The organism is Enterobacter asburiae, assembly GCF_001521715.1.
Taxonomy (GTDB): domain Bacteria; phylum Pseudomonadota; class Gammaproteobacteria; order Enterobacterales; family Enterobacteriaceae; genus Enterobacter; species Enterobacter asburiae.
The window spans coordinates 4229992-4343548 of record NZ_CP011863.1; the positions used below are offsets into that span (position 1 = coordinate 4229992).

Annotated in this window: 106 protein-coding genes, 1 tRNA gene, 1 other RNA gene and 6 pseudogenes (2 of these 114 running past the window's edge); 63 read left to right on the plus strand and 51 right to left on the minus strand. The window is 56.8% G+C overall.

All coding sequences use genetic code 11. The features are described from left to right. The 5 genes and pseudogenes from ACJ69_RS20530 to ACJ69_RS20550 all read left to right on the plus strand — a co-directional run. On the plus strand, positions 1-293 hold the final stretch of the coding sequence (locus ACJ69_RS20530; RefSeq protein WP_059347859.1) for an ABC transporter ATP-binding protein. 520 nt of this gene lie to the left of the window's left edge; 293 of the gene's 813 nt are visible here — the last part of the coding sequence; the start codon falls outside the window, past its left edge; its stop codon occupies positions 291-293. Beyond that, complete coding sequence (locus tag ACJ69_RS20535) at positions 290-1273, plus strand: FecCD family ABC transporter permease (RefSeq protein ID WP_059347649.1); 984 nt, start codon at positions 290-292, stop codon at positions 1271-1273. The genes ACJ69_RS20530 and ACJ69_RS20535 overlap by 4 nt, the downstream gene beginning before the upstream one ends. Further along, a complete protein-coding gene (locus ACJ69_RS20540) occupies positions 1270-2310 on the plus strand; it encodes a FecCD family ABC transporter permease (RefSeq protein ID WP_059347652.1) in 1041 nt (346 codons plus the stop codon). Before ACJ69_RS20535 ends, ACJ69_RS20540 begins: the two co-directional genes overlap by 4 nt. A 9-nt stretch (positions 2311-2319) precedes the next feature. Then, a complete protein-coding gene (locus tag ACJ69_RS20545) occupies positions 2320-3270 on the plus strand; it encodes an iron-siderophore ABC transporter substrate-binding protein (protein WP_059347654.1) in 951 nt (316 codons plus the stop codon). Continuing rightward, a pseudogene (locus ACJ69_RS20550) lies at positions 3267-4099 on the plus strand (MurR/RpiR family transcriptional regulator). The gene ACJ69_RS20545 and the pseudogene ACJ69_RS20550 overlap by 4 nt, the downstream one beginning before the upstream one ends. A 17-nt stretch (positions 4100-4116) precedes the next feature. Here the strand turns inward: ACJ69_RS20550 and lysM are convergent. The 5 genes from lysM to qseB all read right to left on the minus strand — a co-directional run bounded on the left by lysM (position 4117) and on the right by qseB (position 7736). Continuing rightward, on the minus strand, positions 4117-4557 hold the full coding sequence (lysM, locus tag ACJ69_RS20555) for a peptidoglycan-binding protein LysM (RefSeq protein WP_023309194.1): 441 nt from the start codon (positions 4555-4557) through the stop codon (positions 4117-4119). Positions 4558-4698: 141 nt separating this feature from the next. After that, the gene (locus ACJ69_RS20560; protein ID WP_023309193.1) at positions 4699-5013 is read right to left on the minus strand and encodes a putative quinol monooxygenase; all 315 of its coding nucleotides are present in this window, start codon (positions 5011-5013) and stop codon (positions 4699-4701) included. Between the two features lie 31 nt (positions 5014-5044). Then, the gene (locus ACJ69_RS20565; protein WP_059347656.1) at positions 5045-5626 is read right to left on the minus strand and encodes an NAD(P)H-dependent oxidoreductase; all 582 of its coding nucleotides are present in this window, start codon (positions 5624-5626) and stop codon (positions 5045-5047) included. 104 nt (positions 5627-5730) lie between these two features. Then, complete coding sequence (qseC, locus tag ACJ69_RS20570) at positions 5731-7080, minus strand: quorum sensing histidine kinase QseC (RefSeq protein WP_059347658.1); 1350 nt, start codon at positions 7078-7080, stop codon at positions 5731-5733. Then, positions 7077-7736, minus strand: coding sequence for a quorum sensing response regulator transcription factor QseB (qseB, locus tag ACJ69_RS20575; protein WP_059347660.1), 660 nt, complete (start codon positions 7734-7736; stop codon positions 7077-7079). The genes qseC and qseB overlap by 4 nt, the downstream gene beginning before the upstream one ends. Positions 7737-7875: 139 nt before the next feature. Between qseB and ACJ69_RS20580 the strand changes: the two genes are divergently transcribed. The 4 genes from ACJ69_RS20580 to ftsP all read left to right on the plus strand — a co-directional run bounded on the left by ACJ69_RS20580 (position 7876) and on the right by ftsP (position 13032). Beyond that, positions 7876-8283: a YgiW/YdeI family stress tolerance OB fold protein gene (locus tag ACJ69_RS20580; protein ID WP_054829947.1), complete on the plus strand. Its 408-nt coding sequence runs from the start codon at positions 7876-7878 to the stop codon at positions 8281-8283. A gap of 118 nt (positions 8284-8401) precedes the next feature. Next, the gene (gene parC, locus ACJ69_RS20585) at positions 8402-10660 is read left to right on the plus strand and encodes a DNA topoisomerase IV subunit A (RefSeq protein WP_059347662.1); all 2259 of its coding nucleotides are present in this window, start codon (positions 8402-8404) and stop codon (positions 10658-10660) included. 163 nt (positions 10661-10823) lie between these two features. After that, positions 10824-11561 (plus strand): 1-acylglycerol-3-phosphate O-acyltransferase, encoded by a 738-nt coding sequence (gene plsC, locus ACJ69_RS20590; RefSeq protein ID WP_029740707.1) that lies wholly within the window; start codon positions 10824-10826, stop codon positions 11559-11561. 58 nt (positions 11562-11619) lie between these two features. Next, positions 11620-13032, plus strand: coding sequence for a cell division protein FtsP (gene ftsP / locus ACJ69_RS20595; protein WP_059347664.1), 1413 nt, complete (start codon positions 11620-11622; stop codon positions 13030-13032). A 30-nt stretch (positions 13033-13062) separates the two neighbouring features. Here ftsP and ACJ69_RS20600 read toward each other — a convergent pair whose 3' ends face one another. After that, entirely contained in the window at positions 13063-14538 is a 1476-nt protein-coding gene (locus ACJ69_RS20600) for a TrkH family potassium uptake protein (protein ID WP_029740709.1), read from the minus strand. A 199-nt stretch (positions 14539-14737) separates the two neighbouring features. On the opposite strand from ACJ69_RS20600, the gene ACJ69_RS20605 reads away from it, so the two are divergent. Continuing rightward, entirely contained in the window at positions 14738-16909 is a 2172-nt protein-coding gene (locus ACJ69_RS20605; protein WP_045356051.1) for a YgiQ family radical SAM protein, read from the plus strand. 84 nt (positions 16910-16993) lie between these two features. Here the strand turns inward: ACJ69_RS20605 and dkgA are convergent, their stop codons facing one another. Both dkgA and yqhD read right to left on the minus strand, forming a co-directional pair. Beyond that, positions 16994-17821 carry a 2,5-didehydrogluconate reductase DkgA gene (gene dkgA / locus ACJ69_RS20610; RefSeq protein ID WP_054829942.1) on the minus strand — a complete coding sequence of 276 codons (828 nt, stop codon included), beginning with the start codon at positions 17819-17821 and terminating at the stop codon, positions 16994-16996. 105 nt (positions 17822-17926) lie between these two features. Then, positions 17927-19090 carry an alcohol dehydrogenase gene (yqhD, locus tag ACJ69_RS20615; protein WP_059347666.1) on the minus strand — a complete coding sequence of 388 codons (1164 nt, stop codon included), beginning with the start codon at positions 19088-19090 and terminating at the stop codon, positions 17927-17929. A 195-nt stretch (positions 19091-19285) separates the two neighbouring features. On the opposite strand from yqhD, the gene ACJ69_RS20620 reads away from it, so the two are divergent. Beyond that, positions 19286-20185: an AraC family transcriptional regulator gene (locus tag ACJ69_RS20620; protein WP_054829943.1), complete on the plus strand. Its 900-nt coding sequence runs from the start codon at positions 19286-19288 to the stop codon at positions 20183-20185. A 39-nt stretch (positions 20186-20224) separates the two neighbouring features. Here the strand turns inward: ACJ69_RS20620 and yghB are convergent, their stop codons facing one another. Then, positions 20225-20884 carry a DedA family general envelope maintenance protein YghB gene (yghB, locus tag ACJ69_RS20625; protein ID WP_029740714.1) on the minus strand — a complete coding sequence of 220 codons (660 nt, stop codon included), beginning with the start codon at positions 20882-20884 and terminating at the stop codon, positions 20225-20227. A 143-nt stretch (positions 20885-21027) separates the two neighbouring features. Then, on the minus strand, positions 21028-22215 hold the full coding sequence (gene metC / locus ACJ69_RS20630; protein ID WP_059347668.1) for a cystathionine beta-lyase: 1188 nt from the start codon (positions 22213-22215) through the stop codon (positions 21028-21030). Positions 22216-22466: 251 nt separating this feature from the next. On the opposite strand from metC, the gene exbB reads away from it, so the two are divergent. After that, positions 22467-23198, plus strand: coding sequence for a tol-pal system-associated acyl-CoA thioesterase (gene exbB / locus ACJ69_RS20635; protein WP_023309174.1), 732 nt, complete (start codon positions 22467-22469; stop codon positions 23196-23198). Between the two features lie 4 nt (positions 23199-23202). Continuing rightward, the gene (gene exbD, locus ACJ69_RS20640) at positions 23203-23628 is read left to right on the plus strand and encodes a TonB system transport protein ExbD (protein ID WP_023309173.1); all 426 of its coding nucleotides are present in this window, start codon (positions 23203-23205) and stop codon (positions 23626-23628) included. Positions 23629-23670: 42 nt separating this feature from the next. Here the strand turns inward: exbD and ACJ69_RS20645 are convergent, their stop codons facing one another. Together ACJ69_RS20645 and ACJ69_RS20650 are read right to left on the minus strand one after the other, a co-directional pair. Further along, positions 23671-24120 (minus strand): hypothetical protein, encoded by a 450-nt coding sequence (locus ACJ69_RS20645; RefSeq protein WP_029740716.1) that lies wholly within the window; start codon positions 24118-24120, stop codon positions 23671-23673. Between the two features lies 1 nt (position 24121). Next, positions 24122-24526, minus strand: coding sequence for a hypothetical protein (locus ACJ69_RS20650; protein WP_059347669.1), 405 nt, complete (start codon positions 24524-24526; stop codon positions 24122-24124). A 103-nt stretch (positions 24527-24629) separates the two neighbouring features. On the opposite strand from ACJ69_RS20650, the gene ACJ69_RS20655 reads away from it, so the two are divergent. Beyond that, complete coding sequence (locus ACJ69_RS20655) at positions 24630-25133, plus strand: ESA_00282 family adhesion-associated protein (protein ID WP_047646351.1); 504 nt, start codon at positions 24630-24632, stop codon at positions 25131-25133. Positions 25134-25214: 81 nt separating this feature from the next. Next, a complete protein-coding gene (locus ACJ69_RS20660) occupies positions 25215-25703 on the plus strand; it encodes a TIGR00645 family protein (RefSeq protein ID WP_023309169.1) in 489 nt (162 codons plus the stop codon). A 93-nt stretch (positions 25704-25796) separates the two neighbouring features. Here the strand turns inward: ACJ69_RS20660 and ACJ69_RS20665 are convergent, their stop codons facing one another. After that, positions 25797-26837, minus strand: coding sequence for an aldo/keto reductase (locus ACJ69_RS20665; protein WP_059347671.1), 1041 nt, complete (start codon positions 26835-26837; stop codon positions 25797-25799). 231 nt (positions 26838-27068) lie between these two features. On the opposite strand from ACJ69_RS20665, the gene ACJ69_RS20670 reads away from it, so the two are divergent. Both ACJ69_RS20670 and ACJ69_RS20675 read left to right on the plus strand, forming a co-directional pair. Then, entirely contained in the window at positions 27069-28616 is a 1548-nt protein-coding gene (locus tag ACJ69_RS20670) for a methyl-accepting chemotaxis protein (RefSeq protein ID WP_059347672.1), read from the plus strand. A gap of 127 nt (positions 28617-28743) precedes the next feature. After that, positions 28744-28998 (plus strand): hypothetical protein, encoded by a 255-nt coding sequence (locus ACJ69_RS20675; RefSeq protein ID WP_029740719.1) that lies wholly within the window; start codon positions 28744-28746, stop codon positions 28996-28998. 107 nt (positions 28999-29105) lie between these two features. Here the strand turns inward: ACJ69_RS20675 and ACJ69_RS20680 are convergent, their stop codons facing one another. Together ACJ69_RS20680 and yghU are read right to left on the minus strand one after the other, a co-directional pair. Continuing rightward, positions 29106-29438 (minus strand): hypothetical protein, encoded by a 333-nt coding sequence (locus tag ACJ69_RS20680; protein ID WP_029740720.1) that lies wholly within the window; start codon positions 29436-29438, stop codon positions 29106-29108. Between the two features lie 160 nt (positions 29439-29598). Next, a complete protein-coding gene (yghU, locus tag ACJ69_RS20685; RefSeq protein WP_054829945.1) occupies positions 29599-30465 on the minus strand; it encodes a glutathione-dependent disulfide-bond oxidoreductase in 867 nt (288 codons plus the stop codon). A 245-nt stretch (positions 30466-30710) separates the two neighbouring features. Between yghU and ACJ69_RS20690 the strand changes: the two genes are divergently transcribed. The 6 genes from ACJ69_RS20690 to gss all read left to right on the plus strand — a co-directional run bounded on the left by ACJ69_RS20690 (position 30711) and on the right by gss (position 38068). Then, positions 30711-32300 carry an ABC transporter substrate-binding protein gene (locus ACJ69_RS20690; RefSeq protein WP_059347673.1) on the plus strand — a complete coding sequence of 530 codons (1590 nt, stop codon included), beginning with the start codon at positions 30711-30713 and terminating at the stop codon, positions 32298-32300. A 45-nt stretch (positions 32301-32345) separates the two neighbouring features. Continuing rightward, a complete protein-coding gene (locus tag ACJ69_RS20695) occupies positions 32346-33299 on the plus strand; it encodes an ABC transporter permease (protein WP_081051452.1) in 954 nt (317 codons plus the stop codon). Between the two features lie 5 nt (positions 33300-33304). Next, complete coding sequence (locus tag ACJ69_RS20700; protein WP_029740724.1) at positions 33305-34150, plus strand: ABC transporter permease; 846 nt, start codon at positions 33305-33307, stop codon at positions 34148-34150. After that, complete coding sequence (locus tag ACJ69_RS20705; RefSeq protein ID WP_059347675.1) at positions 34143-35120, plus strand: ABC transporter ATP-binding protein; 978 nt, start codon at positions 34143-34145, stop codon at positions 35118-35120. Before ACJ69_RS20700 ends, ACJ69_RS20705 begins: the two co-directional genes overlap by 8 nt. Then, positions 35117-36094 carry an ABC transporter ATP-binding protein gene (locus ACJ69_RS20710; RefSeq protein ID WP_059347677.1) on the plus strand — a complete coding sequence of 326 codons (978 nt, stop codon included), beginning with the start codon at positions 35117-35119 and terminating at the stop codon, positions 36092-36094. The genes ACJ69_RS20705 and ACJ69_RS20710 overlap by 4 nt, the downstream gene beginning before the upstream one ends. Positions 36095-36205: 111 nt before the next feature. Beyond that, on the plus strand, positions 36206-38068 hold the full coding sequence (gss, locus tag ACJ69_RS20715) for a bifunctional glutathionylspermidine amidase/synthase (RefSeq protein ID WP_059347678.1): 1863 nt from the start codon (positions 36206-36208) through the stop codon (positions 38066-38068). 49 nt (positions 38069-38117) lie between these two features. On the opposite strand, the pseudogene pgaD reads toward gss, so the two are convergent. The 4 genes and pseudogenes from pgaD to pgaA all read right to left on the minus strand — a co-directional run bounded on the left by pgaD (position 38118) and on the right by pgaA (position 44256). Further along, positions 38118-38551, minus strand: a pseudogene (gene pgaD, locus ACJ69_RS20720) (poly-beta-1,6-N-acetyl-D-glucosamine biosynthesis protein PgaD). Beyond that, complete coding sequence (gene pgaC / locus ACJ69_RS20725) at positions 38551-39879, minus strand: poly-beta-1,6-N-acetyl-D-glucosamine synthase (RefSeq protein ID WP_059347680.1); 1329 nt, start codon at positions 39877-39879, stop codon at positions 38551-38553. The pseudogene pgaD and the gene pgaC overlap by 1 nt, the downstream one beginning before the upstream one ends. Further along, a complete protein-coding gene (pgaB, locus tag ACJ69_RS20730) occupies positions 39872-41809 on the minus strand; it encodes a poly-beta-1,6-N-acetyl-D-glucosamine N-deacetylase PgaB (RefSeq protein ID WP_059347681.1) in 1938 nt (645 codons plus the stop codon). Before pgaB ends, pgaC begins: the two co-directional genes overlap by 8 nt. A gap of 8 nt (positions 41810-41817) precedes the next feature. Then, positions 41818-44256, minus strand: a complete 2439-nt coding sequence (gene pgaA, locus ACJ69_RS20735; RefSeq protein WP_059347682.1) for a poly-beta-1,6 N-acetyl-D-glucosamine export porin PgaA — start codon at positions 44254-44256, stop codon at positions 41818-41820. Between the two features lie 674 nt (positions 44257-44930). Between pgaA and ACJ69_RS20740 the strand changes: the two genes are divergently transcribed. The 4 genes from ACJ69_RS20740 (at position 44931) to ACJ69_RS20755 (ending at position 48178) form a co-directional block, all read left to right on the plus strand. After that, the gene (locus tag ACJ69_RS20740; RefSeq protein ID WP_045403948.1) at positions 44931-45458 is read left to right on the plus strand and encodes a helix-turn-helix domain-containing protein; all 528 of its coding nucleotides are present in this window, start codon (positions 44931-44933) and stop codon (positions 45456-45458) included. A 107-nt stretch (positions 45459-45565) separates the two neighbouring features. Next, positions 45566-46263, plus strand: a protein-coding gene (locus ACJ69_RS20745; protein ID WP_103215986.1) for an IS1-like element IS1A family transposase whose coding sequence is annotated in 2 segments (ribosomal slippage) — positions 45566-45815 and positions 45815-46263 — 699 coding nt in all. Because the reading frame shifts where the segments join, the coding sequence is not laid out codon by codon here. A gap of 127 nt (positions 46264-46390) precedes the next feature. After that, a complete protein-coding gene (locus ACJ69_RS20750) occupies positions 46391-46786 on the plus strand; it encodes a DUF1493 family protein (RefSeq protein ID WP_230478706.1) in 396 nt (131 codons plus the stop codon). A gap of 411 nt (positions 46787-47197) precedes the next feature. Beyond that, complete coding sequence (locus ACJ69_RS20755; RefSeq protein ID WP_000019402.1) at positions 47198-48178, plus strand: IS5-like element IS5 family transposase; 981 nt, start codon at positions 47198-47200, stop codon at positions 48176-48178. Positions 48179-48611: 433 nt separating this feature from the next. Here ACJ69_RS20755 and ACJ69_RS20760 read toward each other — a convergent pair. Both ACJ69_RS20760 and ACJ69_RS20765 read right to left on the minus strand, forming a co-directional pair. After that, a tRNA-Phe gene (locus tag ACJ69_RS20760) sits at positions 48612-48687 on the minus strand. 95 nt (positions 48688-48782) lie between these two features. Beyond that, entirely contained in the window at positions 48783-49499 is a 717-nt protein-coding gene (locus ACJ69_RS20765) for a DUF554 domain-containing protein (protein ID WP_029740735.1), read from the minus strand. A gap of 181 nt (positions 49500-49680) precedes the next feature. Between ACJ69_RS20765 and ACJ69_RS20770 the strand changes: the two are divergent. Further along, positions 49681-51815: pseudogene (locus ACJ69_RS20770) on the plus strand (ornithine decarboxylase). 54 nt (positions 51816-51869) lie between these two features. On the opposite strand, the gene ACJ69_RS20775 reads toward ACJ69_RS20770, so the two are convergent. From ACJ69_RS20775 to ACJ69_RS20790, 4 genes and pseudogenes are all read right to left on the minus strand, one after another. Then, positions 51870-52562, minus strand: coding sequence for a response regulator (locus tag ACJ69_RS20775; RefSeq protein ID WP_023309148.1), 693 nt, complete (start codon positions 52560-52562; stop codon positions 51870-51872). Beyond that, positions 52552-53922, minus strand: a pseudogene (locus tag ACJ69_RS20780) (ATP-binding protein); the annotation flags it as partial. The pseudogene ACJ69_RS20780 and the gene ACJ69_RS20775, both read right to left, overlap by 11 nt. Before the next feature lie 56 nt (positions 53923-53978). Next, positions 53979-54902, minus strand: coding sequence for an IS5-like element IS903B family transposase (locus tag ACJ69_RS20785; protein ID WP_001118619.1), 924 nt, complete (start codon positions 54900-54902; stop codon positions 53979-53981). Between the two features lie 77 nt (positions 54903-54979). Further along, a pseudogene (locus ACJ69_RS20790) lies at positions 54980-55243 on the minus strand (histidine kinase); the annotation flags it as partial. Between the two features lie 345 nt (positions 55244-55588). Here ACJ69_RS20790 and ACJ69_RS20795 point away from each other — a divergent pair. Genes ACJ69_RS20795 through citG form a run of 8 tightly spaced genes read left to right on the plus strand, consistent with a single transcriptional unit; the run spans position 55589 to position 62900 of the window. Next, a complete protein-coding gene (locus tag ACJ69_RS20795; protein ID WP_029740738.1) occupies positions 55589-56950 on the plus strand; it encodes a 2-hydroxycarboxylate transporter family protein in 1362 nt (453 codons plus the stop codon). 17 nt (positions 56951-56967) lie between these two features. Then, positions 56968-57831, plus strand: coding sequence for a fumarylacetoacetate hydrolase family protein (locus tag ACJ69_RS20800; protein ID WP_021242089.1), 864 nt, complete (start codon positions 56968-56970; stop codon positions 57829-57831). 13 nt (positions 57832-57844) lie between these two features. Next, positions 57845-58867 carry a [citrate (pro-3S)-lyase] ligase gene (gene citC / locus ACJ69_RS20805; RefSeq protein WP_059347684.1) on the plus strand — a complete coding sequence of 341 codons (1023 nt, stop codon included), beginning with the start codon at positions 57845-57847 and terminating at the stop codon, positions 58865-58867. A 16-nt stretch (positions 58868-58883) separates the two neighbouring features. Continuing rightward, positions 58884-59177 (plus strand): citrate lyase acyl carrier protein, encoded by a 294-nt coding sequence (citD, locus tag ACJ69_RS20810; protein WP_008499773.1) that lies wholly within the window; start codon positions 58884-58886, stop codon positions 59175-59177. Next, the gene (gene citE, locus ACJ69_RS20815) at positions 59174-60049 is read left to right on the plus strand and encodes a citrate (pro-3S)-lyase subunit beta (protein ID WP_054830375.1); all 876 of its coding nucleotides are present in this window, start codon (positions 59174-59176) and stop codon (positions 60047-60049) included. Before citD ends, citE begins: the two co-directional genes overlap by 4 nt. A gap of 10 nt (positions 60050-60059) precedes the next feature. Continuing rightward, the gene (gene citF, locus ACJ69_RS20820) at positions 60060-61583 is read left to right on the plus strand and encodes a citrate lyase subunit alpha (RefSeq protein WP_059347686.1); all 1524 of its coding nucleotides are present in this window, start codon (positions 60060-60062) and stop codon (positions 61581-61583) included. Continuing rightward, on the plus strand, positions 61580-62119 hold the full coding sequence (gene citX / locus ACJ69_RS20825; RefSeq protein ID WP_059347688.1) for a citrate lyase holo-[acyl-carrier protein] synthase: 540 nt from the start codon (positions 61580-61582) through the stop codon (positions 62117-62119). The genes citF and citX overlap by 4 nt, the downstream gene beginning before the upstream one ends. Beyond that, a complete protein-coding gene (gene citG / locus ACJ69_RS20830; RefSeq protein WP_059347689.1) occupies positions 62097-62900 on the plus strand; it encodes a triphosphoribosyl-dephospho-CoA synthase CitG in 804 nt (267 codons plus the stop codon). Before citX ends, citG begins: the two co-directional genes overlap by 23 nt. A 79-nt stretch (positions 62901-62979) precedes the next feature. Here citG and ACJ69_RS20835 read toward each other — a convergent pair whose 3' ends face one another. The 4 genes from ACJ69_RS20835 to mutY all read right to left on the minus strand — a co-directional run bounded on the left by ACJ69_RS20835 (position 62980) and on the right by mutY (position 66946). Then, positions 62980-64236, minus strand: coding sequence for a nucleoside permease (locus ACJ69_RS20835; protein WP_059347691.1), 1257 nt, complete (start codon positions 64234-64236; stop codon positions 62980-62982). Between the two features lie 225 nt (positions 64237-64461). Next, a complete protein-coding gene (mltC, locus tag ACJ69_RS20840) occupies positions 64462-65538 on the minus strand; it encodes a membrane-bound lytic murein transglycosylase MltC (protein WP_047646327.1) in 1077 nt (358 codons plus the stop codon). A 56-nt stretch (positions 65539-65594) separates the two neighbouring features. Next, entirely contained in the window at positions 65595-65867 is a 273-nt protein-coding gene (locus ACJ69_RS20845; RefSeq protein ID WP_023309138.1) for an oxidative damage protection protein, read from the minus strand. Between the two features lie 26 nt (positions 65868-65893). Continuing rightward, positions 65894-66946, minus strand: coding sequence for an A/G-specific adenine glycosylase (gene mutY / locus ACJ69_RS20850; RefSeq protein WP_181599860.1), 1053 nt, complete (start codon positions 66944-66946; stop codon positions 65894-65896). Positions 66947-67090: 144 nt separating this feature from the next. On the opposite strand from mutY, the gene trmB reads away from it, so the two are divergent. The 3 genes from trmB to ACJ69_RS20865 are packed head-to-tail and all read left to right on the plus strand — an operon-like array spanning position 67091 to position 68909. Beyond that, on the plus strand, positions 67091-67810 hold the full coding sequence (trmB, locus tag ACJ69_RS20855) for a tRNA (guanosine(46)-N7)-methyltransferase TrmB (RefSeq protein WP_047646325.1): 720 nt from the start codon (positions 67091-67093) through the stop codon (positions 67808-67810). After that, positions 67810-68136, plus strand: coding sequence for a YggL family protein (locus tag ACJ69_RS20860; protein ID WP_023333354.1), 327 nt, complete (start codon positions 67810-67812; stop codon positions 68134-68136). Before trmB ends, ACJ69_RS20860 begins: the two co-directional genes overlap by 1 nt. A 56-nt stretch (positions 68137-68192) precedes the next feature. Further along, positions 68193-68909: a YggN family protein gene (locus tag ACJ69_RS20865; protein ID WP_054830374.1), complete on the plus strand. Its 717-nt coding sequence runs from the start codon at positions 68193-68195 to the stop codon at positions 68907-68909. Between the two features lie 82 nt (positions 68910-68991). Here ACJ69_RS20865 and ACJ69_RS20870 read toward each other — a convergent pair whose 3' ends face one another. The 6 genes from ACJ69_RS20870 to ACJ69_RS20895 form a co-directional block, all read right to left on the minus strand. Next, positions 68992-69330: an endonuclease domain-containing protein gene (locus tag ACJ69_RS20870; protein ID WP_059347694.1), complete on the minus strand. Its 339-nt coding sequence runs from the start codon at positions 69328-69330 to the stop codon at positions 68992-68994. Positions 69331-69393: 63 nt separating this feature from the next. After that, the gene (gene hemW, locus ACJ69_RS20875; protein ID WP_059347696.1) at positions 69394-70536 is read right to left on the minus strand and encodes a radical SAM family heme chaperone HemW; all 1143 of its coding nucleotides are present in this window, start codon (positions 70534-70536) and stop codon (positions 69394-69396) included. Continuing rightward, on the minus strand, positions 70529-71122 hold the full coding sequence (locus ACJ69_RS20880) for an XTP/dITP diphosphatase (RefSeq protein ID WP_059347697.1): 594 nt from the start codon (positions 71120-71122) through the stop codon (positions 70529-70531). Before ACJ69_RS20880 ends, hemW begins: the two co-directional genes overlap by 8 nt. A gap of 3 nt (positions 71123-71125) precedes the next feature. After that, positions 71126-71422, minus strand: a complete 297-nt coding sequence (yggU, locus tag ACJ69_RS20885; RefSeq protein WP_023333349.1) for a DUF167 family protein YggU — start codon at positions 71420-71422, stop codon at positions 71126-71128. Beyond that, on the minus strand, positions 71419-71985 hold the full coding sequence (locus tag ACJ69_RS20890; RefSeq protein ID WP_010435467.1) for a YggT family protein: 567 nt from the start codon (positions 71983-71985) through the stop codon (positions 71419-71421). Before ACJ69_RS20890 ends, yggU begins: the two co-directional genes overlap by 4 nt. 21 nt (positions 71986-72006) lie before the next feature. Beyond that, the gene (locus ACJ69_RS20895) at positions 72007-72708 is read right to left on the minus strand and encodes a YggS family pyridoxal phosphate-dependent enzyme (RefSeq protein WP_059347699.1); all 702 of its coding nucleotides are present in this window, start codon (positions 72706-72708) and stop codon (positions 72007-72009) included. A 17-nt stretch (positions 72709-72725) separates the two neighbouring features. Between ACJ69_RS20895 and ACJ69_RS20900 the strand changes: the two genes are divergently transcribed. Further along, positions 72726-73706, plus strand: a complete 981-nt coding sequence (locus tag ACJ69_RS20900; RefSeq protein ID WP_059347700.1) for a type IV pilus twitching motility protein PilT — start codon at positions 72726-72728, stop codon at positions 73704-73706. 10 nt (positions 73707-73716) lie between these two features. Here ACJ69_RS20900 and ruvX read toward each other — a convergent pair whose 3' ends face one another. The 8 genes from ruvX to metK all read right to left on the minus strand — a co-directional run bounded on the left by ruvX (position 73717) and on the right by metK (position 80800). After that, a complete protein-coding gene (ruvX, locus tag ACJ69_RS20905; RefSeq protein ID WP_029739223.1) occupies positions 73717-74133 on the minus strand; it encodes a Holliday junction resolvase RuvX in 417 nt (138 codons plus the stop codon). After that, positions 74133-74693, minus strand: a complete 561-nt coding sequence (locus ACJ69_RS20910) for a YqgE/AlgH family protein (RefSeq protein WP_008499752.1) — start codon at positions 74691-74693, stop codon at positions 74133-74135. Before ACJ69_RS20910 ends, ruvX begins: the two co-directional genes overlap by 1 nt. A gap of 87 nt (positions 74694-74780) precedes the next feature. Continuing rightward, entirely contained in the window at positions 74781-75728 is a 948-nt protein-coding gene (gene gshB / locus ACJ69_RS20915) for a glutathione synthase (protein ID WP_029739222.1), read from the minus strand. Positions 75729-75747: 19 nt separating this feature from the next. Continuing rightward, a complete protein-coding gene (gene rsmE, locus ACJ69_RS20920; protein ID WP_023309126.1) occupies positions 75748-76479 on the minus strand; it encodes a 16S rRNA (uracil(1498)-N(3))-methyltransferase in 732 nt (243 codons plus the stop codon). 51 nt (positions 76480-76530) lie between these two features. Continuing rightward, entirely contained in the window at positions 76531-77238 is a 708-nt protein-coding gene (endA, locus tag ACJ69_RS20925; RefSeq protein ID WP_023333343.1) for a deoxyribonuclease I, read from the minus strand. Positions 77239-77332: 94 nt separating this feature from the next. After that, complete coding sequence (locus ACJ69_RS20930) at positions 77333-77830, minus strand: SprT family zinc-dependent metalloprotease (RefSeq protein ID WP_059347701.1); 498 nt, start codon at positions 77828-77830, stop codon at positions 77333-77335. Between the two features lie 58 nt (positions 77831-77888). Next, positions 77889-79286, minus strand: a complete 1398-nt coding sequence (galP, locus tag ACJ69_RS20935) for a galactose/proton symporter (protein WP_023309123.1) — start codon at positions 79284-79286, stop codon at positions 77889-77891. Between the two features lie 359 nt (positions 79287-79645). Further along, a complete protein-coding gene (gene metK, locus ACJ69_RS20940; RefSeq protein WP_010435443.1) occupies positions 79646-80800 on the minus strand; it encodes a methionine adenosyltransferase in 1155 nt (384 codons plus the stop codon). A gap of 425 nt (positions 80801-81225) precedes the next feature. On the opposite strand from metK, the gene ACJ69_RS26060 reads away from it, so the two are divergent. From ACJ69_RS26060 to speB, 4 genes are all read left to right on the plus strand, one after another. After that, positions 81226-81369 (plus strand): hypothetical protein, encoded by a 144-nt coding sequence (locus ACJ69_RS26060; protein WP_419095317.1) that lies wholly within the window; start codon positions 81226-81228, stop codon positions 81367-81369. A gap of 94 nt (positions 81370-81463) precedes the next feature. Continuing rightward, positions 81464-81595, plus strand: coding sequence for an acid stress response protein YqgB (gene yqgB / locus ACJ69_RS24630; RefSeq protein WP_127341063.1), 132 nt, complete (start codon positions 81464-81466; stop codon positions 81593-81595). Between the two features lie 8 nt (positions 81596-81603). After that, a complete protein-coding gene (gene speA, locus ACJ69_RS20945) occupies positions 81604-83580 on the plus strand; it encodes a biosynthetic arginine decarboxylase (protein WP_023309121.1) in 1977 nt (658 codons plus the stop codon). Between the two features lie 229 nt (positions 83581-83809). After that, positions 83810-84730, plus strand: a complete 921-nt coding sequence (gene speB, locus ACJ69_RS20950; RefSeq protein WP_014071686.1) for an agmatinase — start codon at positions 83810-83812, stop codon at positions 84728-84730. A gap of 52 nt (positions 84731-84782) precedes the next feature. Here the strand turns inward: speB and ACJ69_RS20955 are convergent, their stop codons facing one another. Together ACJ69_RS20955 and loiP are read right to left on the minus strand one after the other, a co-directional pair. Then, positions 84783-86051, minus strand: a complete 1269-nt coding sequence (locus tag ACJ69_RS20955) for an OprD family outer membrane porin (RefSeq protein ID WP_059347702.1) — start codon at positions 86049-86051, stop codon at positions 84783-84785. A gap of 209 nt (positions 86052-86260) precedes the next feature. Then, positions 86261-87019: a metalloprotease LoiP gene (loiP, locus tag ACJ69_RS20960; RefSeq protein WP_021242066.1), complete on the minus strand. Its 759-nt coding sequence runs from the start codon at positions 87017-87019 to the stop codon at positions 86261-86263. Positions 87020-87291: 272 nt separating this feature from the next. On the opposite strand from loiP, the gene tkt reads away from it, so the two are divergent. The 7 genes and pseudogenes from tkt to ACJ69_RS20995 all read left to right on the plus strand — a co-directional run bounded on the left by tkt (position 87292) and on the right by ACJ69_RS20995 (position 95682). Next, a complete protein-coding gene (tkt, locus tag ACJ69_RS20965; RefSeq protein ID WP_033146601.1) occupies positions 87292-89283 on the plus strand; it encodes a transketolase in 1992 nt (663 codons plus the stop codon). A gap of 341 nt (positions 89284-89624) precedes the next feature. Further along, a pseudogene (epd, locus tag ACJ69_RS20970) lies at positions 89625-90643 on the plus strand (erythrose-4-phosphate dehydrogenase). Positions 90644-90692: 49 nt separating this feature from the next. Further along, positions 90693-91856 (plus strand): phosphoglycerate kinase, encoded by a 1164-nt coding sequence (pgk, locus tag ACJ69_RS20975; protein ID WP_023333323.1) that lies wholly within the window; start codon positions 90693-90695, stop codon positions 91854-91856. 92 nt (positions 91857-91948) lie between these two features. Continuing rightward, positions 91949-93028: a class II fructose-bisphosphate aldolase gene (gene fbaA, locus ACJ69_RS20980; RefSeq protein WP_029739216.1), complete on the plus strand. Its 1080-nt coding sequence runs from the start codon at positions 91949-91951 to the stop codon at positions 93026-93028. 186 nt (positions 93029-93214) lie between these two features. Continuing rightward, positions 93215-94069, plus strand: a complete 855-nt coding sequence (mscS, locus tag ACJ69_RS20985; protein WP_059347703.1) for a small-conductance mechanosensitive channel MscS — start codon at positions 93215-93217, stop codon at positions 94067-94069. 145 nt (positions 94070-94214) lie between these two features. After that, a complete protein-coding gene (argO, locus tag ACJ69_RS20990) occupies positions 94215-94850 on the plus strand; it encodes an arginine exporter ArgO (protein ID WP_054830016.1) in 636 nt (211 codons plus the stop codon). Between the two features lie 91 nt (positions 94851-94941). Continuing rightward, positions 94942-95682 carry an oxidative stress defense protein gene (locus ACJ69_RS20995; protein ID WP_023309114.1) on the plus strand — a complete coding sequence of 247 codons (741 nt, stop codon included), beginning with the start codon at positions 94942-94944 and terminating at the stop codon, positions 95680-95682. Positions 95683-95730: 48 nt separating this feature from the next. Here ACJ69_RS20995 and argP read toward each other — a convergent pair whose 3' ends face one another. Then, positions 95731-96624, minus strand: coding sequence for a DNA-binding transcriptional regulator ArgP (gene argP / locus ACJ69_RS21000; protein ID WP_008499727.1), 894 nt, complete (start codon positions 96622-96624; stop codon positions 95731-95733). Positions 96625-96751: 127 nt separating this feature from the next. Between argP and rpiA the strand changes: the two genes are divergently transcribed. Both rpiA and serA read left to right on the plus strand, forming a co-directional pair. Then, positions 96752-97411 carry a ribose-5-phosphate isomerase RpiA gene (rpiA, locus tag ACJ69_RS21005; RefSeq protein WP_014885151.1) on the plus strand — a complete coding sequence of 220 codons (660 nt, stop codon included), beginning with the start codon at positions 96752-96754 and terminating at the stop codon, positions 97409-97411. A 266-nt stretch (positions 97412-97677) separates the two neighbouring features. Continuing rightward, complete coding sequence (gene serA, locus ACJ69_RS21010; protein ID WP_023309113.1) at positions 97678-98910, plus strand: phosphoglycerate dehydrogenase; 1233 nt, start codon at positions 97678-97680, stop codon at positions 98908-98910. 109 nt (positions 98911-99019) lie between these two features. Here serA and ACJ69_RS21015 read toward each other — a convergent pair whose 3' ends face one another. From ACJ69_RS21015 to zapA, 3 genes are all read right to left on the minus strand, one after another. Continuing rightward, positions 99020-99616, minus strand: coding sequence for a 5-formyltetrahydrofolate cyclo-ligase (locus ACJ69_RS21015; protein WP_029739213.1), 597 nt, complete (start codon positions 99614-99616; stop codon positions 99020-99022). Between the two features lie 24 nt (positions 99617-99640). Continuing rightward, positions 99641-99824, minus strand: a non-coding RNA gene (gene ssrS / locus ACJ69_RS21020) — 6S RNA. Positions 99825-99865: 41 nt separating this feature from the next. Beyond that, positions 99866-100195 (minus strand): cell division protein ZapA, encoded by a 330-nt coding sequence (gene zapA / locus ACJ69_RS21025; protein ID WP_006811891.1) that lies wholly within the window; start codon positions 100193-100195, stop codon positions 99866-99868. A gap of 168 nt (positions 100196-100363) precedes the next feature. Between zapA and ACJ69_RS21030 the strand changes: the two genes are divergently transcribed. The 8 genes from ACJ69_RS21030 (at position 100364) to ACJ69_RS21065 (ending at position 110394) form a co-directional block, all read left to right on the plus strand. Further along, on the plus strand, positions 100364-100942 hold the full coding sequence (locus tag ACJ69_RS21030) for a YecA/YgfB family protein (RefSeq protein ID WP_029739212.1): 579 nt from the start codon (positions 100364-100366) through the stop codon (positions 100940-100942). Positions 100943-100973: 31 nt separating this feature from the next. Beyond that, positions 100974-102287 (plus strand): Xaa-Pro aminopeptidase, encoded by a 1314-nt coding sequence (gene pepP / locus ACJ69_RS21035; RefSeq protein ID WP_155616790.1) that lies wholly within the window; start codon positions 100974-100976, stop codon positions 102285-102287. Next, on the plus strand, positions 102284-103462 hold the full coding sequence (gene ubiH, locus ACJ69_RS21040; RefSeq protein ID WP_059347705.1) for a 2-octaprenyl-6-methoxyphenyl hydroxylase: 1179 nt from the start codon (positions 102284-102286) through the stop codon (positions 103460-103462). The genes pepP and ubiH overlap by 4 nt, the downstream gene beginning before the upstream one ends. Positions 103463-103474: 12 nt before the next feature. Next, positions 103475-104677, plus strand: a complete 1203-nt coding sequence (gene ubiI / locus ACJ69_RS21045; protein ID WP_054830014.1) for an FAD-dependent 2-octaprenylphenol hydroxylase — start codon at positions 103475-103477, stop codon at positions 104675-104677. A gap of 397 nt (positions 104678-105074) precedes the next feature. After that, entirely contained in the window at positions 105075-106169 is a 1095-nt protein-coding gene (gene gcvT, locus ACJ69_RS21050; protein ID WP_029739208.1) for a glycine cleavage system aminomethyltransferase GcvT, read from the plus strand. Positions 106170-106192: 23 nt separating this feature from the next. Continuing rightward, positions 106193-106582, plus strand: a complete 390-nt coding sequence (gene gcvH, locus ACJ69_RS21055) for a glycine cleavage system protein GcvH (RefSeq protein WP_008499718.1) — start codon at positions 106193-106195, stop codon at positions 106580-106582. Positions 106583-106706: 124 nt separating this feature from the next. Then, complete coding sequence (gene gcvP, locus ACJ69_RS21060) at positions 106707-109580, plus strand: aminomethyl-transferring glycine dehydrogenase (RefSeq protein WP_059347706.1); 2874 nt, start codon at positions 106707-106709, stop codon at positions 109578-109580. Between the two features lie 70 nt (positions 109581-109650). Beyond that, positions 109651-110394: an SDR family oxidoreductase gene (locus ACJ69_RS21065; protein WP_059347707.1), complete on the plus strand. Its 744-nt coding sequence runs from the start codon at positions 109651-109653 to the stop codon at positions 110392-110394. A 75-nt stretch (positions 110395-110469) separates the two neighbouring features. On the opposite strand, the gene bglA is transcribed toward ACJ69_RS21065, so the two are convergent. Further along, positions 110470-111903, minus strand: coding sequence for a 6-phospho-beta-glucosidase BglA (bglA, locus tag ACJ69_RS21070; protein ID WP_059347708.1), 1434 nt, complete (start codon positions 111901-111903; stop codon positions 110470-110472). A gap of 116 nt (positions 111904-112019) precedes the next feature. Then, complete coding sequence (locus ACJ69_RS21075; protein ID WP_029739204.1) at positions 112020-112751, minus strand: MurR/RpiR family transcriptional regulator; 732 nt, start codon at positions 112749-112751, stop codon at positions 112020-112022. A gap of 51 nt (positions 112752-112802) precedes the next feature. Between ACJ69_RS21075 and yqfB the strand changes: the two genes are divergently transcribed. Together yqfB and trhA are read left to right on the plus strand one after the other, a co-directional pair. Beyond that, entirely contained in the window at positions 112803-113114 is a 312-nt protein-coding gene (gene yqfB / locus ACJ69_RS21080) for a N(4)-acetylcytidine aminohydrolase (protein ID WP_054830213.1), read from the plus strand. Between the two features lie 165 nt (positions 113115-113279). Continuing rightward, a protein-coding gene (gene trhA, locus ACJ69_RS21090) for a PAQR family membrane homeostasis protein TrhA (RefSeq protein WP_023309101.1) crosses the window boundary here: on the plus strand, positions 113280-113557 show its start. 382 nt of this gene lie beyond the right edge of the window; only the first 278 of its 660 coding nucleotides appear in the window; the start codon lies at positions 113280-113282; the stop codon falls past the right edge of the window.

Below are 113557 nucleotides of genomic sequence, written 5' to 3' on the forward strand. Positions count from 1 at the left end.
CGTTTCTCGATCTCCGCTATCAGGTGGAGATCCTGGAACTGCTGCACACCCTGACCCGCCAGCACGGACGTACCGTGGTGGTGGTGCTGCACGATCTCAACTTTGCCGTGAACTACGGCGATTCGCTGGTCTTTTTACGCCAGGGAAAAGTTGAAGGCGTATTGCATGAGGGCGATGCCTGCACGCCGGAGCTGATCAAAGCGGTGTTTGATGTCGACGTGCATATGTCCATAAACCCGTTGACCGGCAAGCCGTTCTTTATGCCGTTTCGCCAGAGCACCGTTCAGCCATGATGCGCTCCTCTCTGGCCTTCCCGATCTTCGCATTGCTGCTGGCGCTGGGCGCGATTATGCACCTGGGTATCGGCGCACGCTTCATCCCCCCGCAGACGGTGGTGGAGGCATTCTTCCATTTCGATCCGCGCAATTTCGACCATAACGTCATTATCAAATTAAGACTGCTGCGCCTCTGCGCCGCGATGGTGACGGGCGCCGCCCTCGGCGTGGCGGGCGTGCTGCTGCAGTCCGTGATCCGCAACCCGCTCGGCGAGCCGCATATTCTGGGGCTCAACGCCGGGGCCGCGCTGGCGGTAGTGATTACCAGCGCGCTTGGGCTGTCGCTGCCGTTTGGCCGCCCGCTCGTTGCCGCCGCCGGTGCCGCCGCGCTGTTTTTGCTGGTGCTGATGTTCTCCTCGTCCGGTCGCACCGGGCTTACGCCGATGAAGGTCACGCTGTGCGGCGTGGCGATGTCGGCGTTTGCCTCGTCGATTACCGCAGCGGTGTTAATTCTCGATGAACAGACGCTGCTCGCCATGCGCACATGGCTGGCAGGGGACCTGGCCGGGATCAACGTGCAGACGCTCCGGAGCGCCCTTTGGGCTGCAGCAGCCGGTTTTGTTCTCGCCATCGGGCTGTCGCCCTCGCTCAACATGCTGGCGCTGGGAGACCGAATGGCGCAGGGGCTTGGCGTGTCGCTGCTGAAAACACGACTGCTCACCCTGCTGGCCATCGCGCTGCTCTGCGGTGCGGCCGTCTCAATTGCCGGGCCGATTGGCTTTATCGGCCTGGTCGTGCCGCAGCTCATTCGTCGTCTGGTGTCGGTCGATTTACGCGTGATGGTGCCGCTGTCTGCCCTGTGTGGCGCGCTGGTTCTGCTGCTGGCGGATATCGCCGCCCGCACGCTTTTTACGCCCTGGGAGCTGGCAGCCGGCATTATGACGGCCCTGGTCGGCGCGCCCGTGTTCATCTTTATGGCATCGAGGATGTTCAAATGAACCGGGCCGGATTCTGCGCGATCCGTATTGGCCGTGTATCGACGCTGGTTCGCCCGCGGGCGCTGGCGTGCCTGACCCTTTTAGCGCTGGTGGCGCTAAGCCTGCTGGGCTTTGGCCTGACGCACGGTTCTCTGCCTGTTCCCACCTCCGCCATCGGGCGCGCGCTGTTTTCTCCTGAGAGTCTGACGGCGGAGACGCGCTACATTGTGATGGATATCCGCCTGCCGCGCCTGCTGATGGCGGTGCTGTGCGGCGCGATGCTCGGCATGGCGGGGGCGGCAATGCAGTCCATCACCCGCAATGGCCTGGCTGACCCCGGGCTTATCGGCGTGAAGGAGGGCTGTAGCGCGGCGGTACTGCTGCTGATTTTTCAGTTCCCGGCGCTGGGCCTGGCCTGGCGTCCGCTGGTCGGCATGGCCGGCGGGCTGCTTACCGCGCTGTTAGTTATCGGCCTGGCGCGCGATATCTCGCGCCCGCGATTCATCCTGATCGGCATCGGCGTTTCATGGGCCTTTGCCGCGGCAATGGGCGTCTTTATGACCACGGCGGACGTGCGCGACGTGCAGACGGCGATGCTGTGGCTGGCGGGAAGCCTGCATGCGGCCAACTGGATGCTGGTGGGGTTGGCCGCTCTCTGGGCGGCCCCCGCGTTTGCGCTGCTGCTGTTTACCGCGCGGGCCGCGGACGTGGCGTTGCTCGGCAATCAGGCCGCTACGGGCCTTGGCGTACGCACAACCCGGCTGGCGCTGCTGCGGGTTCTCGCCCCGGTGGTGCTGACGGCGGCCTGCGTTTCCTGCGTGGGCAGTATAGGTTTCGTGGGGTTGATTGCCCCGCATATGGCGCGCCTGCTGCTGCGCGGTGGGCAAACCGCGCTCCTGACGGGAAGCGCCGTGCTGGGCGCGCTGCTGGTGCTGCTGGCGGATAACGTCGGACGTCTGGCATTCCTCCCGCTGCAGCTGCCGGCGGGAATTGTGATTTCATTGATTGGCGGACCGTTTTTCCTGCTGCTGCTCTGGCAGCGTCGGGACAGATTTTAGGGGACTAGGATGCGCGTACTATTTTCGATGCTGTTGCTGGTGGGGTTCGCGGTGGGTGCGGCGGAGCCGACGCAGACGTTTACTGACGATCTGAACCGAAAAGTGGTGGTGCCGGTTCATCCGAAACGGATTGTCTCTTTACACGATCTGGATATCACCATTCCGCTGATTGAGCTTGGCGTACCGCCGGTGGCAAGCCATGGCCGCACGCGGCCGGACGGCAGCCACTTTCTGCGCTCCAGCGGCATGTTGACCGGCGTCGACTTCGATAATTCCGACATTAAATTTATCGGCACGGCCGATATCGACATTGAAGCCATCGCCGCCGCAAAGCCTGACCTCATTATTACCGAGCCGACCCGCAACACCCCGGTGGAACAGCTGGCGAAAATTGCCCCGACGGTGAGCATCGATCATCTCGACGGCGGCGCGCCGGAGATCTACCGCAAGCTGGCTCAGCTGACGGGAACGCAGGCGCGGCTTAAGGTTCTGGAGCGGCGCTATCAGGAGCAGATTAAGGCGCTGAAGGCGACTATTGATACCCGCAAGGTGACCGTGTCCGTGATTCAGGCGAATCAGGGAAAGATTAACGCCATGCACAGCTACCACTCGCTGGGCCGCGTGCTGCGCGACGCCGGGTTCACCTTCCCGCCGCTGATTGAGAGCATCCCGGAAGGAGGGCGCATCGACGTCAGCGCCGAGCGCCTGCCGGAGCTGGATGCCGATTTCGTCTTCGCCACCTGGCGCGGGGATACGGGCGGGAAACCGCAGGACGAGCTGGCGGCGATGGATGCGGTCATGCCGGGCTGGTGTCAGTTCATGAATGCCTGCCGAACCGGGCACTACGTGCTGATCTCGCGTGAAGAGGCCATCTCGAATTCGTACGCCTCGTTAGGGCTGATGGCCGCGCAGGTACAGTCGCAGATTGCCGGGCGTCCGCTGCCGGAGGCGTCACGGTGATCCGCAAAGAGAAAGGGCGCGTGGATGTCTATGGCGACCGCTTTCGCGCGCGTGCGCATCAGCTGACGCCGCGTCTGCTGCAGGTTGCACGCTATATTCATGACAACCGCGAAGCGGTGATGGAACAGACCGCAATGGAGATCGCGACGCTGTTGAAAACCTCAGATGCCACGGTGGTCCGCGCCATTCAGGCGCTGGGTTTCGCCGGGCTGCGCGATCTCAAGCAAACGCTGGAGCAGTGGTTTGGTCCGGTGGTCACCTCCAGCGAAAAGATGTCCACCACGGTGAATACGCTCGCCAGCGACGTCAACGCGAGCATTGATTTCGTGCTGGAGGGGCATCAACACACCTGCGAGGTGTTATCCGAGCCCCACAACCGCTACGCGATGGCGCCTCCGGCATTCTGGCCGAGTACACCGCCAGGCTTTTCAGTCGTATGGGGTTACCCGCCACGCCGCTTAACCGTACCGGGATAGGGCTTGCCGAGCAGCTGATTGCGCTTCAGCGCGGCGACGTGCTGGTGATGATGGCGCAGAAATCCGCGCACCGGGAGGGGCAAACCACGCTGCGTGAAGCAAAACGTCTGGGCATTCCCACCATCCTGCTGACCAACGCCCTAGACTCACGCTTCAGCAAGGAGGCCAGCGTGGTGATCCACGTTCCGCGCGGCGGCGAAAAAGGCAAAATCCCGCTCCACGGCACGGTGCTGCTGTGTCTGGAAATGATTATTTTATCCGTGGCCTCCACCGAGCCGCAGCGCACTATCAAGTCGATGAAGCGCATCAACGAGTTACATCGTGGGTTAAAACCGGGGAAGAAAAGCAGCTGATTTCCCCGGCTCGCGGATCACGCTTTAGGAATACGCAGCGTCTGGCCAGGATAGATTTTATCCGGGCTGGAGAGCATCGGGCGGTTAGCCTCAAAAATCTTATTGTACTTGTTGGCATCGCCGTACACGGTTTTGGAGATAGCGCTCAGGGTATCGCCGGATTTCACCGTGTAGTAGGTGGCTTCATCTTTGGCATCTGTCGCGGTGATGTTGTTCTCCACCTCGCTGACGCCCGCGATGTTCCCGACGGCGACCTGGATTTTTTCTTTCTGCTCCTGGGTCAGCCCGTCACCCGTCACGCTGGCTTTGCCGTCGGTAACGTTAACCTGAACCTTATCTGAACCGGGAATATTGAGTTTTTTGAGATGCTCGGTGATTTTGTCACTCTGGCCTTTATGATCGGTCAGGTTATCCCATAGCTTTTCGCCTGCTTCTTTCACGAAGTTAAAAAGACCCATTCCATCCTCCTGTTAATCATGAAGTCAGAATAAGCATAGCAGTTGAGTTTTAAGCTGATAAAAAACCCGGTAGCGCTGACGCTCACCGGGCCTGAGTCTGTTCTCCCTCTCCCTGTGGGAGAGGGCGGGATGAGGGGAAACTTAAACCCCTTGCTCCAGAATGCGGATGTGGGTTTCCAGCACGTCACCCTTCACCGCGTCGCTCCACGCTTTCATGTGCGGGGTCTGCAGGTGCGCTTCAAGGTGCGCGACGGTTTCCCACTGCTCAACCATGATGATTGAGTCTGGCGCGGTCGCCTGGAAGCTGGCGTCAGTGGCGGCATCCACCATCGGCGCGTAGCCGTGGCAGCCTTCTTCTTTCAGTACGGTCGGGATAATTTTCACGAACTGATCCAGCACCGCCTGACGGTGATGTTGACCTGGACGAGTACGGATTTCTGCGATTACGGTAAGCATGTTTACTACTCCTTTAATTCCAGGCTACCAGTTAAGCAAAAATTTCCGCGAGATGCTTGCGATATTCTGCGATATAGCTCGGGACGTCAGGCATTTTAATCACGTCGTTGACGATAAAGGTCGGCAGCGGATCCATGCCCAGGAACTGGTTAGCCTTGTGTAACGGCAGGTACGCGCCGTCGACGCCCACGCCTTCGAAGAACTGATCTTTATCGGTGAAGGCTTCCAGCGGGGCGTTCCAGGTCAGCGAGAGCATATATTTTTTGCCCTGAATCAGGCCGCCCGAGCCGTATTTTTTGGAGGCGTCAGAGCGGGTGCGGCCATCGCTGGCATACAGCGAACCGTGACCTTCGGTGAACACGTCGTCCATGTATTTTTTTACGGTCCACGGCGCGCCCATCCACCAGCCTGGCATCTGCCAGATCACTACGTCAGCCCACAGGAAGTTCTGCACTTCGGCCTTCACGTCATAATTGCTGTCTGCACGCACGACCTTAACATCATGCCCGGCGTCGCGCAGGAAACCGTCCGCGACCTCGGTCAGGGTGTCATTCAGCTGGCCTTTAGAGTGCGCAAATTCTTTTGCACCGTTGATAATCAGAATGTTGCTCATTATTTGTCCTCGATGATGAGAGTATGGCGAGTATTCTACGCGCGAGGACGGTGCGGTAAAATGAGCAAAATGTGCAAAGTCTTTTGCGTTAAACGCAATAATCCCTACCAGCTGACCTTCACTTCAAAACCGCCTTCAGGCGCATTGCTCAGCGAAACGCGCATCCCGTGCAGAGCGGCGATGCGTTTTACAATGGATAACCCCAGCCCGCTGCCCGTCGCATCCTGACCCGGCGGACGATAAAAGCGCTCGCCGATGCGCGCCAGCGCGTCCGGTGAAATGCCGGGGCCGTTGTCGCGCACGGTAAAGCCACGCGCGTCCAGCGTCACGTCCACCGTACTGCCGCGCGGGCTGTAGCGAATCGCGTTATCCAGCAGGTTGCGCACCAGCAGGCTCAGGAGCAGCTGCTGGCCCGTGCGTGTAACCTCTGGTGCATGGATGTTCAGGCGAATATCAATGCCCGCCTGCTGCGCCGGATGCCAGATATCCAGCACGGCCGACTGCAGTAAGTCGGCCAGGATAATCGGTTCGACATCGTCAAGGTTATCCAGTGAATCCAGGCGCGACAGCGTGAGGAGTTGATCCACCAGCCGGGAGGCGCGGTCGATACCCGCATGTAGCTGCGAAAGGGCTTTGGACTGCGCCTCGGGATCGTCCTGATACAGCTGCGCCACGTCAGTTTGCACCTTCAGTGCCGCCAGCGGGCTGCGCAGCTCGTGGGCGGCATCGGACGTAAAGCGGCGCTCGCGGGTCATCATCTCCTGGGTGCGCGCGAAGAGATGATTCAGCGCGTCGAGCAGGGGACGCACCTCTGTGGGTACCCCTTCCGTCGGCAGTTTATCGGTAGCATCCGGCGAGCGGGAGCGCAGGGTCTGCGCCAGCTTTTTCAGCGGCTTCAGTTCACGGCTCAACAGCAGGATCAGCAACAGCAGCATTACAGGTAGCGCCACCAGCCAGGGGGTCAGCTGCGAGCTGACCACGTCCAGCGCCATCTCCTGGCGGTACTCCCACTCCTGGCCGACCACCACGCGGTACTTCCCGTCGGGTGAGGTCAGCCATAAAAAACGCCACTCGTCGTTGTCGCCCTGCAGCTGCCCGTTATCGAACCCGTCGCGGCGATAGTGGTACGGAATATCGCGTCCGTTTTCACCGTCGTTGAGGAGCATTTTGCCGTCGACGGCGTAAATGGCGAAAGCCAGCGCGTCGTCGTCCAGACGACCGTGCTTCACTTTTTTAGGGATGTCACGCATGCGTTCGGGAGCGCGGATCTCGTCCAGATCCATCGTCAGCAGCCGTTTAGCAAACAGCATCTGCTGGGTATCGAACAGCTTGTCGAGCTTGTGGGTCGTCTGCTGCCAGGCGACCACGCTGGCGGCAAACCAGGCCGTCAGAGAGAGCAGCAGGAAGAGAAGCGTCAGGCGCAGCTTCAGGCTAAGGCGTTGCGTCAGCTTCATGCGTCACCCAGGGTGTAGCCGATGCCGTGCACGGTGCGGATAAACTCGCTCCCAAGCTTGCGGCGCAGATGATGGACGTGAACCTCGATGGCATTGCTGGAGACGTCGTCGTCCCAGGTATAGAGTTTTTCCTCGATCATCTTTCGCGGCAGCACCCGACCGGCGTTACGCATTAACAGCTCCAGCAGCGCGAACTCTTTCGGCTTGAGCGTCAGCGGCTCACCGTTCAGCGTGGCGACGAGACGGGTCGGATCGAGCGTGACCTTCCCGTGACGCAGTTCGCTACGCGCCTGGCCGTGGCTGCGGCGGACCAGCGCCTCGAGGCGGGCACCCACTTCTATGAGCGCGAACGGCTTACAGAGATAATCATCCGCGCCCAGACGCAGCCCCTCGACGCGCTGGTTCAGCGCATCCCGCGCCGTCAGAATTAATACCGGCTCGCTGCGCCCGCTTTCGCGCCACGCGCGCAGGATCTCCAGACCGTCAATTTCCGGCAGCGTCAGATCCAGCACCACGGCATCATAGGGAGCAGAAGAAAGCGCGGCCTGACCGGTTTTTCCGTCGGTAAACCAGTCCACGCTAAAGCCCATTTTGCTTAACCCCGCCTTGATACCGTCGCCGATTAACCTGTCGTCTTCTACCAGTAAAATGCGCATGTTCCCCCCTTGATGCCGTCAGTAAACCCTCTGTAAGCGCCTGCTGTACAGCAATAATAATTAAATTTTTCCCTTAAGAAGTTGTTAAGGATTATCCTGTTAAATGGATTGCGAAACGACATTAAAGGGAGAGATGAAGATGAAAAAATTCGCTGCAATTGCTGCCATCATGATGATGACCACCGCGCCGGTCTTTGCTGCTCAGGGCGGTTTTACTGGCCCATCGGCCACACAGACACAGACCCAGACGCAAACTCAGCAGGGCGGTTTTGTCGATAACAACGCTAACCTCACCACCGCGGCAAAAGTGAAAGACCTGAAGGACGATGCCTGGGTGAAGCTGCGCGGGAACATCACCGAGCGCCTGTCCGATGACCGCTACACCTTCCGCGATGAGTCCGGCACGGTCGTAGTTGAGATTGACCACAAGCGCTGGAACGGCGTGACCGTCACTCCGCAGGATAAAGTTGAACTGCAGGGTAAAGTCGATAAAGACTGGAACGGGTTTGAAATCGACGTGAAGCAGGTTATTAAGCTGAACAAATAACCCGAAAAGGGCCGCCTGTGCGGCCCTTTTTCTTTGTGACTCAATTCATCAGATGAGGTAGTATCTGCGGCAATATTGCCTGAAACCCTTCGGTTTCTGAGTTGAGGAATCACACGTAATGAGCGATATGGCAGAGCGCCTCGCGCTACATGAATTCACGGAAAACGCCTACCTGAACTACTCCATGTACGTCATCATGGACAGGGCGTTGCCGTTTATCGGGGATGGCCTGAAGCCCGTTCAGCGCCGCATCGTCTATGCGATGTCCGAACTGGGGCTGAACGCCACCGCCAAGTTTAAGAAATCCGCCCGTACCGTCGGTGACGTACTGGGTAAATACCATCCGCACGGCGACAGCGCCTGTTATGAAGCGATGGTGCTGATGGCGCAGCCGTTCTCTTACCGCTACCCGCTGGTGGACGGGCAGGGGAACTGGGGTGCGCCGGACGATCCGAAATCCTTCGCGGCGATGCGTTATACCGAATCCCGTCTCTCTAAATATGCCGAAGTGCTGCTGGGCGAGCTGGGTCAGGGAACCGTTGACTGGGTGCCAAACTTCGACGGTACGATGCAGGAGCCGAAGATGCTGCCTGCGCGTCTGCCGAACATCCTGCTGAACGGTACCACCGGTATCGCGGTCGGTATGGCGACGGACATTCCGCCGCACAACCTGCGTGAAGTGGCGAAAGCCGCCATTACCCTCATCGAGCAGCCGAAAGCGACGCTCGACGAGCTGCTGGATATCGTGCAGGGGCCAGATTTCCCGACCGAAGCCGAGATCATCACCTCGCGCGCGGAAATCCGCAAAATCTACCAGAACGGTCGCGGCTCCGTGCGCATGCGCGCGGTGTGGAATAAAGAGGACGGCGCCGTGGTGATCACCGCGCTGCCGCATCAGGTTTCCGGTGCCAAAGTGCTGGAGCAGATCGCCTCCCAGATGCGCAATAAAAAGCTGCCGATGGTGGACGACCTGCGCGACGAATCGGATCACGAGAACCCGACCCGCCTGGTGATCGTGCCACGTTCCAACCGCGTGGACATGGAGCAGGTGATGAACCACCTGTTCGCCACCACCGATCTGGAAAAAAGCTACCGCGTCAACCTGAACATGATTGGCCTCGACGGACGCCCGGCGGTGAAAAACCTGCTGGAGATCCTCACCGAATGGCTGACCTTCCGCCGCGATACTGTCCGTCGTCGTCTGAACCATCGTCTGGAGAAAGTGCTTAAGCGCCTTCATATCCTTGAAGGTTTGCTGGTGGCGTTCCTCAATATCGATGAAGTGATTGAGATCATCCGTACCGAGGACGAGCCGAAGCCGGCGCTGATGTCGCGCTTTGGCATCAGCGAAACCCAGGCCGAAGCGATCCTCGAACTGAAGCTGCGCCATCTCGCCAAACTGGAAGAGATGAAGATCCGCGGCGAGCAGAACGAGCTGGAAAAAGAGCGCGATCAGCTGCAGGCGATCCTCGCGTCCGAGCGCAAGATGAACACCCTGCTGAAGAAAGAGCTGCAGGCCGATGCCGACGCCTTCGGCGACGACCGTCGTTCTCCGCTGCACGAGCGCGAAGAAGCGAAGGCGATGAACGAGCACGACATGCAGCCGTCCGAGCCGGTCACCATTGTTCTGTCGCAGAGCGGCTGGGTGCGCAGCGCCAAAGGCCACGATATCGACGCGCCGGGCCTGAGCTACAAAGCGGGCGACAGCTTCAAAGCGGCGGTGAAAGGCAAGAGCAACCAGCCGGTGGCGTTTATCGACTCCACCGGCCGCAGCTACGCCATCGACCCGATCACGCTGCCTTCCGCGCGCGGGCAGGGCGAGCCGCTCACCGGCAAGCTGACGCTGCCGCCGGGGGCGACGGTTGACCATATGCTGATGGAAGCCGATGACCAGAAGCTGCTGCTGGCGTCCGATGCGGGCTACGGCTTTATCTGTACCTTTAACGACCTGGTCTCCCGTAACCGTGCCGGTAAGGCGCTGATAAGCCTGCCGGACAACGCCCACGTGATGGCGCCGCTGGTGATTGAGAACGAAAGCGACATGCTGCTGGCGATCACTACCGCCGGACGTATGCTGATGTTCCCGGTCAGCGATCTGCCGGAGCTGTCTAAAGGCAAGGGCAACAAGATCATCAACATCCCGTCGGCGGAAGCCGCGAAAGGCGAAGATGGCCTGGCGCACCTCTTCCTCCTGCCGCCGCAGAGCACGCTGACCATTCACGTCGGCAAGCGTAAGATCAAGCTTCGTCCGGAAGAGCTGCAGAAAGTGGTGGGTGAGCGCGGTCGCCGCGGCTCGCTGATGCGCGGCCTGCAGCGCATCGACCGCGTGGAGATTGACTCTCCTGCACGCAGCACCGCGGGTGACAGCGAAGAGTAATGTCGTGATATCCCCCTCTGCCCGGAGGGGGAGTTTCAATAAAATTTCCCGTAAAATCGTTGTTAATTCGTGCGTTGCGATTAACAATACGCGCTCGTAATAAAGTCCTTACCTGGCCACAGGTGAAGTATAATTGTCAGCTGTTGGGGCTTCAGAGGTCGCTATGCTATATATTGTTCGTCTTATTCTTACCGTTATCTACTGCATTCTGGTCTGTATTTTCGGCTGCATCTATTGCCTGTTCAGTCCGCGTAATCCTAAGCATGTTGCCACCTTCGGCCATATGTTCGGGCGTCTTGCGCCGCTGTTTGGCCTGAAGGTTGAGAAACGTCTGCCTGAAGGGGCGGAGAATTTCGGTAACGCCATCTATATCGCTAACCATCAGAACAATTACGATATGGTGACCGCCGCAAATATCGTTTTACCGCCGACCGTGACGGTAGGGAAAAAAAGCCTGCTGTGGATCCCGTTTTTTGGCCAGCTGTACTGGCTGACCGGTAACCTGCTGATTGACCGTAACAACCGGGCGAAAGCGCACAGCACCATTGCGGAAGTGGTGAATCATTTTAAAAAGCGCAAAATCTCAATCTGGATGTTCCCGGAAGGAACGCGCAGCCGCGGCCGCGGCCTGCTGCCGTTTAAAACCGGGGCGTTTCATGCCGCAATTGCGGCAGGTGTTCCAATTATTCCTGTGTGCGTTTCCAATACTTCGAATAAGATTAATCTTAACCGCCTGAATAACGGGCTGGTGATTGTTGAAATGCTGCCACCCGTCGATACCAGCAAATACGGTAAAGACCAGGTGCGCGAGCTGGCAGCGCACTGCCGTGAGCTGATGGCTCAGCATATTGCGCAGCTCGACAAAGAAGTCGCAGAGAGAGAAGCCGCCGGTAAGATTTAATCCGGCGTTGAAGGGAAAACGAATTCCCGCGTTGTTAGTCGTTTCAGATGGAGCTTATATGTCACTCAGTCGGCGTCAGTTTATTCAGGCTTCCGGGATCGCCCTTTGTGCGGGTGCGATGCCGCTGACAGCCAGCGCCGCCGGGCAGCAACAGCCGCTGCCTATTCCGCCATTAATTGAATCCCGTCGCGGTCAGCCGCTTTTCCTGACGCTGCAGCGCAGCCACTGGTCCTTCACCCAGGGGACGCGCGCGCCTGTCTGGGGCATTAACGGACGTTATCTTGGGCCGACCATACGCGTGTGGAATGGCGATGACGTTAAGCTCATCTACAGTAACCGTACCCCTGAAAATGTCGCCATGACCATCAGCGGCCTACAGGTGCCTGGCCCGTTGATTGGCGGCGCGGCGCGAATGATGTCACCCAGCGCCGACTGGGCGCCGGTTCTGCCGATTCGCCAGAGCGCAGCAACCCTGTGGTATCACGCCAACACGCCTAACCGCATGGCGCAGCAGGTCTATAACGGCCTGGCCGGAATGTGGCTGGTGGAAGATGAGGTCAGCAAATCCCTGCCGATCCCGAACCACTACGGTGTGGATGATTTCCCGATTATCATCCAGGACAAACGTCTGGATAATTTCGGTACGCCGGAATACAGCGAGCCGGGCAGCGGTGGCTTCGTCGGCGATACGCTGCTGGTCAACGGCGCGCAAAGCCCGTACGTCGAGGTCTCGCGCGGCTGGGTGCGCCTTCGCCTGCTCAACGCCTCTAACTCGCGCCGCTATCAGCTGCAAATAAGCGATGGCCGTCCGCTGCACGTGATTTCCGGCGACCAGGGCTTTTTGCCGGCGCCGGTTTCCGTCAAACAGCTGGCGCTCTCGCCGGGTGAACGTCGCGAAATTCTCGTGGACATGACCAACGGGGATGAAGTGTCGCTAACCTGCGGTGAAGCGGCGAGCATTGTTGACCGTATTCGCGGGTTCTTTGAACCGTCAAGCATACTTGTCTCGACCCTGGTGCTGACCCTGCGTCCAACCGGTCTGCTGCCGCTGGTGACCGATAGCCTGCCAATGCGCCTGCTGCCGCAGGAGATCATGAGCGGCTCGCCGGTGCGCAGCCGTGATATCAGCCTGGGCGACGATCCGGGGATCAACGGCGCGCTGTGGGACGTCAACCGCATCGACATTACCGCGCAGCAGGGCACCTGGGAGCGCTGGACGGTCCGTTCAGATATGCCGCAGTCGTTCCATATTGAAGGGGTGGCATTCCTGATCCGCAACGTCAACGGCGCGATGCCGTTCCCGGAAGACCGCGGCTGGAAAGATACCGTCTGGGTGGACGGTCAGGTTGAACTGCTTGTCTATTACGGTCAGCCTTCGTGGCCGCACTTCCCGTTCCTGTTCCACAGCCAGACGCTGGAGATGATGGACAGGGGCTCCGTGGGGCAGATGCTGATCAACCCCGCACCTTAACCCCAACATTCCCGGTTCGCCGGGAATGGTTTATGCCCGCCAGAAAAAGCGCGAGAACAGAATCAGCACCGGGTAAATTTCCAGACGCCCTAAGATCATCGCCGCGCACATCAGCAGTTTTGCCCCCTCTGTTAACGTGCCAAACGTCGACGCCGTCTCCCCAAACCCCAGCCCCATGTTGTTGATGCAGGCGGCAACCGTTGCGAATGAGGTAAACAGGTCGTAGCCCATCAGATTGAGCGACCAGACAAAAAAGCCCGTGATCATGACGTAGAGAAAAAAGAAGCTCCATACCGAGCGCAGGACGCGTTCATTCACCACGCTTTTGCCCACCTTAATGCTCAGCAGCGCTCTCGGATGCGCCAGCTGGTTCATCTCCTGAATACTCTGCTTGAACATAATGAGAAAACGCAGGGCTTTGATCCCGCCGCAGGTCGAGCCTACGCAGCCGCCAAAAAAGCTGGCGCTCAACAGCAGGAAAATGGTGTGTGCGGGCCATTGGGCATAGTCGGCGGTCGAAAGGCCGTTATCGGTCATCATCGAACTGGCAAGGAAGAAGGCGTGCACCAGGCTATCCGTGGCGTTGTACATCCCTGCATGCCAGACCTGCCAGGCGGTGATGACAATAATCACCGCGGCGGCGCTCAGAAAGAATTTAACCTCCGGGCTGCGGCGAATCGGTTTCAGGGTGCGTCTGACAATGGCGACGTACCAGAGGGTGAAGTTGAACGCGGAGAGCAGTGAAAACGCCCCGGCGACCAGCTCAATCGCGTGGCTGTCATAAAACCCAATGCTCTCGCTGCGGGTGGAGAACCCGCCCAACGACACGGTCGACAGCCCGTGACAGAGGGCGTCAAAAAATGACATTCCCGCCAGCCAGTAGGCCAGGGTGCAGGCCACGCCCAGCGCGAAGTAGGTCACCCACAGCGTGCGCGCGGTATCGGCAAGGCGGGGAGTCAGACGTTCCTCCTTGAACGGCCCCGGCATCTCTGACTGATAGAGCTTCATGCCGCCGATGCCCAGCAGCGGCAGGACCGCGACGGCCAGCACGATGACGCCTAACCCGCCAATGAAATTCAGCTGTGCGCGGTAATAAAGGTACGACTTAGGCAGGGCGCTGACGTCCCCGATTACCGTTGCCCCGGTGGTGGTGATCCCGGAAACCCCTTCAAAGAGCGCGTCGGCAAAGGAGAGCTGTAGCCCGTCATCCATCCAGAGCGGCATGGCGCTAATGAATGAAAACAGCAGCCAGAACAGCACGATAATCACAAACCCGTCGCGGGTGCGAAGCTGTATGCCGGCGTGACGGGTTGCCCGCCAGGTTAACCCTCCGAGAGTAAAAAAGGTTAAAAAGGTGGTCAGAAAGGCAAAGTAGGTTCGCTCTTTATTCAGCAGGGCGATAACCATCGGCGGCAGCATGGAAAGGCTGTACAGCAGAACCAGAAAACCGCAGAGGTGAAGGACAACCCGCAGCTGGGATACATGTAACGAATCGTTGGGCTTCACGACAGAGCTCCGCGCAATAACACGTTCCGGGGCAAATCACCGGAAAATATAGTGAATATTATGATTCAAAATTATCAGGGCGCCGTATTTTAACGACTTCCACGAATATCTGCCTGCTTCATGCATCCTTTTCTTCAAATCTGGCGGATGAACAGCGTATAATCCCGCTCCTTTTGTCTATTTTTTCTTCGGAAGCATTATGAGCGCAATTTCCCTGATCCAGCCGGATCGTGACCTCTTCTCCTGGCCCCAGTACTGGGCGGCCTGCTTTGGACCGGCACCGTTCCTGCCGATGTCCCGGGAAGAGATGGACCAACTGGGCTGGGACAGCTGCGACATCATTCTGGTCACGGGCGATGCCTACGTTGACCATCCGAGCTTCGGTATGGCCATCTGTGGCCGTATGCTTGAGGCGCAGGGCTTCCGCGTGGGGATCATCTCCCAGCCTGACTGGAACAGCAAAGACGACTTTATGCGTCTGGGTAAACCGAACCTGTTCTTCGGCGTCACCGCAGGCAACATGGACTCGATGATCAACCGCTATACCGCCGACCGCAAGCTGCGTCATGACGACGCCTACACGCCGGATAACGTGGCGGGTAAACGCCCCGACCGCGCAACCCTGGTCTATACCCAGCGCTGTAAAGAAGCCTGGAAAGACGTGCCGGTGATCCTGGGCGGCATCGAGGCAAGCCTGCGCCGCACCGCCCACTACGACTACTGGTCAGATACCGTTCGCCGCTCGGTGCTGGTGGATTCCAAAGCCGACATGCTGATTTACGGTAACGGCGAGCGTCCGCTGGTGGAAGTGGCGCACCGTCTGTCGCAGGGTGAACCGGTGAGCAGCATCCGCGACGTGCGCAATACCGCCATTATGGTGAAAGAGGCGCTGCCGGGCTGGAGCGGGGTGGATTCCCGCATCATTGATATGCCGGGCAAAATCGACCCGATCCCGCACCCGTACGGCGAAGATCTGCCGTGTGCCGATAACAAGCCGGTTGAGCCGAAAAAAGCGGAAGCGAAGGCTATCGTTGTGCAGCCGCCGCGCCCGAAACCGTGGGAAAAGACCTACGTGCTGCTGCCGTCCTACGAGAAGGTGAAAGCCGACAAGGTGCTCTACGCGCACGCGTCCCGTATTCTGCACCATGAAACCAACCCGGGCTGCGCCCGCGCGCTGATGCAGAAGCACGGCGAGCGCTTTATCTGGATTAACCCGCCGGCGATCCCGCTCTCCACCGAAGAGATGGACAGCGTCTTTGCGCTGCCGTACAAGCGCGTTCCGCACCCGGCGTACGGCAACGCCCGTATCCCGGCGTATGAGATGATCCGCTTCTCGATCAACATCATGCGCGGCTGCTTCGGCGGCTGTTCCTTCTGCTCCATTACCGAGCACGAAGGGCGTATTATCCAGAGCCGCTCTGAAGATTCGATCATCAATGAGATCGAAGCGATTCGCGACTCGGTTCCGGGCTTTACCGGCGTGATTTCCGACCTTGGCGGCCCAACCGCGAACATGTACATGCTGCGCTGCAAATCGCCGCGCGCGGAGCAAACCTGCCGTCGCCTCTCCTGCGTCTATCCGAGCATTTGCGAGCATATGGACACTAACCACGAGCCGACGATCAATCTCTACCGCCGCGCGCGCGACCTGAAGGGCATCAAAAAGATCCTGATCGCGTCCGGGGTACGTTACGACATCGCCGTGGAAGATCCGCGCTACATCAAAGAGCTGGCGACGCACCACGTCGGCGGCTATCTGAAGATTGCGCCGGAGCACACCGAGGAAGGCCCGCTGTCGAAAATGATGAAGCCGGGCATGGGCAGCTACGATCGCTTTAAAGAGCTGTTCGATACCTATTCGAAGCAGGCGGGTAAAGAGCAGTATCTTATCCCATACTTCATCTCCGCCCACCCGGGCACGCGCGATGAGGACATGGTGAACCTGGCGCTGTGGCTGAAGCAGCGTCGCTTCCGCCTGGATCAGGTGCAGAACTTCTATCCGTCACCGCTCGCCAACTCGACGACCATGTATTACACCGGCAAGAACCCGCTGAGTAAGATTGGTTATAAGAGTGAAGAGGTGGTGGTGCCGAAAGGGGATAAACAGCGTCGTCTGCATAAAGCGCTGCTGCGTTACCACGATCCGAAAAACTGGCCGCTGATCCGTCAGGCGCTGGAAGAGATGGGTAAAAAACACCTGATCGGCTCGCGTCGCGACTGCCTGGTACCGGCCCCGACGCTGGATGAGATGCGCGAAGCGCGTCGCCAGAACCGCAATACGCGCCCGGCGCTCACCAAGCACACGCCGATTGTGCATCAGCGTTCAAACGGTAATTCGAGTGTGAAGAAGCCCGTGAAGCGCAAAGCGTAAATAAAAAACCCCGGCAAGCCGGGGTTTTTTATGTAGACACGTAGACCGGGTATGGCGAAGCCGCCACCCGGCTTTTTTACGCACTTAACCGCCAAACTGGTCCGGGTCCGGCCCAAGCCGCTTGCCCTTATCCAGCTTCGCAATCTCACCCAGCTCGTCTTTGTCCAGACGGAAATCCCAGACGTCGAAGTTCTCGGCGATGCGCGACGGCGTGACCGATTTCGGGATCACCACCAGGCCGTTGTCCAGATGCCAGCGAATGACGATTTGCGCCGGGGTTTTACCGTATTTATCCGCCAGCTCACGGATAATCTTTTGATCGAATACCCCTTCGCCGCCCTGCGCCAGCGGGCTCCAGGACTCGGTCTGGATCTTATGCGTGGCGTTCCAGGCATGAAGCTGGCGCTGCTGCATTAGCGGGTGCAGCTCAATCTGGTTAATCACTGGCGCAACGCCAGTCTCGTCAATCAGCCGCTGCAGGTGATGAACCTGGAAGTTACAGACGCCGATGCTTTTCACCAGCCCCTCTTTCTGCAGGTCAATCATCCCTTTCCAGGCGTCAACGTAATGGTCGATAGCCGGAACCGGCCAGTGCATCAGCCAGAGATCGACGAAATCGAGCTGGAGTTTCTCCAGGCTCTCCTCCAGCGCTTCGCGGGGGCGTTTTTGATCGTCGTTCCACAGTTTTGTGGTGATGAATAACTCATCGCGGGGGACGCCGGCGCTGGCCAGTGCGGTCCCCACGCCGTCCTCGTTTTTGTACGCGGCGGCGGTATCAATGGACCGATAGCCGACTTCCAGGGCTTTATGAATGGCGGAGACGACCTCGTCGTTACCGGCTTTCCATACACCTAGCCCCAGCTGGGGCATCACGTTGCCGTCCTGCAGCTTGATTACGGTTTGGTTTGCCATTTTTCCTCCTTCAGGTGCGCATCGCCGGAGGGTTCCTCCGGCGATGGGGTGTGCATTAAGTCTGGACGAAATGTCAAAAAACGAAAGTCGGGAGGGCAAAAACGCTTAGCGTGCCGCTTCGTAGATGCGACGGCTGACGTCCAGCGTAATGTCGCCGTGCTCGCCCAGGTGGGTCATGCCGTGTTCTTCGAGTTTCGCCAGCAGAGCAGGGATGGAGCTGCCGTCCAGACCGTAGCCAGAGAGACGCGTTGGCACGCCCAGACCTTCAAAGAAGCTCCGGGTCGCTTCGATCGCGGCATCAATACGCGCATCGTCAGAACCCTCGGTGATGTTCCACACGCGCTCGGCGTACTGCAGCAGCTTGGCGCGCTTGGTGTCCCGCTTTTCGTTCCACAGGGCAGGCAGCACAACGGCCAGCGTTTGCGCGTGGTCCAGACCGTGCATCGCCGTCAGCTCGTGGCCCAGCATGTGGGTTGCCCAGTCCTGCGGTACTCCAGCGCCGATCAGGCCGTTCAGCGCCTGCGTTGCCGCCCACATGACGTTGGCACGCACGTCGTAGTTTTCCGGCTCTTGCAGCGCTTTCGGACCTTCTTCTACGAGCGTCAGCAGAATGCCTTCCGCGAAACGATCCTGAATTTTGGCATTCACCGGATACGTGACGTACTGCTCAACGGTATGAACAAAGGCATCGACCACGCCGTTTGCCACCTGACGCGCAGGCAGGGTGTAGGTGTAAACCGGATCCAGGATCGCGAACACAGGCTGAACGTGTTCGTTCATAAAGGCCTGCTTGTCGCCGGTCGTTTTACGGGAGATCACCGCGCCCTTGTTGGATTCAGAGCCCGTCGCTGGCAGGGTCAGCACGGAGCCCATCGGGATGGCGCTTTTAATGTCGCTGCCGCGGGTTTCCAGGATGTGCCACGGATCGATGCCGTCAGCGTAGTGCGCTGCCGCCGCGATGAATTTGGTGCCGTCAAGCACGGAGCCGCCGCCGACGGCCAGCAGGAAGGTGATGTTCTCTTCGCGGGCGATTTTCACCGCGTTCATCAGCGTTTCGTAAGACGGGTTTGGCTCGATGCCGCCGAACTCACGCACGTCCAGACCGTCCAGGGCGCTGTAAACCTGATCCAGCACGCCGGTTTTTTTCACGCTGCCGCCACCGTAGGTGATCAGTACGCGGGCGTCAGCAGGGATCTGCGCGCGCAGATCGGCGATAGCGTCTTTACCAAACAGAATGCGGGTTGGGGTGTGAAGATTAAAGTTGTTCATTGCTCGTTCCCTTTAGTGGGTGAAAAACCGTGGTGGCGCAGAGGGCGACCTGATGCTGCACATTGTGGCCGTCCGGGGCTATCCTCTCAATGCACATTCCTGCCGATGTCTTGCCCATTTCTACAGAGCGCTGGAGAAAGCGCGGAAAAGCACGCACACTGTCAACGTCGGAAACCGTACCCGGAGTAACGTAATATGAACCGTGAAGCGATCTGCCATCAGCTCACTGCGCAGATTAAAAAACTGATAGATAAAGAAAATGGCGTCAGCGATCTGCTTCCTGACATTCGCCTGCTTTATGGAACGCAGCCCGGGACGCGCACGCCGGTCATGTACCAGCCGGGCATCGTTTTTCTCTTCTCGGGCCATAAAATTGGCTATATCAACGAGCGCGTGTTCCGCTACGACACCAATGAATATCTGCTTCTGACGGTACCTTTACCCTTCGAATGTGAAACCTTCGCGACAGAGGCCGTTCCGCTGGCCGGTATTCGCGTCAACGTCGATATTCTTCAGCTGCAGGAGCTGCTGATGGAGATTGGAGAAGATGAGTTCTTCCAGCCGTCTATGGCATCGAGCGGGATTAACTCGGCGACGCTGTCGGAAGAGATCCTCTGCGCCATTGAGCGTCTGCTGGACGTGATGGAAAGACCGCTGGACGCGCGTATTCTGGGCAAGCAGATCGTCCGCGAAATTCTCTACCATGTGCTGCTGGGCCCGGGCGGCGGGGCGTTACTGGCTCTTGTGAGCCGACAGACCCACTTCAGCCTGATAAGCCGCGTGCTCAAGCGCATTGAAAGCCAGTACACGGAAAACCTCAGCGTCGACCAGCTGGCGGCGGAAGCGAACATGAGCGTCTCGGCGTTTCATCATAACTTCAAGTCGGTGACCAGCACCTCGCCGCTGCAGTACCTTAAAACCTACCGGCTGCATAAGGCGCGGATGCTGATGATCCACGACGGCATGAAGGCCAGCGCGGCGGCGATGCGGGTGGGTTACGAAAGTGCGTCGCAGTTCAGTCGTGAGTTTAAGCGCTATTTCGGCGTCACGCCGGGAGAGGATGCATCACGCATCCGAACCATGCAGGGAGCTTAAGCTTTTTCCCCACTCCCCTATGGGGATAGGGTGAGGGGATCAGGCGCTGCAGTACTTCTTCTTAATTACCACCGCGATGGTTCCCACCAGTCCTGCCACCAGCAGGAACATCGGCAGCACCATCAGGAAGGTCATCACCTGATCTTCATGGTGTTTCACAAAGGGGATCATATTCAGCGCATAGCCGAGCGTGGTGACCACACCCACCCACAGCAGAGCGCTCAGCCAGTTGAAGAACTGGAAGCGGCGGTTTGACAGACCGGAAATGCCCGCCATCGTAGGCAGAAGCGTGCGAACAAACGCGAGGAAACGCCCCGCCAGCAGGGCCAGCAGGCCATGCCTGTCGAACATGCAGGTCGCACGCTGATGATATTTATGCGGTAACTGCGCCAGCCAGCCTTTTACGACGCGGGTATTCCCAAGCCAGCGGCCCTGCAGATAGCTCAGCCAGCAGCCCAGGCTGGCTGCGGAGGTGAGAATAACCATCGTTGGCGTGAAGTCCATGACGCCTTTCCCGATTAATGCCCCGGCAAGTAAAAGCAGGCTGTCACCGGGTAAAAACGAGGCTGGCAGTAATCCATTTTCCAGAAACAGAGTTGCGAACATCACGAGGTAAACGATACCAACGATGTGAGGATCCGCCAGCGCGGCAAAGTCGTGATGCCAGAGCGCCGCGATAATATCTTGAATAACAGCCATGGACTTTCCTGTGGAACAGCAGATATAGAGCTATTGTACTCCCTTATTCGCCCGTCGGGTTTGATCCCGGGCGCAACTCATGCAGACTTTTCTCATTGCCGTGTCCACAAAAGCGTCCAGAGAGTACATTTTCAGCCAGCACTCTACACGATACGCTCGAACCCTGCTGCTAAATCGGCAATCAGATCGTCAACATTTTCTAAACCGATATGCAGTCGAATCAGGGTGCCGCTGAAGTCCACTTCTCCGCCGGGGCGCAGAGCCGCAACCTGTTCCGGCTGGTTAGGCAGGATCAGGGATTCAAAACCGCCCCAGGAGTAGGCCATGCTGAAGAGGGTAAAATTATCCAGATAGCTCGCCAGCTCGTCGTTATTTAGCCGCTTTTTCAGTACGAACGAGAACAAACCGCTGCTGCCCGTAAAGTCACGCTGCCAGAATTCGTGGCCTTTACTGCCCGGTAACGCAGGATGATTCACGCGCTCAACCTGCGGATGCTGCGCCAGCCATTCGGCCACCTTCAGGCTGCTTTCATGGTGCTGACGCAGGCGAACGCCCAGCGTGCGGATACCGCGGCTGGTCATGTAGGCCGTGTCTGCATCCACCATCTGGCCCATCAGGTAGGCATTTTCACGCAGCTGATCCCAGCAGCGCGCGTTGGAGACCGCAGTGCCAATCATGCCGTCAGAGTGGCCTATCAGGTATTTCGTCGCCGCCTGAATCGAGATATCAATGTCGAACCTCAGGGCTTTAAACAGCACGCCCGCCGCCCAGGTGTTGTCGATCATCACGATCGCCTCTGGGGCTTTGCTGCGCACGGCCTTCACGATAGCCGGCACGTCGTGAACTTCCATGGTGAGCGAGCCCGGAGATTCCAGGAACACAATGCGCGTGTTTGGCTGAATAAGTTCGGCAATGCCTTCACCAATCAGCGGGTCGAACCAGCCGGTCGTTACGCCGAGCTTGCTGAGGATTTTGGTGCAGAAGTCCTGGCTGGGCTCGTAGGCGGTGTTGGTCATCAGGATATGGTCGCCCTGTTCCACAAAAGCCAGAATGGTGTTGGCCACCGCAGCCGCCCCGCAGGGGAACAGCGCGCAGCCCGCGCCGCCTTCCAGCTCGCACATCGCCTCCTGCAGCGAAAAATGGGTTAGCGTGCCGCGACGGCCATAAAACAGCCCGCCTTTCGCGCGGTTGCGCGTGGCAATTTTTTTCTCCTCAACGGTATCAAACACCAGCGAGGAGGCTCGTTGAATCACGCTGTTGACCGATCCCTGCGTATATTTTTTGCTGCGTCCTGCCTGTACCAGCGTGGTATCAAGATGCTTCTTTGTCATGTTCGCTAACCCTGTTTTTATACGTCTGGACGTCCAGACTACCACGATTGGAAAAAACTGCACCCCGCGGCTTATCGAATAAACAGAAAATATTAGCAAAAATTCGCATAAGAAATTTTTACTGCGTAAGCGCAAGGAAAGTGAGCGAAAATTACGGCACCATGCAAATACTAATGAGAACTACTATCAATTCGACGACGTTTTGATATTATTACGCTCAGATTTTGTGATTTGCGTCCTGGAGATACAGAGTGGGTAATAATTTGATGCAGACGGATCTCTCCGTTTGGGGCATGTATCAGCATGCTGACATCGTGGTTAAGATTGTGATGATCGGCCTGATTCTGGCGTCCGTTGTCACCTGGGCTATCTTCTTCAGCAAGAGCGCCGAGCTGCTTTCGCAGAAGCGCCGCCTTAAGCGGGAACAGCAGCAGCTGGCAGAAGCCCGCTCTCTGGATCAGGCTGCAGACATGACCTCATCCTTCCACGCGAAAAGCCTGACCACCCTGTTAGTGAATGAAGCACAGAACGAGCTGGAACTCTCCGCTGGCAGTGAAGATAACGAAGGTATCAAAGAGCGTACCGGTTTCCGCCTGGAGCGTCGCGTTGCGGCCGTTGGCCGACACATGGGACGCGGCAATGGTTATCTGGCAACCATCGGCGCGATCTCACCGTTCATCGGTCTTTTCGGTACGGTCTGGGGCATCATGAACAGCTTTATCGGTATCGCGCAGACCCAAACCACCAACCTGGCGGTCGTGGCGCCGGGTATCGCAGAAGCGCTGCTGGCGACGGCAATCGGTCTGGTTGCCGCTATCCCGGCGGTGGTTATCTACAACATCTTCGCGCGTATGATTGGCAGCTACAAAGCCACGCTGGGTGACGTTGCCGCGCAGGTTCTGCTGCTGCAAAGCCGCGATCTCGACCTGAACGCCAGCTCGGTTAAGCCGGTGCACGCGGCGTCTAAACTGCGCGCAGGTTAAGAGTATGGCGATGCGTCTAAACGAAAATCTGGACGATAACGGCGAAATGCATGAAATCAACGTGACGCCGTTTATCGACGTTATGCTGGTTCTGTTGATTATCTTCATGGTAGCCGCGCCGCTGGCGACGGTTGATGTGAAGGTCAATCTGCCTGCCTCTTCCAGCCAGCCCCAGCCGCGCCCGGAGAAGCCTATCTACCTGTCGGTGAAGGCGGATAAATCCATGTTCCTCGGGAACGACCCGGTGACGGCCGACTCGGTCATCCCGGCGCTGGAGCAGCTTACGGGCGGTAAGAAAGACACAACGGTCTTCTTCCGTGCGGATAAAACCGTTGATTATGAAACCATGATGAAGGTAATGGACACGCTGCATCAGGCGGGTTACCTGAAGATTGGACTGGTCGGCGAAGAGAAAGCGGCCTCGAAGTGATAAAGAAGCTGGCGAAAGCCGGCTTTTTTTATGCCTGTCGGTTTATGCGTTTTTGCTATCCGTCGGTGCGGTAGAGGGGGTTGCCAGCGCGTCCTCATCCAGCGCCACGCAGGTGACGTTTGAGGTACGATACTCACCGTCGGACAGCTTGCGCGTCAGACGCAGGGTGGCGATTTCTCTGGCAAGCAGATACTGATAATTGGCCTCAAGACGTCCGAGAAGCTTCTCTTTCAGCTCGGGACGCTGTTCTATGATGGCGTTCATCACGGCACCGTAAATCTCTTCTTTGACCTGTAGCGGATAAATTTCACGGCGATTCTGCCATTTCAGACGAACCAGCGTCGCCGGGATCGATACCAGGTCTTGTGTAATACGCGTCATCTCGTCATTTTTTGTGTTTCTCAGCGCGTCGAGATTTTGCTTTAAGATAAATTCATCACTTTTTTTATCATCTAAAGTCAAATAAACGTCGTTGTTTTTAACTTCTTTCACGTTAATCTTCCCCCAGGCTATAAAAAATTGGGTTGTTTTTTTCGCGCGTAATTAAATTAAGCCAAATTTCATTGCCCGCTTCATTAATTTCTTCGGTTTTCTCGGCCATTATTTGACTTAGTTTCTGGGCATCTATTTCACCCTCGGCCTGGAGGTCATTCAGCAGGTGGACAAAGGCTTCAATTTTTATGGCGCGAAATAAGCGGTCTTTTATATGGCGATCGTGCTCTTCCAGCAACATATTTCGGGATTTGCCAGTTCGGGAAACACCAATTAATATATCGGGCTCGAAATCAGAGAGCTTTCTTTTCCCCTGAGTGAAACTGGCCTCTTTTACTGCTTCCGTCGGTTGCTGTTCCACAGGCGTAATGTGGTACTTAGCCGGGACGAGATAGTCGGGCAGCATTTTTAATTTCCTTTATTTTCAACAGGGTGGGGTTGGTAAAGGCGTGAGATTCGTTGACAATATCATGAGGCAAATTTAAAATCAAAAAAAATGGAGCCTACCCATGAACAGCATCTTTTTTACGGTCATCACATTACTATTACTGACCGCTGGTGTGCTTTTATTGATGCAGGAATTCAATAAAACAAAAGTGTCGAAAGACACCAGTGAACCCCCGCAACCTGAACTGATGACAAAAGAGGAAGGGGAAGACCATTTCTCTGTATTGATGAACTCCGTTACGCCTGTCTGGTACTGGCGGGTGAACCACGAATATATCGACTTTTTACACGCGACAATTAAGCGCATGAAAATGTCGGAAATTAATGACACGCCCGGACTGTTTGAGGCGCAGCGTCGCTGTAGCGATCTGAATTCAGCAGTCTATAAATATTATGACAATATTAAAAAGCGCTGCCTTAACGGCGAGAAGGTCTCTTATTCCGATCTGGACGTATTAAATTTGCGTCAGTGTTTTCGTGAGTTCAGTCTGGAAGCCTATCCTGAACTGGTGGGGCTTGTCTGGCCGGAGTATGCACGTCCCGAGGTTAACCCAGACAACGTCTGAATGACGTACCGTTGAGTTATTGCAAACAGCCAGCGCCGTTGAGATATACTGGGCGCTGGTTTCTTTTGCAAACAGGACTTTATGGAACGCTTTTTTGAAAATGCCATGTACGCCTCTCGCTGGATACTGGCCCCCGTCTATTTTGGCCTCTCGCTGGCACTTATCGCGCTGACGATTAAGTTCTTTCAGGAAATCTGGCATGTTCTGCCGAACATTTTTTCTATTGCCGAAGCGGATCTGATTCTGGTTCTGCTGTCGCTGGTGGATATGACCCTGGTGGGCGGGCTGCTGGTGATGGTGATGTTCTCCGGCTACGAGAATTTTGTCTCCCAGCTCGATATCGACGAGCGTAAAGAGAAGCTCAGCTGGCTGGGCAAAATGGATGCTTCGTCGCTGAAGAATAAAGTGGCCGCGTCGATTGTGGCGATCTCCTCTATCCACCTGCTTCGCGTGTTTATGGACGCGAAGAACGTGCCGGATAACAAACTGATGTGGTACGTCATCATCCACCTGACGTTTGTGCTGTCTGCGTTTGTGATGGGGTATCTGGATAAGATCAGTAAGAAGTAATTTCCCCTCACCCTAGCCCTCTCCCACAGGGAGAGGGAATAGTTAGCTCCCTCTCCCTGTGGGAGAGGGCCGGGGTGAGGGCATCAGACCGCACTATTTATCCGACGACGCCTGCCACAGATTCAACTCCCCATCCGCAACATGCTGGTCAATCCGCTTGAGTTCGTCCTCCGTAAAGCGCAGGTTTTCCAGCGCCTGAACATTCTCTTCCAGCTGTTCCGGGCGGCTTGCGCCAATCAGCACGGACGTCACGCGCGCATCCTTCAGTAGCCAGCTTAGCGCCATCTGCGCCATGGTTTGACCACGCGCCTGCGCCATCTCATTCAGCAGGCGAAGGCTGCTCAGGTTGGCGTCGGTCAGCATCTTCTGCGTCAGGCCGCGCGCTTTATTCCCTTCGCGCTGCATGCGTGAACCTTCAGGAATACCGTTCAGGTATTTTCCGGTCAGCAGCCCCTGCGCCAGCGGGGTGAAGGCGATACACCCCGTACCGTTTGCTTCCAGCGCATCCAGCAAACCGGTCTTATCGACCCAGCGGTTAAGCAGGTTATAGGACGGCTGGTGGATCAGCAGCGGGATCTTCCACTCGCGCAGCAGCTCGGCCATTTTCTGCGTGCGATCGGTCGAGTAGGAGGAAATGCCGACATACAGCGCTTTGCCGCTCTGCACGGCGTGGGCCAGCGCAGAGGCCGTCTCTTCCATCGGCGTGTTTTCATCCACGCGGTGGGAGTAGAAAATATCCACGTAGTCGACGCCCAGACGCTTCAGGCTCTGGTCGAGGCTGGCGAGCAGATACTTACGCGAACCGCCTGAACCGTAGGGCCCTGGCCACATGTCGTAACCCGCCTTGGTGGAGATAATCAGCTCGTCGCGGTACGCGGCAAAGTCCTCACGCAGCAGGCGGCCGAAATTCTCTTCCGCGCTGCCCGCCGGCGGGCCGTAGTTATTGGCGAGATCGAAATGGGTGATGCCGAGGTCGAAGGCTTTTCGCAGCAGCGCGCGCTGGGCGTCAAGAGGCTGGACGTGGCCGAAGCTATGCCACAGTCCCAGCGACAGCGCGGGCAGGCGCAGGCCACTTTTACCGCAATAACGATATTGCATACTCTCATAGCGGCCGTGGTAAGGGTGCCAGGACATGATGTCTCCTTTCTTATTGATGAATTTTTCGAAACAACGTTTTCATTCTGAACTTACCACATCACAAATTACATCACTAAGCGCGGGCTTAATGGTTAACGACAGCTGTGCGACCAGTGAAGCCACGCTAATTAAAAATGATCACAAAACGTTATAATTTCCCTCTTTCCTGCCGATAACGAGAGTAGTACTCGCCTCTGGGCGAACTCACCCTCACGGCAAGGAAGACTTATGAATATGCTCCGTAATTTCACGATCCGTTTCGTCATGCTGACGATTCTCGGGATCTTTTGTTTAATGTGGGCGGGCGTTGGGTTGTACAGCACCTGGTCCCTTTCTCGCGTTTCAGATGGCAATGAAGTCGACCGCCAGCTGGTTAAACAGATGACGGTACTCAGCCAGGGAAACGATCAATATTTCCGCTTTGTGACCCGTCTGAGCCGCGCAATGGAAGTCAAAGCCGCAGGCGGCACGCCGGATTTGGCCTCCGCCCAACAGGCGCTGGATAACATGGGCAAGAAACTGGCCGAGATGAAAGCGATCTCCCCAGGCCCGATGGATGAGCAGATCTCTTCCCGGGTGATCGGCTCCTGGCAGGCGCTGCTCGAACAGGGCGTAACGCCGCAAATGCAGCAGGCGAAGCAGGGGGCTCTGGAGGGGTATCGCCAGCAGGCCAACAACGTCACGCCGCCGCTGAGCCGTGCGTTCGGCGCGGCCGCCGAGGAGTTCAACAATGCCGCCGCGAAGTCGCTCGACAGCACCCGCGTGGTGGTGGACGGCCTGACAAGCATGACCCGCACGGTGATTATCGTCGCCACGATTATCGGCCTGCTGATCCTGCTCTTCACCGACCGTTACCTGGTGGCGATGCTGGTCAAACCGCTGGCTCGCATTCGCCAGCAGTTCCGCCAGATTGCCCAGGGCGATCTCAGCCAGCCCATTGAGCCGTTCGGTCGTAACTGCGTGGGACAGCTGGTGCCGCTGCTGAGCGCTATGCAGGACAGCCTGCGCGAAGCGGTCAGCACGATTCGCTCCGGCAGTGAAAACATCTGGCGCGGCGCGACGGAAATCTCCAGCGGTAACAACGACCTCTCTTCCCGTACCGAAGAGCAGGCGGCTGCGCTGGAAGAGACGGCAGCCAGCATGGAACAGCTGACCGCCACGGTGAAACTGAACGCGGAAAGCGCGCGTCAGGCCAGCCAGCTGGCCGATGTGGCCTCAACTACCGCCAGCCGCGGCGGCTCGCTGGTGGAAGAGGTGGTGACCACCATGAGCGGAATTTCGGAAAGCTCGAAGAAAATTGCTGAAATCACCAACGTGATCAACAGCATTGCCTTCCAGACCAATATCCTGGCACTCAATGCGGCGGTTGAAGCGGCGCGCGCGGGTGAGCAGGGGCGTGGTTTCGCGGTGGTGGCAGGCGAAGTTCGCAACCTGGCAAGCCGCAGCGCCAACGCGGCCAAAGAGATTGAGGGGCTGATTACCGACTCCGTTTCCCGCGTAGAGCAGGGGGCGCAGCTGGTGAGCGACACCGGCACCACCATGGATGCGATTTTGCGCGACGTGACGGAAGTGACGACCATCATGAAGCAAATCGCTTCCGCCTCTGAGGAGCAAAGCAAGGGCATTTCGCAGGTCGGGATTGCCATTACCCAGATGGACGGCGTTACCCAGCAAAACGCCTCGCTGGTTGAAGAGGTTTCTGCCGCGGCGGCCGCGCTGGAGCGCCAGACCGAAGATCTTCAGCGCTCGGTGCAGAAGTTCCGCCTGACGGCATAACGCAACGTATAAGGCCGCTTTGTGCGGCCTTATATTATTAACGCCTTCCCCATTCAGCCCCTTCTGAAACTGCTATTCTTTTGCTAACCCCCCTGACGTTCTGGGCTCTCTTCTTCGAGGTGTTGCTATGAACAGATCGTTATCTGTCATTCCTGTCCTTTCTTTCATTCTTCTGATGCTGTTCTCGGTTTCTGCCAGTGCGACCCAGCAGGCGCAGGAGCGGCGCGTGGCGCGTGATGTCAGGCAGGAAACCCGCGACGCGTCGCGGCAGGTGAAGCAGACCTGCGTGGCGAACAATAACCAGAGTAATCACGACTGTCGTCAGGACAAGCGTCAGATGAAACAGTCTGGAAGACAAAAAGCGCGGGACATTAAGTATTAATGCGGTTAACGGAAACTATCCAGGGATGAGACACGAACAATACGCGGAGGGCGTCATCGGGAGTGTGATTCATGCCGGGCAAACGCAGCGCTGCCCGGCTGTATTTATCAGTGCGTCGCTTCACCAATCAGCGCGCCCGTGCCCGCACCAACGGCTGCACCTTTCAGCACGCTCTTGCCGGTAACCGCTGCGGCACCTGCGCCCACGGCAGCCCCTACCGCGCCGCCCTTACGCGCGGCTTTACCTTTGCCGCCATTTTTGAACATGGCACCGGTGCCTGCGCCCACGACGGCGCCGCCAACGGTCGATTTCAGATCTTTGCCCGTGGCCGCACCAATGGCCGCGCCTGCTACGGCGCCAGCGGCAGTTTTGTCGATGGCCATTCCCGAGGTGGAAAAAATGAGGGCGCTGATAACCAGCGTTGTTTTAATAAGTTTCATAACAGATCCTTTGTGACTGCTGTCGGTTGAGACGTCATTTCTCACTCTCAGACGCGAGAAAAACGTCCAGATAGTGCCAGCAATAGGGGCTCAACCTTTAAGCTAATCATGCCCTGGGCAGGGATCTCAGTTGCCGGGCGGGGATCCGCCCGGCGGAACATTACGCCTGACGCTTATCTTCCGTATTGATATCGAAGTCGCTCGCCGCGTGGCGCTCGTGGAGCTGCTCGTTCAGCTCGCCGCTGGTGCGGTTAACGATGCGGCCGCGCTTAACGGCATGGCGATTCGCCACGTCTTTCGCCCAGCGCTGGACGTTGGTGTACTTCCCGGCGTCGAGGAACTCGGCGGCGTTATAGACGCTGCCCAACGCCACGCAGCCGAACCACGGCCAGATGGCGATATCCGCGATGGTGTACTCCTCACCCGCTACGTAGCGACCGCGCGCCAGCTGTTTATCCAGCACGTCGAACAGGCGTTTGGCTTCCATGGTGAAGCGGTCAATCGCGTACTCAATTTTTACCGGGGCATAGTTGTAGAAGTGGCCAAAACCGCCGCCGAGGAACGGCGCCGCGCCCTGCAGCCAGAACAGCCAGTTCAGGGTCTCGGTGCGTCCCGCCGGATCTTTTGGCAGGAAGTGACCGAATTTCTCTGCCAGATAGAGCAGGATATTGCCGGATTCAAAGACGCGCGTTGGCGGGGTCGTGGAGTGGTCACGCAGCGCCGGTATTTTCGAGTTCGGGTTCACGTCTACAAACCCGCTGGAGAACTGATCGCCCTCGCCGATGCGGATCAACCATGCGTCGTATTCCGCGCCCGTCACGCCCAGCGCCAGCAGCTCTTCGAGCATGATCGTTACTTTCTGGCCGTTCGGTGTCCCGAGAGAGTAAAGCTGCAGCGGGTGGGAGCCTACGGGCAGATCTTTCTCATGGGTCGCGCCGGAAATAGGGCGGTTAATATTGGCGAACGCGCCGCCGCCGTTCTTTTTCCATTCCCACACTTTTGGTGGCTGATACGTGTTGTCTGACATGTTGGCCTGCCTTTTGAGTGATGTGTTGAGGCAGTGTAGCAGGAGATTTGTGAAGCGTTTAACGTTGCGAGCGCAATCAATTAACCGCTATTCCTTCCGGCGCTTATATATAACAAATCTGGCATAAGCTTAATCGAAAATCGCATTTTCATAATTAATGCGTAAACCGATAAAGCTGAATATGATGCTTCAACATAAATAAAAGATGCAGTAATAAAAACTTTATAAGGCAAGGAGTTAGTGAGATGCGCAAGCTTCTGTTATCGGCAGTGGTGGTTTCGCTCGCGTTAGGCCTGGCTGGCTGTGATGATGCGAAAAATAAAGAGACAAACAGTGCGGCTGCGGCAAAAAACGATGCGCCAAAAGAGGGCGGTTCGCTAATTATTGGAATTACCTCCGGCGACCCGTTAGCCGTTAATCCGCTCTATGCCAGTGACCGCACAACCTTAACGATCATGCAGGCGCTCTATGCCCCGCTGTACAGCTTTAATAACGGCAACATTGAGTGGGGCCTGGCGGAAAGCCTGACGCCTTCCGCCGACAACCTGAGCTATACCCTGACGTTAAAACCCAACCTGAAATGGCAGGATGGCCAGCCGCTGACGGCGGACGACGTGGTCTTCACCTTCAACAAGCTGCTGGATGCCAAACAGCACAGCTTCTTCCGCAGCATGTTCACCTACGGCGACAAGCCGGTACAGGTGAGCAAGGTGGATGAGCGCACCGTTAAGTTCACATTGCCGCAGGTCAGCGCGGCCTTTACCGGCACCCTGGTACAGATCTACCCGATCCCGCAGCACGTGTTCGCCGGTGAAGGCGACCTGGAAAAGAGCAGCAAAAACGATGCGCCGGTCGGCTCCGGGCCGTTCAAATTTAAGGAGTACCGCGCCGGGCAGTATTACGCCCTGACCCGTTTTGACGATTACTGGAACGGCAAAGCGAAGCTTGATTCGGTCACCTACCGTTTCGCTAAAGACAGCAACGCCGCTAACCTTGCGCTGCAAAACGGTGAAATCAACCTTAAAATGGTTGACCCGCAGGATGTGAACCGCCTGAAAAATACCGGTAAGTTTGACTTCGTGGTCTATCCGGAAGGCCGTCTGGCCTATATGACGTTCAACCAAAACGTGCCGGTGATGAAGAGCAAAGCGCTGCGCCAGGCCATCGCGTATGCCATCAACAAAGACGAGCTCACCCAGACCGCGTTTACCTCGCTGGACTACGCTAAACCGGCAACGTCGTTCCTGACGCCAGATACGCTTTACAAGACGGATGACGTTGAACAGTACAAATTCGATCTGCAAAAAGCCAAAGACCTGCTGAAGACGTCCGGCGCGCCGGACAACCTCAAGCTGCGCCTGGCGTATGTGAACACCAACAAAACCCAGGAGAGCATGGCGCTCTACATTCAGCAGGCGCTGAAGGGCATTGGGGTGAACGTGGAACTGATGCCGCTGGACTCCAACGCGATGTCTCAGCGCAGCCTCGATATGAACAATACCGCGTGGGAGCTGAACCTGGGCGGCTACATCATGGGCTCCGAGCCGGACGGTTACAAATCGCTGTTCATGAGCAACGAAGCCTATAACTACGCGCACTACAAAAATCCGCAGTTTGATGCCCTGTGGGATAAAGGCGCAGTGGAAACCGACGCCGCGAAACGTGCCGATATCTACAAGCAAATTCAGCAGACCGTGGCGAACGATATGACCTACTACCCGATCGCCTACACCAATGCGACCGTCGCGGTGGACAAGCGCTTCGGCGGCACCCAGGAAGCGGAGCCGAAACCGGTCTATCTGTTCCAGGATCTGTCAAAAATCTATCAGAAATAAGTAATTGCCCCGGCCGTCAGGTCGGGGCCTTGGTAAGGGCATGTCGTGAACACACTCCTCACGCGTCGGCTGCTGCAGCTGCTGCCGATGCTGTTTTTTATTTCACTGGTGGCGTTTCTGCTGGTCAAACTCGCGCCCGGCGATCCGGTGGCGGCGTACATTACGCCGCGCATGGATCCGGAAGATATCGAGCGTATTCGCCAGAGCCTGGGGCTGGATAAGCCGCTGGTCACACAGTACGTCCTGTGGCTGAAAAACGTCCTGCGGGGCGATCTCGGCTATTCGCTGATCTACCACCGTCCGGTGCTGGAGATGATCGGCGAACGCATTCCGGCCACGCTTGGGCTGATGGGGGCGTCGCTGCTGATGGCGATCGTGCTGGCGATCCCGCTGGGGCTGCTGGCGGGCGCATTTAAGCACCGCTGGCTGGATCATCTCCTCAATTTATTCGCCTATATCGGCATTTCTGTTCCGATTTTCTGGTTCGGCATCCTGCTCATCACCGTTTTTGCCGTGCAGCTTAACTGGTTCCCCAGCATGGGAATGCGCACCATCGGCATGGAGGACAACGGGCTGGATCTGCTGCGTCACGGCGTGCTGCCGTGTATTGCCCTCACGTTCTACAACCTCTCCAGCTACGTGCGCTATATCCGCTCCAACACCATCTCGCAGCTCTCGGCCGACTACGTGCAGACCCAGCTTGCCTACGGCGCCACGCGTTCCAGTATTCTGTTCCACCACGTGCTGAAAAACGTGCTGCTGCCGGTGATTACCCTGTTCGGCCTGTCGTTCGGAGAGCTGATTGTGGGGGCCTATGTGACGGAAAGCGTCTTCTCCTGGCCGGGGATGGGGCTGCTCGGGATCCAGTCGATCGCCTCGCTGGACTACCCGCTAATTATGGCGATCATCATGCTCTCGTCGATTATGCTGATCGTCGGTAACCTGATCGCCGACGTGCTTTATCGCTTCGCCGATCCCCGCATTCGTACGCTGAGGTAGCCCGGATGAGCAGACGCTGGCAGCAGGTTCGTCACCAGCTGCGCCGCAACCGTCCGGCGCAGTTCTCTCTGTTTGTGCTTTTTATTTTCGTTGTCGCCGCGCTCTGTGCGGGCTTAAGCCCGTACGATCCGGATCGGATGGCGCTCGGCGCGCGCACGTTGCCGCCGGATGCCGCGCACTGGTTCGGCACCGACGAATACGGCCGCGACTACTTCACCCGCGCGCTGTATGGCGGCCAGATCTCCCTGATGGTCGGTTTTCTGGCGATGCTCTTTTCCACGCTGATCGGCACGGTAGTGGGAACGGTGAGCGGCTATTTTGGCGGCTGGCTGGATAACCTGATGATGCGCGCCGTGGATATCCTGATGGCCATTCCGGCCTTCTTCCTGCTGCTGGTAGTGAATGCTTACCTCAAGCCGGGCGTGGATAACATCATTCTGATTATCAGCCTTCTGACGTGGATGAACATGTCGCGTCTGGTGCGTGCTGAAACCCTGTCGGTGAAAGAGCGCGAGTACGTGCTTTATGCCCGCGCGTCGGGAGAGCATCCGCTGCGCATTATCGCGCGCCACATCATTCCCGGCGTGCTGCCGACCATTATCGTGGCGGCCACGCTCAATATCGCCTCGGCCATTCTGATGGAGTCAACCCTGAGCTTTTTAGGGCTGGGCGTGCAGGCGCCCGCGGCGTCGTGGGGAAGCATGCTTAACAACGCCCAGTCTTATATTGGCGAAGCGTCGTGGCTGGCGATGTTCCCCGGCATTCTGATCCTGCTGACGGTGTTCAGCTTTAACGTGCTGGGCGATGTGTTCCGTACCGCCTTTGAGCCGGGAGCGAATCGCGATGAATAACCTATTAGCGCTTGAGAACCTGCAAACCACGTTCCGCACCCGCGAGGGCGAGGTTCACGCGGTGCGCGGCGTGAGCTTTCAGGTTCAGCCGGGGGAACTTGTCGGCATCGTCGGCGAGTCGGGCTGCGGGAAAAGCGTCACCTGCAAGTCGATTATCCAGCTTCTGGGGAGCAACGGACGGATAACCGGCGGCAGCATCCGCTTCCAGAATGAGGACCTGGCGCAGAAAACGCCCGCGCAGATGCGCGCCATTCGCGGCAACGAGATCGCGATGATTTTTCAGGATCCGATGACCGCCCTGAACCCGGTGTTGACCATCGGCAAGCAGATGGCTGAGATCCTGATGCGCAACAAAGGACTCAGCAAAAAAGCGGCCAAAGCGGCGGCCATCGTCATGCTGGAACAGGTGGGCATTGCCGAGGCGGAACGGCGATACGACCAGTATCCCCACGAGTTCAGCGGCGGGATGCGCCAGAGGGTGATGATCGCGATTGCGCTCTCCTGCAATCCGAAGCTTCTTATTGCCGATGAGCCGACCACCGCGCTGGACGTGACCATTCAGGCGCAGATCCTGCGCCTGCTAAAAAGTCTGCAGCAGCAGACCCGGACCGCGATTCTGCTGATCACCCACGATCTCGGCGTGGTGGCGCAGGTCTGCAGCCGCGTGGTGGTGATGTACGGCGGGCTGGTGATGGAAGAGGGGAGCGTGGAGGACATTTTTTATCGCCCTGCGCATCCTTACACCCAGGGGCTGCTGGCCTCGCTGCCGCGTCCGGATGAGGTGAATCAGCGTTTATCGCCCATTGAAGGTTCGCCGCCCGGCCTGCTTAACCCGCCGCCGGGCTGTCCGTTCGCGGAACGCTGCCCGAAGCGCATGCCCCAGTGTGAACGCCAGCCCGCATTTTACGCTGCAGGAGAGGGCCATCGCGCCGCCTGCTGGCTATGGGCCGATAAGGAGATTCAGGTATGAGTGAACAACAGGCGCCATTAGTGAGCGTTCGCGATCTGCGCAAGCACTATCCGCTCAACGGCGGTTTGCTGCGTAAAGGCGTGGCCGTGAAGGCGGTTGACGGCGTGAGCTTTGATATCCAGCCCGGCGAAACGTTTGGCCTGGTGGGGGAGTCCGGCTGCGGAAAATCCACCCTTGGGCGCGCCATCCTGCGCCTTTTCGATATTACCTCTGGCGAGATCCACTTTGCCGGGCAGGCGATTGCCCACGCCCGTGAAAAAGAGCTCAAGCCGCTGCGTAAGCGGATGCAGGCGATTTTTCAGGATCCTTACTCCTCGCTCAACCCCGGAATGACGGTGCGACAGCTGGTGGCCGAACCGATGCAGATCCACGGCTACAGCCGCGAAGAACAGCGGGAACGTACGGAAACGCTGCTCTACAAAGTGGGGCTCAAGCACGAACACCTTGAACGGTTCCCGCATGAGTTCAGCGGCGGCCAGCGTCAGCGCATCAGTATTGCCCGCGCGTTGTCCGTGCATCCTGAATTTGTGCTGTGCGATGAGCCGCTCTCGGCGCTGGACGTCTCGGTGCAGGCGCAGGTGGTGAATATTCTGCAGGATCTGCAGCAGGAGCTGGGGCTAACCTATCTGTTCATCGCCCACGATCTCTCCATGGTGCGGCATATCTCCAGCCGCATTGGGGTGATGTATCTCGGTAAACTGGTGGAGGTAGCCCCGGCGAATGAACTGTATCAGCGTCCGGCGCATCCTTACACCCGCGCGCTGCTGGCGGCGGTTCCCCAGCCCGATCCGCGCATCCGCAATCTCGAAGACGCCACCCTGCGCGGCGACATTCCTGGCCCCACGTCCGCGCTGCCGGGCTGTAAGTTCTGCAGCCGCTGCCCGCACGCGATGCCGGTTTGCCAGACTCAGGAGCCAGCCATGCAGGAGATTGCGCCAGGGCATTTCGCGGCGTGCTGGTTGTTTAACATGTAGTTAATGCGCTGCGCAGGTGTATGATAAATGTCCCTCTGTCAGGTTAATTACAACGTGCAGACGACGACAACCTTTAAAAAAATTGCCGCCTGCCTGTTTTAGGTTGGATACATGCGTAAAGGAAAGTTAAGCAGTGATGCGCCATTCGGGACATTGTTAGGCTATGCGCCCGGTGGCGTGGCGATTTACTCTTCAAATTACGGCAGTCTGGACCCGCGCAGCTACCCGGAAGACGCGGATTTCCGCAGCTATATCGGCAACGAATACATGGGCCACAAGTGGCAGTGCGTTGAGTTTGCCCGCCGTTTCCTGTTTCTCAACTATGGCTTTGTGTTTACCGACGTCGGCATGGCGTGGGAAATCTTCTCCCTGCGCTTTTTGCGTCAGGTGGTGAACGATAACATTCTGCCCCTTCAGGCCTTTGCCAACGGTTCAAAACGCGCGCCGCGCGCCGGAGCGCTGCTGATCTGGCAAAAGGGCGGCGAGTTTCACGAGACCGGCCACGTGGCGGTGATCACCCAGCTTCTGGACGATAAGGTGCGTATTGCGGAGCAGAACGTGATTCACTCCCCGCTGCCGCTCGGGCAGCAGTGGACGCGCGAGCTGCGTCTGAGCGTGGAGAACGGGTGTTACACGATCCATGACACCTTCAACGACACGGAGATCCTCGGCTGGATGATCCAGACCGACGACGCGGAACACAGCATTCCCCAGCCGGAAATCGACGGCGAACTGCTGAAAATCAGCGGCGCGCGGCTGAAAAACAAGCGTCAGTTCGACGGAAAATGGCTTAACGAAAATGACGCGCTGCAGCAGGCGTATATCCGCGCCAACGGCCATGTGATCAACAAAGATCCCTGCCAGTACTTCACCATTACCGAAAGCGCCGAGCAGGAGCTGATCAAGGCCACCAACGAACTGCACCTGATGTACCTGCACGCGACGGACAAGGTGCTGAAAGACGACAGCCTGCTGGCGCTTTTCGACATCCCGAAAATCCTCTGGCCGCGCCTGCGCCTCTCCTGGCAGTGGCGTCGCCACCATATGATCACCGGTCGTATGGATTTCTGCATGGATGAGCGCGGCATTAAGGTCTACGAGTACAACGCCGACTCCGCGTCCTGCCATACCGAGGGCGGGCTGATTCTCGAAGAGTGGGTGAAAAACGGCTATCGCGGCAACGGGCATAACCCGGCGGAAGGGCTGCTGGAAGAGCTGACCGGCGCCTGGAAGCACAGCCACGCGCGGCCGTTTGTGCACATCATGCAGGACAACGATGTCGAAGAGGACTATCACGCGCTCTTTATTCAGCGTTCGCTGATGCAGGCCGGGTTCGAGACCAAAATCCTGCACGGGCTGGAGGCGCTCAGCTGGGATGCCGCCGGGCAGCTGATTGACGACGAAGGTCGCCACGTCAACTGCGTGTGGAAAACCTGGGCGTGGGAAACGGCGATAGAGCAGATCCGCGAGGTCAGCGAAACCGAATACGCCGCCGTGCCGATCCGCACCGGACATCCCGAGGGCGAGGTGCGACTGATTGACGTCCTGCTGCGCCCGGAGGTGCTGGTCTTCGAACCGCTGTGGACCGTGATTCCCGGCAACAAGGCGATTCTTCCGGTCCTGTGGCAGCTGTTCCCGAACCACCGCTACCTGCTCGACACCGATTTTGAGGTTAACGAACTGCTGAAGCAGACCGGCTATGCCGTCAAGCCGATTGCCGGACGCTGCGGCAGCAATATCGATCTCATCAGCGCCCAGGACGAACTGCTGGATAAATCCAGCGGCAAGTTTGTCGACCGTAAGAATATCTACCAGCAGCTGTGGTGCCTGCCGAAGGTTGACGGCAAGTACATACAGGTCTGCACCTTCACCGTGGGCGGAAACTACGGCGGAACCTGTCTGCGCGGCGATGACTCGCTGGTGGTGAAAAAAGAGAGCGATATCGAGCCGCTGATTGTGGTTAAAGATAAGTAGTTCACACCCGCCATAAAAGCCCCCGCAGGGTATTCTGCGGGGCTTTTCGTTACTGTTCTTCCTCTTCCTGCTGCTCGTTGATCTTCAGATCGATGATGCGGCCAATCTGATCGTGGTACACCGTCAGCAGGTTGTACTGGCTCATCTCGGAGATGATCTGCGGTGAAACATTAAAGCTGCGGGCCAGCTCCTCCTGGTGAAAATAGCCCGGCTGGCGCCGCATCACGTGGGCGCCAGCCGGTTGTACTGGTACCATAAAATCAGCAGCCAGCCGTTGAGCGCGGCAAACAGCAAGTAGATCAACACCGTATTAAAGGACGCGATAATCACGCTCCAGCGGTGGTCGCTCTCATCGGTTAGCTGCATCCACAGCCGGGCGTACAGGAAAAACAGAAATCCTCCCCACGCCGCCAGCGTTAACGCGGCATCGAAAAGACGCGGCAAGAGCCGATGCTCGGTCAAAATTAAGGTATTTTCGTTCATTAAATGCTCCCTTTTCCCCGATCCGGACTGATCCAGCGCGCGCGGGCGCGCTGACGTTTAAGCATGACTTTTGGAAATGCGACGAGGGTGGTGAACAGGCCAATCATCCAGTACACCATCGGGAACCAGATCACCCAGAAAAGCGAGCTGGCCACTTTTCGTTCATAGCGCCGCTCGATGTACAAGCTGACCAGGAACTGCAGCAGGCACATCACGCCCAGCAGCAGCCCGGTAAACTCCGGTGGAAAAAGGCTCTCCACGGTCAGCCTGGCGGGAACAGGCGCAACCTGACTGAGGAGGAACAGCAGCACCGTCATCGCGTACGCGAAGGCCCACAGCGTTGACAGCGCGTACTCCAGAAACAGCGGCCACATGCGGTGATGCTCCCAGCGCACAATCCTGCGGAGGTTGACCAGAAACACCTCCGCGCCCCCCTGGGCCCAGCGCAGACGCTGTTTCCACAGGCCTCTCAGCGTCTCTGGCATCAGGATCCAGCACAGCGCCCGCGGCTCAAAAAAGATATCCCAGTGGCGCAGCTGAAGCTTCCAGCTGATGTCGATGTCTTCGGTGATCATGTCCGGGCTCCAGTACCCGACGTCCGCCAGCGCCTGTCGGCGAAACGCGGCGATGACGCCGGAGACGGTAAAGACCCGGCCATAGATCCGCTGCGTCCGCTTGATGAGCCCAATAATGGAAGAGAACTCGCCCACCTGAATGCGGCCAATCAGCGTGGAGCGCGTGCGAATGCGCGGGTTCCCGGTAACCGCCCCGACGTGGGGGTACTGAATCAGCGGGGCCACCAGATAAGCGGCGGTATCGCGATCGAGCAGGGCGTCGCCGTCAATGCAGACCAGCAGATCGCCCCGCGCCGCCGCGGCTCCGGCTTTGAGCGCCAGCGCTTTCCCCTGGTTTTCCGCGAGGTTAATCACCCGCAGGCGCGGCTGTTCCTGCGCCAGCTCCTGCAGCACCTGCGCGGTGTTGTCAGAAGATCCGTCGTTGATGGCAATAACTTCTATATTTTCATACCGCTGATCCAGCGCGGCGCTGATGGTCTCCCGGGCATTCCTTCCCTCGTTGAAACAGGGGATAAGAATGGAGATGAGCGGTTCACCGGCGAGCGTCGGGGCGGGCGTGTCTTTATCCCAAGACCAGTGGCGTTCAAGCTGAAACCAGAAATAGAGGCCGCCGGTGATCCAAAGCACCGACATGAACAGCGGCCAGAAGAACACAAAATCCAGAATCAGTTCGCCGGTAAAGAGGGCGGCCACGCCTAACGGCAACCCGAATACCAGACATAAAATAGAGAAGGCGATAATGCGATCAGTCATTGTCAGGATACCAGTACGAAGAAAATTCAGGCCTGATGCGTGAGATATCAGGTTGATTGTTGAGAAAGTCGTCGGGGTAGTAACCGTAGTTTTTAATGCCGTTCAGCTGGAGCACGCGCATCCACTGCGCAAGTTGGCTATCGGCAACGGCGCGCTGCGGTTTCTGGTCCCAGTCCCTGGCCTGCAGCTCGAAAATCGTTTTATCGAGCGCGCCGGGGCGTGCGGCGACCGCTTTAACCAGACGCGTCAGCCAGGCATCGCTCTCGTCTGCCGGAACGGACTCCATCAGCGGCATGGCCATCGGCACCGTCCAGTCATACTCCGCCAGGAAATCATCAAGATTCTGCGCAAACCACGCTTCGCTTTCGGGCTGCAGAATGGGTAAGGCGAACATATTGCGGGCGGTTTTTATCTGCGGGCCACGGATATGCTTCACCGCCAGGCTCAGGGCGTGGGTAAACCCGATAAGCGTCTGGCTTTTCTGGCGCGTGGTGCTCTGACCGGCATCATCCACGTCCGTCAGCGCCGCATCGTCATGGAACAAAATCCCGTTGAAGCTGGCATAGCGGGCCAGATCTTCATAGATGTCCGTCACCTGCTGGCGCACCTGCGGGTCCCACGGGGAAAGCCGGATGTAGGGCTCGGTGGCTTCGCGCAGCTCGCCGGTTTGACGATCCCGGCGCTGCACGCGCGGCAGGGAAGGATCGAGATCGAACGAGAGCACCGGCATCCACGCGAAGACTTTCACGCCCGCGCGGGTTTGCAGCTGCCAGGCGACAAAATTAAAAAGATCTGCCCGGACCGGCAGACGACGGTTGGGGAAATAGAGCGCCTTGATCCTGCCGTCGCCCTGCGGGTCGGCAAACGCCTGCAGGAAAACATGGCTGATCTTCATGTCGTAGACCCGCTGGATCAGCCTGTTGATGTTTTGGGTCTGCTGGGCAGGATCGGGATCGTAAACGTAGTCGAGATCGACGTGCATGACGCGCACGGGATCGCGCTCCTGAACCTGGCTGACCGTACTGGCAAACGCCTTGAGAGAGGGATTCCCGGCGATCAGCAGGCGGGGGATGTTGCCCAGATCCTGCACGTTCCCCAGCCCGTCCTCGAGGGTAAAGGCCAGCCGGTAACCCTGCTGTCTGGCGATAGCGAGCGACGTACCGCTGGCGGCGCCGTAGGGCCAGACCCAGGCGCGCGGCGCTTTGCCCGTCACCTGCGTGATTTTTTCAGTCACTTTGCGAACGTCATCGCCGATCCGCTGGCTGAACTGCTGGTCGGTTTCATAGCTACCCGTCGCTTTGTCATAAAAGCGGTTGGCGATCGCCGGTTCCCGGCTGCCCTGCGGGTTGGCCGGAATGCCGTAATGCGAGGCCCAGGTATGCGATCCGATCTCAATCAGCGGGGACTGGCTAAGCTCGCGCACCATGTCCCACGTTGCGAAGCGATCCCGGGGCGTCATCAGACCGCCGAAGTTAACTTTTTGATTTGCCGGCGTATCCACCCAACTGCCCACCGGCGCCCACAGCGCAGGAACGTTCCACGCCTGAAGCAGCGGCCAGACGCGGGTGTAAAAGCTGCTGTAGCCGTCGTCAAAGCTGAGCAGAACGGCTTTTGGCGGCAGCGTTTTTTTCCCGTCATGCGCGTCAAGAATGTCCTGTACGCTGATGGCGTGGTAGCCGTTGTGCAGAAGCCAGCTTATCTGCTCGTTTAACGCGCTGGTGCGAACGGAGAGATAGCGTTGATCGGCGGCATCGTCTTCGACGTCGTGGTAGGCCAGGACCAGAAACTGGTTCTCCGGCCAGGGTTTACTCGCCTCCAGCTGCGGCCGATCTTTGGGCGCAATGAACGAGATCGCCTGCGCGCAGACGCTCGCGCTGAGGCAGAGCCAGCCGAGGAGTATCAGGCTCACGGAAAAACGTGTGTTCAGCATATTCATCCTTAAAAGCGTAAAGTCGCGTCAAACGTGACGGAGAGGTTGCTCTCGCGTTTGCCGTCGTAAGGGCGTTTATCCCAGTTCAGCATCACGCCGGTATCAATAACGTTGTTCCACTGAACGCGCTGTCCGTAACCCAGCAGGGCGATGGCGCCTGCGGACTGATTTTTCTGCCAGTAGCTGCCGCCTCCTGCCACAAACTGCTGGCTCCAGAGGGTGTCGTAATGGCGGTACATCTCATGGTCAACGGCCAGGGCCGCCGTCACGGACAGATCCCGCGCCGGGTTGTAGTAGAGCGTGTCCCGCAGGCTGTTTTTGCTGGCGGCGATCCCCGGCTCGAGATCCAGCGTCAGGGAGGGGGCCTGCCAGAGACGCTCCTTGCCAGTGAGGATGTATTCCTGGCGACGGTTACGATCGGAGAAGCGGCTAAGGGCGGCGCTGAACTGGTACTCACGCCGCTCGTTTTGATACCAGCGCACCTCGCCTTCACCCCGATTGGCGCTAATTCCGTTGCGTAACGCCCGAAGGGGCGTGGTGCGCGACAGGCGTTCCAGGCTGCCGCTGACCTGCCAGCTATCGGTCACAAAGTACGTTGTTGCGAGGCGAGCGCCCGGCTTGTTTTCACCGTGATAGCGGTTGCTGGAAAGCTCGGCTTCGAGCTGGAGGTCGCGTGGCCGCCACTCGACGCCGCCCAAAAGGTGGCGGCTGGTGCCTTTGCCCTCATCGAAATTACTCTGCGCGTAGCGGGTGCCTGCAAACAGCCGCCAGCTATCCGCTACGGGTGGGCCATAGAGCGTGGCGTCCCAGCTCAGGTCGTGCGTCCCGCTGACGGGGCTATCCGAGTGCAAACCCTTGCTCGCGTTGAGGCGCAGTTCGGACATGTGGTGGACCGTTCTGAGCCTGTCGAGACGCCTGGCGCTGCGATCGTTGGGCGCGCGAGCCAGCACGTCGTCGGCCAGTAAATCCATCTGTCGCCACTCCTGCAGATCCATCGCGACGTAGGCCTGCTGTTGCTCTAGCTCTGTGTTGGACGGCTCCAGCGCCTCCGCCTTTTTCAGCTTTTGCTCGGCCGCGCGCGGCAGGCCCCGCGCCTGAAGCAGGGTGGCGTAGTCAATCTGTAATCCCTGATTGCCCGGCGCCGTTGTCGCCAGACGGTGCACCAGCGTTTCGGCTTCCGGCAGGGCATTCGTCGCCAGCAAATAGTTAAAGCGGAGCGACTGTCCGGTAAGCCACCTGTCGTTCGGCTGAGGGGTAGGGGAGCCGAAATCGTAGCGGGTCCAGGGGACGTCGCGGGTCTGGCGCTCTACGTACTGGCGGGCGGACTGATACTGTCCCGTATCCAGCCAGGCGTAGAAAAGCGCGTGCTCCTCGTCCTCAGGGTCGGAAGCGTATTGCGGGTAGCGTTGCAGAAGCGCGTAGGCGGCGGCCGCGTTTTGCTCCTGCAGATACGCGGAGATGACCCAGCCGATTGCCCAGCCCGGCACCGGATGCTGGGCTGCCGTAAGATCCTGATATTCGCTAATCACCTGTGGGTAATCAGCACGGGCGTACAGCGCGCCAAGCCTGTCGATACGCGCAAGGACGACGTCTTCCGCCGCCTGCGGTTCGTTTTGCCAGCGAGCAAGCAGGGCGTAGTAACGATTCAGCGCAGATTGCGCAAGCTGCAGGCGCTCCTTTTCTGTTCTGCCGGGCACATCGGCAAGGCGAACCCGTTCGGCGGCGGCATTACGCTCAAGACGACGACGCTCCGCGGGAGACACCGTCACGCTTTGTGAAAGCTGGAGCGCGGGGGTATTCACCCGGTTATCCGTAAGCGCGTCGATCAGCTCGCTGAGGAGCGCTTTATTCTCAGGAGCGACATTTAGCGCGCGGGTGTCTGCCAGCAGCCGATCCCAGCTTTTTCCCTGGCGTAACCAGACATACGAGAGCGTCTGAAGATGCGCCTGAGAGGGATTTTCCGCCACCAGCCGTCGGGCTTCCTGTAGGGCAAGCGTGTCCATGCGGGCATCGGCCAGGGTTTTGATGTAGCCGATACGATAATCGTCGTTATCCGGCGCAAGGCTACGCGCCTCTTTCCAGCGCGCCAGGGCCGGCTGCCACGCTTTTTTATTCCGCCAGGACTGCGCGACGGCAGCAACGCCGCGGGCGGGCAGCGGCATATAAATGCCGTAACGCTGCCAGACCTGAATAACCTCGTCATCATGACCCGCCCAGGCTGCAACCTGTAACCAGTCCGCAACGTTTTCTGGCGTCAGGGCATGCTGCTGCTGATAACGCTGAAGATAATCGAGAAACGGCGTGTAATTACCGTTACGCGCCTGTTGAATCTGTTGCTCATAAACGGATTCAGTCCCCTGAGCCAGAACAGGAAAGAGGAATAACAGAAACAATAATGTTGGGGTGCGATAAAAGAATAACGTATTGAAGCGAAGTGAACTTTCCATATCTATTTGCCATTTGTTTATCATGAATCCATTGCATAACACGGCCGCCTTTAAACTCAGGGGTTAAAGGCCATAAATGAGAACATTAAATCTGAATGCAGTGATGTTACGGGGTACTTACCTAAAGGTAATTATGGATCCTTATCTCAGTGGACTGGGTGAAAGCTAATGTACACCTGATATGTTGCCGGATAAATATGTTGAAAAGCCGGTGTGTAGTTTTGAGATAATTCTGGATAGAGCGCTTTGTGACGTTTTTATTGAATTAGGTGTTTATTTTTAAATTGTTGAAATTTATAAGTTTTATTTTTTGTTGTGACAGCTCTGTATATATTTTCAATGGGGTTTGCCTGCTTCAATTAAAGTACTTTCTGGTGCATGTTTGGGAAGTTTCATGACAAAAACTCTTAATGTTTAGAGAAGTGACTTTTCTGCGATTGTTTTTTATTTATAATTAATGGCAGCCATTGAATGATAGTCTACAGGAAGTCTTGCTCATCAATGTCTGTATTGAGGGATATCCAAAGCCGGAATACATTTATCGTTAATATAACAGCGCTATAAAACGAAGGCGGCCTTCTTTGCGAGGGATCGTGCTTGCTTTAATCTAAAAGGGATGGTTAGTGGCAACTTCAATTGTTTTAGTGACTCAGGATCGCTACCTTGTCAGAGGGATGCGGATATTTTTTCCAGATATTATCCTGCTCGACTCGATTGACAGAAACATATTTGATAACGGTGCAGATGAATATTCTGTATTGATTGATAGCCGTTCTCCGCTCCGTTTATATGATTACCTGATACGCCATCCGGCCAGAACGAAAAAAACAATCTGCTGCGTTATGCTTGATATGCGACACCGCGAGGAGAATCTGCTCAGTATGAAGTTATTTATGAACACGTCGCTCACCGCGCCGGATATGGCCTCGCTGTTTAATCTGGTGCTCAATATGAAGGGCAGGCGCCTGACCACGAAGTGGCTGCTTAATTTACGGCTTAGCACGCACGAAGCGATCATGCTGCGGTTGCTGCGGGCAGGGATGCCGATGGAAGCCATCGCCGATGAGCTGAATACGTCGGTGAAAAGCCTCTATCGCAAACGAACGGCACTCTCGGAACGCCTGGGGGCGGAGAACTTCAACGAGGCGTGTTTGTTTATCTTTAAAAACAAACTGCTGGACGCAGGTGGGAACGATCCCTAGGTTGGGGAGAAACCAAAAGCATAGAACTGACTTGCGGGCGGTATTCTGAGTTGGTGATGCTGCCAACTTACTGATTTAGTGTATGATGGTGTTTTTGAGGTGCTCCAGTGGCTTCTGTTTCTATCAGCTGTCCCTCCTGTTCAGCTACTGACGGGGTGGTGCGTAACGGTAAAAGTACTGCCGGACATCAGCGCTATCTCTGCTCTCACTGCCGTAAAACATGGCAGTTACAGTTCACATACACCGCCTCTCAACCCGGTACGCACCAGAAAATCATTGATATGGCCATGAATGGCGTTGGATGCCGGGCAACCGCCCGCATTATGGGCGTTGGCCTCAACACGATTTTACGTCACTTAAAAAACTCAGGCCGCAGTCGGTAACCTCGCGCATACAGCCGGGCAGTGACGTCATCGTCTGCGCGGAAATGGACGAACAGTGGGGCTACGTCGGGGCTAAATCGCGCCAGCGCTGGCTGTTTTACGCGTATGACAGGCTCCGGAAGACGGTTGTTGCGCACGTATTCGGTGAACGCACTATGGCGACGCTGGGGCGTCTTATGAGCCTGCTGTCACCCTTTGACGTGGTGATATGGATGACGGATGGCTGGCCGCTGTATGAATCCCGCCTGAAGGGAAAGCTGCACGTAATCAGCAAGCGATATACGCAGCGAATTGAGCGGCATAACCTGAATCTGAGGCAGCACCTGGCACGGCTGGGACGGAAGTCGCTGTCGTTCTCAAAATCGGTGGAGCTGCATGATAAAGTCATCGGGCATTATCTGAACATAAAACACTATCAATAATTTGGAGTCATTACCTTCTGAGTTTTAAGAAAACTGGACGGTGACGACATCCTTGTTTTACCTATGGATTTACTCTGGCTCAAAACGAGAGAAAGGACGATGTAATGGACATGGTTGAAGAGACTGGTTGGAAATTTTTCTGATGCTACATGATGAGCAAGAATTGTTAGATTACCTCACTGAGAATTACAGTGACCGTAAATCTCCGGCAAAGAAAGAATGGACCTTCCAGGAGCATTTCAATCTCATACCTGAAGATCTTGAGGACATGCTGCTTGACCTTTTCATCCGGTACGGAATTGAGTACAGCAACTTTGTGATGGACCATTATTTTGAACCGGAGCTGTTTTGGTTTCAGTTTCGGCTCAGAAAAAAATTCCGCGATCGGCAGTACAAACCGCTATCTACCGGCGGATGTAAGGTGGCAGAAAATGAGCGGGTGGCGGTTGGATTTTGGGGGAGAGGAAACGCGTATTATAATGAAAAACGAATGGTATCTTCTGCTCTTCAACCCCGTTTATGAACTGCCAGAGGCTAAGCCATGTGTTTTATCCTGAGCGGGTGATACCAGAAGGAGACTCCTGGAAGTGATTGAAAATTTAAAAGGACGTTAGAAATGAATAAATATCTGTCTGGTCTGTGTGTTGTTTCTTTTTTTTATTTTTCTTCAATAGGTTACGCGCACTCTGCGGGGTAAAATAAAGTTCAGGTTAGTATCAAACCCAGCAGCGGTAATAGAGGATATATCCCGGTAATTTCTGATGCAGATGAAATCGAGCCTTCTGATTTCAGGGAGTCGGATCTACAGGAGATGCAGAATAGCCTGAGTAAGATGAAGTCCGACATCCGCAAAGTCGATGAGCTAAGGAAGGTGCGAACAAGTCCCTGATATGAGATCATGTTTGTCATCTGGAGCCATGGAACAGGGTTCATCATGAGTCATCAACTTACCTTCGCCGACAGTGAATTCAGCAGTAAGCGCCGTCAGACCAGAAAAGAGATTTTCTTGTCCCGCATGGAGCAGATTCTGCCATGGCAAAACATGGTGGAAGTCATCGAGCCGTTTTACCCCAAGGCTGGTAATGGCCGGCGACCTTATCCGCTGGAAACCATGCTACGCATTCACTGCATGCAGCATTGGTACAACCTGAGCGATGGCGCGATGGAAGATGCTCTGTACGAAATCGCCTCCATGCGTCTGTTTGCCCGGTTATCCCTGGATAGCGCCTTGCCGGACCGCACCACCATCATGAATTTCCGCCACCTGCTGGAGCAGCATCAACTGGCCCGCCAATTGTTCAAGACCATCAATCGCTGGCTGGCCGAAGCAGGCGTCATGATGACTCAAGGCACCTTGGTCGATGCCACCATCATTGAGGCACCCAGCTCGACCAAGAACAAAGAGCAGCAACGCGATCCGGAGATGCATCAGACCAAGAAAGGCAATCAGTGGCACTTTGGCATGAAGGCCCACATTGGTGTCGATGCCAAGAGTGGCCTGACCCACAGCCTAGTCACCACCGCGGCCAACGAGCATGACCTCAATCAGCTGGGTAATCTGCTGCATGGAGAGGAGCAATTTGTCTCAGCCGATGCCGGCTACCAAGGGGCGCCACAGCGCGAGGAGCTGGCCGAGGTGGATGTGGACTGGCTGATCGCCGAGCGCCCCGGCAAGGTAAGAACCTTGAAACAGCATCCACGCAAGAACAAAACGGCCATCAACATCGAATACATGAAAGCCAGCATCCGGGCCAAGGTGGAGCACCCATTTCGCATCATCAAGCGACAGTTCGGCTTCGTGAAAGCCAGATACAAGGGGTTGCTGAAAAACGATAACCAACTGGCGATGTTATTCACGCTGGCCAACCTGTTTCGGGCGGACCAAATGATACGTCAGTGGGAGAGATCTCACTAAAAACTGGGGATAACACCTTAAATGGCGAAGAAACGGTCTAAATAGGCTGATTCAAGGCATTTACGGGAGAAAAAATCGGCTCAAACATGAAGAAATGAAATGACTGAGTCAGCCGAGAAGAATTTCCCCGCTTATTCGCACCTTCCCTAACTCAGAAGGTTTTACAGCTTGAGAGAAAGAATTCTGAGCAGGAGAGTAAGATCGAGCGATTGCAAAGAAGCCTTGATGACATGAAGCGGAGCAACGACAACCTTTCAAATCAGGTCAGCAATTTATCCGGCAAAATTAAGTGATAAAAAAGAGCCACCGCCTGTATTAACTTACCGGGCTATTAGCGTAAGCGTGCCTGCTTTAAAGCCACGCTTATCAGCGCCCAGAAATCGGCCGTAGCCATATAGCAAAAACCCAGCCATAGGCTGGGTTTTCTAAATAGTGGTGCCCGGACTCGGAATCGAACCAAGGACACGGGGATTTTCAATCCCCTGCTCTACCGACTGAGCTATCCGGGCAACGGGGCGCATTAAACCCGATCTGCCCCCTGCCGTCAACGAAAAATGTTGTTTTCGTTACAGACTGCGCAATCTCTCACCATTTTGCCGCATCCTTAAGCGAAAAAGTGCGTCCAGAGCGCGGAGAGCGGCATGGCGAGCAGCAGTGCGGGCAGCATGTTCACCACGGCAAACATCTTAATCCCACAGATGCGCAGCCCGGTAGCCAGCAGCAGCAGGCCGCCGACGGCGGTAAAGTCTGCCATCATCGCCGGCGTGGTGAGCGGGAGAATCAACGTGGCGCAGGTGGCGAGTGCCAGCTGAATTAGCAGCATCGGCACGCAAATCGCGGCAACGGCAATGCCGAGCGTGGTGGCAAAAATAGTGGCCGTAAAGAAATCAAGAAACGCCTTCGCAATCAAAATGCTTGGGTCGCCCGTCATTCCCTCCTGCATTGAACCGAAAATCCCGGTGCCGCTGGCGCAAAACAGAATGATGATGGCGACGTAGTTCTGAATAAACGACTCGTGCGTACCGTGTTTCGCCTTGCCGCCCGGTCGGGCAATCAGGTTTTTGGCTTTACTCACCGCGCTGTTAATGCCTTTTTCCAGATAGCAGAACTCGCCAATCAGCGCGCCGAGCAGGGTGGCCAGCACCATCACCGGCAGGTTGGCGCATTTGATGACTAAAAGAATACCGATCCCTAACGATGCCAGGCCGAATATCGAGGGCATGGAGGTGCGAATACGCTCCGGCAACCGCTGGCTCAGCACGGCGCCGAGTACGCCGCCCAGCAATACGGCGCCTGCATTAATAAATGGCCCGATAACCAAAGTTAACTCCTGTTATTTAATCATTGATATTGCATTATTATGGCACGTCAGGGCTGCGCGGGCCTTAGCTTTGGTTGATTTCGTGCATACTGATTCCTTCTTGCACCTCAAAATAAAAGGTGACATTATTGCGCGAATTTTCTCCTCCCTGTCTCACCGCCCGGTGAGGGTAACTGCGCCTATGAAAACCATGAAAATTGCCGTCAGCCGCGAGCTGCTTTCCACCGTGTCTACGCACCGCGAAAAGGTGACGCTGGACAGCACTGATTTTACCGATGTGGCGGCCGTGGTCATCACAACAGCTGAAAGTCGCAGCGGCATTCTTGCACTGCTGAAACGCACGGGCTTTCAGCTACCGGTGTTTATTTTCTCGCAGGAGCCAACGGACGTACCTGACGGCGCCAGCGCGGTTATATCGGGTAAAGCTCAGGAGTTTCTGGAATTGGAGAGCGCTGCCAGCCGCTACGAAGAGAACCTGCTGCCGCCCTTTTTCGACACCCTGAGCCAGTATGTGGAAATGGGCAACAGCACTTTCGCCTGTCCGGGCCACCAGCACGGGGCCTTTTTCAAAAAGCATCCGGCAGGGCGACAGTTCTATGATTTCTTCGGTGAGAACGTGTTTCGCGCCGACATGTGCAACGCCGACGTGAAGCTGGGCGATCTGCTGATCCACGAAGGGTCCGCCAAACACGCGCAAAAGTTCGCGGCAAAAGTGTTCAATGCGGACAAAACCTACTTCGTGCTGAACGGCACGTCAGCGGCAAACAAGGTGGTGACCAACGCGCTGCTGACCCGCGGCGACCTGGTGCTGTTCGACCGCAATAACCACAAATCTAACCACCACGGGGCGCTGATCCAGGCGGGCGCCACGCCGGTTTATCTTGAGGCCGCGCGTAATCCGTTTGGCTTTATTGGCGGAATTGACGATCACTGCTTTGACGATGCCTATCTGCGGGATCTTATCCGTGAGGCGGCGCCGGAAAAGGCCGACGAGGCGCGTCCGTTCCGCCTGGCGATCATTCAGCTTGGCACCTACGACGGGACGATCTACAACGCCCGCCAGGTGATCGACAAGATCGGTCATCTGTGCGACTACATCCTCTTTGACTCCGCATGGGTGGGCTACGAGCAGTTTATTCCTATGATGGCGGAAACGTCCCCGCTCTTGCTGGAATTGAACGAGAACGATCCGGGGATTTTCGTGACCCAGTCGGTGCACAAACAGCAGGCCGGGTTCTCGCAAACGTCGCAGATCCATAAAAAGGATAACCACATTCGCGGTCAGGCGCGTTTCTGCCCGCACAAGCGGCTGAACAATGCGTTTATGCTGCACGCCTCCACCAGCCCGTTTTATCCGCTGTTCGCCGCGCTGGATGTGAATGCCAAGATCCACGAAGGGGAAAGCGGACGCAGGCTGTGGGCGGAGTGCGTCGAGCTGGGGATTGAGGCGCGCAAGGCAATCATTGCGAATTGCCATATGATCAAACCGTTTATCCCGCCGGTGGTGGCGGGCCGGCCGTGGCAGGATCATCCGACTCACGCCATCGCCAGCGAGCTGCGCTTCTTCAGCTTTGAGCCCGGGCTAAATGGCACGGGTTTGAGGGCTATGCCCGCGAGCAGTACTTTGTCGACCCGTGCAAGCTCCTGCTGACCACGCCGGGTATCGATGCTGAAACCGGGGAGTACACGGATTTCGGGATCCCGGCGACGATTCTGGCGCACTACCTGCGCGAAAACGGCATCGTGCCGGAGAAATGCGACCTCAACTCGATCCTGTTCCTGCTGACGCCTGCCGAAAGCAGCGAGAAGCTGGCGCAGCTGGTGGCGATGCTGGGCCAGTTTGAACAGCATATTGAAGACGACACGCCGCTGGCGGACGTGCTGCCGACGATCTTCCAGAAATACCCGGTGCGCTACCGGGATTACACCCTCCGCCAGCTGTGTCAGGAGATGCACGATCTCTACGTCAGCTTTGACGTAAAGGATCTGCAGAAGGCGATGTTCCGCAAGGAGAGCCTGCCGGAGGTGGTGATGAACCCGCAGGATGCAAACCGGGCCTATATTCGCGGTGACGTGGAGCTGGTTCGCATACGGGATGCCGCAGGGCGCATTGCTGCCGAAGGGGCGCTGCCCTATCCGCCAGGCGTGCTGTGCGTGGTGCCGGGTGAGGTCTGGGGCGGGGCGGCACAGCGTTACTTCCTGGCGCTGGAGGAGGGCGTCAACCTGCTGCCGGGCTTCTCGCCGGAGCTGCAGGGGGTTTACAGCGAGAAGGATGCCGACGGGATTAAGCGGCTGTATGGGTATGTATTAAGATAGTGCGGGCTGTTGCCCTCACCCTAACCCTCTCCCACAGGGAGAGGGAACGTTTCATCAAACCGCACTACGCTTGTACATCCTCCTCGGATGCCCAATCTTGCCGTACAGCATCTCCACCGTCAGAAAACCCGCCTCTACACAGTGTTCCAGATAGCGCCGGGTGGTGGTTTTGCTTAACCCCGTTTCGCTCACCACCTCATCCACGGTAAAGCAGTGCGTTGCCTTGTCGTTGAACAGCGTCTGCACCCGCGCCAGCGTATTTTCCTCAATGCCTTTACTGCCGTTGTCCAGGCGGTAGTTTTTCGCCTGGAGCTGATACAGCGAATCCACGTTCTGCTGGTCGACAATCTTCCAGACCCGCTGCTGTTCTGCAAACTGCACGAACCGCTCCAGCGACTGGCTGAGCCGCTTCCAGGAGACGGGTTTGAGGATGTAGTCGAACGCGCCGTTGCGAATCGCCTGGCTGCAGGTGTCCATATCGCTGGCGGCAGTAATAAAAATCACCGAGCAGTTGGCGCGGGCCAGCATGGGGTTATTGATAAGCGAGATACCTTTGCCGTCCGGCAGGTAGTTATCCAGCAGCATCAGCTGCGGCTGTTTGCTTTCAAGCTCTGCCTGGGCCGCAGCCAGCGACGAGGCAATGCCTACCAGCCTCAGACGCGGATGTTTGCCTATCAGCTCCGCGTGCAGTTGCGCCAGTTCGTTCTCGTCTTCAACAATCAGTACGTCGATAAGTTCATGTTGCATAGTCGGTGTCTTCCAGTTGCCGGGCGGTTCCCGTGGCCGGGATAAACAAGGAGAAAATGGCGCCGCGCGGGGTATTATCGGCAACTTCTATCGCGCCGCCAGCCTGTGTGACGTAGCTTTCGATCAGATACAGGCCAATCCCATGATCGCCGCGCGTTTTGGTGGTGATGCCGCGTTCAAAGATCCGGTCACGGATCGCCGGTGTAATGCCAACGCCCTGGTCGGCGACTTCAATAATCAGCTCCTGTTCGCTGAGTTTTATCAGCACTTCTACCGGCGCGTGGGGAAGCGGCGACCGCTGTGTCGCTTCGATGGCGTTATCCAGCAGGTTGCCAATAATTGAAATCAGCTCTTGCTCCCCAAGGGGCAGGAAGGGTTTGTCCAGCCGACAGCCCGGGTCGAAACACAGCTCGACGCCTTTCTCCCGTGCGCGGGCGGCTTTCCCCAGCAGCAGGCCGCACAGGGTCGGGGAACTGAAGCGCGAAGAGATAAAGTCCAGCAGCTCCTGGGCATGCTCCGACTGCGCCTGAATGTAGCCAATCGCTTCCTCGTAGCGGCCCATGTGCAGCAGGCCGGAGAGGGTGGTCATCCTGTTTAACTGCTCGTGGCGCATAATGCGCAGGTTATCGACATAGCGTTTTACCTGGCTGAGCTGGGCGCTCAGCGAGTCGATCTCGTTGCGATCGCGGAAGGTAATCACCCAGCCCTGCAGCGCCCCCTCAAGCATGATGTGCACCCGGCTGGCAATCACCGTGAGATCGTTAAAACGGCAAATCTCGTCATGGGTATCTTTCGCCAGCATCGTCTGCGTGTCGAAGAACGGGACCGGATCGATCACCTGGCTTATCAGCTGTCCGCGCAGCTCGCGGGCCGGCTGGCTCAGACCCAGCAGCTTGCGCGCCGCCTGGTTGATGACTTCAATCCGCCGCCGATCGTCAATGGCAATCACGCCTTCATAAATAGACTCCATCATCGCCTTCTGCTGGCGCACCAGCAGGCCTATCTCGCGCGGCTCAAGGGAGAAGATCTGCTTCTTGATGCTGCGGGTAAAGAACCAGGAGAAGATAAAGAGAGCGATCAGCAGCAGCACGGCGGCAATCAGGATATTGACCACTTTACTGACGGTAATGGTATCAAGGTAGCTGGTGAGATAGCCTACCGAAACGATGCCGACCACCTGTCCGGCAGCGTTGAAGATAGGGGCTTTACTGCGTAGCGAAATGCCCAGCCCGCCTTTGCGAATGGTGGTGGTGCTTTTCCCCTGCAATACGGCTTCATTGTCTCCGCCAACCAGGGTTGTGCCCACTCTGTCGGCAAAGACGGAGTGAAAAAGATGCTGCCCTTTATTATCACCAATCACGGCTTTGTTGAATAAATCAGATTTCGGGTAAGTCTCCCCCGTAGCGGGTTGTGTTTTCAGGCAATACGCACGCTTTCAGGCATACCTGCTTTCGTCATTTTGTTCAGCGCTCGTACCAGGGCCATAGCCTCCGCAACCTGACCATCGTAGTCACGCAGCGTCAGTGAACCCCCGAACAGCTGTTTTACCCGGTACATCGCCGTTTCCGCTATCGAGCGACGGTTGTAATCTGTTGTCCATTTCCACCGCGCATTACTCCCGGTCATTCGCTGATTAGCCACTGCACGGTTACGGTCTGCATATTCACCGGGCCAGTAACCCGCACCTTTTCGGGGAGGGATAAGCGCGCTGATTTTCTTACGCCGCAGTTCATCGTGACATAGCCGGGTATCGTAAGCGCCATCGGCGGCGGCTGACCTGATTTTCCGGTGGGTTTGCCGGATTAACCCGGGGAAGGCCTCTGAGTCCGTAACGTTGTTCAGCGACAGGTCAGCGCAGATGATTTCATGTGTTTTACTGTCAACGGCGAGATGCAGCTTACGCCAGATACGGCGGCGTTCCTGGCCATGCTTTTTGACTTTCCACTCGCCTTCACCGAAGACCTTCAGCCCGGTGGAATCAATTACCAGGTGTGCGATTTCACCCCGGGTGGGCGTTTTGAAACTGACATTAACCGACTTTGCCCGCCTGCTGACACAGCTGTAATCCGGGCAGCGTAGCGGAACGTTCATCAGAGAAAAAATGGAATCAATAAAGCCCTGCGCAGCCCGCAGGGTCAGCCTGAATACGCGTTTAATGACCAGCACAGTAGTGATGGCAAGGTCAGAATAGCGCTGAGGTCTGCCTCGTGAAGAAGGTGTTGCTGACTCATACCAGGCCTGAATAGCTTCATCATCCAGCCAGAAAGTTATGGAGCCACGGTTGATGAGGGCTTTATTGTAGGTGGGCCAGTTGGTGATTTTGAACTTTTGCTTTGCCACGGAACGGTCTGCGTTGTCGGGAAGATACGTGATCTGATCCTTCAACTCAGCAAAAGTTCGATTTATTCAACAAAGCCACCAATCACAATAAAGCTGGCGTCGCTGTGCGCAGAAATCTTCTGCATAAAATCATGGATGGCGGAGATATTCTTTTGTTCAACTTCATTACGCAATGTCGGAATAAGCGCAATCTCTTCAGCCTGTATTTTGGCACGCGTACTCATTTCCTGATAAAGCTGTTTCCCGACGTCGGCATAATAATATCCGCCCAGCAGCGCGAAAAGCACTGAGAAAAAGGCAACCAGCGAAATAAACAGCTTAATCTGGAAAGAGACTTTCATAACTATCACGCGAGGTAGCAGCAAAGATCGCCAATATATCATCTTTTTTCGCGCTGACGCCCGCTTTGCCGAAAACTTGTGATCCCTTGCACAGCGGGCGCTGTAAAAGAGTTATCCTGAAGGCTACCGTGCTTCGGGCTACACGAACAAATGTTATTTGTTTGTTCAATTCGGAAAAGAAACCATAAAAACCACGACAATAAATAAGGTATAAATCACATTAAATAAAAGAAACCATTAAAACCATAGCTGCCATTAAAACTTCGCTTTTAATATGCCATTCCTCACATAAAGTAAGCCTTTGTGACTCTAAGCTGAATGCACAAAATAACCAAGGGGCTTATTATGAGCACAACTGACGATTCTTTCTCTGTTACCCACGACCCGATTGAAATTCAGCGACCTTCGCTCAAAGAGCGCTGGTGGCATATTATGGATACCTGGAAAGTTGGGATTATTCCTCTGCCGCTGTTCGTTCTGGCGGGCGCGCTGATTGCTATTGATTGCCTGGGCGGAAAACTGCCGAGCGATATCGTGGTCATGGTGGCAACGCTGGCCTTCTTCGGCTTTGCCTGCGGCGAGTTTGGCAAACGCCTTCCGATTGTCGGCAAGCTCGGCGCGGCGGCGATTTGCGCCACCTTTATCCCTTCCGCGCTGGTCTATTATGGCCTGCTGCCGGACGTGGTGGTCGAGTCCACCACCAAGTTCTACAAATCCACCAACATTCTCTATCTCTACATCTGCTGCATTATCGTCGGCAGCATCATGAGCATGAACCGCACGGTGCTGATTCAGGGCTTCCTGCGCATCTTCTTCCCGATGCTGTGCGGCGAAATCGTCGGCATGCTGGTGGGGATGGGCGTGGGCCTGGCGCTGGGTCTTGAGCCGTTCCAGATCTTCTTCTTTATCATTCTGCCGATTATGGCGGGCGGCGTCGGGGAAGGGGCGATCCCGCTTTCCATCGGCTATGCCACCCTGCTGCACATGGACCAGGGCGTGGCGCTCGGCCGCGTGCTGCCGATGGTAATGCTCGGCGGTCTGACGGCAATCATCATCTCCGGCTGCCTGAACCAGCTCGGTAAACGCTTCCCGCACCTGACCGGTGAAGGTCAGCTGATGCCTAACCGCGCGAATGCCGATGCTACGGTCTCTCAGCCTGCGTTTTCCGGCAAAGCGGACGTCACCACTATCGCCTCCGGCGCGCTGCTGGCGGTGCTGCTCTACATGCTGGGAATGCTTGGCCACAAGCTGATTGGCCTGCCCGCACCGGTCGGCATGCTGTTTATGGCGGTACTGGTGAAGCTCTGCAACGGCGCCTCTCCGCGCCTGCTGGAAGGCTCTCAGGTGGTGTACAAATTCTTCCAGACCTCCGTGACCTATCCAATCCTCTTCGCCGTCGGCGTGGCTATCACCCCGTGGCATGAACTGGTGGCGGCGTTCACCGTCAGCAACCTGCTGGTGATTGTCAGCACCGTTTCTGCACTGGTCGCCACCGGCTTCTTCGTCGGCAAAAAGATTGGTATGCACCCGATTGATGTCGCCATCGTCTCCTGCTGCCAGAGCGGCCAGGGCGGTACCGGCGACGTGGCGATCCTGACCGCAGGCAACCGCATGAGCCTGATGCCGTTCGCCCAGATTGCTACCCGTATCGGCGGGGCGATTAACGTCTCTGTCTCACTGCTGATTCTGGGCAACTTCCTCGTTTAAGTTTTCAGGAAAGAACAATGAAACTCGCAAGCTTTTTATACCAGGGAAAACGCAGCTACGGCATCGTCCAGGCCGACGGCGTGATTGATTTAGGCCGCCGTCTCGGCGACCGCTACAGCGACCTTAAGGCGCTGCTGCAGGGCAACGGGCTGGCGCAGGCCACCCGCTACCTGAACGACGCCGTGGACGTGCCGATGAGCGCCATCACCTTCTTACCGGTGATCGAGCAGCCGGAAAAGATCCTCTGCGTGGGCATGAACTACGCCGACAAGCGCAAGGAGTTTGACCAGCATAACCCGGCGCCGACGCTGTTTGTCCGCTTCCCCGATTCACAGACCGGCCACAACGAGCCGGTGCTGAAGCCGCGCCACTCCAGCGAATTCGACTACGAAGGCGAGCTGGCGGTGATTATCGGTAAAGGCGGGGAGAACATCAGCCGCGATGACGCCCTGCGCCACGTGGCGGGCTACAGCTGCTACATGGACGGCTCCGCCCGCGACTGGCAGCACACCTGGTTTACCGCCGGTAAAAACTGGCGCAAAACCGGCGCGTTTGGGCCGTGGATGGCGACGGCGGACGAGATCCCGGATCCGCACCAGCTGGCGATCCGCACCTGGCTGAACGGCCGCATGGTGCAGGAAGACAACACCAGCAGCATGATCCACAAGGTTGCGGAGCTGATCGAGTACATCAGCACTTTCACCCGCCTCAGCCCGGGCGACGTGATCATCACCGGATCTCCGGGCGGGGTGGGTAAAAAGCGCAATCCGCCGCTATTTATGAAGGAAGGGGATCGCATTGAGGTGGAGATCGAGCATATCGGTCATCTGAGCAACGTGATCGTGGAAGCGCCAGCCGTCGGGCTTGCGGCAGCACATTAAGTAAGGCGGCAGCATGCACTCGCAACCCATCGATTTTCGCCACACCGTCGTGGCGAAACACCCGGAACGCTTAAGCCAGATCCGCTACCTGCTGGCAGACAGCGGCCTTGGCCTGGACAACGACATCACGCTGTTTGTCGAAGCCTGGTCCGGCTCGCAGCTGGTGGGTTGCGCAGGGCTTGCTGCCAACGTCATTAAATGCGTGGCGGTTAACGAGCAGCTTCGCGGCGAGAACCTCAGCGCGCGGCTGCTTGCAGAGGTGGAAAATGCGGCGCTGGAGTGCGGCCATTTTCATCTCTTCCTCTGCACCCGTCCGTGCAACCGGGAGCGCTTTGCCCGCAGCGGCTTCTGGCCGATTGCCCAGAGCGGGAACAACGCGGTGCTGATGGAGAACACCCCGCAGGGGATCGAACGCTACTGCCGTTCCCTGCGCGCGAAGCGCAAGTGCGGGGAGAACATTGGCGCGATAGTGATGAACGCCAATCCGTTCACCCTCGGCCACCGCCATCTGGTTGAGCAGGCGGCGCAGCGGTGCGACGCCCTGCACCTGTTCGTGGTGCGTGAAGACGCCTCGTTCTTCCCGTTCAGCGCGCGCCTCGAGATGGTGCGCGCGGGCGTGGCGCATCTGCCGAACGTGGTAGTGCATGAAGGCTCGCAGTACATCATCTCCCGCGCCACCTTCCCGGCCTACTTCCTGAAGGAGACCGGCAAAGTGCAGCAGGCGTGGAGCGAGATCGACGTGCTGATCTTCCGGGACTTTATTGCCCCGGCGCTGGGCATTACGCACCGCTTCATCGGCTCGGAGCCGTTTTGCGATATCACCCGCCAGTACAACCAGACGCTGCACGACCTGCTGGCCTCGCATATCGAGGTGGTGGAAATGCCGCGCATCAAGGCCACCGGCAACGCTATTTCAGCGTCCGAAGTGCGCCGCTTACTGAAGACACAGCAGTTTTCCCGGATCCGGGAGATTGTCCCGGACTCCACCTTCGCGCATCTCGAAACGCATTACCGTGCGAGTGCGGAAGTCGCTTAACTACCAGGAATTTATCATGAAAATTGTAAGGGAGGCGCTGGCCGGAACGCAGGAGTCCAGCGACCTGATGGTGAAAATCGCTCCCGCTCACGGCGAGCTGGAGATAGTCATCCACAGTGAAGTGATTAAGCAGTTTGGCGAGCAGATTCGCCAGGTGGTCAACGACACGTTGCGCGCCATGAACGTGCACCAGGGATTAATCATTATTGAAGACAAAGGGGCGCTGGACTGTGTTATCCGCGCCCGCCTGCAAAGCGCGCTGATGCGTGCCGCCGATGAACAGGCCATCAACTGGGGGGCGCTGAAATGAGCAAACTCCGCCGCAGTATGCTGTTCCTGCCGGGCGCCAACGCCGCCATGCTCTCAACCGCCTTTATCTACCGTCCCGACTCCATCATGTTTGATCTTGAGGACGCCGTCGCCCTGCGCGAGAAGGATACCGCGCGCATGCTGGTGTTCCACGCGCTGCAGCACCCGATGTATCAGGATATTGAAACCGTGGTGCGCATTAACCCGCTCAGCACGCCGTTTGGCCTGCTGGATCTGGAGGCCGCCGTGCGGGCCGGCGTGGACGTGATCCGCCTGCCGAAAACCGACACGCCGGACGATATCTACGAGCTGGAAGGCCACCTCGAACGTATCGAAAGCGAGTGCGGCCGCGAGGTCGGCTCCACCCGCGTGATGGCGGCGATTGAATCGGCCATTGGCGTCATCAACGCCGTGGCGATTGCCCGCAGCTCTCCGCGCCTCATCGGGATTGCGCTGGCCGCCTTTGACTACGTGATGGACATGCAGACCGAGCGCGGCGACGGCACCGAGCTGTTCTACGCCCGCTGCGCCGTGCTGCACGCCGCCCGCGCGGCGGGCATCGACGCCTTCGACGTGGTGTGGTCAGACGTTAACGACGAGGCAGGGTTCCTGCGCGAGGTCGATTTGATCCGCAAGATGGGCTTTAACGGCAAATCGCTGATTAACCCGCGCCAGATTGACCTGCTGCACAACGCCTACGCCCCGACGCAGGATGAGGTGGATCACGCCAAAAGGGTGATTGAGGCGGCAGAAGAGGGCGAGCGTAACGGCCTGGGCGTGGTGTCGCTCAACGGCAAAATGGTGGATGCACCGATTATTAACCACGCGCAGGTGGTGCTGGAGCGCGCGGCGGCCTCCGGCGTGCGTCGGTAAGGATAAAATAATGAATCAGACAGAACTTCTTCACGTGAATTTTCCCCATCTGCGGGACTTCAAACCCTTTGATACCGCCCACAGCGCCACGCCGTGGCTGGCGGACAGCGACGCGAAGCACAGCCGCAAGCTCTGCGCCTCTGTTGAAGAGGCGGTTAAGCGTTGCGGCCTGCAGGACGGGATGACCATCTCCTTCCACCACGCGTTTCGCGAAGGCGACCGGGTGATCAACACCGTCGTGGCGCTGCTGGCGCGAATGGGTTTTAAAAACTTAACGCTAGCCTCCAGCTCGCTGATGACCTGCAACGACGCGCTGATCGAGCATATCGAAAGCGGCGTCATCACCCGGATATACACCTCGGGCATGCGCGGCAGGCTGGCGGATGCCATCTCCCACGGGCTGATGGACGAGCCGGTGCAAATCCACTCCCACGGCGGGCGCGTGAAGCTGCTCCAGGACGGCGAGCTGAACATCGACGTGGCGTTTCTCGGCGTGCCGTGCAGCGATGAGTTTGGCAACGCCAACGGCACGCACGGTAAATCGTGCTGCGGATCCCTGGGTTATGCGATGGTGGACGCGCACTTTGCCCGCAAGGTGGTGCTGCTGACGGAAGAACTGGTGCCGTTCCCCAATATGCCCGCCAGCCTGGTGCAGGACCAGGTGGACTACATCGTGCTGGTTGAAAGCGTTGGCGACCCGGCGAAAATCAGCGTTGGCGCGGCGCGCGTCACCAGCAACCCGCGCGAGCTGATGATCGCCCGCTATGCGGCGGACGTCATTGAACACTCCGGCTACTTCAAACCTGGCTTCTCGATGCAGACCGGCTCCGGCGCGGCGGCGACCGCCTGCACGCGCTTTATGGAAGAGAAGATGGAGCGCAGCGGCGTGAAGGCGCGCTTTGCGCTTGGCGGCATCACCGGCAGCCTGGTGGATCTGCACGAGAAGGGGCTCATCGAAAAGCTGCTCGATACCCAGTGCTTTGACGACCAGGCGGCGGCCTCGCTGGCGCGCAACCCGAACCACGTGGAGATCTCCACCAACGTTTACGCCAACCCTGGCAGCAAGGCGGCAAGCTGCGACCAGCTCGACGTGGTGATCCTCAGCGCGCTGGAAATCGACGTTGATTTCAACGTCAACGTTATCACCGGCTCCGACGGCGTGATGCGCGGGGCGTCCGGCGGACACTGCGACGTGGCCGCCGCGGCAAACCTGACCATCGTCGTCGCGCCGCTGCTGCGCAGCCGCATTCCAACGGTAGTGAAGCGCGTCACCACGCGCCTCACGCCGGGCGAAAGCATCGACGTGCTGGTCACCGACCACGGCATTGCGGTCAACCCGGCGCGCCCGGAGATCCGCGAGCGGCTGCTGGAAGCCGGGCTCAAAGTTGTGGATATCAGCGCGCTTTACGAGCGGGCGATTTCCCTGACGGGCGTACCGAAACCGATTGAATTTACCGACAAAATCGTCGGGGTGATCCGCTACCGCGACGGCAGCGTGATCGACACCGTACGACAGGTGAAGGAGGAAGTGTGACTTTAGCGACACCCGTGCGGGCGGGTGTCAGCCTGGATGAACTGCTGGCGGCGAAAGAGCGCCGCGCAGCGCGCCAGGCTGACATGCTTGCGCACTATCAACAACCGGTGATTTCCCTCACGCTGGTCACGCCAGGGGAAATCAAAGACAGCCTGCGCTATCGCAATACCATGGGCGTGGCGCTGCAAATGTGCGACCAGCTGCTGTGGGAAAACCGCTGGCCGGTGCTGGACCGCCAGGTGCTGTGGCTCCCGACCGGGCCAGAAGCCCTGTGGTGCGTGGCCCATCCGGCGGCGGAAATCAAAGCGCACTGTGCGGATCTGGAGCAGACGCACCCGCTCGGCAGGCTGTGGGATCTGGACGTGATCTGCCCTCAGTACGGCCACGTCGGGCGTCAGTCGCTGGGGGCAAACCTCAGACGCTGCCTGATCTGCGACGAGCCCGCTCACGCCTGCTCCCGTTCGCGAAAGCATCCTGTTGAGGCGGTAGTTTCCCGCGTGGAGAAGACGATCGATGACTGGTTTGCTCGCGACTAAATCTCGTCCGGCTGACGTGCCCGCGCTTGCCGAAGCGGCGCTGTGGCAGGAGCTGGAGCTGACGCCCAAGCCGGGGCTGGTGGACAAGCTCAATAACGGTTCCCATCGCGATATGGACCACGCGCTGTTCGTCCGCAGCATTGCGGCGATTACGCCGTGGTTTTCGCGTTTTGCCGAGCTGGGTAGTGCGCATGCGGATAAACCCGCTGACGCACAGCTTCGTATTATCCGCCCGATGGGGATGGCCTGCGAGCAGGCGATGTACGCCGCGACGAACGGAGTGAACACCCACAAGGGCGGGATTTTTGCCCTGGGTTTACTGTGCTTCGCCGCCGGGCGTGTGAAAAATATCTCCGCAAGCAGCCTCTGCTGTGAGGTGAGTAACATCTGCAGCGGGCTGGTATCGCGGGAGCTGGCCGCGCGCAGCGGACAGGCGACGGCGGGCGAGCGGCAGTTTCAGCAGTACGGCTTAACCGGCGCGCGCGGAGAGGCGGAAAGCGGCTTTGCGACGGCGCGTAGGGCGCTGGCGCAGTGGAACGGACAGTCGCTCCACGGCCTGCTGTTGCGCCTGATGGCGGTCAATCAGGACAGCAATCTTGTGTCGCGCGGCGGCATTGAAGGGCTGCGCTACGTTCAGGGCTACGCGCGGGAATTACTGGCTAACGGCTGGGATCGCGAGGCGCTGCTTAAGATGGATAAGGCATTGATTGAACGCAATCTGAGCCCGGGCGGCAGCGCGGATTTGCTGTCGGTGGGGTGGGTGCTGTCTGCAATAAAATAGCCGGGTGGCGGCTTCGCCTTACCCGGCCTACGGTCTGGTTTTGTAGGCCCGGTAAGCGCAGCGCCACCGGGCACAACAATCAATGCGCAATAGGCTGTGCACCGTGCGGCTCGCGCACGTGCTTGTACTTGAACAGTGCGATGAACGCGAAGAACAGCACCAGCGAGTATGCCGCGAAGATCAGCCACACGGGCTGCCAGTTGGTGATGCCGTTGGTGGTGTACATCTCAACCACTTTACCGCTTACCACTCCGCCCAGAATACAGCCGAAGCCGTTGGTCATCATCAGGAACATGCCCTGCGCGCTGGCGCGGATTTCAGGCTTCACCTCTTTTTCCACAAACACCGAACCGGAGATGTTGAAGAAGTCGAAGGCGCAGCCGTAAACGATCATCGACAGCACCAGCAGCACGGTGCCGAACGCGCTCGGGTCACCGTAGGCGAACAGGCCGAAGCGCAGCATCCATGCCGCGATACTGATCAGCATGACGTTTTTGATGCCGTAGCGGCTCAGGAAGAACGGGATGGTCAGAATGAACAGCGTCTCAGAGATCTGAGAGATGGACATCATCACCGACGCATGTTCAACGATAAAGCTGCCGGAGAACAGCGGGTTGTTATCGAAGCTGTGCAGGAAGGTGTTGCCGAACATGTTGGTGATCTGCAGCTCTGCGCCCAGCAGCATGGAGAAGATAAAGAAGATCGCCATGCGTTTGTTTTTAAACAGCGCGAACGCGTCCAGGCCGAGCATGGTGCTCCAGCTCTGGTTTTTCTGCTGGTTAGAAACCGGAATGGTTGGCAGCGTCAGGGTGAAGATCGCCAGCACCACGGAGAGCGCCGCACCGATATAGAGCTGCATATGGCTCAGTTCGAAGCCAGCGAAGCTCACGCCCCACATTGCCATGATAAAGCCGATGGTGCCCCAGATACGGATTGGCGGGAAATCGGTCACGATATCCATATCCGCGGACTTCAGGCGGTAGTAGGAGATGGTGTTGATCAGGCCAAGCGTTGGCATATAGGCCAGCGAGTTAAGCAGGATCACCATGAACATCGCCCCCGGCGTGGTCACCTGGGCTGCCATAAACAGCGTCCCCGCGCCCACCAGATGGCAAAGCATGTACAGCCATTTCGCACTCAACCATTTATCCGCCACGATACCCAGCAGCGTTGGCATGAAGACAGCCGCAATACCGAGCGAGCTGTAAACGGCACCGATTGACGCACCGTCGAACTTGAGCGTTACAAACATATAGGAGCCGAGTGTAGTCAGCCAGCTACCCCACAGGCAGAACTGCAGAAACGACAAAATTTTAAGCTGCAGCTTAAGGTTCATGTTACTTTCCTCACAAGTGAGCGGGAGATATGTTGTTTTGGGAACATTCAGGGTTGTTATTTGATGCAATTCTATCAGTTGGCAACAATATGTTTTGTTACCTCCCGCAAAAAAATGCAATCCACATTAATTTGCAGTTTGGATTGTGATGCAAATAACATTTTCGTATGGGTGTTCACGTTCCCTCTCCCTTTTGGGGAGAGGGTTAGGGTGAGGGGGCGATTTTTAGCGACGACGATAGTTCTTCTGCGCCGTATTCACCTTATACAGATAGCGACGGGATTCCGCAGACGGGTGGCGGGTGGTGAGGGTTGAGTAGACATCCCCCGGCGCCATGCTGTTGATGATGTTTGCGGCCTGCACTTTGTCATTCGAAAAGACGCGCAGCACGCTGCCCGCACCGCCGTTATAGGCGGTGATCACCGCATAGCGGCGCGACGTTGGGTTATCAATTCCGCCCAGGTAGACATTGTTCAGCATCGCCAGGTAGGCCGTGCCGGTATCAATGTTGCTCTGCGGATCGAACAGATAGCTGCGGCTCGGCGTGCCGGATTTCCCCTGCGCGCGGAAGACGTCTTTACCGGCGCTGTGCTGCACTACCTGCATCAGCCCCAGGGCGTCGGAACGGCTTACCGCGTACGGGTTGAACGATGATTCGGTCTGCATAATCGCCAGGATCAGCGACTCATCCACGCCGTACTTGCGCGAGGCCTGACGCACCATCCCAATGTACTTATGCGCACGCTTGTCGAGGTGGTTCGGGACGAGGTTGATGGTGACGCTGTAGATAATCTTCAGACCGTTAGAGCGGCTTTTCAGGCGCGTCTGCAGTAGGTAGTCGGCAAATTTCGTGGCGCGACCTTCCCAGCGGATCGGCTGGCCGGTCTGATCGACAACCTGGCCGTACAGGAACGGCTCTTTCGAGATCGTGATATCGTCGGCATCGGAGTAGAGATCGATAGATCCCGGATCGTCACCCATCAGCAGGGTTTTGATAATCGCCTGACGGAGTCGTGCCGCAGGGTCGGTTCCTGCGATGGTCTCAACCGTGATCGTACCCTCATCAAAGTTGATGTGGCTTCGGGTCTGATAGGCGTCGGTGTACTTAACGTAGTCCTTAGGTCCGGCAATAAGAACTTCGTTAAATCCCCATATATTCTCGATGTTGTGGGCAAACTGCCCCATCAAAATGTCAAAACCGTTGGTGTCCTTGATCCAGGCTTCGTTGTAATCTTCGCCTTTTTTTGACGAACACGAGACAAGCAACGGCGCAACAAGGGCTAGCGCTAAAAGTTTTTTCATCATTCCGGGAGTGCGTGTTGTGTTTGCTTTAACGGCGGGGTTTCCCCCGCACGCTGTTATTTTTCCGGTGGCGTATAGCCTTCGATGTGCACGTCTTTACCTTCGAACAGGAAGCTCACCATCTCCTGCTCCAGCAGCTTGCGGTGCTCCGGGTTCATCATGCTGAGTTTTTTCTCGTTGATCAGCATGGTCTGCTTTTTCTGCCACTGTCCCCAGGCTTCTTTGGAGATTTCATTGTAGATGCGTTTACCCAGGTCGCCCGGATAAAGCTGGAAATCCTGGCCTTCAGCGTCACGCTGCAGGAAAGTACAAAAAATCGTTCTGGCCATACTCATTCCTCTTTTTCTTGTCGATGCTAAACCATTGCACCGGCACGTAATTGCTGTAACAGGCGCTCCACGGGAGCCGCCAGTCCGACTGATGGCGGTTGCGCTAAGTTATACCAGAGAGCGGTGCCTTCATCCATGCACGAGACAAATGACGACACGGGAAGCCACATGGGGACAATATCCAGGTGGAAATGGCTGAACGTATGGCGAAACGCGGTCAGCTGCGTCAGGTTATCGGCAGCAATCCCGCGCTGTTTAAGCCATTCACGCAGCAAGTCTTCATTTTCAAACTGTGGGAAGCAGTATAGACCACCCCACAGGCCGCTCGGTGGACGCTGGGCGAGGAATACCTCGTCGCCGTGCTGCATCAGCAGCATATAGCCGGTGCGCTCCGGCAGCGTCTGTTTGGGTTTCTTACCCGGATATTGCGCCCACGAATGGTTGGCATACGCCACGCAGAGATTATTCACCGGGCAGAGTTCGCATTTTGGTTTTGAGCGCGTGCAGACCATCGCGCCGAGATCCATCATCGCCTGGTTGAAACGCTCGACGCCGTTGGACGGGGTGACCGCTTCACTTATTTCCCAAAGACGTTTTTCAACGTCCTTCTTCCCCGGCCAGCCGTCGACGGCGTAGCAGCGTGCCAGCACGCGCTTCACGTTGCCGTCGAGGATCGGGAAATGCTTGCCTAAAGACAGGGAGAGAATGGCGCCTGCGGTTGAACGTCCTACGCCGGGAAGATCGGCCACCTCATCGAAGGTTTCCGGGAATTTCCCGTTGTGGCGCGTCGCGACCTGCTGTGCGGCCTTGTGAAGGTTACGCGCGCGGGCGTAATAGCCAAGACCGGTCCACAGATGAAGGACCTCGTCCAGCGGGGCGTTGGCCAGATCGGTCACCGTCGGGAAGCGCGCCATAAAACGCTCGAAGTAAGGAATGACCGTGGCGACCTGCGTTTGTTGCAACATCACCTCGGAGAGCCATACTTTGTAAGGCGTTTTTTCAATTTGCCAGGGCAGGGTTTTACGCCCGTATTTGTCGTACCAGTCCAGCACCTGGGCTGAAAATTGAGAGGCTTGCATGGTCATCGATTCGCATAATCAGGGACGCAGATTGCAGCACAGCGTCAATCTGCTGTAAACCGGATCTTTCCCATGCTTGCATAGAAGCCTTAACTTTGGATAATGCCCGTTTCCCGAACATTCTCACAAGCAGACAACTCTTTTATGAAAAACGACGTCATTTCACCGGAATTTGATGAAAACGGTCGCCCGCTGCGCCGTATTCGCAGCTTTGTCCGCCGTCAGGGTCGCCTGACAAAAGGGCAGCAACATGCGCTGGACAACTACTGGCCGGTGATGGGCGTTGAGTTCAGCGAGCAGCCTCTGGACTTTACCGAGCTGTTTGGCCGCGAAGCACCCGTCACGCTGGAGATCGGTTTTGGTATGGGCACCTCGCTGGTGACCATGGCGAAAGCGCGACCGGAGCAGAACTTCCTCGGTATCGAAGTTCACTCTCCGGGCGTGGGGGCATGCCTGGCAACGGCCCATGAAGAGGGTGTTGAGAACCTGCGCGTGATGTGTCACGACGCGGTGGAAGTGCTGCATAAAATGATTCCTGACAATTCTTTAACCATGGTTCAGCTCTTTTTCCCTGACCCGTGGCACAAAGCACGTCATAATAAACGCCGTATCGTTCAGGCACCGTTTGCCGAGCTGGTGAAAAGTAAGCTGAAGCTGGGCGGTGTCTTCCATATGGCGACCGATTGGGAACCGTATGCGGAACATATGCTGGAAGTGATGTCGTCGCTGGACGGGTATAAAAACCTGTCTGAGAGTAACGACTATGTACCGCGTCCGGAATCGCGTCCGGTAACGAAATTTGAACAGCGTGGCCATCGTCTTGGTCACGGTGTATGGGACTTAATGTTCGAGAGGGTGAAATAATGGCAAAGAATCGTAGCCGTCGTCTGCGTAAAAAGATGCACATCGAAGAATTCCAGGAAGTGGGCTTCTCCGTTGCGTGGCGTTTCCCGGAAGGAACCAGTGTAGAACAGATCGATCGGGACGTGGATGCGTTCATCAATGACGTGATTGAGCCAAACAAGCTGGCCTTCGACGGTAGCGGTTACCTGGCCTGGGAAGGTCTGATCTGCACCCAGGAAGTGGGTAAATGCACCGAAGAACATCAGGCGCTGGTACGTAAATGGCTTGAAGACCACAAGCTCGAAGATGTCCGCGTCAGCGAACTTTTCGACGTTTGGTGGGACTAATAAAGCAGTAAGGGGCCAGCATTAGCTGGCCCATTTTGTCTGAGGGAGTGTTTAAGATGCGCAAAACGTTACTGGCTGTTGCTTTGATGGCAACCGGATTCACCGCCCATGCGGATTATCAATGTAGCGTCACCCCGCGTGATGACGTGGTGTTAAGCCCGCAAACCGTGCAGGTCAAAGGCGAGAACGGCAATCTGGTGATTACGCCGGATGGTAACGTGACGTTTAACGGCAAGCCGCAAAACCTGACTGCCGCGCAGCGCGAGCAGGCGAAGGATTACCAGGCTGAGCTGCGTACCGCACTGCCGTGGATTAACGACGGCGCGCTGACCCGCGTTGAGAAAAGCCGCGTCGCGCTGGATAAGATCATTACTAAAGAAGTGGGTGAGAGCAGCAACATGCGCACCCGCCTGACGAAGCTCGATAAGCAGCTTAAAGAGCAGATGAACCGCATTATCGAGACGCGCACCGACGGCCTGACGTTCCACTACAAGGCGATCGATCAGGTCCGCGCTGACGGGCAGCAGCTGGTGAATGAGGCGATGGGCGGCATCCTGCAGGACAGCATCAACGAGATGGGGGCGAAAGCCGTGCTGAAAGGCGGCGGTAACCCGCTGCAGGGCGTGCTGGGCAGTCTGGGCGGCTTGCAGACCTCCATTCAGAACGAGTGGAAGAACCAGGAAGATGATTTCCAGCAGTTCGGCAAGGACGTGTGTAAACGCGTGGTGTCGCTGGAAGATAGCCGGAAGGCGCTGGTGGGGACGCTTAAGTAAGATCTCTGCGCGCTGGGCCCCTCACCCCGGCCCTCTCCCCATGGGAGAGGGTGTAATCGTTCCCTCTCCCTGTGGGAGAGGGTTAGGGTGAGGGCATCAGGCATTGCAGTCGCTGCAGAATAGCCATCAATACCACCTCCTCATTAGCCCTGAATTCATTATTCCAGAACCTTACGACTTCCCATCCGTTCGTATTCAAAAACGCGGTACGACGTGAATCATAGTCCTCTTCACCCTGATGTTGTCCCCCATCCAGCTCAACGATCAGTTTCGCCTTAAAGCAGGCAAAATCGACGATATAGGCCCCAATCGGCATCTGACGGCGAAACTTATACCCAAAGAAACGACGACCTCTGAGCAAATACCAGAGGCGTAATTCTTCGGGCGTCATTTCTTTGCGGAGTTGTTTTGATTTTTCCATCCCCACACTCTGCCAGCCTTTTCCTCAGCCGGCAGAGCGGGATGCAAAATCCTGAATCAGCCTTCAGGATTCTTCGGCGAGGAACAGCTCAAGAAGGGAATTTAAGAACAGCTTGCCGTGCTCGGTGATCTGCCAGTATTCCTCACTCTCGGTGAGATACCTCTGCGCCAGCGCCTCGTCAATCTGTGGACGAATCACCGACTCCGGCAGCCCGGTGTAACGCGCAAATTCCGCGCGCGGCGCGGCTTCCAGCAGACGGAAGCGGTTCATAAAGAACTCAAACGGCTTATCCGCCGCCTCAACGTCGTGCTGACGCTCCAGGTAGCGGCCTTCCATGTATCCACGCGGGTGGCGGGTTTTGGCGGTGCGCAGAATGCGCCCGTCCGGGAAGGTCACCTTGCCGTGCGCGCCGCAGCCAATTCCCAGGTAGTCGCCAAAGCGCCAGTAGTTCAGGTTGTGCTGGCACTGATAGCCCGGCTTCGCGTACGCGGACGTTTCATACTGCTGATAGCCCGCAGCGGTTAGAAGCCTGTGACCCTGCTCGAAGATATCCCACAGCGCGTCGTCGTCCGGCAGCACCGGCGGGCGGGAACCGAACAGCGTGTTTGGCTCGATGGTGAGCTGATACCACGACAGGTGCGGCGGGTTCAGTTCGATCGCCTGGCGCAGGTCGTCCAGCGCCTCTTCCAGCGACTGATCCGGCAGGCCGTGCATCAAATCCAGGTTAAAGCTGCGAAGGCCCAGCCCGGTCGCCAGGTTTGCCGCGCGCTTCGCCTCTTCCGGGCCGTGAATGCGCCCCAGACGTTTTAGCTTCGGTTCGCTAAAGCTCTGGACGCCGATGGAGATGCGGTTCACGCCCGCGCGCTGATACTCGACGAAACGGTCGGCCTCAACGGTGCCGGGGTTGGCTTCCATCGTAATTTCCGCATCCGCCGCCAGGTTCAGGCGCGCGCGCACGCCGTCCAGCAGCGTCTGCATCGCCGGGCCGGACAGCAGGCTCGGCGTACCGCCACCAATGAAAATGGTCTTAACTTCACGTCCCTGTGCGTAAGCGACATCGGCGTCCAGGTCGGCCAGCAGATGCGCAACGTAGTCATCATGCGGCACCTCGCCCTTCAGCGCGTGAGAGTTGAAATCGCAGTATGGGCATTTCTGCACGCACCACGGGATGTGAATATAAAGACTCAGAGGCGGCAAATTAGCCATTACGCAGTGCTTCCAGTAACAGTTTCAGCGCGCGTCCTCGGTGGGATATCGCGCTTTTCTCTTCGCGGGTCAGTTCCGCAGCGGTTTTGCCCTCGGTCGGGACAAAGAAAATCGGGTCGTAGCCAAAGCCGCCGTTGCCAGCCGCTTCACGGGTTATCACGCCCGGCCAGCTGCCGTGACAGACGATCGGCGTCGGGTCTTCCGCGTGGCGCATATAGACCAGCACGCAGTGGAACTGCGCGGTGCGCTGTTCGTCCGGTACGTCTTTCAGGGCGACAAGCAGCTTTTCCAGATTCTGCTGGTCGGTGGCGTCCACGCCGGAATAGCGCGCAGAGTAAATCCCCGGTGCACCGCCCAGGAAGTCCACGGCCAGGCCGGAGTCGTCGGCAATTGCTGGCAGGCCGGTAATCTGCGCGGCGTGGCGCGCTTTCAGGATCGCGTTTTCGATAAACGTCAGCCCCGTCTCTTCGGCGGACTCCACGCCAAGATCGGTCTGGGCGACCACGTTCAGCCCAAAATCATTTAATAGCGAGGCCAGCTCGCGCACTTTACCGGCGTTGCCGGTCGCGAGAACAACTTTCTGCATGGTTTAGTCCTGTTCTTTCAGAGCCGCGACTTCCGTCGGGATAGATTGCGGATTAAGGATTTTTACCTGTTTATGTCGACCCAGTTCACCTTTTTCAATGATGACCTGGCTTTTGGCGACGCGAAACTGTTTTGCCAGATATTTGGTCAGATGCGCGTTCGCCTGGCCGTCAACCGGCGGGGCGGTGATGGCGACTTTTAACTCGTCGCCATGCAGCCCAACAATACTGTCACGGCTGGCTTTTGGCTGAATATACAGCCGCAAAACCAGCCCGTCAGCGCAGGTGCTTACGGCACTCATAGCGCCATCCACAGCCCCGGCAGCAGCATATTGCCCGTGGACTGTAACAGCTCAGCGATCCCCATGTTGACCACATAGAGCAGCAGAACCAGGATCATCGGGGAAAAATCAATACCGCCCATCGAAGGCAGCAGGTTGCGAATCGGGCGCAGCAGCGGCTCGGCCAGTTGGATCAGCGCATATTCTACCGGACTACGGCCCTGGCTTACCCAGCTCATGATGGCCATGACCAGCAGCACCCAGAAAATCAGCAGGCCGACGGTTTTGACCAGAATCAGGACCGCGGCAATCCAGATAATCGGCTGGAAGGTGATGACCATAAACAGCACGATCGCTTTGATAACGCTCAGAATAAATGCCACCAGCAGAGACGAACTGTCGATGGGACCCATCGCCGGGATAATGCGGCGCAGCGGTCCGACAACAGGTTGCGTGATTTTCACGACAAACTGCGAGAACGGATTGTAAAAATCACAGCGGGCCCACTGCATCCAGACGCGCAGCAAAAGCGCCATCGTATACAGCTCAAGCACTGTTGAGAGCAGGAAAGTCAACGTCTTCATGGCGTTCCTCAGGTTTCCTTATTATTTTGAGTAGTCGCGCGCACCGAAAATTGCCGTACCGATGCGCACCATAGTGCTGCCTGCCGCGATGGCGGCTTCCATATCATCCGACATGCCCAGGGAAAGCGTGTCTACCGTGTTATAGCGCGCTTTAAGCGCCTCAAATGCTACAGCCATTTGCTGTGCCACGGCAAACTGCCTTTCATAACTTGACTCAGGCGCCGGAATGGCCATCAGCCCACGCAGGGTTATGCGCGGAAGGGCGGCCACGTCTGCGGCCAGCGCGTCCAGTTCGCTCAGCGCAATTCCGGACTTGCTGTTTTCGTCGCTGATGTTGACCTGAATCAGCACGTTAAGCGCGGGCATCTCTGCGGGCCGCTGGTCATTCAGGCGGGTAGCAATACGCAGTCGGTCGATGGTGTGGCACCAGTCGAAGTGCTCTGCCACCAGACGGCTTTTGTTCGACTGCAGCGGGCCAATAAAGTGCCATTGCAGGCTCGTCTTCCCCTGTTCCTGGAAGTAGCGAATTTTATCCACGCCTTCCTGCACGTAGTTTTCACCAAACGCCCGCTGGCCTGCATCAATGGCTTCTGCGATGGCGCTCGCAGGCTTGGTTTTGCTGACTGCAAGCAGCGTAATTTCTTCTGAAGCACGGCCGCAGCGCGTTGCGGCGGCTGAGATTTTGTCCCGGACCTGTGCCAGGTTATGCGCAATGTCGTTCATTTTCCGAGGAGTAGTCTATGGATGTGGAAGAAATTGTGGCCCTTAGTGTAAAGCATAACGTCTCCGATCTACACCTGTGCAGTGATTCACCACCGCGCTGGCGCAGATTAGGCCGGCTTGAACCCGCTCCCTTTCCGCCTCCCGACGTTGGGGCGTTATTAAAAGCATGGCTTAACGATGAGCAGCAGGGAACATGGTGGGCAAAGGGGCAGGTGGATTTTGCCGCGACGGTGACGGGAGACCAGCGGCTGCGCGGCAGTGCCTTTAAGCAGATGAGAGGTGTCTCTTTGACGCTGCGGCTGTTGCCGCGTACCTGCCCGCAACTCTCTTCGCTGGGCGCGCCGCGGGCGATCCCGGAACTGTTGTCCAATGACGCCGGGCTGATTCTGGTCACGGGGGCGACCGGCAGCGGCAAATCCACTACGCTGGCGGCGATGGTCGATTTTCTCAACCACCATGCTGACGGCCATATCCTCACGCTTGAAGATCCGGTGGAGTTTATCTACCAGAGCGAGCGTTGCCTGATCCAGCAGCGGGAGATAGGCCAGCACAGCCCGTCATTTGCTGAAGCGCTGCGCGGCGCCTTACGCCAGGATCCGGACGTTATTCTGCTGGGGGAGCTGCGCGACAGCGAAACGATCCGCCTGGCGCTGACGGCGGCGGAAACCGGACATCTGGTGCTGGCGACGCTGCATACGCGCGGGGCATCGCAGGCGATTGAACGGCTGGTCGATACGTTCCCGGCGCAGGAGAAAGATCCGGTGCGTAACCAGCTGGCCGGCAGCCTGCGGGCGGTGCTGGCGCAGAGGCTGCTTCCCGATCTACAGGGCGGGCGCGTCGCGTTGTATGAACTGCTGGTGAACACTGCGGCGGCGGCGAATTTGATTCGCGAAGGGAAAACGTGGCAACTGCCCGGGATCATTCAAACCGGTCAGCAGGCAGGAATGCAGAACTTTGACCAGAGCCTGGCGGAGAGACGGGCGCAGGGGCGGCTGTAGGCCCCTGTGGTTAAAAGCCCTGGTCGAAATAGCTTTCGAGGATAATCACGGCAGAAGCGGAGTCCACGCTGCCTTTGTTGAGCGCACGGAAGCCGCCGTGCTCAAACAGGCCCGCACGCGCTTCGACGGTGCTGAGACGCTCGTCGTGAAGCTTCACGGAGACGCCAAAGCGGCCATGGATTTTATTGGCGAACTTACGCGCCCGGGCGGTAAGCGGCTGTTCTGTGCCGTCCATGTTCAGCGGGAGCCCAACAATCACGTCATCCGGCTGCCACTCTTTGAGCAGACGTTCGATAAGATTCCAGTCGGGCGTGCCGTCATTAGCCTTCAGGGCCGTAAGCGGACGCGCGGTACCGGTGATGCGCTGACCCACGGCGACGCCAATGCTTTTGGTACCAAAATCGAAGGCCAGAAGCGTTCCGCTCATCAGGCGTGCCCCGCTACGCCAGGCATGGTCAGGATATCAATGCCAATCAGTTTCGCCGCGTCACGCCAGCGATCGGCGATAGGGGTTTTAAACAGGATATTCATGTCCGCAGGCGCCGTAAGCCAGGCGTTATCAAGGATCTCTTGCTCAAGCTGGCCTTTCTCCCACGACGAATAGCCCAGCGCCACCAGCACTTCAGAAGGCTGCTCTGCGGTGCCTAGCGTTTCGAGCACATCACGCGAGGTCGTGATGACGGTGTTATCCGAAATTCGAATACTGGAAGAGAATACCGGCGGCGTATGCAGGATAAAGCCGCGATCTTCTGCAAGAGGTCCACCCAGCATCACCGGTTTATCAAGCCGGATTTCCGGCAGTCGCGCTTCAGCCGGTATTTTCAGCTTGTCCAGAATTCCTTCAACCTGAAGATTTTCCAGTGGTTTATTGATGATAATACCCATCGCGCCGTCTTCATTGTATTCACAAATATAAACCACGGCACGGCGAAAAATCGGGTCCTGGAGAGCAGGCATGGCAATAAGAAAGTGATGCTGTAAATTCATTGTCAGAGGTACTGTTTCCTGGTTTAAAAAGCGACAGCGCCCAGTATGGGGACAAACACAGGCGCTGTCACTAATAGTATTGTTAGGTTATTTCTGTAAACGTTTTTCGATAGCGTCCATCAGCATTCCGGTGATCGAAATCGGGAATTCCGCTTCAATTTCACGAATGCAGGTCGGGCTGGTGACGTTCACTTCGGTAAGACGATCGCCGATGATATCCAGGCCAACGAAGATCAGGCCTTTGGCTTTCAGCGTCGGGCCAACGCGGCGGGCAATTTCCCAGTCGCTTTCGGTCAGCGGGCGCGGCTCGCCGCGGCCACCGGCGGCCAGATTACCTCGGGTTTCGCCACCCTGCGGGATACGTGCCAGGCAGTAAGGAACCGGTTCGCCATCCACCACCAGAACGCGTTTGTCGCCGTCTTTGATCGCCGGAATATAGTTCTGCGCCATGCAGTAACGCGTGCCGAGTTCGGTCAGCGTTTCGGCAATCACGCCAATGTTCGGGTCGCTCTCTTTCACGCGGAAAATCGACGCGCCGCCCATGCCGTCCAGCGGCTTCATGATGATATCGCCGTGCTTCTGCCAGAATTCCTTCAGCTGCGCTTTGCTGCGGGTCACCAGGGTTTCCGGCGTCAGGTCAGAGAACCAGGCGGTGTAGAGCTTCTCGTTGCAGTCGCGCAGGCTCTGCGGCTTGTTGACGATCAGCGTGCCTTTCTCTTCTGCACGCTCAAGGATGTAGGTGCTGTAGATGTATTCGGTGTCGAACGGCGGATCTTTACGCATCAGGATCACGTTGAGATCGGCCAGGGCAATGTCCTGCTCGGTGCCGAACTCGTACCATTTGTCGTAGTTTTGCTCGACGTTAACGATGCGGGTGCGCGCGCGCGCTTCACCGTTGATCAGGTAAAGATCGTTCATCTCCATATAGTGGAGTTCATAGCCGCGACGCTGCGCTTCCAGCAGCATGGCGAAGCTGGAATCTTTCTTGATGTTAATGTTTGCGATGGGGTCCATCACGATGCCGAGCTTGATCATGTTCTTCTCCGTTAATGCTTCAACCCAGATCGCCAAACCGTACCTGTAGCGCGGTAATGGCCGTGAGTGCCGTTGTCTCAGTGCGCAGAACGCGAGGTCCCAACAGAATATCAGTAAACTGGTAACGTGCCGTCATCGCAATTTCGTCCGCCGACAGGCCGCCTTCGGGGCCAATCAGCAGGCGTACGCGCTCAACGGGCAGGGGCAACGTATTGATGCTGGCACTGGCGCGCGGATGAAGATTGAGCTTCAGCCCGCTCTCCTCTTCTGCACACCAGTCCTCCAGATCCATCGCCGGGCGGATCTCCGGAATACGATTGCGGCCGCTCTGTTCGCAAGCCGCAATGGCAATTTTCTGCCACTGCTGGATCTTTTTGTTCAGACGTTCCGCATCCAGTTTAACGCCACAGCGCTCAGAAAAAAGTGGCGTAATGAGGCTTACACCCAGTTCAATGGATTTCTGTATGGTGAACTCCATTTTCTCGCCGCGCGACATCACCTGGCCCAGATGGATGTGCAGCGGTGATTCCCGATCATCCACTTCGCCACGCAGGACGTTAACGTGTACGCTTTTTTTATCAGACCGCGTGATTTCCGCGTCGAAAACCTGGTTCGAACCGTCGAACAGCTGTATTGCCTGACCTGCGCCCATGCGCAGCACGCGGCCAACGTGGTTGGCGGCGTCATCAGACAGGGCGATTTCGCGGCCTGCGGTAATCAGTTCAGGATGGTAAATGCGGGGAATGCGCATAGTCAGAAATTCCATGTGTCATGCGATATAAGCGAATGGCCGTAGTGTAGGTTAGCTCTTTTGCGCCTGGCAAGCCCGCTGGACGTAAGGGTTGTGATTCCCCTGGACTCTGGCGATGCGCTCGTCGCGCTGGCATTCCCATTCCGTCACCGGGTACTGCTTGTCCCAGGCGTTGAACAGCTGCGTCTGCTGGCGGGAGAGGTTGAGGTCGTAACGGTCACGCATATAGAAGTAGGTACGGGCGATACTGCCGCGCGCGCGGGCAGGGGGCTCGGCGACTTTCTCTTTAAAATCAACCTTCATACCGCACTGCCCGTACTGGCCTTCGCCACCGTTCCACTGGCTGTACATGAAATTACCCCGGTCGCCGTTCACTTCACCTACGGCAGGCTGCAGGTTATGCATATCGCTTTCCATCTGGCGATAAACCGGATCTTTGGCGCAGTTTTTACGTCCGCCATCCTGCCAGCACTGGCGCTGGTGGCCAAACTGCCAGGCCGGAACGACATGCTCCCATTCAATACGGCTGGCGCGGTTTTCGTTTTTACGCACCTTATAGCCGCAGGACTCAAGGTCAACGACCCCTTTTTTACCCTGCCAGTTAATTTTACAGCCGCAGTAGAAATCGCCCGGCACATCGGCGTTCACCTTCACGCCTGCTGCCTTAGCCTGGGAAAAACTGTTGATACCGTCGGCCAGAGCATGGCCTGAGAGCGCCGTCGTCAGAAAGGCGACCGCGAGAGAAAAATTACGGGACATCTTACACTCCGTGTCAAAACGAGCCCGCAACGTAACGAATGTTGTTCCCGTATGCAATCAGTCAGATCAGGAAAGTTCCTGAAAGTTCAGATGATTATTCCGCAACCAGCGGCTCGCCGCATTTGACGCAGCGGTAAGTCGCCTCGCCGCGCACCACGCGATTATGGCGGCGGACGGTAAGCTGGTGCTGCTGACACTGGCAGCGGTAGGGGAAGGTATTGCGGCGCACCGATTCCAGCTCGAACTGGTGGGTACGGCGTGCCGGAACGCCGAGCACCGCTTCCATCATCCACTTCCACTCTTTTCCGTGGGGCGCGACGCGTCCGAAGTGTTTCCACACCAGCAAATGCGCCAGCTCGTGCGGTACCACTTCCTCGATAAACGCCTGCTGGTTTTCCATCATCAGCACCGGGTTAAGGCGGATCTCATAGGGCTCGAGCCAGGCAGTACCCGCCGCGGTTCCGCGCTGCTGATAAACGATCTTAGGTTCAGGGTAATTGCGACCGAGGTTCAGGTTCGCCTGGGCGAGTTTTTCCCGCAGGCAGCGCATAACGGCTTGCTGAAGGGCGATGGGGAGACGGGGCGCTTTCATAGGGGCAGAGCATAAAGCGCGAAGCGGGGAGGCGCAAGAGGCGCCTCCCGCATGAGGATCAGTCGTGGGCGCCGATTTCGCGCAGCGGACGACCTTTCATCAGGTTACGTTCAATATGTTCCAGAGAAACGTGTTTGGTTTCTGGAACCAGCCAGATAGTCAGCACAATAAAGAAGATGTTCAGACCAGCGTAGACCCAGAAGGTGTTCGCGTTGCCCAGGGTATTGAGCATGGTCAGGAACGTTGCGCCGACAATCATGTTGGCAATCCAGTTGGTTGCGGTAGAGCAGGTGATACCAAAATCACGCCCTTTCAGCGGCTGGATCTCAGAGCACAGTACCCAAATCAGCGGGCCGGCGCTCATCGCAAACCCGACGATAAACATCAGCAGCATGCCGACCGCAAAGTACTGGGCGGTTGGTGAGTGAATGCCCACATGCATCATGGTACCGAGGACACCCATACCGGCAGCCATCACCAGGAAGCCCAGCGTCAGGGTTGGCTTACGTCCCCAGCGGTCCACCAGACCGATGGCGATAAAGGTCGCCAGCACGTTGGTCAGACCCACGATGACGGTCCCCCACATCTGCTCGGTGGTGTTGGTATAGCCCGCCAGCTCAAAGATTTTTGGCGCGTAATACATGATGACGTTCATCCCGGTGAACTGCTGCATCACCTGAAGCAGCACGCCGAGGAACACCGCGCGGCGGAAGTTGCTGTTCTCTTTAAACAGCGCCCAGCCGGACTGTTTGACCTTCAGGCTTTCGCGGATCTCTTCCAGCTCGTTTTTCGCTTCGGCGCTGGTGTCGCGCAGGCGCATCAGTACGCGTTCGGCATCGTGGAATCGACGTTTCGCGGCGAACCAGCGCGGGCTGTCCGGCAGGAAGAAGACGCCAATCAGCAGCAGAATGGCCGGAATGATGATCACGCCGAGCATCCAGCGCCATGCGCCGCTGTAGCTAAACGCGGTATCGGAAAGATACGCGCCCAAAATACCGATGGTGATCATGAGCTGATACATCGAAATCATACTGCCGCGGATTTTCTCCGGCGCGATTTCAGACAGGTAAAGCGGGGCGGTATAGGACGCCACGCCCACGGCCAGACCGAGCAGCACGCGGGAAACCAGCAGGACCTCAACGTTAGGCGCAGCGGCAGAGAAGAGTGAACCGGCAACGAACAGGATCGCGCCGATCATCAGGCTCTTTTTACGCCCGAGCTTGAAGGAGAGCCAGCCGCTGCCGACGGCACCCACTGCGGCGCCGAACATCATGGAGCTGACCACCCACTCCTGGGTGTGAGCGCTGATCTGGAACTCGTCAGTGATGAAAGGTAATGCACCGGCAATGACGCCGATATCCAGGCCAAAAAGTAATCCTGCCAGGGCGGCGAGGAAACAGACGAAGAATGTCATCGCCTTGTTGGACGTACGCCCCTGTTTTTTATTGTCAGGCATTATGCCCTCCAGTTGGGTTATCAGTTTTATTGATGTAAAGGGTAGGTGAGTGACCCGTAAAAATATGTGAGATTAATCACATAGGTGTAATCGGTTACACTAACGCGGAACCGTAAAAATAATTAAAGCTTTGAAAATATAGAGGTAAACGAGGTGATATGCATCGCGAAAGAACACATTTCAGACTTAACTGAAAGGAGATGTAACAGCAGAAGAAAGGCGATCATGCAAAGAGAATATTCTGAAAGCGAGACGCATCCGGTGCGGTGTAATCGGTACCATATGTGCACCTTTGCGGCGCCACCAATAAAAAAAGGCCAGCCCGAAGGCTGGCCTTTTATCACGCAGATGTCAGTCGATTACTTCAGACCGGCAGCTTCACGCAGCAGGGCGGCTTTGTCGGTTTTTTCCCATGGGAAATGTTCACGACCAAAGTGACCGTATGCAGCGGTTTCTTTGTAGATTGGGTGCAGCAGATCCAGCATCTGAATCAGGCCGTATGGACGCAGGTCGAAGAACTCGCGCACCAGCAGCGTCAGCTGTTCTGAAGGCACTTTTTCAGTACCGAAGGTTTCAACCATGATGGAGGTTGGCTCAGCTACGCCGATCGCGTAGGAAACCTGGATCTCACAGCGGTCAGCTAGGCCGGCAGCAACGATGTTTTTCGCCACATAACGTGCAGCGTACGCCGCAGAACGGTCAACTTTAGACGGATCTTTACCGGAGAATGCACCGCCACCGTGGCGCGCCATGCCGCCGTAGGTATCAACGATGATTTTACGACCGGTCAGACCGCAGTCACCCATTGGGCCGCCGATAACGAAGCGACCGGTTGGGTTGATGAAGAATTTGGTCGCAGAGCTCAGCCATTCGGTCGGCAGAACCGGCTTGATGATCTCTTCCATCACTGCTTCCTGCAGGGATTTCTGATCGATATCTTCGGAGTGCTGGGTAGACAGCACTACCGCGTCAATCCCAACGATTTTGCCGTCGTCATACTGGAAGGTGACCTGGCTTTTCGCATCCGGGCGCAGCCATGGCAGGGTACCATTTTTACGAACTTCAGCCTGACGCTGCACCAGACGGTGTGCGTAGGTGACCGGTGCTGGCATCAGCACGTCGGTTTCGTTGGTTGCATAGCCGAACATCAGGCCCTGGTCGCCCGCGCCCTGTTCCAGCGGATCGGCACGGTCAACGCCCTGGTTGATGTCTGGAGACTGTTTGCCAATCGCGCTCAGAACCGCGCAGGAGTTGGCATCAAAGCCCATATCAGAATGCACATAGCCGATCTCACGCACCGTGTTACGGGTGATCTCTTCGATATCAACCCATGCGCTGGTGGTGATCTCACCGCCAACCAGAACCATGCCGGTTTTGACATAGGTTTCGCACGCTACGCGCGCTTTAGGATCCTGCGCCAGGATCGCATCCAGCACCGCATCGGAGATTTGGTCAGCAATTTTATCAGGATGTCCTTCTGATACGGACTCGGACGTAAACAGGTGTTTTGCCATGTTTTATTTCACCTAAGAGGAATTTGGTTAGCTCAAGCTGCTGTGTGGAATAGCCAAAGGAGATAATTCTACCAAGGCCTGCAGGTTTTTGACACTGGCAGTATGAGTGTTAATCAGTATAGATGGATTAACATCTGGATGGCTATTTTAGGTCACTTCTTCGCCCGATTTCCAGTTTTTTTTGACTAACCTCTCACTCGGTTGAAATTGCTGCTGGCAATAATTCCTGACGGCCCCGGCAACACGCACATTTATCTTTTGCTTTTTACCCCTGTTCTCGGTATAAAACGCGGCGCGCGGCTCATATAAAATAAGCGCTCGATGAACTCATCGTGTCGCCACTTCCAGCCGGGTTAAGCAGTGAACTTTTAGCTTTGGCTTGTGGTCCGTTTCAACAGAGGCGGCCGTGGAGGTGATACGAGATAATGAACCATCGTTTTCCGCACATTCAGCGCAGCCGTTCTGGCGCGTATTTGATTCCCGCAACCCGCATTTCTAGTCTGCAAACCTGCCGATGTTATACCCATCTCGGCGCTTCTCAGGATTCCAGGGCCGGTCACGCTTTGTGAAAACTGAACAAGGGCGCTCTTGTTAATACAAGAGTTTTCTCGTGGTTTCGCCGAACCTTGTCATACAGAGTTCGGATACGTGTTTTACAATGATATGAATAAGAAACCGGTCGCACGGTCTGGTTTTCAGCATACTCTGCTGGGAAACGGAGCCGTTTATGGGTTGTTATCGCCGTATAACGCTGCGATAGTAGTCAACTGTTTTACACTTATTACAAAGAGTTGAGGTTCGCTATGTCTGACGACATGTCTTCTTTTTCGCCTTCGTCAGCGGGCGAACAGGGTGTACTACGTTCTATGCAGGAGGTTGCGATGAGCTCCGAGGAAGCCAGCAAGATGCTGCGCACTTACAATATTGCCTGGTGGGGCAATAACTACTACGACGTTAACGAACTGGGCCACATTAGCGTCTGCCCGGATCCGGACGTCCCTGAAGCGCGCGTGGATCTCGCGAAACTGGTGAAAGCCCGTGAGGCTCAGGGCCAGCGTTTGCCTGCACTGTTCTGCTTCCCGCAGATCCTGCAACATCGCCTGCGTTCTATTAACGCCGCGTTCAAACGCGCGCGTGAATCCTACGGCTATAAAGGCGACTACTTCCTGGTTTACCCGATCAAGGTGAACCAGCACCGCCGCGTGATTGAATCCCTGATCCACTCCGGCGAGCCGCTGGGTCTGGAAGCAGGTTCCAAAGCGGAGCTGATGGCGGTTCTGGCGCATGCGGGCATGACCCGTTCAGTGATCGTCTGTAACGGCTATAAAGACCGTGAATACATTCGTCTGGCGCTGATTGGCGAGAAGATGGGCCACAAGGTCTATCTGGTTATCGAAAAGATGACCGAAATCGCCATCGTGCTGGAAGAGGCCGAGCGTCTGAACGTGGTGCCGCGCCTTGGCGTGCGTGCGCGTCTGGCGTCACAAGGTTCCGGTAAATGGCAGTCCTCCGGCGGTGAAAAATCCAAGTTTGGCCTGGCGGCAAACCAGGTGCTGCAGCTGGTGGAAATCCTGCGCGAGCGCGGTCGTCTGGACAGCATTCAGCTGCTGCACTTCCACCTCGGTTCGCAGATGGCCAATATTCGCGACATCGCCACCGGCGTGCGTGAATCCGCGCGTTTCTACGTCGAGCTGCACAAGCTTGGCGTGAATATTCAGTGCTTCGACGTGGGCGGCGGCCTCGGCGTGGACTACGAAGGGACCCGCTCGCAGTCTGACTGCTCTGTAAACTACGGCCTGAACGAATACGCGAACAACATCATCTGGGCGATCGGCGATGCCTGTGAAGAAAACGGCCTGCCGCACCCGACGGTGATCACCGAATCCGGTCGCGCGGTCACCGCGCACCATACGGTGCTGGTCTCTAACATCATCGGCGTGGAGCGTAGCGAAATCTCCGAGGCAACGCCTCCGGCAGACGATGCCCCGCGTTCCCTGCAAAGCATGTGGGAAACCTGGCAGGAAATGCACGAGCCGGGCACGCGTCGTTCCCTGCGCGAATGGCTGCACGACAGCCAGATGGATCTGCATGACATTCACGTGGGTTATTCTTCAGGCACCTTCAGCCTGCAGGAGCGCGCGTGGGCGGAGCAGCTCTACCTGAACATGTGCCATGAAGTGCAGAAGCAGCTCGACCCGAGCAACCGCGCGCACCGTCCGATTATCGACGAGCTGCAGGAGCGTATGGCGGATAAGATTTACGTCAACTTCTCGCTGTTCCAGTCGATGCCGGATGCCTGGGGTATCGACCAGCTGTTCCCGGTTCTGCCGCTGGAAGGGCTGAACCACGCGCCGGAACGCCGTGCGGTGCTGCTGGACATCACCTGTGACTCCGACGGTGCCATCGACCACTACGTCGACGGCGACGGTATCGCAACGACGATGCCAATGCCGGAATACGACCCGGAGAACCCGCCGATGCTGGGCTTCTTTATGGTCGGCGCGTATCAGGAGATCCTCGGTAACATGCACAACCTGTTCGGTGATACCGAAGCGGTGGACGTGTTCGTGTTCCCTGACGGCAACGTGGAAATCGAGCTGTCCGATGAAGGGGACACCGTGGCGGACATGCTGGAATACGTTCAGCTGGATCCGAAAAAACTGCTCACCCAGTTCCGCGACCAGGTGAAAAACACCGGGCTGGACGATGCGCTCCAGCAGCAGTTCCTGGAAGAGTTTGAAGCGGGTCTGTACGGGTACACTTACCTGGAAGACGAGTAGCCGCTGATGCCCGGTGGCGCTGCGCTTACCGGGCCTACGAATGTAGGCCGGATAAGCGCAGCCGTCATCCGGCAGAATGCTATACTCACTTGAACCCGTATGCATTACCGGCGATAATTCGCCCCAATAAGCGATTTACGAATCAATCCCTTCCTCGTCGGGTTTAACGACGCGGAGGGGATTTTTTTTCATCTGTTTTTAATGTATCGACTTTAAAAGAGGTCAGGACATGAGCACTTTAGGTCATCAGTACGATAACTCTCTGGTATCTAACGCGTTTGGTTTTTTACGCCTTCCGATGAACTTCCAGCCGTACGACAGCGACGCTGACTGGGTGATCACCGGCGTGCCGTTCGATATGGCAACATCTGGCCGCGCGGGTGGTCGTCACGGCCCGGCAGCAATCCGTCAGGTTTCCACAAACCTGGCCTGGGAGCATAACCGCTTCCCGTGGAACTTCGACATGCGCGAGCGCCTGAACGTGGTGGACTGCGGTGACCTGGTGTACGCCTTCGGCGACGCGCGTGAGATGAGCGAGAAGCTGCAGGCGCACGCCGAGAAGCTGCTGGCGGCCGGTAAGCGCATGCTCTCCTTCGGCGGTGACCACTTCGTGACCCTGCCGCTGCTGCGCGCCCATGCGAAGCACTTCGGTAAAATGGCGCTGGTGCACTTCGATGCTCATACCGACACCTACGCGAACGGCTGCGAGTTTGACCATGGCACTATGTTCTTCACCGCGCCGAACGAAGGTCTGATCGACCCGAACCACTCCGTGCAGATCGGCATCCGCACCGAGTTCGACAAAGACAACGGCTTCACCGTGCTGGACGCGGGCCAGGTTAACGATCGCGGCGTCGACGACATCATCGCTCAGGTGAAGCAGATCGTGGGTGATATGCCTGTGTATCTGACCTTCGACATCGACTGCCTGGATCCGGCATTTGCACCGGGCACCGGTACGCCGGTCATCGGCGGTTTGACCTCAGATCGTGCCATTAAGCTGGTGCGCGGCCTGAAGGATCTGAACATTGTCGGGATGGACGTGGTGGAAGTGGCGCCTGCGTACGACCAGTCCGAGATCACCGCGCTGGCCGCAGCGACTCTGGCGCTGGAAATGCTCTACATTCAGGCAGCCAAAAAAGGCGAATAAGCCTCGCCTTGCGTGAAAAAAAACCTCTCTCTCGAGAGGTTTTTTATTGCCTTTAGAACACGTTAAACGGGTATTCCACGTAAGCGCGGATCTCATCCCCGCCCACGTTGTACTCGCTGGCGTTGCCGGAGACGCGCAGTACGGAGTAACGCAGTTTCAGCTTCAGATCCTTCGCCGGACCATCCTGCACCTGGTACTGGATCTGGTTAAACCACTCGTGCTCTTTGCCGTTGCTGGTTTCAGAGGTTTTGATGTTATCGCCGCGCACGTATGCGGTGGTCCAGCTCAGGCCCGGTAAGCCAAGGCCGGCAAAGTCCAGACCGTAGGATGCCTGCCAGGAACGTTCATCTTCGCCGTTAAAATCAGACCAGTAGGAGTTCGCCAGCCAGATGGTGTTACCACCGTCACCCACACCGCCCTTGTCGCGATAGCCGCCGTAGTTGTAGCCGGTGCTGCCGCTGCTCTGCTGGTATGCCACTTTGAACGTGTGAATGTCCCAGATGTAGCTCGCCACCAGGCTCCAGATGGTGTTGCTGCGGCCCGTGTCGAGGCTGTCCGCGTAGCCCTGGTCAAGACGGGAGTTATAGCCGTTGAAGTCGAGTACCAGCTGCTGCCCAGTGCTGAACGGCTGTTTGAAGTTCATGCCCAGGTACTGCTTGTTCATTACCTCTTCATTATGAGAGGCGTACAGCGCGCCGCTGAACTGGTCGTTAAACTGATAGCTCGCACCGCCGAAGGAGAGGCTCTTCAGTCCGCTGTCGTGGCGGTCATCGCTTTTACGCTGCTCGTCGGTGAAGTAACCAGCGTTGACTTCCAGACCGTCGATCTCTTTCGAGGTCAGCATGGTGCCGGTGTAGCTTTCAAACAGCAGACGGGAGCTGTCGGCATTTATGATAGGCAGCTCTGGACGCTGATTTCCGTAGCTCAGCACGGTGTTTGATATACGCATTTTGGCGGTGGCGCCAAATTTTGCCAGATCGGATTTTGCCCGGCCATCATCTTCCTGTTTAAAGAAGTCGATGCCACCTGCGCCGCTTTTGCCACGGCCGCCGTCCAGGCGCACACCGTATTGAGCAATACCGTCCACACCAAAGCCCACCAGCCCTTCGGTATAGCCGGATGCAAACGTGGCGATGATCCCCTGACCCCATTCGGCTTTGTCCTGCTGGCCCTGATGGTAGTCGCGGCTGATATACGCATTGCGTAAAAACAGATCCAGATGGCTGTCGTCAATAAAACCCTGGCTGTCGGATTGCTGGCTTGCAGCGGCAGGTAATGCGGCAAATAAACTTAAAGCAATTAATGATAATTCTTTTTTCACGGAGGGAACGTCTCTGTCTGGATATATTAATTTGAATAACTGCGGGGGGATAATTACCGGAAAAAGTGACCTTTGCAATAATTATGTGACCAGACATTTCAATGCGATAGGGCAGATTTGGCAGGGCTTTCAGAGGTGTTATCGATACGTGCTGTTAAGTTAACAATTCATGCGAAATAAAAAGGAGGCAAAACTGCCTCCTTCTAAAATTATTTAATTCCGTCTGCGGCCATACGGTCGCGAATATGCTGTGCACGTTCTTCCGAAGCCGGATGATCGTCAAACATGGAGCTTTGGCGTCCCGCTTCCAGCTTGGCCAGTTTTTCAAAGCTGGTGGCTAAACCTGATGGGTTAATGCCGCGTTTGCGCAACAGGTCGTAGGAGTAGTCATCCGCCTCGGACTCCTGACGCTGTGAGAACTGAGAGTTAACCAGTTTTTCTCCCACGTCGCCAAGCTGTGACTGCGACAGGCTGCCAACGATACCGCCCGCTGAGGCCGCCGCTGCGCGGATGGCATTGGTGCCTAACGCAACCTGCATCCCTTTCTTCACGTGTCCCAGGGCAACGTGGCCCATTTCGTGGCCGATCACCGCTTCCACTTCGTTGTCAGTCATCATGTCCATCAGCCCGCTATAGACGCGGATACAGCCGTTCGCCATCGCGAAGGCGTTCACGTCTTTCGCCATGTACACCTTGTAGTTCACCGGCTGGCCGTTGATGTTGTCGCCCAGCGCGGAAGCAATCTTATTCAGACGCTGCGTGTAGGTACTGTTAGCCGGCGCAAGCGTGGCTTTTCCGTCCATATCTTTACAGGCCTGGTCGCTCAGCGCTTTCACCTGCGCATCGCTCAGCGAATAGGCCTGAAAGGCCTCTGCGCCTGACGTCATCAGACCGTTAGAATCCATATTCTGACAGCCGCTCAGCAGGAGCGTTGTACCCAGGGCCAGCACTATTGCACGCATTTTCATGAGGTTGCTTCCGTACTCGTTAAACTGAATAAAATCCGAAAAGGGCACCGTCAGCGAAGCCGGTGTCGGGCTAAGTATAAGGAATATCTGCAGGGCCGGGCGAGCAGATTGCGCAACATGCGAGCATGATCCAGAGATTTCTTAACAAGCAAAAGAATGCTCCATGTACATGACTTGCGGCTTGGGTTACATTGTTGGCACTTTTTTCCGGCGTAGCCCAAAACGCGCTGTCGTCAAGGGCATGGCCTTTAACAGTCCGATCTGGAGTTAAAATGTCCTCACGTAAAGAGCTTGCTAATGCTATTCGTGCGCTGAGCATGGACGCAGTACAGAAAGCCAAATCCGGCCACCCAGGGGCTCCTATGGGTATGGCTGATATCGCCGAAGTCCTGTGGCGTGATTTCCTGAACCACAACCCGCAGAACCCGTCATGGGCTGACCGCGACCGCTTCGTGCTGTCCAACGGCCACGGCTCAATGCTGATCTATAGCCTGCTGCACCTCACCGGCTACGATCTGCCAATTGAAGAGCTGAAAAACTTCCGTCAGCTGCACTCTAAAACTCCAGGTCACCCGGAAGTGGGTTACACCGCTGGCGTAGAAACCACCACCGGCCCGCTGGGTCAGGGTATTGCTAACGCTGTGGGTATGGCGATTGCTGAGAAGACGCTGGCGGCGCAGTTCAACCGTCCTGGTCACGACATCGTAGACCACTTCACCTACGCGTTCATGGGCGACGGCTGCATGATGGAAGGCATTTCTCACGAAGTGTGCTCCCTGGCAGGAACCCTGAAGCTGGGCAAACTGGTTGCGTTCTATGACGACAACGGTATCTCTATCGACGGTCACGTTGAAGGCTGGTTCACCGACGACACCGCAGCACGTTTCGAAGCCTACGGCTGGCACGTTGTGCGTGGCGTTGATGGCCACGATGCTGACTCGATTAAACGTGCAGTAGAAGAAGCGCGCGCTGTGACAGACAAACCGTCCCTGCTGATGTGCAAAACCATCATCGGCTTCGGCTCCCCGAACAAAGCGGGTACTCACGACTCCCACGGCGCGCCGCTGGGTGATGCGGAAATCGCACTGACCCGCGAAGCGCTGGGCTGGAAACACCCTGCATTCGAAATCCCATCTGAGATCTACGCTCAGTGGGATGCAAAAGAAGTAGGCCAGGCAAAAGAAGCTGCCTGGAACGAGAAGTTCGCTGCCTATGCGAAAGCGTTCCCGCAGGAAGCGGCTGAATTCACCCGTCGTATGAAAGGTGAAATGCCGTCTGACTTCGACGCGAAAGCGAACGAATTCATCGCTAAGCTGCAGGCGAACCCGTCTAAAATCGCGAGCCGTAAAGCGTCTCAGAATGCGATTGAAGCGTTCGGCCCATGGCTTCCAGAATTCCTGGGCGGCTCCGCTGACCTGGCACCATCTAACCTGACCCTGTGGTCTGGTTCTAAGCCAATCAACGAAGATACTGCCGGTAACTACATCCATTACGGTGTACGTGAATTCGGTATGACCGCGATTGCCAACGGTATCTCCCTGCACGGCGGTTTCCTGCCGTACACCTCTACCTTCCTGATGTTTGTCGAATATGCACGTAACGCCGTGCGTATGGCCGCGCTGATGAAACAGCGTCAGGTGATGGTCTACACCCACGACTCCATCGGTCTGGGCGAAGATGGCCCAACTCACCAGCCGGTAGAGCAGGTGGCTTCCCTGCGCGTGACCCCGAACATGAGCACATGGCGTCCATGTGACCAGGTTGAATCCGCGGTGGCGTGGAAATACGGCGTTGAGCGTCAGGACGGTCCAACCGCGCTGATCCTCTCCCGTCAGAACCTGGCACAGCAGGAGCGTACGCCTGAGCAGCTGGCGAACATCGCTCGCGGTGGTTACGTGCTGAAAGATTGCGCGGGCCAGCCAGAGCTGATCTTCATCGCCACCGGTTCTGAAGTTGAACTGGCGGTTGCAGCGTGGGAAAAACTGACTGCCGAAGGCGTGAAAGCGCGCGTGGTCTCCATGCCGTCTACCGACGCGTTCGACAAGCAGGATGCCGCTTACCGCGAATCCGTTCTGCCTAAAGCGGTTTCCGCGCGTGTGGCAGTGGAAGCGGGTATCGCTGACTACTGGTTCAAATACGTGGGTCTGAACGGTGCCATCGTCGGTATGACCACCTTCGGTGAGTCTGCTCCGGCAGAGCTGCTGTTCGAAGAGTTCGGCTTCACCGTTGAGAACGTTGTCGCGAAAGCGAAAGAACTGCTGTAATCGTTTGTACGGTGGGGGCTGATGCCCTCACCCCAACCCTCTCCCACGGGGGGAGGGTGCATACACTAAAAAACGGTAACCTCTCGGTTACCGTTTTGCTTTTACCTTGCCGCCATTATTCCACCTAAAATGTGACGCAAGTCATATAGCTCGCTTATTCATCTGGACAGACATTCCTTTTATTCCCCGATTCGCTTATTCTTGCTGAAGCGTTTCAGTCGATTAAATGTTCGACAATTGACCAATCAATCGCAGTTTGTGACAGCAAGGATTCCCCTTCGGGCGTAGCTGGATTACTCTTTCAGCCACCTCAAACTCAGGGATTGCTTTGCAGGAGATCTATGACCGTACGCGTAGCGATTAATGGCTTCGGTCGCATCGGACGTAATGTGGTTCGTGCTTTATATGAATCCGGACGTCGGGCGGAAATAACCGTGGTGGCAATCAATGAACTGGCGGATGCTACGGGCATGGCGCATTTGTTGAAATATGACACCAGCCACGGACGCTTTGCCTGGGATGTTCGCCAGGAAAGAGATCGGCTGTTTGTCGGCGACGATGCCATCCGCGTACTGCATGAGAGCAGCATCGCCGGGCTACCCTGGCGTGAGCTGGGTGTGGATGTGGTGCTTGACTGTACCGGTGTCTACGGCAACCGCGAACATGGCGAAGCACATCTGGCTGCCGGCGCGAAAAAAGTCCTGTTTTCTCATCCCGGCAGTAACGACCTCGACGCGACCGTCGTGTTTGGTGTCAACCAGCATGAGCTTCAGGCCGAACACCGCATTGTTTCCAACGCCTCCTGTACCACTAACTGCATTATTCCGGTCATCAAACTGTTAGACGATGCGTATGGCATTGAATCCGGCACCGTGACCACGATTCACTCCGCCATGCACGATCAGCAGGTTATCGACGCCTACCATCCGGATTTACGACGCACTCGCGCGGCGAGCCAGTCAATCATTCCGGTGGACACGAAACTGGCGGCAGGGATCACCCGAATTTTTCCGCAGTTTAATGACCGATTTGAAGCGATTGCCGTGCGTGTCCCGACGATTAACGTCACCGCAATCGATCTTAGCGTGACGGTGAAAAAACCGGTAAAAGCCTGTGAAGTCAACCTGTTGCTGCAAAAAGCGGCACAGGGGCATTTCATGGTATAGTTGACTATACGGAATTACCGTTGGTCTCAGTAGATTTTAACCACGACCCGCACAGCGCCATCGTCGATGGCACGCAAACGAGAGTTAGTGGCGCACACCTTATCAAGACGCTGGTCTGGTGTGATAACGAATGGGGCTTTGCTAACCGAATGCTCGACACCACGTTAGCAATGGCCGCTCAAGGTTTCAGGTAAGACGCATTGTGCGTCTGCAAAACTTTAAGAATCAACGAGAGGATTCACCATGTCTGTAATTAAGATGACCGATCTGGATCTGGCTGGTAAACGCGTTTTCATCCGTGCCGATCTGAACGTACCGGTTAAAGATGGCAAAGTGACCAGCGACGCGCGTATCCGTGCATCTCTGCCAACCATCGAACTGGCTCTGAAGCAGGGCGCGAAAGTGATGGTCACCTCCCACCTGGGTCGTCCAACTGAAGGCGAGTACAACGAAGAGTTCTCTCTGCTGCCAGTGGTTAATTACCTGAAAGACAAACTGTCCAACCCGGTTCGCCTGGTGAAAGATTACCTGGACGGCGTTGAAGTTGCAGCCGGTGAACTGGTTGTTCTGGAAAACGTTCGCTTCAACAAAGGCGAAAAGAAAGACGACGAAACCCTGTCCAAAAAATACGCTGCACTGTGCGACGTATTCGTGATGGATGCATTCGGTACGGCTCACCGTGCTCAGGCGTCAACCCACGGTATCGGTAAATTCGCAGACGTAGCGTGTGCCGGTCCTCTGCTGGCTGACGAACTGGAAGCGCTGGGTAAAGCACTGAAAGAACCTGCTCGTCCAATGGTGGCTATCGTTGGTGGTTCTAAAGTTTCTACCAAACTGACCGTTCTGGATTCCCTGTCTAAAATCGCTGACCAGCTGATCGTTGGCGGTGGTATCGCGAACACCTTCGTTGCCGCTCAGGGCCACAACGTGGGTAAATCCCTGTACGAAGCAGACCTGGTTGACGAAGCCAAACGCCTGCTGAGCACCTGCGATATCCCGGTTCCAACTGACGTTCGCGTTGCGACCGAGTTCTCCGAAACCGCAACCGCGACCCTGAAATCTGTTAACGACATCAAAGATGAAGAGCAGATTCTGGACCTGGGCGACGTTTCTGCACAGAAACTGGCTGAAATCCTCAAAAACGCAAAAACTATCCTGTGGAACGGTCCTGTTGGCGTGTTCGAATTCCCGAACTTCCGCAAAGGTACTGAAATCGTTGCTAACGCTATCGCAGACAGCGAAGCGTTCTCTATCGCAGGCGGTGGTGACACCCTGGCAGCAATCGACCTGTTCGGTATCGCTGACAAGATCTCCTACATCTCCACTGGTGGCGGCGCATTCCTCGAATTCGTGGAAGGCAAAGTACTGCCAGCAGTAGCAATGCTCGAAGAGCGCGCTAAGAAGTAAGCCATTCAAGGGCAGGGAAACCTGCCCAATTTTCAGCGCGCTTTTAAGAGCTCGCACCTTTTCTAACGGCCGAAGATACAGGACTAAGCAACATGTCTAAAATTTTTGATTTCGTAAAACCTGGCGTTATCACTGGTGATGACGTACAGAAAGTGTTCCAGGTAGCTAAAGAAAACAACTTCGCTCTGCCAGCAGTTAACTGCGTGGGTACCGACTCCATCAACGCCGTACTGGAAACTGCTGCTAAAGTTAAAGCTCCAGTTATCGTTCAGTTCTCTAACGGCGGTGCTGCGTTCATCGCAGGTAAAGGCGTGAAGACTGACATTCCTCAGGGTGCTGCAATCCTGGGCGCTATCTCTGGTGCGCACCACGTACACCAGATGGCTGAACACTACGGTGTTCCAGTTATCCTGCATACTGACCACTGCGCGAAGAAACTGCTGCCGTGGATCGACGGTCTGCTGGACGCTGGTGAAAAACACTTCGCAGCTACCGGTAAGCCACTGTTCTCTTCTCACATGATCGACCTGTCTGAAGAGTCACTGCACGAAAACATCGAAATCTGCTCCAAATACCTGGCGCGCATGGCCAAAATGGGCATGACCCTGGAAATCGAACTGGGTTGCACCGGTGGTGAAGAAGACGGCGTGGACAACAGCCACATGGACGCTTCTGCACTGTACACCCAGCCAGAAGACGTTGATTACGCTTACACCGAGCTGAGCAAAATCAGCCCACGCTTCACCATTGCAGCGTCCTTCGGTAACGTACACGGCGTTTACAAACCAGGTAACGTGGTTCTGACCCCGACTATCCTGCGTGATTCTCAGGAATACGTTTCTAAGAAACACAACCTGCCGCACAACAGCCTGAACTTCGTCTTCCACGGCGGTTCCGGTTCTTCTGCTCAGGAAATCAAAGACTCCGTAAGCTACGGCGTAGTGAAAATGAACATCGATACCGACACCCAGTGGGCAACATGGGACGGTATCCTGCAGTACTACAAAACCAACGAAGCTTACCTGCAGGGTCAGCTGGGCAACCCGAAAGGCGAAGACCAGCCGAACAAGAAATACTACGATCCACGCGTATGGCTGCGCGCTGCCCAGACTTCTATGATTACTCGTCTGGAGCAGGCATTCAAAGAGCTGAACGCGGTAGACGTTCTGTAATTTGAGCTGCTAACAGCATCAGAAGGCCCGCAAATGCGGGCCTTTTTTTATGCTTTTTCAATACCCTGCCAGGCCGGTTTTTGTGATCTGTTTGGCAATACTTGCGCTTTTTGTTTACCCTTTACGGACCTGCCTGTCTCCATGGGGGATGGATTTTGTGTTTTGATTTAACAAAAGGAAGAATAAATGGAACAACTCGATGTTGTAGACAGCATCAATAACGCCGGTAACTGGCTGGTGCGCAACCAGGCGCTGCTGCTGAGCTATGCCGTGAACATCGTCGCGGCGATTGCCATCATCATCGTCGGGATGATCGTGGCGCGTATCGTATCGAACGCGGTTAACCGCGTGATGCTGGCCCGTCACATTGACGCCACGGTGGCTGACTTCCTCTCCGCACTGGTGCGCTACGGCATTATCGCCTTTACGCTGATTGCGGCGCTGGGCCGTGTGGGCGTGCAGACCGCCTCCGTCATTGCCGTTCTCGGTGCCGCCGGTCTGGCCATTGGTCTGGCGCTGCAGGGCTCGCTGTCAAACCTGGCGGCAGGCGTTCTGCTGGTCACCTTCCGTCCGTTCCGCTCCGGCGAATACGTTGACCTTGGCGGCATTGCCGGGACCGTGCTGCAGGTGCAGATTTTCTCAACGACCATGCGTACCGTCGATGGCCGCATCGTGGTTGTGCCGAACGGGAAAATCATCGCGGGCAACATCATTAACTTCTCCCGTGAACCGGTGCGTCGTAACGAACTGATTATCAGCGTGGCGTACGACTCTAACATCGATCAGGTGAAGTCGCTGATTAGCAACATCATTGCTTCAGACGATCGCATTCTGAAAGACAAAGAGCAGACGGTTCGCCTGAACGAACTGGGCGCTTCCTCCATTAACTTCGTGGTTCGTATCTGGAGCAAAAGCAGCGATCTGCAAAACGTATACTGGGACGTGCTGGAACGCATTAAGCGCGACTTCGATGCCAACGGCATCAGCTTCCCGTACCCGCAGATGGACGTAAACGTCAAAAAAGTCAAAGAAGCCGAATAACTTCTCCCGCAGGCCCGGTCAGCGCTAGCGCCACCGGGCTTTATTTTTATAAGCGCTGCTAATCCCCAATTAATATTATCAATTTCCTCTAATGTAATTCGCGCAGTATAGTCTCCTTCCAGAACAACACTGTGAGAATTCCGTCATGTTATCCTATTACTTTCAAGGGCTTGCCTTAGGTGCGGCCATGATCCTCCCCCTTGGCCCACAAAATGCGTTCGTGATGAACCAGGGCATCCGCCGCCAGTATCATCTGATGATTGCCCTGCTGTGCGCGGTTAGCGATTTACTGCTGATCTGTGCCGGGATTTTTGGCGGCAGCGCATTACTCATGCAGTCTCCCTGGCTGCTGGCGCTGGTCACCTGGGGCGGCGTGGCGTTTCTGCTCTGGTACGGTTTTGGTGCCCTGAAAACCGCGATGAGCACCAACCTCGAACTGGCGAGCGCGGAAGTCATGAAGCAGGGCCGCTGGAAGATTATTGTCACCATGCTGGCGGTCACCTGGCTTAATCCGCATGTTTATCTGGACACCTTCGTGGTGCTGGGCAGCCTGGGCGGGCAGCTGGACGTTGAGCCGAAGCGCTGGTTTGCGCTTGGCACGGTTAGCGCCTCTTTCCTCTGGTTCTTCGGCCTCGCCATTCTTGCCGCATGGCTGGCACCTCGTCTGCGTACGGCCAAAGCCCAGCGCATCATTAATACGCTGGTGGGGCTGGTGATGTGGTTTATTGCTTTTCAGCTGGCAAAAGACGGGATTCACCACGTTCAGGAATTGTTCAACTAATCCTTGTCTTATGGACAACTGAACAAGACCCGCTAAGCTTGCTGGCATGCGCCCTGTTAATGGGCACTCTTCGCAACATGGAGGAATAACAGTGAAGTTTAAGGTGATGGCCCTGGCGGCATTAGTAAGTTTTGGTGCGGTGTCGGTGCAGGCAAGTGAACTGCCGGATGGCCCGCACATCGTCACTTCAGGCACCGCAAGCGTGGACGCGGTACCCGATGTCGCAACGCTGGCAATTGAAGTCAATGTGTCTGCGAAAGATGCGGCATCTGCCAAGAAGCAGGCTGACGATCGTGTTGCGCAATACCTCTCTTTCCTCGAGCAGAACGGTGTAGGTAAAAAGGATATCAACTCCGCGAACCTGCGTACTCAACCTGATTACGACTACCAGAATGGTAAAAGCATCCTGAAAGGCTACCGTGCCGTGCGTACCGTCGAAGTGACCGTGCGTCAGCTGGATAAGCTTAACTCGCTGCTGGATGGCGCGCTGAAGGCGGGTCTGAACGAAATTCGTTCCGTGTCGCTGGGCGTTGCGCAACCGGAAAAATACAAAGACGAAGCGCGTAAAGCGGCGATTGATGATGCCATACACCAGGCGGAACAGCTGGCTTCTGGCTTTAAGAGCAAGCTCGGCCCGGTTTACAGCGTGCGTTACCACGTCTCTAACTACCAGCCAAGCCCGATGGTACGTATGATGAAGGCTGATGCAGCCCCGGTGTCCGCTCAGGAAACCTATGAGCAGCCAACCATTCAGTTCGACGATCAGGTGGATGTGGTCTTCCAGCTGGAGCCAACTCAAACTCAACAAACTGAGGCGGCTAAGGCGCAGTAATTTGCCCTCACCCTAACCCTCTCCCGCAGGGAGAGGGAATTCAATCGATTAATCCTGTCTCAATACCTTGTGCCCGTACGCCAGCAGCGCGTCGGTGACGTTGCGCATCATGCGGCTTTCCGGCGCAAAACGGTGCCAGTAGAGCATCCGGCGCTGATACAGCCCCGGCGTCAGGTCAATCAGCTCACCGCTTTTCAACTCTTTCTCAATCTGCAGATGCGGGATCATGCAGCAGGTGGTGCCCTGACGTGCAAGCTGCACAAAGGCTTCAGACGAGTTAACGATATGGCACGGCACGCTGCCCGGCGGCAGATCGAAGTTTTGCTGCAGGAACGCCTGATGCATATCGTCCAGATGGTCGAACGCCACGGCAGGGGCTTTCAGCAGCGCGGCGCGGGTGACGCCGTTCGGGAAGTAGCGCTCGGCAAAGGCTTTTGAACCCACAAACAGGTAGTCCAGGGCGCCCAGCTGATCGACAAGGCAGCTTGGCAGCGCCTGAGGCTGGATACTGACCGCCCCAACCACTTCACCGCGACGCAGGCGTTCCTGGGTTCGGGTTTCATCTTCAACCTGTAAGTTCAGGCGGATAGGGGAATCTGCTAATACCGGCGCAAGGGCCGGCAGCAGCCAGGTTGCGAGACTGTCGGCGTTGACCGCCAGAGAGAGCAGCAGCGGCGTAGAGCCCGTTTGTTCGTCACCCAGCCACTCGTCTTCCAGCAGTTCAACCTGGCGCAGCAGGGCGAGGAGCTTTTGCCCCTGCTCGGTTGGACGTGGCGGCACGGTGCGCACCAGCAGCGGCTGGCCGAACATGTTTTCAAGCTGTTTGATACGCTGTGATACGGCGGACTGGGTGATGCAAAGCTTTTGCGCCGCGCGCTCAAAACCTCGTTCACGAATAACTGCATCAAGTGCCTGTAGTGTTCTGTAGTCCGGACGTTTCATTGCTCTGGCTGGCTCCTTAATTTTGCTTATTCTGCACTATGACACAATTTTCCCTTCGTGGCAGACGAATTCCATTCGACGTGTTCTATAATGCGCCCTGAGTTTTCACACCACAGGCAAAACGATCATGACGCAGGATGAACTGAAAAAAGCAGTAGGATGGGCCGCTCTCCAGTACGTGCAGCCGGGTACCATTGTCGGTGTCGGTACGGGATCAACCGCGGCACACTTTATCGATGCGCTGGGCACGATGAAGGGGCAAATCGAGGGCGCGGTTTCCAGCTCTGATGCTTCCACGGAAAAGCTGAAAAGCCTCGGCATTACCGTTTTCGATCTCAACGAAGTGGATCGTCTGGGGATTTACGTTGATGGTGCGGATGAAATCAACGGCCACATGCAGATGATCAAAGGCGGCGGCGCGGCGCTGACGCGCGAGAAGATCATCGCCTCCGTTGCGGACAAGTTTATCTGCATCGCGGACGCCTCCAAGCAGGTCGACATTCTGGGTAATTTCCCGCTGCCGGTCGAAGTGATCCCAATGGCCCGTAGCGCGGTTGCCCGTCAGCTGGTGAAGCTGGGCGGTCGTCCGGAATATCGTCAGGGCGTAGTCACCGATAACGGTAACGTGATCCTCGACGTTCACGGTCTGGAAATTCTCGACGCGATTGCGCTGGAAAATGCCATCAACGCTATCCCAGGCGTAGTGACCGTAGGGCTATTCGCCAACCGTGGCGCGGATGTGGCGCTGATCGGCACCGCTGACGGCGTGAAAACCATCGTAAAATGATCTGACGGGGGGAGTCCTCCCCCCGCTAAAAAATTTTTGAAAAGCTAAATTCGGTGACTTGTGTCACGTTTTTCAACCTCTTTTGCCGATCCTGCCGCGTTTGTAAATTTCCATAGCATTTTCCTCTGACATTTTGCCCTGGATGACTTTTCTTCAGAGTGCCGACGCAAACGTTCATATTGCTGCAATAGTTTTTTTTGATATGTTGGCTACAGCGGATTCATATCCAGCACAACATCAGTTCAGACAAAAACAGGGTCGGGTAAATGGCAAAGGTATCACTGGAGAAAGACAAGATTAAATTCCTGCTGGTCGAGGGCGTGCATCAAAAAGCAATCGATAGCCTTCGTGCGGCAGGTTACACCAACATCGAATTTCACAAAGGCGCGCTCGATACCGAAGAGCTGAAAGCGTCCATCCGTGATGCCCACTTCATTGGCCTGCGATCCCGTACTCATCTGACTGAAGAGGTTATTGCCGCGGCGGAAAAGCTGGTGGCTATCGGCTGCTTCTGCATCGGTACCAACCAGGTTGACCTGAATGCTGCCGCCAAACGCGGTATTCCCGTCTTCAACGCCCCGTTCTCCAACACCCGTTCCGTGGCGGAGCTGGTGATCGGCGAACTGCTGCTGCTGCTGCGCGGCATTCCAGAAGCGAACGCCAAGGCGCACCGCGGCGTGTGGAACAAACTGGCGTCCGGCTCATATGAAGCGCGTGGTAAAAAGCTGGGGATTATCGGCTACGGCCACATCGGTACGCAGCTCGGTATTCTGGCGGAATCCCTGGGCATGCACGTGTTTTTCTACGATATCGAAAGCAAGCTGCCGCTGGGCAATGCGACCCAGGTTCAACACCTTTCTGACCTGCTGAACATGAGCGACGTGGTGAGCCTGCACGTGCCGGAAAATGCGTCCACCAAGAACATGATGGGCGCGGAAGAGCTGGCGCTGATGAAGCCGGGCTCACTGCTGATCAACGCCGCGCGCGGCACGGTTGTCGATATCCCGGCCCTGGCGGATGCGCTGAAGCGTAAGCATCTGGCTGGCGCGGCCATCGACGTCTTCCCGACGGAGCCAGCCACCAACAGCGATCCGTTTACCTCTCCGCTGTGCGAGTTCGACAACGTGATCCTGACGCCACACATCGGCGGCTCTACCCAGGAAGCACAGGAGAATATCGGCCTTGAAGTAGCGGGTAAGCTGAGCAAATACTCCGACAACGGCTCTACGCTTTCTGCCGTGAACTTCCCGGAAGTGTCTCTGCCGCTGCACGGTGGTCGTCGTCTGCTGCACATCCACGAAAACCGTCCAGGCGTGCTGACCGCGATCAACCAGATCTTTGCCGAGCAGGGCGTCAACATTGCCGCGCAGTATCTGCAAACGAACTCGCAGATGGGCTACGTGGTTATTGATATCGAAGCGGATGACGATGTTGCCGAAAAAGCGCTGCAGAGCATGAAGGCGATTCAGGGGACAATTCGCGCACGTCTGCTGTACTGATAGTGGCGAGGTAAATGCAAAACGGTAACTGTTGTTACCGTTTTTTTATATTGTCTCCCTCTCCCTGTGGGAGAGGGTTGGGGTGAGGGCATCAGGCCGCACGTTTAATTCACCATTCCCACAACTTCGACGGCGTCACCACCGCCGGCAACGGCACGTCCCACTTCTCCACCGGCAACGCCTCCACGCCCTGACAATCATGCGCATAGCCCACCGGCTGCAATCCGTACTGCTGCCAGTTTTGCAGCGTCCGGTCGTAAAAGCCGCCGCCCATCCCCAAACGCTGGCCCTGTTCATCAAACGCCACCAGCGGTGTAATCAGCACATCCAGCTGTGACAGCGGGAGCACGTCGCGCACGTCGAGTTTCGGTTCGGTGATTTTCAGGCGATTAACCACCAGCTCGCTGTGCGGGTGGTAGTGCAGAAACAGCAAATTTCCCTCGCTGAACGGGTGCAGCACCGGCAGATAGACCTTCTTCCCCGCGCGCCAGAGCTGCTCTATCAGCGGCTGGGTATCCAGCTCTCCATCAAACGACAGAAACAGCGCAACGGTATGCGCCATCACGACAGGGGGATACGCCATCATACGGGCGGCGGCCCGCTGGGCAAAATGCGCTTGCTCATCGGCGGTTAACGCACGGCGGCGCTGACGAATTAACTGACGGATGTCCTGGCGTGAAGCAGAAACTTCAGGGAATTGGGTCATGGTAGTCGGTAGAAGAAAAGAGAGGGAATCTCCGAGATGCCGCCGCAGGCTGTAACCCTTGAACCCTTGGTTCAAGGTGAATGTGTCGTCATAGTTTTAAGGCTTCTCGGACGGACCGAGCATGCTCACCAACCATGGAGCGCCACATTCTTGTGGTATGAAATATCGGCTCAGGGGACTGGCCCGCTTGCGAACATCTCAGAGAAATTTTGTCTTCACAGTTACTCTACCATAGTCAACTGAGAAGTGTTATTCAAACTTTGGTCCCGGTCTTTCGGGATTGCGACCTTGATCAAGCAATGCCTGTTCTATGGTCTGCTGGAGCATTTTAATGCGCTGCTCCATGCTTGCCGCGTAGTCGCGGGTCTTCGCTTTTTCCTGAGTCAGTTCATAGCTGATGTTCAACGCGGCGATGAAAACCAGCTGCTCAGTATTTGTGACTCTAGTGCGTTCTTTTAGATCTTGCAACCGCTGATTCAAATCGTCCGCTGCCTGATTCAAAGCATCCCTTTGTTCAGGCGGACAATTCACTCGTAGTGAACGGCCAAAAATCTGGAGATCGACGGGTTGTGCAGACATGCCACCTTCCTGCTGATTGACTGCGCTGCCTTCGCTTACTGCCCCGGGGGCTGCGAAGGGGCGACACTATAGCTACCCTGATGTGAAGATACAAGCCCTTTACTGGTATCACCAGGGTCCAAAGTGGTAGCATATCATGAAACTTCCCCCCTTTGATGACGAATGCTCATGTCTATACAGAACGAAATGCCTGGTTACAAGGATTTAAACCAGTTACTGAACCAGCAGGGAGTCGGTTTAACCCCTGCCGAAATGCACGGTCTGATCAGTGGCATGCTGTGCGGCGGAAACAGCGACAGCTCATGGCAGCCGCTGATCCACGACCTCACGAATGAAGGGCTGGCGTTTGGTCACGAGCTGGCGGAAGCGCTGCGTAAAATGCACGCCGCAACCAGCGATTCGCTGGAAGACGATGGCTTCCTTTTTCAGCTTTATCTGCCTGAAGGCGACGACGTCAGCGTGTTCGATCGCGCCGATGCGCTGGCCGGCTGGGTAAACCACTATCTGCTGGGGCTCGGCGTGACGCAGCCTAAACTGGATAAAGTGACCGGCGAAGCGGGTGAGGCGATCGACGACCTGCGTAACATCGCCCAGCTTGGCTACGATGAAGACGAAGACCAGGAAGAGCTGGAAATGTCTCTTGAAGAGATTATCGAGTACGTGCGCGTGGCGGCACTGCTGTGCCACGACAACTTCACGCGCTCACAGCCGACCGCGCCGGAAGTCCGCAAGCCAACCTTACATTAAGAAAAATAACGCACAGGAGGGTGTCATGGTTATCTCGAGTCAAGAGTATTCCCGCCGCCGTCAGGCGCTGCTGGCAACAATGCAGCCGGGCAGCGCCGCGCTGATTTTTGCTGCGCCCGAAGTCACGCGCAGCGCCGACAGCGAATATCCCTATCGCCAGAGCAGCGATTTCTGGTACTTCACCGGCTTTAACGAGCCGGAAGCGGTGCTGGTGCTGATTAAGAGCAATGACACCCACAATCACAGCGTAATTTTCAACCGCGTGCGCGATCTGACGGCCGAAATCTGGTTTGGCCGCCGCCTGGGCCAGGAGGCCGCACCGGCGAGGCTGGGCGTTGACCGCGCGCTGGCGTTTAGCGAAATCAACCAGCAGCTCTATCAGCTGCTTAACGGCCTCGACGTGCTCTATCACGCGCAGGGTGAATATGCGTACGCCGATGAGATTGTTTTCACCGCGTTGGATAAGCTGCGCAAAGGCTCGCGCCAGAATCTGTCCGCGCCCGCCACGCTGACGGACTGGCGCCCGGTGGTGCATGAGATGCGCCTGTTCAAGTCTGAAGAAGAGCTGAATTTGATGCGTCGTGCGGGCGAAATCAGCGCCCTGGCGCACACCCGCGCCATGGAAAAGTGCCGTCCCGGGATGTTCGAATACCAGCTGGAAGGCGAAATTCATCACGAATTTAACCGCCACGGCGCGCGTTATCCCTCCTACAACACCATTGTTGGCGGCGGAGAAAACGGCTGCATTCTGCACTACACCGAAAACGAAAGCGCGCTGCGCGACGGCGATCTGGTGCTGATTGACGCCGGTTGCGAATACCAGGGCTACGCGGGGGACATCACCCGTACTTTCCCGGTGAACGGTAAATTCTCACCGGCACAGCGCGCGATTTACGACATCGTTCTCGAGTCGCTTGAGACGGCGCTCAGGCTATATCGTCCCGGTACCTCCATGCAGGAAGTGACCGGCGAAGTGGTGCGCATCATGATTACCGGCCTGGTCAGGCTCGGGATCCTGAAAGGAGAGGTCGACACCCTGATCGCTGAAAATGCGCATCGACCGTATTTCATGCACGGCCTGAGCCACTGGCTGGGGCTGGATGTACATGACGTTGGCGCGTACGGCACGGACCGTTCGCGCGTGCTGGAGCCGGGCATGGTATTAACCGTGGAGCCGGGTCTGTACATCGCGCCGGATGCTGACGTGCCGGAACAATACCGCGGGATCGGCATTCGCATCGAAGACGACATCGTGATCACCGAAAACGGCAATGAAAACCTGACCGCAACCGTCGTGAAGAACGCCGATGATATTGAGGCGCTGATGGCAGCGGCACGCGCATGAGCGTGATTATCGTTGGCGGCGGCATGACCGGGGCCACGCTGGCGCTGGCCATTTCGCATTTGACGAAGGGGCAGCTTGCGGTGCACCTGGTGGAAGCCGTCGCGCCGCATGCCAAAAATCATCCCGGTTTTGATTCCCGCGCCATTGCCCTGGCGCAGGGTACCTGTCAGCAGCTGTCCCGCATTGGCATCTGGCAGGCCATCGCCGATTGCGCGACGGCAATTAAAACCGTTCACGTAAGCGATCGTGGCCATGCTGGCTTTGTGACGCTGGATGCCCATGATTACCGTATCGACGCGCTGGGTCAGGTTGTTGAACTCCACGACGTTGGCCTGCGTCTGTTCCGTCTGTTACAGGATGCGCCGGGCGTCACGCTTCACTGTCCGGCACGCGTGGCCAGTTTTAGCCGCAGCGAAGATGGGGTCAGCGTAGCCCTCGATAATGGCACCGTTCTCGACGGCCAGCTTCTGGTGGCGGCGGACGGCTCGCGTTCGGCGCTCGGCACGCAGTGCGGCGTCGAGTGGCGTCAGCAGCCTTACGGGCAGGTTGCGGTCATTGCGAACGTCTCTACCGCAGCAGAACACCACGGCAGGGCGTTTGAACGCTTTACGCAACATGGTCCGCTGGCGATGCTGCCGATGTCGGACGGGCGCTGTTCGCTTGTCTGGTGTCATCCGCAGGATAAGGCTGAAGAGGTTAAAGCCTGGTCAGACGAACGTTTTTGTACCGAGCTGCAGAAAGCCTTTGGCTGGCGGCTGGGGCGTATTACCCATGCGGGGAAACGTGCGGTCTATCCGCTGTCGTTAACCACCGCATCGCAGTCTGTTTCTCACCGCGTGGCGCTGGTCGGCAACGCCGCGCAGACATTACATCCTATTGCCGGACAAGGATTTAACCTTGGGCTGCGTGATGTCATGAGCCTGGCGGAATCGCTGGCGCTGGCATGGGGTGAGCAAAAAGATTGCGGCGCTTATTCGGTGCTAAGCCATTACCAGAAGCGACGTCAGGTCGATAAAGAGGCGACGATTGGCGTTACCGACGGCTTAGTCCATCTCTTTGCCAATCGCTGGGCACCGCTGGTTGCAGGCCGCAACCTCGGGCTGATGGCGATGGAATTATTCATTCCGGCACGTGACGTGCTGGCGCAGCGGACTCTTGGTTGGGTCGCGCGTTAAGGAGTTATCACCGTGCAAAATGTTGATGTTGCCATCGTTGGCGGCGGTATGGTCGGGCTGGCGCTTGCCTGTGGTTTACAGGGCAGCGGCCTGCGCGTGGCGGTGCTGGAGCAAAAGCAGCCTCAGCCCGTTGCGCCAGATGCCCCGCCGGAACTCCGCGTCTCGGCGATCAATGCCGCCAGCGAGAAATTGCTGACGCACCTTGGCGTCTGGGCAGATATTGTGGCGCAGCGCGCCAGCTGCTATCACGGCATGGAGGTGTGGGATAAAGACAGCTTTGGTCATATTGCTTTTGATGATGAAAGCATGGGCTATAGCCATCTGGGTCATATTATCGAAAACGCGGTGATCCACCACGCGCTGTGGCAGAAAGCGCAGCAGTGCAGCGATGTGACCCTGATTGCGCCTGCGCAGATCCAGCAGGTGGCATGGGGTGAAAACGAGGCGTTTATCACCCTGCAAAGCGGCGACATGCTGACCGCGCGTCTGGTGGTCGGTGCTGACGGTGCCAACTCCTGGCTGCGGAATAAAGCCGATATCCCGCTGACCTTCTGGGATTACCGCCATCATGCGATGGTGGCAACGATCCGAACAGAGGAGCCGCACGGCGGCGTGGCGCGGCAGATTTTCCACAACGACGGCATTCTGGCGTTCCTGCCGCTTTCCGAACCGCACCTGTGCTCGATTGTCTGGTCCCTGGTGCCGGAGAAAGCCCAGCAGATGCAGGAGGCGACGCCGGACGCCTTTAACCAGGCGCTGTGCGTGGCGTTTGATAACCGCCTTGGCCTGTGCACGCTTGAAAGCGAGCGTCAGGTCTTCCCGTTAACCGGCCGCTACGCGCGTCAGTTTGCCGCGCACCGTCTGGCGCTGGTGGGGGATGCGGCGCATACCATTCATCCGCTGGCCGGGCAGGGCGTTAACCTTGGCTTTATGGACGCGGCGGAGCTGGTTGAGGAGCTGCGTCGCCTGCATCGCGAAGGCAAAGATATCGGCCAGTATCTCTACCTGCGTCGCTACGAGCGCAGCCGCAAGCACAGTGCGGCGATGATGCTGGCGGGCATGCAGGGCTTCCGCGAGCTGTTTGCCGGCGCGAATCCGGCAAAAAAACTGCTGCGCGACATTGGCCTCAAGCTTGCTGACACCCTTCCGGGTGTTAAACCTCAACTCCTCCGTCAGGCGATGGGTCTTAACGACCTGCCGGACTGGCTACGTTAATTTAGACCCCCGTCACGCTTTATTTTCCCGGCCTCTGCGCCGGGGAAATTCCCTCGTTTGAAATATTCTAATTTCACGTCATTTTTCGCATTAGAAAATCTAATCTACGAGATTTTATGTTACGGAAATTCGGCCCGTTTTTCCGCACGAAATATCACCATGTGCTAAATCCTGTTAGATCATTGTTAATTTTGTGCGGGGTTAATCGCATTTTTCCAGTGAATAACTCTGTAGGCTTTTTAGCGTTTTTTGGTCATAAGCTAATGTGATGACCCGTTTTACCTTATGGTTAACCGCCGGTTTCGGTGGTAAGTTCGGGTAAAAGAGAACGTTTGCGTCGGCACTCGGGAACGAGGCCGATACCGGGTTTCACGGTGAATTTTTCAACGAGGACAAGATGGCTCAACAGACTCCTTTGTACGAACAACACGTGTTATGCGGCGCACGCATGGTGGACTTCCACGGCTGGATGATGCCGCTGCACTACGGCTCGCAGATTGATGAGCACCACGCGGTGCGCACCGATGCCGGTATGTTCGACGTGTCCCACATGACGATTGTCGATCTGCGCGGTAGCCGCACCCGGGAGTTTTTGCGTTATCTGCTGGCAAATGACGTCGCCAAACTGAAGACGCCGGGTAAGGCGCTCTATACCGGCATGCTGAATGCCTCGGGCGGCGTGATTGATGACCTTATCGTCTATTACTTCACTGAAGATTTCTTCCGCCTCGTTGTCAACTCCGCCACCCGCGAAAAAGACCTCTCCTGGATCACCCAACACGCCGAACCTTATGCCATCGACATCACCGTCCGTGACGATCTGTCGCTGATCGCCGTGCAGGGGCCGAACGCGCAGGCGAAAGCCGCGTCTCTGTTTAACGACGAGCAGCGTAAAGCAACCGAAGGCATGAAGCCGTTCTTCGGCGTGCAGGCGGGCGATCTGTTTATCGCCACCACCGGCTACACCGGTGAAGCGGGCTACGAAATTGCGATGCCGAACGAGAAGGCCGCTGATTTCTGGCGTGCGCTGGTGGAAGCGGGCGTGAAGCCTGCGGGTCTGGGCGCGCGCGATACGCTGCGTCTGGAAGCGGGGATGAACCTCTACGGTCAGGAGATGGATGAAGGCGTCTCTCCGCTGGCCGCCAACATGGGCTGGACCATCGCATGGGAACCGGCCGATCGTGACTTTATTGGCCGTGAAGCGCTGGAGATGCAGCGCGAGAAGGGCACTGAACAGCTGGTGGGTCTGGTGATGACCGAGAAGGGCGTGCTGCGCGGTGAACTGCCGGTGCGCTTTACCGATGCTGACGGCAATCCTCGCGAAGGCGTGATCACCAGCGGTACCTTCTCCCCGACGCTGGGCTACAGTATTGCACTGGCACGCGTGCCGGCGGGCATTGGCGAAACGGCGGTGGTGCAAATCCGCAACCGCGAAATGCCGGTCAACGTAACCAAACCGATTTTTGTTCGCGCCGGTAAGCCGGTCGCCTAATCATTTTTATCAGGAGAACTTCAATGAGCAATGTGCCAGCAGAACTGAAATACAGCAAAGAACACGAGTGGCTGCGCAAAGAGGCGGACGGCACTTACACCGTAGGGATCACCGAGCACGCGCAGGAGCTGCTGGGCGACATGGTGTTTGTTGACCTGCCTGACGTGGGCACGACCGTTAGCGCGGGCGACGACTGCGCCGTGGCGGAGTCCGTAAAAGCGGCATCCGACATCTATGCTCCTGTGAGCGGCGAAATCGTTGCCGTCAACGACGCGCTGAGCGATTCGCCAGAGCTGGTGAACAGCGAGCCTTATGAAGGCGGCTGGATCTTCAAGATCAAAGCCAGCGACGAATCTCAGGTTGCCGCGCTGCTGGATGCGACCGCGTACGAAGCACTGTTAGAAGACGAGTAATTGTTTATCCCCCTCTCCCTCTGGGAGAGGGCAGGGGTGAGGGTGCCAGTCTTCCCCTCACCCTAACCCTCTCCCAGAGGGAGAGGGAACTTAAATTCACTGCACGTTTCAGGAACCATCGCTCATGACACAGACTTTAAGCCAGCTTGAAAACCGTGGCGCCTTCATTGAACGTCACATTGGGCCGGATGCTCAGCAACAGCAGGAGATGCTGAAGACAGTTGGCGCGGATTCATTAAACGCACTGATCGGCCAGATTGTGCCAAAAGACATCCAGCTTGCCACGCCGCCTCAGGTGGGGGAAGCCACTACGGAATTCGCCGCGCTGGCGGAGCTGAAGGCTATCGCAGGCCTGAACAAGCGCTATAAGTCTTACATTGGCATGGGCTACACCAACGTGCAGTTGCCGCCGGTTATCCTGCGCAACATGCTGGAAAACCCGGGCTGGTACACCGCATACACCCCGTATCAGCCAGAAGTCTCCCAGGGCCGTCTGGAAGCGCTGCTGAACTTCCAGCAGGTGACGCTGGATCTGACCGGTATGGATATCGCCTCTGCCTCGCTGCTGGATGAAGCGACTGCTGCTGCCGAAGCAATGGCGATGGCCAAACGCGTGAGCAAGCTGAAAAATGCCAACCGCTTCTTCGTGGCGGCGGACGTGCATCCGCAGACGCTGGACGTGGTGCGCACCCGTGCGGAAACCTTCGGCTTTGACGTGATCGTCGACGACGCTGACAAAGTGTTGGATCACCAGGACGTCTTCGGCGTACTGCTTCAGCAGGTAGGCACCACCGGTGAAGTTCACGACTACGGCACGCTGATTGCCGAGCTGAAATCCCGCAAAGTGGTTGTCAGCGTTGCCGCCGATTTTATGGCGCTGGTGCTGCTGACGGCGCCGGGTAAACAGGGCGCGGATATCGTATTCGGTTCTGCGCAACGCTTCGGCGTGCCGATGGGCTACGGCGGCCCGCACGCGGCGTTCTTCGGTGCGAAAGATGAATTCAAACGCTCTATGCCAGGCCGTATTATCGGCGTCTCAAAAGACGCTGCCGGTAACACCGCGCTGCGCATGGCGATGCAGACCCGCGAGCAGCACATCCGCCGCGAGAAAGCGAACTCCAATATCTGTACCTCTCAGGTGCTGCTGGCAAACATCGCCAGCCTGTACGCCGTATTCCACGGCCCGGCAGGCCTGAAGCGTATTGCCAGCCGCATTCACCGCCTGGCCGATATTCTGGCCTGCGGTCTGCAGCAGAAAGGCCTTAAGCTGCGCCACGCTCACTACTTCGACACCCTGTGTGTGGACGTGGCGGACAAAGCGGCCGTGCTGGCGCGCGCGAATGCGGCAGAGATCAACCTGCGCAGCGACATCCACAACGCCGTCGGCATTACGCTGGATGAAAGCACCACCCGCGACGATATCCTGAACCTGTTCAGCGTGTTGCTGGGTGACGCGCACGGTCTGGACGTTGACGCGCTCGACAAAGAAGTCGCGCTCGACAGCCGCTCCATTCAGGAAAGCATGCTGCGTAACGATGCGATCCTGACGCATCCGGTCTTTAATCGCTATCACAGCGAAACCGAGATGATGCGCTATATCTACTCTCTGGAGCGCAAGGATCTGGCGCTGAACCAGGCGATGATCCCGCTGGGCTCGTGCACCATGAAGCTGAACGCCGCGGCAGAGATGATCCCGATCACCTGGCCTGAATTCTCCGAGCTGCACCCGTTCTGCCCGCCAGAGCAGGCGGAAGGTTATCACATGATGATCAACCAGCTTTCCGACTGGCTGGTGAAATTGACCGGTTATGACGCGCTCTGCATGCAGCCGAACTCTGGCGCGCAGGGCGAGTACGCGGGCCTGCTGGCGATCCGCCACTATCACGAAAGCCGCAACGAAGGTCACCGCGATATCTGCCTGATCCCAAGCTCTGCCCACGGTACCAACCCGGCCTCTGCCCAGATGGCGGGCATGGAAGTGGTGGTGGTTGCTTGCGATAAAAACGGCAACATCGATCTGGCCGACCTGCGTGCGAAAGCCGAGCAGGCGGGCGACAAGCTCTCCTGCATCATGGTGACCTACCCGTCTACCCACGGCGTGTACGAAGAGACTATCCGTGAAGTGTGCGAAGTGGTGCACCAGTTCGGCGGTCAGGTTTACCTCGACGGCGCGAACATGAACGCCCAGGTGGGCATTACCTCTCCGGGCTTTATCGGCGCGGACGTGTCGCACCTGAACCTGCACAAAACCTTCTGCATCCCTCACGGCGGTGGCGGCCCGGGCATGGGCCCAATCGGCGTGAAAGCGCACCTGGCACCGTTTGTGCCTGGCCACAGCGTGGTGCAGATTGAAGGCATGCTGACCCGTCAGGGCGCGGTCTCTGCGGCACCGTTCGGCAGCGCCTCTATCCTGCCAATCAGCTGGATGTACATCCGCATGATGGGCGCGGAAGGGCTGAAGCAGGCGAGCCAGGTGGCGATCCTGAATGCCAACTATATTGCGACTCGCCTGAAGTCTGCCTTCCCGGTGCTCTATACCGGCCGCGACGGTCGCGTGGCGCACGAGTGCATCCTCGATATTCGTCCGCTGAAAGAGCAGACCGGCATTAGCGAGCTGGATATCGCCAAGCGTCTGATCGACTACGGCTTCCACGCGCCAACCATGTCGTTTCCGGTTGCGGGTACGCTGATGGTGGAGCCAACGGAATCTGAAAGCAAAGCCGAGCTGGACCGCTTTATCGACGCGATGCTGGCCATCCGCATGGAGATCGACCGCGTGCAGGACGGCGAGTGGACGCTGGAAGATAACCCGCTGGTCAACGCCCCGCACACCCAGCACGAAATGGTGGCAGAGTGGAACCACGGCTATTCCCGCGAGCTGGCCGTCTTCCCGGCAGGCGTGGCAAACAAATACTGGCCGACCGTGAAGCGTCTTGATGACGTGTACGGCGACCGTAACCTGTTCTGCTCCTGCGTGCCGATGAGCGAATACCAGTAATATTATTGGTGTAGTCATAAAGGCCGGGTAAGGCGAAGCCGCCACCCGGCTTTTTTATTGGGAGAAGCGAATGCCAATTGCACTGGTCACCGGCGCCAGCCGGGGCATTGGGAAAGCCACCGCGCTGCAGCTGGCGCGCGAAGGCTACACCGTGGCGGTGAACTATCACCACAACATTAAAGCCGCGACGGACGTCATCAAGCAGATTGTGGATGCGGGAGGTAAAGCGTTTGCCGTCCGCGCGGATATCAGTGATGAAGCCCAGGTGCTGGCGATGTTTGACAGCCTCGATCGTGAAGGCGAGCCGCTTCGTGCGCTGGTCAATAATGCGGGGATTCTGTTTGAGCAATCCACTATTGAGAATTTGTCCGCAGAGCGCATTAACCGCGTTCTGGCGACCAACGTCACGGGCTACTTTCTCTGCTGCAGGGAAGCGGTAAAACGCATGTCCTTCAGGCATGGCGGCAAGGGTGGTGCGATAGTGAACGTCTCTTCCGCCGCGTCGCGTCTGGGCGCGCCGGGTGAATATGTGGATTATGCCGCGTCGAAGGGGGCGGTGGATTCGCTGACAACCGGGCTATCGCTGGAGGTGGCGGCGCAGGGCATTCGCGTCAACTGCGTACGTCCGGGTCTGATTTATACAGATATTCATGCGTCCGGCGGAGAGCCGGGGCGGGTAGATCGCGTGAAATCGTTGCTGCCGATGCAGCGCGGCGGCCAGCCGGAAGAGGTGGCGCAGGCGATTGTCTGGCTGCTGAGCGAGAAGGCGTCGTACGTAACGGGCAGTTTTATTGAGTTGGCTGGCGGGAAATAATCTCCTCACACTAACCCTCTCCCAAAGGGAGAGGGGATCAATCGTAGGCCGGTGCAAGCGTAGCGCCGCCCGGCGTTAAAGTTTCTCGCCGTTGCTGGCAATCACTTCCTTATACCAGTTAAAGCTCTTCTTGCGGGAACGCGACATGTCGCCCGTGCCGTCGTCGTGCTTGTTCACGTAGATAAAGCCGTAGCGCTTGCTGTACTGGCCGGTGGTGAACGACACGCAGTCGATGCAGCCCCATGGCGTATAGCCCATCAGATCCACGCCGTCGTGCGTCACGGCTTTGATCATCTCTTCCACGTGGGCACGCAGGTAGTCGATGCGATAGTCGTCGTTGATGCTGCCGTCTTCTTCCACCTTATCGTAGGCGCCGAACCCGTTTTCCACGATAAACAGCGGTTTCTGATAGCGTTCGTACAGTTCGCACAGCGCATAGCGCAGGCCCACCGGGTCAATCTGCCAGCCCCAGTCAGACGCCTTCACGTGCGGGTTCGGCACGCTGCCTTCGAAGCCGGAAATCGCATCGCCGGTACCGCCTTCCGCTTTCACCGCGTTGGTCATGTAGTAGCTGAAACCTAAGTAGTCGCAGGTACCTTCGCGCAGGATCTGCTCATCGGCTGCCTCCATTTTGATGGAGAAGCCGCGGCGCTCCCACTCGTTCAGCACGTAGGACGGGTAGTAACCACGCAGCTGGACGTCGGTAAAGACATAGCGCTCGCGCATAGATTCCTGGGCGAACATCACGTCTTCCGGTTTGCAGGAGAACGGATAGAGCGCCACCATCGCCAGCATGCAGCCGACCTTCATCTCCGGGTTGATGCGGCGCGCGGCTTTCACCGCTAGGGCGCTGGCCACAAACTGGTGGTGCAGGACCTGGTACATGGTCTCTTCCGGATTGTCATGTTCGGTATAGACCACGCCCGAGCAGCAGTAACCGAACAGCGGCGCGCGCCAGTTACGCTGGTTATTGATTTCGTTGAAGGTCATCCAGTATTTGACCTTGTTTTTGTAGCGCTCAAAAACCACTTCCGCGAAGCGCACGAAGAAATCGACCACTTTACGGTTGGTCCAGCTACCGTACTCCTGCACCAGGTGCAGCGGCATTTCGAAGTGGGAGAGGGTGATCACCGGTTCGATGTTGTATTTCAGCAGCTCGTCGAACATGTCGTCGTAGAACTTCAGCCCCTCTTCGTTTGGCTGCGTTTCGTCACCTTTCGGGAAGATGCGCGTCCAGGCGATAGAGGTGCGGAAGCACTTGAAACCCATCTCGGCAAACAGCTTGATGTCTTCTTTATAGTGGCCGTGGAAGTCGATGGCCTCGTGGTTTGGATAGTATTTACCCGGCACTACTTCCTGGGTGATTTCGCGCGGGACGCCGTGCGCGCCGCCGGTCAATACGTCACAAATGCTTGGCCCTTTGCCGCCTTTGTTCCAGCCGCCTTCAACCTGGTGAGCGGCAACCGCGCCGCCCCATAAAAAATCTTTTGGTAAGGTTAATTTTTTCATCGCTGCTCTTCTCAATAAATGGCTTATTGGCATCGAGTCTAGCAAAGCGAAATTGAATGTCACGATATAATAATTCACAGTAAATGTGATTTGTTACACCAAAAAAACAGGGTGTTTTATTCTGTGAGTTTCTTCGCCAGTTTACGTCCGAGAGATTCCAGAATATAAATGACGGGAATTTGCGTGGTGATGTCGTAGACGCCTGCAATACGCGTCTGAGGAACGTGCCAGGAGAGATTAAAGTCCGCCAGCTTTGCCAGACGCGAGTGCTCGTGGCTGGTAATGGAGAGCACCTTGCAGTGATGCAGGCTGAACTGGCTGGCGAAGCGCAGGATCTCCTCGGTCTCGCCCGAGACGGAAAGCACAATCGCCAGCGCATTTTTCGCCATATCATTGGTGACCGGGAAATAAGGATCATCAATATGGTTACTAAATTTCCCGATATTAGAAAAGAAGCGTGCGCCATATTTTGCCAGCGAACCCGATGTTCCGGCACCGACAAATATAATTCGCTCGGACGATAGAATAATATCTACCGCATTATCTAATAGCGCGTCGAACTCTTCATTATTCACGCTTTTAAAAAAGCTGATAATTTCGCTGGCACCGAAATTCGCCTGCTGGGGCTCGTTCTGTTCAAGATAAAGCTTAAAGCGCACCCGAAATTCAGAATACCCTTCGCAGTTAAGCTTGCGGCAAAAGCGCAGGATAGTGGTGGTTGAGACGTCTGCCGCATCCGCCAGCTCGCGGATGGTCATGTACATCACTTTGTCACGATTTTTTATGACATAGTTGTAGACCATCATCTCCAGGTTATTGAGACTGGCAATGGCGGAATGGGAGAACATGCTCACAATGGCTACACTCACTCATCAGACTTTTCTTCAGGGAATAATAACATGCAGCCAAACGACATCACTTTTTTTCAGCGCTTTCAGGACGACATTCTGGCCGGGCGTAAAACCATCACTATCCGGGATAAAAGTGAATCCCATTTCAAAACCGGCAATATCCTGCGGGTGGGGCGTTATGAGGATGATGGTTATTTTTGCACCATCGAAGTAACGGGAACGTCAACCGTTACGTTCGCCACATTGACGCAAAAACATGCTGAACAGGAGAACATGACCCTGGATGCATTGAAAAGCGTGATCGCAGAGATCTACCCCAGGCAGAACCAGTTTTATGTGATTGATTTTAAATGCTTATAATTAAAATCGAAACGCACGTTCGCTGAAATTAAAGTGTAACTGTCTGATTGTAATTTAGAAACGTTATGTTTAACTTTATTTTAGCTAACAGGTGTTCACTGGAATCATTCTCAGTTAGCATAGTTATGCGATGAATAATCATCTTTTGTTTTCCCGGAGTTTTGTATGGTGAGTAGACCATTAATCGCACAGGGATATTCGCTGGCGGAGGAAGTAGCCAACAGCATCAGCCACGGCATTGGCCTGGTGTTTGGGATTGTCGGTTTAGTGTTATTGCTGGTGCAGGCGGTGGACGCCAATGCCAGCGCGATGGCCATTACCAGCTACAGCCTGTATGGCGGGAGTATGATCCTGCTGTTCCTGGCCTCGACGCTGTATCACGCGATCCCGCATCAGCGGGCCAAGATGTGGCTCAAGAAATTTGACCACTGTGCTATCTATCT

Coding starts and splice junctions, on each gene's coding strand:
- gcvT (WP_029739208.1), top strand. CDS start 105,075: ATGGCTCAACAGACTCCTTTGTACGAACAACACGTGTTATGCGGCGCA.
- ACJ69_RS20580 (WP_054829947.1), top strand. CDS start 7,876: ATGAAAAAATTCGCTGCAATTGCTGCCATCATGATGATGACCACCGCG.
- exbD (WP_023309173.1), top strand. CDS start 23,203: ATGGCGATGCGTCTAAACGAAAATCTGGACGATAACGGCGAAATGCAT.
- plsC (WP_029740707.1), top strand. CDS start 10,824: ATGCTATATATTGTTCGTCTTATTCTTACCGTTATCTACTGCATTCTG.
- qseC (WP_059347658.1), bottom strand. CDS start 7,080: ATGAAGCTGACGCAACGCCTTAGCCTGAAGCTGCGCCTGACGCTTCTC.
- bglA (WP_059347708.1), bottom strand. CDS start 111,903: ATGAAAAAATTAACCTTACCAAAAGATTTTTTATGGGGCGGCGCGGTT.
- ACJ69_RS20540 (WP_059347652.1), top strand. CDS start 1,270: ATGAACCGGGCCGGATTCTGCGCGATCCGTATTGGCCGTGTATCGACG.
- citD (WP_008499773.1), top strand. CDS start 58,884: ATGAAAATTGTAAGGGAGGCGCTGGCCGGAACGCAGGAGTCCAGCGAC.
- pgaC (WP_059347680.1), bottom strand. CDS start 39,879: ATGACTGATCGCATTATCGCCTTCTCTATTTTATGTCTGGTATTCGGG.
- hemW (WP_059347696.1), bottom strand. CDS start 70,536: ATGGCTAATTTGCCGCCTCTGAGTCTTTATATTCACATCCCGTGGTGC.
- ubiH (WP_059347705.1), top strand. CDS start 102,284: ATGAGCGTGATTATCGTTGGCGGCGGCATGACCGGGGCCACGCTGGCG.
- ACJ69_RS20660 (WP_023309169.1), top strand. CDS start 25,215: ATGGAACGCTTTTTTGAAAATGCCATGTACGCCTCTCGCTGGATACTG.
- gcvH (WP_008499718.1), top strand. CDS start 106,193: ATGAGCAATGTGCCAGCAGAACTGAAATACAGCAAAGAACACGAGTGG.
- yqgB (WP_127341063.1), top strand. CDS start 81,464: ATGAATAAGAAACCGGTCGCACGGTCTGGTTTTCAGCATACTCTGCTG.
- yghU (WP_054829945.1), bottom strand. CDS start 30,465: ATGTCAGACAACACGTATCAGCCACCAAAAGTGTGGGAATGGAAAAAG.
- serA (WP_023309113.1), top strand. CDS start 97,678: ATGGCAAAGGTATCACTGGAGAAAGACAAGATTAAATTCCTGCTGGTC.
- speB (WP_014071686.1), top strand. CDS start 83,810: ATGAGCACTTTAGGTCATCAGTACGATAACTCTCTGGTATCTAACGCG.
- ACJ69_RS20870 (WP_059347694.1), bottom strand. CDS start 69,330: ATGGAAAAATCAAAACAACTCCGCAAAGAAATGACGCCCGAAGAATTA.
- ACJ69_RS20680 (WP_029740720.1), bottom strand. CDS start 29,438: ATGAAACTTATTAAAACAACGCTGGTTATCAGCGCCCTCATTTTTTCC.
- tkt (WP_033146601.1), top strand. CDS start 87,292: ATGTCCTCACGTAAAGAGCTTGCTAATGCTATTCGTGCGCTGAGCATG.
- loiP (WP_021242066.1), bottom strand. CDS start 87,019: ATGAAAATGCGTGCAATAGTGCTGGCCCTGGGTACAACGCTCCTGCTG.
- ACJ69_RS21075 (WP_029739204.1), bottom strand. CDS start 112,751: ATGTTCTCCCATTCCGCCATTGCCAGTCTCAATAACCTGGAGATGATG.
- ACJ69_RS20865 (WP_054830374.1), top strand. CDS start 68,193: ATGCGCAAAACGTTACTGGCTGTTGCTTTGATGGCAACCGGATTCACC.
- metC (WP_059347668.1), bottom strand. CDS start 22,215: ATGACAAAGAAGCATCTTGATACCACGCTGGTACAGGCAGGACGCAGC.
- endA (WP_023333343.1), bottom strand. CDS start 77,238: ATGTCCCGTAATTTTTCTCTCGCGGTCGCCTTTCTGACGACGGCGCTC.
- ACJ69_RS20565 (WP_059347656.1), bottom strand. CDS start 5,626: ATGAGCAACATTCTGATTATCAACGGTGCAAAAGAATTTGCGCACTCT.
- ACJ69_RS20900 (WP_059347700.1), top strand. CDS start 72,726: ATGGATGTGGAAGAAATTGTGGCCCTTAGTGTAAAGCATAACGTCTCC.
- ACJ69_RS21065 (WP_059347707.1), top strand. CDS start 109,651: ATGCCAATTGCACTGGTCACCGGCGCCAGCCGGGGCATTGGGAAAGCC.
- fbaA (WP_029739216.1), top strand. CDS start 91,949: ATGTCTAAAATTTTTGATTTCGTAAAACCTGGCGTTATCACTGGTGAT.
- ACJ69_RS20910 (WP_008499752.1), bottom strand. CDS start 74,693: ATGAATTTACAGCATCACTTTCTTATTGCCATGCCTGCTCTCCAGGAC.
- ACJ69_RS20705 (WP_059347675.1), top strand. CDS start 34,143: ATGAATAACCTATTAGCGCTTGAGAACCTGCAAACCACGTTCCGCACC.
- ACJ69_RS20895 (WP_059347699.1), bottom strand. CDS start 72,708: ATGAACGACATTGCGCATAACCTGGCACAGGTCCGGGACAAAATCTCA.
- ACJ69_RS20700 (WP_029740724.1), top strand. CDS start 33,305: ATGAGCAGACGCTGGCAGCAGGTTCGTCACCAGCTGCGCCGCAACCGT.
- ACJ69_RS20775 (WP_023309148.1), bottom strand. CDS start 52,562: ATGCAACATGAACTTATCGACGTACTGATTGTTGAAGACGAGAACGAA.
- yghB (WP_029740714.1), bottom strand. CDS start 20,884: ATGGCTGTTATTCAAGATATTATCGCGGCGCTCTGGCATCACGACTTT.
- citE (WP_054830375.1), top strand. CDS start 59,174: ATGAGCAAACTCCGCCGCAGTATGCTGTTCCTGCCGGGCGCCAACGCC.
- ACJ69_RS20800 (WP_021242089.1), top strand. CDS start 56,968: ATGAAACTCGCAAGCTTTTTATACCAGGGAAAACGCAGCTACGGCATC.
- argP (WP_008499727.1), bottom strand. CDS start 96,624: ATGAAACGTCCGGACTACAGAACACTACAGGCACTTGATGCAGTTATT.
- citG (WP_059347689.1), top strand. CDS start 62,097: ATGACTGGTTTGCTCGCGACTAAATCTCGTCCGGCTGACGTGCCCGCG.
- yggU (WP_023333349.1), bottom strand. CDS start 71,422: ATGAGTGCCGTAAGCACCTGCGCTGACGGGCTGGTTTTGCGGCTGTAT.
- ACJ69_RS20860 (WP_023333354.1), top strand. CDS start 67,810: ATGGCAAAGAATCGTAGCCGTCGTCTGCGTAAAAAGATGCACATCGAA.
- speA (WP_023309121.1), top strand. CDS start 81,604: ATGTCTGACGACATGTCTTCTTTTTCGCCTTCGTCAGCGGGCGAACAG.
- lysM (WP_023309194.1), bottom strand. CDS start 4,557: ATGGGTCTTTTTAACTTCGTGAAAGAAGCAGGCGAAAAGCTATGGGAT.
- ACJ69_RS20675 (WP_029740719.1), top strand. CDS start 28,744: ATGAACAGATCGTTATCTGTCATTCCTGTCCTTTCTTTCATTCTTCTG.
- ACJ69_RS20880 (WP_059347697.1), bottom strand. CDS start 71,122: ATGCAGAAAGTTGTTCTCGCGACCGGCAACGCCGGTAAAGTGCGCGAG.
- parC (WP_059347662.1), top strand. CDS start 8,402: ATGAGCGATATGGCAGAGCGCCTCGCGCTACATGAATTCACGGAAAAC.
- qseB (WP_059347660.1), bottom strand. CDS start 7,736: ATGCGCATTTTACTGGTAGAAGACGACAGGTTAATCGGCGACGGTATC.
- ACJ69_RS20545 (WP_059347654.1), top strand. CDS start 2,320: ATGCGCGTACTATTTTCGATGCTGTTGCTGGTGGGGTTCGCGGTGGGT.
- rsmE (WP_023309126.1), bottom strand. CDS start 76,479: ATGCGCATTCCCCGCATTTACCATCCTGAACTGATTACCGCAGGCCGC.
- trmB (WP_047646325.1), top strand. CDS start 67,091: ATGAAAAACGACGTCATTTCACCGGAATTTGATGAAAACGGTCGCCCG.
- ACJ69_RS20835 (WP_059347691.1), bottom strand. CDS start 64,236: ATGAACCTTAAGCTGCAGCTTAAAATTTTGTCGTTTCTGCAGTTCTGC.
- pgk (WP_023333323.1), top strand. CDS start 90,693: ATGTCTGTAATTAAGATGACCGATCTGGATCTGGCTGGTAAACGCGTT.
- rpiA (WP_014885151.1), top strand. CDS start 96,752: ATGACGCAGGATGAACTGAAAAAAGCAGTAGGATGGGCCGCTCTCCAG.
- ACJ69_RS20890 (WP_010435467.1), bottom strand. CDS start 71,985: ATGAAGACGTTGACTTTCCTGCTCTCAACAGTGCTTGAGCTGTATACG.
- zapA (WP_006811891.1), bottom strand. CDS start 100,195: ATGTCTGCACAACCCGTCGATCTCCAGATTTTTGGCCGTTCACTACGA.
- ACJ69_RS20670 (WP_059347672.1), top strand. CDS start 27,069: ATGAATATGCTCCGTAATTTCACGATCCGTTTCGTCATGCTGACGATT.
- ACJ69_RS26060 (WP_419095317.1), top strand. CDS start 81,226: ATGAACCATCGTTTTCCGCACATTCAGCGCAGCCGTTCTGGCGCGTAT.
- ACJ69_RS20605 (WP_045356051.1), top strand. CDS start 14,738: ATGAGCGCAATTTCCCTGATCCAGCCGGATCGTGACCTCTTCTCCTGG.
- citC (WP_059347684.1), top strand. CDS start 57,845: ATGCACTCGCAACCCATCGATTTTCGCCACACCGTCGTGGCGAAACAC.
- ACJ69_RS20795 (WP_029740738.1), top strand. CDS start 55,589: ATGAGCACAACTGACGATTCTTTCTCTGTTACCCACGACCCGATTGAA.
- ftsP (WP_059347664.1), top strand. CDS start 11,620: ATGTCACTCAGTCGGCGTCAGTTTATTCAGGCTTCCGGGATCGCCCTT.
- mutY (WP_181599860.1), bottom strand. CDS start 66,946: ATGCAAGCCTCTCAATTTTCAGCCCAGGTGCTGGACTGGTACGACAAA.
- ACJ69_RS21030 (WP_029739212.1), top strand. CDS start 100,364: ATGTCTATACAGAACGAAATGCCTGGTTACAAGGATTTAAACCAGTTA.
- ACJ69_RS20690 (WP_059347673.1), top strand. CDS start 30,711: ATGCGCAAGCTTCTGTTATCGGCAGTGGTGGTTTCGCTCGCGTTAGGC.
- yqhD (WP_059347666.1), bottom strand. CDS start 19,090: ATGAACAACTTTAATCTTCACACCCCAACCCGCATTCTGTTTGGTAAA.
- ACJ69_RS20740 (WP_045403948.1), top strand. CDS start 44,931: ATGCGGATATTTTTTCCAGATATTATCCTGCTCGACTCGATTGACAGA.
- ACJ69_RS20930 (WP_059347701.1), bottom strand. CDS start 77,830: ATGAAAGCGCCCCGTCTCCCCATCGCCCTTCAGCAAGCCGTTATGCGC.
- ACJ69_RS20650 (WP_059347669.1), bottom strand. CDS start 24,526: ATGCTGCCCGACTATCTCGTCCCGGCTAAGTACCACATTACGCCTGTG.
- ACJ69_RS20560 (WP_023309193.1), bottom strand. CDS start 5,013: ATGCTTACCGTAATCGCAGAAATCCGTACTCGTCCAGGTCAACATCAC.
- ACJ69_RS20710 (WP_059347677.1), top strand. CDS start 35,117: ATGAGTGAACAACAGGCGCCATTAGTGAGCGTTCGCGATCTGCGCAAG.
- mltC (WP_047646327.1), bottom strand. CDS start 65,538: ATGAAAAAACTTTTAGCGCTAGCCCTTGTTGCGCCGTTGCTTGTCTCG.
- dkgA (WP_054829942.1), bottom strand. CDS start 17,821: ATGGCAAACCAAACCGTAATCAAGCTGCAGGACGGCAACGTGATGCCC.
- ACJ69_RS20665 (WP_059347671.1), bottom strand. CDS start 26,837: ATGTCCTGGCACCCTTACCACGGCCGCTATGAGAGTATGCAATATCGT.
- ACJ69_RS20655 (WP_047646351.1), top strand. CDS start 24,630: ATGAACAGCATCTTTTTTACGGTCATCACATTACTATTACTGACCGCT.
- mscS (WP_059347703.1), top strand. CDS start 93,215: ATGGAACAACTCGATGTTGTAGACAGCATCAATAACGCCGGTAACTGG.
- gcvP (WP_059347706.1), top strand. CDS start 106,707: ATGACACAGACTTTAAGCCAGCTTGAAAACCGTGGCGCCTTCATTGAA.
- pgaB (WP_059347681.1), bottom strand. CDS start 41,809: ATGCTGAACACACGTTTTTCCGTGAGCCTGATACTCCTCGGCTGGCTC.
- gshB (WP_029739222.1), bottom strand. CDS start 75,728: ATGATCAAGCTCGGCATCGTGATGGACCCCATCGCAAACATTAACATC.
- galP (WP_023309123.1), bottom strand. CDS start 79,286: ATGCCTGACAATAAAAAACAGGGGCGTACGTCCAACAAGGCGATGACA.
- ACJ69_RS20535 (WP_059347649.1), top strand. CDS start 290: ATGATGCGCTCCTCTCTGGCCTTCCCGATCTTCGCATTGCTGCTGGCG.
- citF (WP_059347686.1), top strand. CDS start 60,060: ATGAATCAGACAGAACTTCTTCACGTGAATTTTCCCCATCTGCGGGAC.
- gss (WP_059347678.1), top strand. CDS start 36,206: ATGCGTAAAGGAAAGTTAAGCAGTGATGCGCCATTCGGGACATTGTTA.
- argO (WP_054830016.1), top strand. CDS start 94,215: ATGTTATCCTATTACTTTCAAGGGCTTGCCTTAGGTGCGGCCATGATC.
- ruvX (WP_029739223.1), bottom strand. CDS start 74,133: ATGAGCGGAACGCTTCTGGCCTTCGATTTTGGTACCAAAAGCATTGGC.
- metK (WP_010435443.1), bottom strand. CDS start 80,800: ATGGCAAAACACCTGTTTACGTCCGAGTCCGTATCAGAAGGACATCCT.
- ACJ69_RS20620 (WP_054829943.1), top strand. CDS start 19,286: ATGAACCGTGAAGCGATCTGCCATCAGCTCACTGCGCAGATTAAAAAA.
- ACJ69_RS21015 (WP_029739213.1), bottom strand. CDS start 99,616: ATGACCCAATTCCCTGAAGTTTCTGCTTCACGCCAGGACATCCGTCAG.
- ACJ69_RS20755 (WP_000019402.1), top strand. CDS start 47,198: ATGAGTCATCAACTTACCTTCGCCGACAGTGAATTCAGCAGTAAGCGC.
- ACJ69_RS20845 (WP_023309138.1), bottom strand. CDS start 65,867: ATGGCCAGAACGATTTTTTGTACTTTCCTGCAGCGTGACGCTGAAGGC.
- yqfB (WP_054830213.1), top strand. CDS start 112,803: ATGCAGCCAAACGACATCACTTTTTTTCAGCGCTTTCAGGACGACATT.
- pgaA (WP_059347682.1), bottom strand. CDS start 44,256: ATGGAAAGTTCACTTCGCTTCAATACGTTATTCTTTTATCGCACCCCA.